Raw genomic sequence first — 115,343 nt, 5'->3', positions numbered from 1 at the left:
CTCCAGCAATAATTACTCCTCCAGGTAAATCTGTATCTAAACGATTGTTTGGGGTATTTACATCATTTTTATCTTTTGACAACCCACTAACAATTGCTTTTATAGAACTAAACATGGTTGGAAGTGCAGTTAGTACAGCAATTGTTCCTGCTGCTGCCACAGCACCAGCACCTATATAACGCACATAAGATGACCAAATTTGTCCAGCCGCCATTTCACGAATAGGGATTTTATTTCTTAACACTTCTGGAAATAGTGGAGCCGTTAAACTATCGCCAATTATTGCAAATAATGGGATTAGTACCGTAGCAGCAATTAAACTACCAGAAACCATAATTCCAGAAGCACGATAACCCACAATATAACCAACCGCCATTAAAGCTGGAGCAACTTCTATAGCTAAAACTGCTTTAGGCAACCAAGGCAAGTTATATTCTATTAGTTCAGGTGTTAAATGAAGCAGTCCTAAAGATAACTTAATTATTATTCCTGCTCCTAAACCAATAAAAATCCATTTAGAGCCTGCTGCATCACCTTTAGAAGCTTTTAATACTTCAGCACAAGCCCGCCCTTCAGGATAAGGAAGTTCTGCATCTGCTTGTACAATTAAGAGTTTACGAAGTGGAATCATTGCACAAACACCTAAAATTCCACCTAATAAAGCTAGTATTGCTACTTGCCAATATTGCGGTGGAGAATTCCATAAAAACAAAGCTGGGATAGTAAAAATTGTTCCTGCCGCTAGTGAAGAACTAGCACTACCAATAGTTTGTGCTAAATTAGCCTCTAAAATTGTACTTTTTCCCCAAATACTTACACCTAAACGAAAAACAGCAATTGAAAGCACTGAAATAGGAATTGATGTAGATACGGTCAAACCGACTCTTAGACCTAAATAGGCATTAGCAGCACCAAAAATAATACCAAAAATAATGCCTACAGCCACAGCCTTAACGGTTAATTCGATTATTTCTTGTCTAGCTTCATTTGTACCTGGCTTTGTTAATGGTGTAGTTTTAGCTATTTTTTCAGGATTTGAAGCTTTTTTCTTATCAGGATTTTTTTTCATTAAATAGCCTCTATTGATATATATTGATATATTCTGAAATTTTAAACTACTAAATATCCACTAGTGCTTTCTAGTTAGATTTACTAGCTTTTAACTAATTTGTTATTGAAAAATTTTATTGAAAAATTTCAGGAAATTTTTATTATTTAAAAGTTTGAAAAATTTTACCTTAGTTAGTCTACAAAAAAAATAGTATCTGTATATAGAGTTGCTATTTGAAGTTTTGTTTGTAGAGTTTTTAACATTATTTTAAGCGATTTATTAGGTTTATATTCACTCATTAAACAAGACATTTCCAAATATAGTTCCAATTCCTCTTTAGCATTATCCATTATTATTCTTATAAGGTTTTTAGCATTATTTATATATATATTTGAAAAGACAATAGCAAAATATTGCTCGCCTAAATTAAAAGCCTGATCTTCAATATTTCTTATATTATTTATTATAAGGCTAGATAGTTTTTCTACAACGCTACTATCTAAAGTATCATAATTCTTAGTTAAATTCCAATAAAGAATACAAACTACAAAACTTCCACCTATTTTTTTAACTTCAATAGCTTTATTTTCTAAAGTAGAATAAAAAAACTTATTATATAGTAAATTATCTAGTTTTTTATCTAATTTTTCATCTAGTTTTTTATTAACTTTATTTTCTATATACTTATCATTAATTATTTTATTTTTTTCAGTATTTAGTAAAGACCTTATATGACGGCGTGCAGTTTGTAGATAAGTGCGAACTAATTTTTTGTCAATACCCAACTTAACACTAATATTTTCATAAGATAATCCCTCATAATAATGGAGAAGCACACATTCTTGATGAATTTTGTCTAAAGTAAGTAAATATGGCGTTATTTGCTTTTGTGGACTAGTTAGACGAATTACCTCTTCTATATCAAAGTCTTCTGATAATTGGACTTCCCGTTTTATCTTACGACGCGCATTAGCTAAAAATAATTTAGTAAATTTATATATCCAAGTGGAAAATTTAGCTTGACCATTTACTTGAAAAGTTTTTAATTTTTCCATTAACTCTAAAAAAACTTCTTGTGCTAGATCATAGGACTCACCTTCTGGTAATTGCTTGCAAATTTGTATTCTTACACTTTCAAAGTACCTATTATAAATTTCTGTAAAACTCTCTTTAACTCCTTTCTGATAAAGCAAAATTAATTCATCATCTAATTTGTTTTCTAAAGTAATTAAACTTTTTTTATCAAATTCTTCTAAAAAAGTGTCTTCACTGGATTTATCTTTGTCATTATCATTTTCTAATAAAGTTATTTTTTCCTCTAAATAACTGTAATTAAAATATTTTGTAGCTTTATCTAACATTAAAGTAGGTTGATCTTCATCTAACAAACCTCTTTCAGTTAAATATTGTATTGCTTTTTGTACTGTATCTTTACTTAAATTACAACTACTAGCAAGTGAACGTATACTTGGACGATTACTTAAAGAAAATCTTTCTTCTTTTTTAAGAATTGTAGCTTGAGATATACAAGCAAGAAAAATTTTGATTGTGACAGGTGGCATCTCTTTGTAGTAAACAAAAAGGTGTTTTATAGCAGCTTGTTTTGCTATTTCAAGTAGTTGGCTAGTTTCATTATTACTTTCTTTAGAAACCATTTTTAATATAAAGATAAAATTTAGCTACTTCTTTAGATTTTATAATTAAATCTTAATTTAACATAAAAAAAGGGATGTGACTCAAGTAACATCCCTTTAATTCGCCCCCCTATAAAGCATACTTGGTTAAAAAATGTGATCTACACCCTCACTAATTTCTGTTAGATTTTTACTTTTTATAAGTAGATAAAAACTTTTTTCGCCCCCGCGCTATCAGTATTTATCTCTTTTTGATTTATTGTTTTGGATTTGCAAAAACAATATTGTTATTAAAAACCCAACTTCTTCCAAGCCTGCTATCGATTTCTTCCCTATTGTCTGCTAGCTTACTTCTTGTAGTGATATATCTTTCTAATACTTTACTGTCTTAACCCAAGAGGTTTTGCACAAATAAAAAATTTATTTTTATAAATTTTAACCACTTCTAACAAACCTTTTAATTACAACTCTTTAACATATAGCATTAATATAATTTTAATATAATCTTAATGCAATCTTAATATAATTTTAATGTAATTTTAATGAATACCTTATGTTTCAAAACTAAAAAAGTTTTCTAAAATTCTTAGTAAAAATTTATCTCTTTGTTACTAGTATGATCAATGTAGCTATAAGTTGTTTACTATGAACAAATGCTGATTACTAATAATTTCTGTAAAATAGAGTTTTCCTATAACTGTCCTTAAATTTAGGACAACTAGAATAATAAAGCCTGGTTTTTACTGAAATATTTTAGATAAGATTGTAAAAGATCTAGCTGTCCTTAAATTTAGGACAGCTTAGTTTCTTGCAAAATTTCTACTTCACCCCGTGAACCATCTACACGTAGTAATTGTCCATCCTGAAAAATTTCTGTTGCCTGTTTAATTTGCAATACTGTAGGAATCCCACATTCCCGCGCTACTACCGCGCCATGTGAAAGCAGCCCTCCTTCCTCTAAAACCACAGCCGCAGCCAAGCTAAAAAGAGGTGTCCAACCCGGATTTGTATGTGGTGCAATCATTATTTCCCCTGCTTTAAGTTTAGCTGCTTGTGACAAATCATGAATTATTCGCGCTCTAGCAATAACTTCCCAGCACTACAAGCAACACCAACAAATTTTTCTCCACTACTAGCAACTTTTTTACTTGCTTGAAGTTTTACTCCTTGTCCAATAATAGTTGGTGGATTAAAGTTTCTATAACACTCAGCAATTAATTTAGCTCGTTTAATACTTGTTTGAACCGTTCTAGCTGATATTTTCTCTGATAGTAAATCTAGTAACTCTTCTCTTTCTAACCAAAAAATATCTTCTATTTTTTCTAAAATTCCTTGTTCTACAAAGCGTTGACCTTGAGCAAGAAAAACCCTTTGACATTGGTAATAAGTTTTTGACAAAGGAACTCTAGTAATTTCTCTCCATTGACAATAATGGGCAACCAACCTTAATTTGCTTAAAAAAGTAGTACGTCTTAGTAAACCTATATTTTTTAAGGCGTTAGCTTGTTCTTCTTTCCGACATTTTCTTTGTTTTTCCATTGCTGCGGCTGGGTTTTCACTTTTTTCACCTTCAAGATAATTTTTTAATATAGTTAGCGGAAAACTGTTGTCATCAGCCCAACGCGCACAAGAGAGATCTTCATCATTAGGAGCTAAAAAAGCATATTTTAATAAATAGTTTTTTAAGTCTTTAACAAAACTTTTTCCTTCTTTAAGTTTTTCACATTCTGCAATTAAATCTTCTGTTTCAGTGCTTAAAATTACTGTTTTTAATTTTTCATCTGTTTTAGCACTGCTTGCTAGTTCCCAAAGCTCAATTAGTGGGCCCGCTGTGCTTATTTGGGTTAATCCTGTTAATAAATTAGCTACAGAAATTTGTTTTTCTGTAGGCAATTTAGCATTTATCTTTTCTATATAATCTCGGAAATCATTTTGTGCTTCAGTAGCTAAAAAAGTACAAGTCATTGCTATTCGGTTAGTTTGATAGTGTAAATCTACCATTTCCTTAGTTTTTTCTATCAAAGTTTTATCACTAAAAGTTGTATAGTCATTATTTGCTAATTGAGCATCTAGTTTTTCATAGTTTTCAATATATTTAGCTGCTTCTCGCCAAAAAGAAAAATACATCCATTGCAAGCGTAAAAAAACAGGTATACCTCTTAAAATATTAATTAAAGTAAATGGCGTTGTTACTCCATCCGCTTGATAAGCAGGGTTAATTCCTACAGTAATATCAAAGGTGCGTTCACAATATCCAGGTATTTTACTAATTGAGTTTTTAACTATATCTACATTCCAATAAGCACGACCAAAAAAACGTCGTCCCCATTCTATAGGAGTTTTACCATCATAAAGACCTATTCTATTAAGAAATTCTGCTAGTATATTTCCATAGTCATAACGTAGCGATAAGGAAAAAGAGAGAGAGTTAACTAGCCCTGGCATCACCTCTCGAAAGTTAGCTGATGACCATTGACCTAACTCAGGAGCAAAGCTAAATGCTGTTAAAGAACGCGCTTGGAGGATATAAAACTTTTCTTTGTCCTGCGCCCATTCAATATCTATTGGAAAACCATATTCTTGTTGCACTTTTATAGCTATTTTGGCTAACTCCAACACGTCTTCATTAGTCAAAGTTAGGCTATTAGCTTCTAATGAATCTAAAACTATTTCTTGTGTTCCTTGACCACTATCAGACACAAGTTTTAAGACTTTTTCTCCTGCTTTAATTTCTAAGACTTGTAGGTCAAAAGGATCTACAAGATAGCGATCAGGTGTAACAAGACCCGACACCAAGGCTTCACCTAGTCCCCAACAAGCTTCTATAACCATTTCTCTTTCATTTCCAGTCAATGGATTTAAGGTAAAAAGTACACCTGCCGACCGAGCATCTATTAACTCTTGGACGACTACCGACATTCCATGAGCAAAGTGGTCAATTCCCTTTTCGCTACGATAGCTAAAGGCGCGATCATTCCAATAGGAAGCAAAACAAGCTTTAATTTTTTCAATTATTTCTTCTAAAGAACTGATGTTTAAGAAAGTGTCATATTGCCCAGCAAAAGAAGCTGATTCTAAATCTTCACTTGTTGCAGAAGAGCGAACAGCAAAACGACTATTTTTTGGAAATTGGCTTAGGGCATCTTTTATTTCTAAGCTTAAAGATAAATTAGCATTTACAATGCTTTGTCGTAGATGATTTAACTTACTGGTTAATTCTTCTGCTATGAGCTTATTAGATTTAACTATCTCGGCAAGAGATTTTATTTCTGTTGTTAGATTATTTTCTTCTAGAAATTGCCAAAATGCTTCTGTAGTAAGACAAAAGCCATTTGGGACACAAATACCTGCTTGGCTAAGTCGAGCCAGGTTTATAGCCTTTCCTCCTACTAGGTTAGTGTCTGTTTTTTCTATTTCTGAAAAAAATAAAATCTTTTTTGCCACTCCTATAACCTCAAAACAAGCAACTCAGATACAAGCTAATTTAATCACATGCTATTATTAGGGAAATTTTTCTATTTGAGCTTAATCAACTATGCTTAAAAACATCTATCATTTATATTTGTTAATCTTTTTAGTTTTTGTCTATCTAATACAATTTCCTGTCAATGCTCAAGAGCAAAACAAAAATCCAAAGCCAGAAAACTATGTTGTACTAATTTCTATTGATGGAATGAAGCCAGAATATTACACCAAAGCAGATCAATATAAGCTAAAAATTCCAAATCTTCGTGCGTTTTGTCGTGAAGGTAGCTTTGCTGAAGGTTCAGAAACCGTCTATCCATCTTTAACTTATCCATCACATACAACTTTGGTGACAGGAAATAGACCTGCAACACATGGAATTATTTCTAATCAAACTTGGAGAGGATTGGAAACTAATAAAACCGAAGAATGGTACTGGTACGCTAACGCCATCAAATCCCCTACACTTTGGACAGAAGCGCGTAAGGCTGGGCTTAAAACTGGTGCCGTCGCCTGGCCAGCAACAGCAGGTGCAGAAATAGATTATCTTATACCAGAAATTTGGGAAGGATCTTTTAATACAAGTTTTAAGACTAGTATAGCTAAATCTACGGCAGGACTATCAGAGCTAATATTAAAATCTTTACCTGATCCTCCACCTACATTGCTTAATGATCTAGTTAGAGTTCAAGCAGCAAAAGTCATTATTAGCAAATATAAGCCAAATTTATTGTTAGTGCATTTTGTAGAAGTCGATTATCAACAACATAGAAAAGGTATTTTTTCATCTGAAGCCAAAGCCAAACTAGAAGAAACAGATGAATTTATTGGACAAATAATTAATGCAACTAAAGAAGCAGGTATTTTTGAGAAAACTAGCTTTTTTGTTGTCTCAGATCATGGTTTTGCTCCTGTAGAAAAACAGTTTCGTCCTGCTGTTTTACTTGCAAAAGAAGGCTTTATCACAATAGCTAAAGATGGTCAGGTGATAGACTGGCAAGCACTCCCCTTTGGGCAAGGTGGCTCAACTGCTATTATGATGAAAAACCCTAACGATAAAATCTCTGAATTTAAGATAATAGAAATGTTGGAAAAATTTGCTAATAAGCCAAATAGCCCAATTAACCGAGTTGTTAAACGTGCAGAGTTAGACAAACTAGGCTCAAGCACTGAAGCAAGTTGTTTTCTAGAAGCAGCACCAGGTTATGAAATTAATAGCGAGTTAACTGGAAGCTTAACTGAAAATTCTAAGGATTATTTAGCAACTCATGGAGGTTTACCAACACGCTCAGAAATGTATGCTTCTTTTATTGCTTCTGGTCATGGCATTAAAAAAGGTGTACATGAACCATTTACTAAAAATATTCATGTTGCACCAACTATAGCAACTATTTTAGGCTTTAGTTTGCCACAAGCTGAAGGTCGCCCTATCAGACAAATTCTTACTGTTGAAGTACCAAAAATTAAAGCTGCGGCTAAGTAGTTGCTAATCAAAGGTTTAAGTTTTATGAAAAAGTTAATTTTTGTCTTAATCCTGTTTTTATTTTTTGCTAATAACTCTTTTGCCCAACAAAATGATATTGTTGGAGAAGAAAAAGAAATTATCCTAGAATTCAAAACCCAACTTGTAGTAGTTCCATTTAGCGCAATAGACCGAACCAATAAACCAATTAATGACTTAAAGGCTGAAGAAATAAAGCTTTTTGAAAATGGACAAGCGGCTCAACTAGTTTCTTTACAACGTAGTAGCAAACAATCGCTTAATTTTGCCTTGCTACTTGATTTATCTGGCAGTATGCAGCCTCATTTAGAATCTGCCCGTCAGTCAGCTTTTAAGTTTTTTGACCAAGCAATTACAGAAAAAGACTTAGCCGGAGTTGTAGCTTTTCAGCAAGAAATAGTGGTTTCTCAACCACTTACTAAAGATAAAGCCCTGCTTAAAGAAGCTTTAGAGCGTCGTCATATGGTTTTACCTGCTCCCGGTACTTTAGGCCCAGCACTTGACGGAGATGATAAAAAGTTAAATGGAACGGCTCTTTATGGAGCAATTTATGTTGCTGTTGATGAGCTTTTACAAGCGGCTAATGGGCATCGTGTTCTTGTGCTAATTTCTGATGGTTACGACTCCGAAAGTGGGATTGAACTGCGTGACGCGCTAGATTATGCTTGGCGACGTGAAGTTACTATTTATACAATTGGTTTAGGAGAAAAAGCAGGATTAAACCAAGAAGTATTAGAACGTCTTTGTTCAGCAACCGGCGGACGTGCTTTTTATCCTAAAAATTCTTTAGAATTAGATCAGGTTTTTAACCAAATTGATGAAGATTTAAGACAACAATATATTTTATCATTTTATCCTAATTCAGAAGCTGACAACTTGTTTCGTACCATAAAGATAGACATTCCTTCTCGTCCATCTTTAAATATTCGTCATCGTTTTGGTTACTACAACAGTTTAGTTGATGAAAAACAGTAGTTAGATTTACAAATAGACAAAAATAAAGAGGTTAGCCCCAATGAAAACATTAAGTTTATTAATTTTTCTCCTCATAACCTGTATTGCTCCATTAAATACATTTGAAGAACCAACCTTAGATAAAGAATTTAAAATAAAAATGAATAGCCACGTTGTTATTCAAAACGAAGCTATAAAAATAACCTTTAACAAAGTCTTAGAAGATTCCCGTTGCCCAAAAGGTGCAAGATGTATTGATGCTGGTAGTGCTAGAGTTAGTCTAACTCTAGCAAAAATAGTGATCAAAAAACAGTAGAACTTAGTAGTTTTAGAGGTACAAAATCTGTTGAGTATCAAGGTTGTGAAATAAATTTCGTCAACCTTGAACCTTATCCAGATGCACATAAACCAGCTAAGGGTGATCCTGTCGTTACTTTACTAGTTAGTAAGAAAAAATAAAACTTAAGGAATAATAATGATTAGAATTGGTTCACGTGGTAGTAAATTAGCTCTTTGGCAAGCAAATTGGGCTAAAAGCTCATTAGAAAAAGCTTTCCCCTCATTAGAAGTTACAATTGAAATTATTAAAACTACTGGAGATCGTTATCAAGAAGTTACTCCACCAGAAAATATGCCTAAAGGACTTTTTACTAAGGAAATTCAAGACGCATTACTAAATAATGAAATTGATGTAGCTGTACATAGCTTAAAAGATCTAGCAACTGACTTAAACCCAGACCTTTTTTTAGCTGCAATTACTGAACGAGAAAACCCTTATGACGCGCTAATTAGTCGTAGTGGACAGCCTTTACATCAACTTCCAGAAAATGCTCATGTTGGCCCGACTTCAACCCGCCGTAAATCTCAATTACTTAGCCAACGTCCAGACTTAAAAATTACAGATCTTCGAGGTAATGTAGACACTCGCTTACGTAAGTTAGATGAAGGAATGTATGATGCAATTATTTTAGCCTGTGCTGGGCTAACTCGGCTTGGGCTAAAAAGCCGTATTTCTCAAGAACTTACACCAGATTTAATTATTCCTGCTGTTGGGCAAGGTGCGCTAGGAATTGAAATTCGTGCCAGTGATGAAGAAACTCGCAAACATGTCTCTATCTTAAATCATGAAGAAACTCGCAAAGCTTGTCTTGCTGAAAGAATTTTCCTAGCTGCTTTGGGCGGTGGTTGCCAAGTCCCTATTGCAGGTTTTGCCCAAGTAAGCGACAAGGAAATAAAAATGATGGGTTGTGTTGCTAGTGTTGATGGAAAAACAATAATTAAAAAGGAAATTTTAGGAGATTTAGATAATTATCAAAATCTAGCTCAAAATCTAGCCCAAGAAATTCTTTTATCAGGCGCAGATAAATTAATTCAAGAGTTTAAGTAGATGTTAAAAAATACTCTAAAATTATGATTAAAAATAGCTTACGTCTAGGCTTAATAGTAATTTGTTTGTTATTAAACTTAACAATTCAGAATTTAAGCATAGCATCTGCAAATATTAAATTGGCTACATTTAATTTAGCTAAAGAATTTATTTATCCTATTGGAAAATCTGACAAAGTAACTCAAGCAAAAGATGGGGACGGATGGTATAACGCAAGAGATTTTCGAGAAGTCAATCACCTAGGAGAAGACTGGAACGCGGAAACAGGCGGAAATACTGATTGTGGTTTACCGGTTCGCGCTATTTCAAATGGAAAAATCGTTTTTGCTGGCACAAATATAGAAGGTTGGGGAAATGTTTTAATTATCCGTCATACTTTATCAGACGGACAAGAAATAGAATCTCTTTATGGACATCTCAAATCATTTAGTAAAACTTCTGGTGATGTAAATATGCGGGAAGTTATTGGTTTTATTGGCGATGGAGGCGGAATATATAATTGTCATTTACATTTAGAGATCCGTTTTTCTAATTGCCCAAGTTGGGGGAGCAATGGCCCTGGATACGCCTTTGATGCAAGAGGATGGGCAGATCCTTCTAATTTTATTGATTCACGACTCCCTAAAAAACCTTCTAGCAAAAGAAAATAAAGTTTATAAACTAGAAAACTCCACAATTGGCATGTTTTCGCGCTCAACTGTGGAGTTTTTAGTTTTATATGTTCATCGGCCAATTACCTCTACAAGTATATTTTGTTGGCCCATTTACACTTGTAACTGTGAGGTTATTATCAGCATTATGATTATTTGTACCTTTTGAATTGTAAACAAGTGTTTGGTTAACCGTGAAATTTGCTTTTGTGGGTACATCTTTTAATGTTACAACCCAAGTTCCAGTGTTTGCATTTAGTTGAGTTACTGTCGCTTCATCAACTCCTGCATAATTATCAGCACGGACACTTTGGTATATATGACCACCTTTATTTGTTACTGAAGGCATAGTTTATCTCCTTTTAGCTTGCTTTTGTAAGTTTCTACTTGGATATAGCGAGATTTGTCTAAAAAAAGCGTCTCACAAATAACTTAAACCCCTATGATTATTTCCTTACTACCAAAATTTGTAGGCTTTGGGACACTCTTAAGACACTTTTCTTACAGTTATGCAACATATTGTGTACTATGCTACAAGTGTCTCAAACAAACACAAATTTGTAACTAATAGATATAACTACACTTAATAATTTATTGTATTTTTGGTACAAAAATAGCAGTTCTGAAAAGGCAAGTCTAAAGCTTAAAAATTGATATAGGGCATTTACAAAAAACTATATCTATAAACTAAATAATTATTCTAAAGGAGAATTTTATGGCTATTATTAAAAACAGTACCAGCTTTAAGTTAAAATTTGCTGTATATAGAGCAGATGGTTTACTTATGTCTAATACCACACCAGTTTTAGAGTCAGGTGATTGTCTTGAAGTTAATGGAGGTGATACAAAAGGCATAGACTGGTTTATATTACTAGTTTTTCTTAAAGACAGTTCTATCCCACCTGCGGTTAATGTTACCCAACAAACTCAAGGAGTAGGAGTAACTTTAGGTCTTACAGTAGCTGAAATAGGAGGATTTACTGTAGGGGTTAATATTGTTGGTACAACAAATTTTTCTACTCCACTTGCAGGAAAAACCATAGGAGACAATGACAGATTAAAACTTGAAAAAACAAGCAGTCTGCAATTAAGTTTTCTGGATTTAGATGCCTCTAGCACTTGTAGTAACACCCATCAAATTTCAAGTTTGATAAATCGTTAATTATAAAAATTTTAATTTTTCTATCTTAAAAAATATTGCGTATGTTAGCTATTAGTTAAAAAATTAAGTTTTGCTGCATAATAAAAAATCAAGAGTTATAGCAAAATTTATAACTCTTGATTTTTAGTTTTAAAAGACAAGACTAGATCTTATTTTGTAGAGTTTTAGAAATTTTATTGTCCTGGTTCAACAGATTTTTCAGCTTCTTGAGGCTTAAACACTATAGAAAGAACTATAGAAATAGTTAAAACTCCTGCAATTACACCTAATGCAACAGCAATAGGTATTTTATAAAAATCAGAAATCATCATTTTTACACCAATGAAAACTAAGATAAAACATAGTCCATAGGAAAGATAATGAAACATTCCCATAATTCCAGATAAAGCAAAATAAAGGGCGCGAAGTCCAAGAATTGCCATTATATTAGAGGTATAAACAATAAAAGGGTCTGGAGTAATAGCTAAAATAGCAGGTATAGAGTCTACAGCAAAAATTACATCGGTTGTTTCTACAACTACAAGCACAACAAATAGTTGGGTAGCATATAATTTCCCATTTTCTCTTAGAAAAAATTTACCAACGCCATATTCGGTTTTGATAGGAATAAACTTGCGAACAAATTTTAGCACTGGGTTTTTCTCTGGTTCTATATCTTCGTCCTTTTCCATTACTAGTTTAATTCCAGTAAAAATTAAAAATGCACCAAAAATATAGATTACAAAATGAAAATAGCTAATTAGCGCGATACCAGCAATAATAAATACAGCCCGCATAAATAACGCGCCTAAAATACCCCAAAACAATATTTTATGCTGATAAAGTGGCGGGACTTTGAAATAGGAAAAAACTAGTAAGAATACAAACAAATTATCTACACTTAAGGATTTTTCTATTAAATAGCCAGCTAAAAAGCTAAGAGCTTTTTCTGAACCAAGCCAATAATAAATAAAACCATTAAAAACCATTGCTAAACTAATCCAAACCGCACTCCAGGCCAATGCTTCTTTTAGTGAAACTTCACGTGCTTTACGACGAACTAGCCCTAGATCCAGCGCAAGCATAAACAATATAAAAACGTGAAACCCAACCCATGCCAAAGTCTGTTGTGACATAGACGCTCCCTTATTTAATTCGATAGGCTATATCTTATCGAAAAACTCCACACAAATAAAAAGACCTTTTGCTAAATTACAGCAAAAAAACAATAACCCAGTGACTTCTCACCGGGTTATCGTTGGATGCACTTTTAGAGCGTTAGGATTTTAAATTTTTCTTATTTAACTTTTTTTACTGACACGACTAAAATAACTGCATCATCTGAGTTTCCAATGTTTGCCGTACCAACTACAACTTGTTCACCTTCTCGCAAACTAAGACCTGTTAAAATAGAAGCCTCAACATAATTTACATCTGTAGCATTTGAACCATCTCTTGCCTTTATTGGAACTGGTGTACGCATTCCAAAAGCCATCCTTCTAACTTGTACCATTTCATTATTGGCTTCATCAGTTCCTAGTTGAATATCTGTTAACTTGTAATTATAAAAAGTCTTACTAGTTGTTAGTGTAGGATTTAGTTCTATAGAACCTTGTGCTTCTATTTCTTTTCCATCCTGAGCGCGGTTAAAAACTGTTGTCACATAATTATAGTTACTATATTGCAAAGTTTTCTGTAATTCTGTAACAACTGGAGCTAAATTCTTTGGCATTTGTTCAGTATTTTTTCCAGCACGAGAAGCAGTAATAATATGTAGCTGAAATTCTAAATTAGCAGGTAGCTTTTCTGGTACGTCCAGGCGAGTTAAAGCACGTTCAATTACAGTAACATTTTCTGGATAATCCCGTACAGTTATAGTCTTAAAGCTTCGGTCTGAGTTAATTTGAGTGCCTTTTTCAAAGCTGCTTAAACCTCTTAAAACTCTAGCTAACGCATCAGGATCACGATGTTTAACTTCAAAAATTTGTGTTTTTAAGTCCTTATTTACTACTCTTTCTGGCTCAGGTGTTGGGGTTGTGGCAGAAACAGCAGCTTTTGGGCTAGGTGCTGTTGTGTCAACAGTTCGCGGTGCAGATTGAGCATAAGTTGTAATAGTAAAAAGAACAAACATTAATAGCAAAGTTAGATAAACTCTCATTCTTTACCTCCAAAATTATTTATTATAGATTTTTACGGTTGTTGTTTATTAATTATAAAATTGCTTGCTAGGGCTTAAGTTGTCTTAAAGCAGTAGTTTAGCTAGTAGTGCGTTTTTCTACCTTTTCTTCTTTGTTAACAAACCAAATAATTCTGACATTAGGATTACTGGTTTGTATCTCCATTTTTACTTTATTATCCATTATATTTTCTAAAGCTACATTATCTATAATGAATTTTTGATTTTTATTAGCTGTATTAATATCATTTACTAAAGCTATCTCAGATGTGTTAGTTAGTTGTATATCACTAATTACCTTTTTATTTGCTTTTCTACTAGTTTTTATATATCGATTCTTTTTATATGCTACTGGTTGTCTTATTCCTTCTACATTATTTATAACTTCATTTTTTACTAATTTATTATCTGATTTAGCCACTGGTTTTTCTAAACTAGTATTAACCTGATTAACTGTTGCTTGATTGGTAGCTTCTTTTTTATTAACAAATAACAGATAAGTTGAAGTAGCAAGTACAGCTAAAATTACACCTGAAACAAAAGCATAACGCCAAGAACCAAAGGAAAAGTTAAATATTTTTTGCCACCAACCTATCTGTTTATCTTGCTTTCTAATCTCAGCCATTACATTAGCACGAAGTTTAGTAAATACTTGCTCATCAATATTTAATTGCCCAAAGTTTGTTAAAGACACTTGGCTTTCTTGCAACTCAACCTTAAATTGACTGCATTCTTGACAATTATTTAAGTGTTGTTCTAGTTCTTTAACTTCTTTATTTGATAAATCGCCGCCAACATATAAAGCTATTTGTGTTTCAAACTTTGGGCAATTCATTTATCTACCTCCGTAGGAAGTATTTCTTTCAACATTACCTAAACCTAGTTTTTCTTGGTAATCTTGAATAATATTTAAGATATAGCTTATATCCTTATCGCTCATTGTTGGATAAGAGCTATAAACTTGGTTAATTGTGCTATTTGCAATATGGCTAGCTAATTGTCGGTTATGAAGCTCATAAGCTACAACCATATCCTTAAGGGCTTGAGACAAGCAAGCTATGGTAAAGTTTTTCTTTACTTCCTCATCCATCAAAGCATTTACATTTGATGTTTCAGTAACTTGAATAAATGCTTGCTCACTTTCTGAAATAGAACGCTTTTGAGCAATATCATCATAATAAAGTGTTACTCTAACAGGTAATCTTCTATTTGTAATTTCTCTATTAGCTCGTTTTAATCCAAATTGCATCATTACAACTTGTGTAGCACCTAAATTTAGGTTATCTAACATAATAGAAAAACTATCGTGTTGATGATTAGGTTGATAACCGTAAAGATGATTAAGTTGTAAAGCGGGGTCATATTCAACGTGTAATCTTACTCGGCGAGCAACAGCAGCAACTAAACTACTTACTTCTTTAACAAAAATCTTTTCTACATCTTGAGCATCTGCAACAAAGTGATAAAGTCCTCGTCCACTATTTGCAAGCTGTCTTAGTAAATCTTCGTTAAGATCTCGCCCTACACCAATAGTAGAAAGATCAACACCTCTATCATTAAATCGCTGGGATTCTCTAGCAATTTGGTTTGTGCTAGTTACACCAGCATTAGCAATTCCATCTGTTAGCAAAACTACTCGATTTGTTGCATCCTTGCGATAATATTTTACAGCCTCTTGATAGCCAAGCATTAAACCTGCGTGTAAATTAGTAGAGCCGTTTGGTTGAATACTACTAATAGCATTAATTAGAGTGTGTCTATTACCTGTTAAATATTGAGCAGGCCATAAAACTTGGGCATTTGTATCATAGGTGACTAATGATAAAACATCGCCATTTTTTAATTGATTAACTAGTGTAATTAAAGCACTTTTAACTTTTTCTAGCTTTGCATCATCAGCCATTGAACCACTACGATCAATTACAATTGATAAATTTACAGGTGGAAGATTCTGACGATCGTTAGTAAAACTTGTACTTAAGCCTATTTGCAAGACTCCTTGGGAATTAGTTAATGCAATTTGTTCACCACCCCATCGAACATCCATTGCTATTGCTTGGCCTGCTTTTGGCAGTGGCAATTGATGTTTATGGTAATTAATAAATTCCTCTACATGAATTTCATTTGATTTTAGCAAGTTAGCAAAATAATTATTTGCTGGTTGATAATTTGGTTGATAACTTGGTTGGTAATTTGGTTGATAACTTGGTTGATAACTTGGTTGATAACTTGGTTGATAACTTGGTTGATTGTAGTTGTTTTCTACAGCATCTCTAGTATAAGAAACTGAACCAGAACTAGTTCCTACTCTATTTTTTTCTTGACTCTCAGTAGGTTTTGAGCGTGAAACTGAGCTTGAACTAACTCCAACTTGAGCAAAAACACTAGTGACACTAAGAAATAAAAACATTACTGCAAAAATTATTACTTCTCTTTTTTGTTTCATTTATTTTTCTCCTCTCTTGCTATTACTACTTGATTTATATTAATTTACCAAGAAATTTATCTCTATATTTCTTGATTTTTACTCTTGCCATACTAATTTGACTACGAATAGTTGCTTCTGCCGTACCTAAGAGACGAGCTACATCTTTTGTTTCTAGTCCTTCAATATCTCGTAATATTAGGACTGTTTTTTCTTTTTCTGATAATGTTTCTAATGCTTGATTGATAATTTTCTTTTCTTGTACTAAATTTATTTCTTCTTCTATATTCTGGCTGCTAGCAATATTATTTATTGTCTCTTTTTCTGAGTCTAAGGATAATGTGCTGTGTTTAGTGCGTTTTCTAGCAATATCACGACAGCTATTTACTGTCATTTGATAAAGCCAGGGGAGAAAATCTTTTTCTTCATTAAAGTTATGTAGATATTTATGTAGTTTTAGGAAAACTTCTTGTGCTGCATCTCGTCCATCATCTACATTTCCAAGTAATCTAATAGCTGTACCTAAAACTTGACGTTGATAAAGAATCAAAATTTGTTCAAAAGCATGATTGTCTCCCAATTTAGCTTGAGCAATTAAGGATTGAACTTGAGAAGAGGAAAAGGTTTTTTCTTCCTGCTCAATCATCATTGCCATCATTGAAAAATCAATTGCTACTCCACTCAACTTAAAAGCTCCTACTCTAATTGTGTTTTCATTAAGCTATACCAAAGTTATTGTAAAAGCGTTTAAAACTTTTTCCCTAAAATTTTTCTTTTTTGCCTTGCCTATTTTTAAGCTAACCGCTTTATAATTTGCTAAAAATAAAATGGAGATAAAACTTAGTGCTAATTTTAATTGACCAAGATGGCCCGCTTGCAGATTTTGAACAAGGCTTTTTAGATATTTGGCAAAAAAGCTTTCCTGATGAGTTCTTTATCCCTCTTTCAGAACGCAAAACTTTTTATATGCGCCAACAATATCCCCCTCATTTAACCAAAAAAGTTGACTCAGTTTATACATCACCAAATTTTTTTATCAACTTAAAGCCTACTCTAGGTGCTAAAGAAGCTGTTAATAAACTAATTACTCTAGGACATGACGTTAGAATTTGTACATCCCCATTATCACGTTATGATTATTGTGTATTAGAAAAATATCAATGGGTAGAAAAACATTTTGGACGAGAATTTACTAAAAAGATAATCTTGACTAAAGATAAAACTATGGTGCGTGGAGATATTCTTATAGATGACAAGCCAAAAATTGAAGGTGTTTTTAAGCCTGAATGGGAACATATTATTTTTGATTACCCCTATAACCAAGAAATTACAGATAAAAGAAGGTTAACTTGGCAAAACTGGGAAGAAATTTTAGAACTTGTTAAATAACTAAAATAATTGAAGTTATTGATTTTAATTTTATCAACTAGATTCTTGTCCTGATTGCTCAAAAATAAAAAAAGCTGCTATCATTCCTATTTTTATAGATTTAAGAATTTTCTACCTAGGTAGTAAGCTTAAAAAATAGGAATGGTTATGGAAAAAGAAATTTTTGACGCATTAACTTTTGATGATATTTTGCTTAGACCTGCTTATAGCGAAGTCCTACCAGCAGAAACCGACACAACAACCTTATTTTCTCGCAATATTAAAATTCATATCCCTATTGTTAGTGCTGCAATGGATACAGTAACCGAAGCAGCATTAGCCATTGCACTTGCTCAACAAGGCGGCTTAGGCGTAATTCATCGTAATATGCCAATCACTGCCCAATGTGATGAAGTTGATAAAGTAAAACGTTCTGAAAGCGGTATGATTGTTGATCCTGTAACAATGTCTGCTGATCAGCCTATTTCTAAAGCATTGAAAATAATGGAGCGTTATCATATTTCAGGTGTCCCAATTGTTGATGACAACAAAAAACTTCTTGGAATTTTAACTAATCGTGACCTGCGTTTTGAAAATAGATATGATTTGCCTATTTCTACAGTGATGACCAAAGAAAATTTAATTACTGTAGCTGTAGGAACTACCTTGCAAGAAGCACGAGGAATTTTGCAAAAACACCGCGTAGAAAAATTATTAGTTGTCGATGAGGAATATCATCTTAAAGGTTTAATTACTGTTAAAGACATCCAAAAAGCTATTAAATACCCGCTAGCAACCAAAGATAACTTGGGCCGCTTACGTGTTGCTGCTGCTGTCGGTGCAACAGGTGATTATTTTGAACGCGCTCAAGAGCTAATCAATGCCCGAGTTGATGCAATTGTTGTAGATACTGCACATGGGCATTCTAAACGTGTAATAGAAGCCGTTAAACAGATTAAGCAATATTATCCAAACATTGATGTAGTAGCAGGAAATGTTGCAACATTTGAAGCGGCTAAAGATTTAATTGCTGCGGGTGTGGACGGTATTAAAGTAGGAATTGGCCCTGGAAGTATTTGTACAACTAGAGTAGTTACTGGCTGTGGAGTTCCTCAAGTTAGCGCAATTATGGATTGTGCTAAAGCTGCTCGCTCAACAGGTGTTCCAATAATTGCAGATGGTGGAATTAAGTTTTCTGGTGATGTAACTAAAGCTATTGCTTCTGGTGCAGATTCTACAATGATGGGTTCGCTCTTTGCTGGAACGGATGAAAGCCCAGGGGAAATTATTTTGCTTCAAGGTCGTAGCTTTAAGTCTTATCGCGGCATGGGGTCACTTGGAGCAATGAAAGAAGGTAGCCGTGACCGCTATGCTCAAGAAAATGAAGTAGAAGCTAAACTTGTTCCAGAAGGTATTGAAGGACGTGTCCCTTATAAAGGCCCTATTGCGGCTATGGTGACTCAACTTGTAGGGGGACTTCGTGCAGGTATGGGTTATTGTGGTTGTAAAACTATTAAAGAACTAAAAGAAAATTCTAAATTTATTCGCATTACTAGTGCTGGTCTAAAAGAAAGCCACGTCCATGACGTGATTATTACTAAAGAAGCTCCAAACTATCGTTTAGATCAATAAAAAATATTTGCAAAAGATCAGCCCTTTTTGTAGGGCTGATCTACTTAATCACCTGTCTATTTAGTCAAACGCTTGATGTCCAGTAATTTCAGCACCTAAAACTAGTGTGTGAATATCATGAGTTCCTTCATAAGTATAAACAGATTCCAAATTATTCATATGCCGCATAATTGGGTAATCCCCACTAATACCATTTGCGCCTAAAATAGTTCTTGCTGCCCTAGCTACTTCCATTGCCATATGTACATTATTTCGTTTTGCCATAGAAATTTGCGCTGGAGTAATTTTACCCTGTTCTTTTAACCTACCTAATTGTAAAGAAAGCAGTTGTGCTTTAGTAATTTCTGTTAACATGTCGGCAAATTTAGCTTGTTGAAGTTGAAAAGCTGAAATAGGTTTACCAAATTGGATACGACCTTGAGCATAATCTAAAGCAGTATGATAACAAGCCATTGCTGAACCAATAGCACCCCAAGAAATACCATAACGAGCTTGAGATAAACACATCAAAGGAGATTTTAAGCCTTTAGAAAGAGGTAAAATATTTTCTTCTGGAATTTCACAATCAGAAAATACAAGTTCTGAAGTAACAGAAGCTCTTAAGGAATGTTTGCGATGAATTTCAGGAGCAGTAAAACCAGGTGTTCCTTTTTCTACTAAAAAGCCGCGAATCATATCATTATCATCTGTTTTTGCCCAAACTACGGCTACATCTGCAATTGTGCCGTTAGTAATCCAGGTTTTTGTACCATTAAGCAACCAACCATTTGAGGTACGTTTAGCACGGGTAATCATCCCTGATGGATTTGAGCCAAAATCAGGTTCGGTTAAACCAAAACAACCTATTTTGTCACCTTTTGCCATTGCTGGTAGCCATTTACGTTTTTGTTCTTCTGAACCAAAAGCATAGATTGGATACATTACTAATGAGCCTTGAACACTAGAAAAACTACGTATTCCACTATCACCGCGCTCTATTTCTTGAATTACTAAACCGTAAGCAACTGCTCCTAAACCCGCACAACCATATTCTGTTGGAAGACTAGCACCAAGAACGCCTAACTCACCTAATGGTTTAACTAGTTCTGTAGGAAAACGAGCATGTTCATAACATTCTTCAATAATTGGGACTATTTTTTCTTCAACAAAATTACGTACAGAATCACGTGTTAAACGTTCTTCTTCAGTTAATAATGAATCAATATCATAAAAATCCACGCCTTTAAATTTCGCCATATCAACTCCAAAATAATTTATATTGTTTAATAAAATTAAGTTCTTAAGTGTAGAAAACTGGTAAGAATATCATTAAATAGATCTTGTACGCTAGACAAACTTGGCTTGACCTAACTGTTACTATGGTTTTACTCTTACTGGGCTAATTCCTACAAAATTAATAATTTCTAACTAAAGAAAACTTGGAGAAAATTATGAAAGTTTCCTTGCGTAAGCTTGCGCATGCTCGTTCTGGAGATAAAGGAGATACGGCTAATGTTGGATTAATTGCACTACGGCCAGAATATTACCCAATATTAGCTCAAGAAGTTACTGCTGAACGAGTAAAAGAACATTTTACAGAAATTTGCAAAGGGGCAGTAACTCGTTATGAACTTCCTAATTTAGGTGCGCTAAATTTCCTATTGGCAGAGTCTCTTGGCGGTGGTGGGACACTATCACTTAAAACAGATGCCCAGGGTAAAACCTATAGCTCTGCATTACTTAGAATGGAAATAGAAATTCCTGATAACTTAGACCTGTCCTAAAGAACAGGTCTATTATCAGTAGCCCCTCCGGGGCCTACAAGGTTTACTTCAGGTAAGTTACCAATTTGCTATGGCTACAATAAAAAAAATTGATGAATTTATTGTCTCAATTGAAGATAGCGCGACACTCCTAAAGCTTTATCTTCAACGTGTAGCACGTTCTCCGGGCAATGTTGGCTATTGTCGTGCTTTAGCTAAACATGCTGGAGAAATCCGAAATGAAGCTGAAACGCTTTATATTAATCTTACTTATGAACTAGCTTCTATAACAAAGCCTTTAGCTATTGCTACAGTTAAATATGTTGAATATTTAATGGAGCTTGCTAATTTGTTGGACGAATTAGCTTTAGAAATGGCTATTGGGCAAACTCCAGACCTGGTTGCAGCAATTGATTTACTACGTGATGGAGTTAATGCACTAGAAGAATTACTTCGGCTAATTAGCCAGTCACAAATTGCTGATGTATCGGCAATTACTGAAATAATTAAAACGCTACAAACAATTTTAGAAGGTGAAGTTTCTTTAATAGACGATATAGTCACTAGAACAGCAGAACATCCTGCATTGCTGCATTTTAATGATGAGGATGATGAGCTAAATTTTGAAGCAGAAGATCCTTTTGACGAGTTAGAAATAAATGATGATGTATTAGATGAAATTGTTAGTAATATTGATAATTCTTTAGATTCTGTAGTTCAAGTAGGGGCAAGCCTTCAAACAGCAATTTCTGGAGAAGCAGACTATCACCTTCAAGCAGATGACAAGCAATTAAAAGACCTTTTTGCTAATTTAGTAGCTAGTTATACTCAACCAATAAAAGGATTTCTTAAAGAACTTAGAGACGGTCATGCTTCTAAGGAATGGATAGATTTATGTAAACCATCTTTAGAGCTAATAGACAATGCTGCTTTTTCAATGAATTATAAAGAATTAAGTCAAACTTTAAGTAGTTTTTCTAGTCTTCTATTTTCTATTAAAAATAGCTCTGATCGTTTGATTAGTGGAGAAAAGAAAAAAGAAATTTTAGCAATCTATGACCAATTAATAACTTGTCTACCTCAAGCTTTTTCGTTAGAAGATGATGTTTTAGCAGCAATTTCTTCTTCCCGCGAAGGTTTAATAATTCAATCTATCTTAAAACAAGTTAAAAATGTTGGTGCAACGACGGTTAGAAAACTATTTGCGGCTGGCTTAACTACGCTAAATCAATATTATCAAGCTGGCCCTTCAGAACTTGCACTATTAGCTAATATCCGTCCTTGGCTAGCTGAACGTATTTGCGAGCAGTTTCATCAATACCAAAAAGAAAATCTACAAACTGATGTAAATTTATATAAGAAAAAGCTATTTCATTTAATAGAAGTATTAAAACGTCAGCAATTCCTTTTTAAGAAAGCAACTTTAGAAGAATGGTATTCACAACAAGAATCAGACGAAAAAAAACAGCGTCGTAGAAATAGGCAACAAGTAATGTGGCAAATTAATTTAGCCTTAGCCGAAGAAGGTTCACCATCAGCAATGTCACTTCTAAAAGAGCTTAGAAAACTAGTTTTTGAACGTCGTATTGAACGTTTAGAGAAACATTTAGCAGAATTATAATTTTAGTTTGGAGGGCTTATGTCTGAATACAGCAAAATACTTTATAAATCCGAACAGCATTTAGCTCAAATTATCTTAAATCGTCCTGAAAAACGAAATGCTTTAGATGACACCATAGTTGCAGAAATCAAATTAGCCTTAAAAGTAGCTAATGAAAGTCCAGATGTCCGAGTAGTTGCAATAGAAGGTGCTGGAAGCGATTTTTGTTCTGGAGCAGATCTTTCTGTGCTACAAAAAATTGCTCGTAGCTCAATTATAGAAAATTTAGAAGACACTGCCCTTTTAATGGAATTATTTGTGCAGATCCGCAATTTAGCCAAACCTGTAGTTGCTGTTGTGCGGGGTCGGGCATTGGCTGGTGGATGCGGGCTAGCAACAGCTTGTGACTTAATTTTAGCTAATGAAAGTGCGCAATTTGGTTATCCAGAAGTTAAGATTGGTTTTATCCCTGCAATGGTAATGGCTATTTTACGCCGTTCTGTTAGCGAAAAACGAGCATTTGAGCTAATTACTAGTGGTGAGCCAATTTCAGCAAAAGAAGCTGAAAGAATTGGGCTAATTAACCAGGTTTATTTAGACAGTGAATTTGATAGCAAAGCAGCCGATTATTTAATTTCCTTAACTCGTAAAAGCACTTCTGCAATGTTTTTAACTAAAAGATTGCTTTATCAGATGGATGGGATGAGTTATGAAACAGCCTTAAAATCTGGAATGGATGCCAACACAATTTGCCGAATGACTGAAGATTGCCAACAAGGTATTTCTAAATTCCTTAAGAAATAAGCATATATGACTACAAACATAAAACCAGGTCTATTTGGTATTAAAAATTCTAATAGAGATTTCTCTTTACCAGAAAGTTGGGGAAAAAATCAGTTTAACAATTCCTTTCCAATAGCATTGACTTGTTATATGGCATCAAAAAAAGTAGATCCAATATATCTAGTTTTAGAAGAAGATCTATCAATCACACATCAATTAATAACGGTGGAAAAGCTTTTTGGTCTACCTTATAACGATAATAATTTATTCTTTAGTTTTGAAGAAAGTTTTACACCTTATGCAGATTTAGTAATAGGGCCTTACCTAGAGCAGATTTAGTAACACGAAATTCTGCAACAAAAAATAAAGACTGTTTAGCAGCATTTGAAATAAAATTAACTGCATTGCCTGACAACTCAACTTGTGAAGTTGATGATGATAGCTTTTATGGATGTGAAATAGTAGTTAGACCAGACACAATAGTTTATGTAGCCCTTGCAATAGCAAAACTTTTCATAAACAAAAAAGAAGAGCTAAAAGCAATTACATCTTTAACTTGCTCCAAAATTAATAGTTGGGATGACGCAGACAGTGTGCGCCCTAATATGGCTAACTTTATACAAACAATTGATACAATAATAAAAACAAATATCCAAAGCCAAACCCCTTTGTTATTACAACCTATCTGGAAAACTCAAGGAAAAAAAGGAATTTTATCAAAAGAATGTTTTGATATGTTTATATGGTCTGATTTTGCTATTACACGATTATTTATTGATCAGGCAACAAACAAAACTAGTGCTTTTACTCGTATGGAAAGGGCTGTTGTTTGGTTAATAAAAATGTTAGATGATTTTGCCAATTCAGGAAAAATAAATGCAGATTTAGTAACTAGCCAACTAACTTACAATACACGCAATGACAAGGCTTTTGCTGTTAGTGGAAAAATAACTAATCCATATATGAAAAGTTCATCTCTAACAAAGCCCCGCATATCAAAATATGCGGTTAAAGAAATAATACTGGGTGGCGCACAAGATTATTTAAGCCCTGAAAGAAGACTCGACGCAATTATACTTAATTCACCTAATTTATTTGATTAAATAATTATGAGAACTATTGATTTATTTGCAGGCTGTGGTGGTATGTCGCTTGGATTCCAAAATGCCGGACTTCAGATAGTAGCAGCGTTTGATAATTGGCAACCCGCAATTAACACTTACACAAAAAATTTCACGCATTCTATATATAACTACGACTTAGAAAAATATGAGCCGTTATGTAGCATTTTCAAAAATCTTTCTCCAGAAATAATTATAGGTGGCCTCTATTCAAGATTTTTCTTCTGCTGGAAAACGTGATGAAACTTTAGGCCGAGCAAATTTGACAATTTCATTTGCAGAAATTGTTTCTAAAGTAAAACCTAAATGGTTTGTAATGGAAAATGTTAGTCGTGCCGAAAAAAGCCTGACACTAATAAAAGCAAAAGAAATTCTAATAAAAGCTGATTATGGTTTAAGCCAAATAATACTAGATGCTAGTTTATGTGGTGTGCCACAGGAAAGAAAAAGATTGTTTTTGATTGGACAGTTAAATGGACAGGATAATCAACTAATACCCTATTTAAATAACTACTTAGCTCCAAATCCTCTAACAATACGGGACTATTTAGGAAGTAAAATAGATATAGAATATTATTATAGGCATCCAAGAAGTTACAAAAGACGGGGTGTATTTAGTATAGATGAACCAAGTCCAACAATACGGGGTGTTAATAGACCTATACCTAAAGGATATTTAGGACATCCAGGAGATCCAATCAAAGAAATTAATGGATTACGTCCTCTTACTACAAAAGAAAGAAGTCTAATCCAAACATTTCCAGAAAATTTTGTATTTATAGGAAATAAATCAGAAATAGAACAGTTAATAGGAAATGCTGTGCCTGTAAAACTAGCAGAATATGTAGCAAGATGTATAGCAGAATTCTCAAATATAAAAACTCAATATTTACAAAACCTAACAAAAAAACCCTTACAACTTAGTTTATTTTGAAATTTTCATAAATTTGGCAGGTTTAAGACAACCCTAACCGCAATTTTCTAACTCATAGTTAAAACCAAACAAAATAAGGATAACTATTTCTAATGCGGATTTTCCTCTACCTATTATTCTGTGTATGTTGTTTTTTTAGTTTTAAGACTACAACTTTCGCGCAAGTGCAACATTCCGGTTGGTTAGGATCATTTAACACAATCAAACTTAATGATAAATTTAGCCTTCATGCTGAAGGTCAATTACGTATAACCGATAATGCAGATCAAGTTCAAACCATAATACTGAGACCTGGCCTTAACTACCACATAAATGAAAGCTTAGCTGTAACTGCTGGTTATGCTTTTATTCCAAATAGCAGAACTATTGGAAAAACTGCTGATTTACTTTCTGAACATAGAATTTGGCAACAACTACTTTATAATCAAAAAATGGGCAATGTTTCTGTTGCGCATCGTCTGCGTCTTGAACAACGTTTTATTCCTAAAGCAAGGCTTGTAGGCAATGAGCTAGATACTAATGGTTATGATGAAGCTTATCGCTTACGCTATTTTATTAGAAATATAGTTCCTTTAGTAAAACAAGAAAAATTTAATAAAGGTTGGTTTGTTGCCTTGCAAAATGAAGTATTTCTTAATATAGGTGATAAGTCTGCTGTTAATGGTCGAGTTTTTGACCAAAACCGTATATATGGGGCAATTGGTTATCGAGTGTCAAATAAATTTGATGTAGAAGCAGGTTATCTTAATCAATATAGTAAAACTAGAAGTTCATTTACCAATAATCATGCTTTTCAAATAGCTTTTTATAGAAAGTTCTAAGTAAGTTTATTTACATTATAGTTTTTTCATCTTTTGTTACAGAACTTAAAAATATAATGGAAGCTTGTGTTGATCATTAAAATTAATAACATCAGCTAAAGTATATTTATCTAAAGTAGCTAAAAAAGCTTCTTTTGCTTGATATAGCATTGATTTTAATCCACATACTGACACTATAGAACAAGTATTGTTTTCCTTGTCAAAACATTCCACTAAATGAAAGTTGGGTTCTGTATGACGCACTACATCCCCTATTATTATATCTTTAGGATCTCGTGCTAGTTTGATGCCTCCTTTACGTCCAGCATATAAGTTAATAAATCCATGTCGGTTAAGTGTTTGTGCAACTCTTACTAAATGATTTTTGGAAATGCCATAAGCGTTACTAATTTCTTCTGTTGAAACTAGACGATCAGAGTTAATAGTTAAGTAAATTAACATTCTTAAAGAATAATCTGAATGGTAAGTAAGTTGCATAACACTCCAAAAATTTTTGTTTTTATCTAAAGCTAATAATTAGATTATTAACAAAAATTTTTTGGAGTTACCACATAAAAATCCTTATCTAAACTTAATTAGTTAGCACTAGCAAAAAAAGCATCTGAAAAAATATCTTTTGATGATACACCAGCAAGAAAAACTTGTTTTTTCAGTGAATTAACTAACTCTGGATGACCACATAAAAAAGCCCGCCAACCTTTTAATTTTGGAATATGCTTAAAAACTAGCTTATTTATTGCGCCTACTTCCACAATATTATCCGTTTCACCCTGTAAAACAGATGGATGATAATAAAAATGAGAGTATTGTTTGCTAAGAAAAGATAACTCATTTTTCAAGTATATTCCTTCGTGCTTCAATGCCCCGTGAAAGAGATGTATTTCCCCATCATGACCTTGTTTTAGAGCATCTTGTAAAATGCCGTATAAAGGTGCTAACCCTGTTCCCGTTCCTACCATTAAAAGAGGCTGTTGTTTATTGTTATTTAAATAAAAACAATCTCCTTTGGGGCCTTGGATATATAGTTTTTCTCCTATTTTTGCTTGAGAACTTAACCATCCACTCATTTGACCATTAGCAATTAAACGAATATGTAAAGCTAAATAACCATCTGAAGGGAGGCTAGCAATAGAGTAAGGACGTGCTAAACCATCCTCTCTAATTAAATTAATAAATTGCCCTGCTTGAAAAAGAAATTCATCCTCATATTTTAACTTTAGGCATAAAACATCTTGATTAAGCATTTCTTTATCTGCAATGTAAGCAGGAATTTGCAGATCAGAAGAAACAATAGTTAAATCTTCCTGCGGACGATAAACACAAGATAAAAAATAGCCTTGCGTTTTTAATGTTTCTTTTAATCCTTGTTGTGCTTCTTTTGGTAAGCAAGCTTTGTCTGCTTTTAATATACAAGATTGGCAAACTCCTGCACGACAAGCATTTGTGACTTTTACACCTTTTTTTAATAAAGTCTCTAATACAGTTTCATTTGCTTCAACTGAAAAGATTTCATCCCTGTAATTAATAGTAGCCATTAATTAATTTTCTCCTAGCAGATTATTTAGCAAAATGTAGAAGCACTAACGGGAAAGCACATCATTACGAGTGCTTTCAGCAGTCGTAATTACTTGATTAACAAAATGTTGTGGGACGTTTAATTCTGTTAATGTTTCGGCCAAAAGTTCTAGCACTACATCAACGTGCTTATCATTTAAGCCTTTAGATAAAAGGTGTGCATGGCCCTCTCTCATACTTTTTCCTGTATATTCGTTTGGCCCTCCTAAAACCATAGTTAAAAATCCTGCTTGTTTTGCCATTTGTTTATCCATATCTATATCATCAAAAAAATGACAAATTCGTTCGTCTGTTAATACTTTGCGATAGAAATTTTCTACAGCTACATTTACTGCATCTTTACCACCTATTTGTTCATAAATACTAAGATTATCAGACATATAAAGGCACTCCATAATTGTATTTTCTTAAAATTAATAAAAGTTGCATATAAAATACATATTTTATTTTTACACGTCAACGATAAAAAGGAGAAAATATGCAAATAAAATACATATTTTATTTTGAGGGATTTTAGAAAATACTATTTATTTTCAATAAAGTTAGTATTTTCAGTAAATTAGTATTTAATTTCTAAGGTAGTTAACAACTTAGGTTTGTAATAGGTTATTGCCATATATTTTGCAACTTGATGCTTTGAGCATTCGTTTCAGTTTTTTTCTTATTTTGCTAGAAGGCAAAGAATTTACTATTAGAGGTGTAAGATGAGTATTATTAATAATTTAGAAGTAGAAGAATTTAGCTTACCTGGTTTAGTTCATAAAACAATTTGTGGCCAGCTTTTGGAGTAAATAATTTTGAAGTTTGGCTACAAACAATTTCTCCAAAAGCTGAAACTCCTGTTCATAAGATGATTGTGATGAAATGATACTTGTATTAAAAGGAAATGAACCTTTATTTTAGAAGATAAAACTAGTTATTTTGGCCCTAATTCAACTTTAGTTATTCCACCTAATGCAGTTCATCAAATTATCAATTCAGGTGATGAAGAAATGCAGTTAGTAGCAACTTTAAGCGTCCCTAATGTCCAAGTTTTAACTTCTAATAACCAACCTATTCCACTTCCTTGGCAAAATTAATATTAAATACTAGTAGTTATTTAACTTAAATAATTCCAAATGCCCCACTACCGGATGAAAGATTGCGGCTTTTTCTCCAAGCCGCAAGTTGTCCAGCATGATTTCCCTCATGAAATAATAAATAATGAAGTGTATGTCCAATAGTAGGTTGAACAGCCGCAAAATGTGGATCTGGAGTTGGTTTAGCTAAATCTTTGCTAGTTAAATTTCCAATTACTTCCTTACGTATTTTCTCTGTTTCTATAAGTTGCTCAATTAGTTGTTCTTTTGAGTGATATATATTTTTATCAGAACTAGGTGCTTTACCAGGTGCATAAATTTCCCACCATCCTTTAGGCATTTGCAGCGCGTTAGGAGATTCTAAAGCACCCAACATCATACAATCAGCTAAAAATAGGTGTCCTAAAGTCCAAGCAGGATGATTTTCTCCTGCTACAGATTGTTGATACATTTGTTCTTCTGTTAAATCTGCTACTAAATTTAATGTTTGCTGTCGTGCTTTGCTTAATGACCAGACTAATAAATCCATATTTACTCCATTTTAATAAGTTATAAGTTAGTGTTGCGATCTTATTCTGATTAACTTATGGCGTAAATGACATAGATACAACAATTTCTGCCATTATAATTTTATTTATGCTACAGTTATTTGTACTTTGTTTATTTAGAGGAAAACAAATGAGTAGATCAAAAAAACGTATAGTATTTTTAGCTATCCAACCAATTATGGAGCTAGATTTAATTGGCCCTTTAAGTGTCTTTCAATGCGCTAATTATTTGCTTGAGTCTGAAGGAAAACCAGCCATTTATAAAACAGAGGTTTTTAATGCAGGAAAAGAAAGCGTTATTAGGGGTGATTGTGGATTGTCTTTTAATGTTGATAAACAGTTAACAGACTTAACAGAAGCAACAATTGCTTTAGAGCCAATAGATACATTATTGATTATTGGTGGTTCAGGTAGCCTTACAGTACAACCCTTAGATGATATAGCTTTATGGTTAAAGCAAATAAGCCCTAAAATAAGGCGTATAGGTTCTATTTGCACAGGAGCATTTGTTTTAGCTTCAGCAGGATTATTAAACAACCGTCGTGCTACAACTCATTGGAATTATTGCTCTAAATTATCAGCTAAATATCCTGAAATAGAAGTAGATAGCAATTCTATTTTTGTTCGAGATGGAAATATTTATACCTCTGCTGGTGTTACAACTGGAATGGATTTAGCAATGGATTTAGTAGAAGAAGATTTAGACCCAACTATAGCCCTAAATATTGCCCGTGCTTTAGTAATTTTCTTACGTCGTCCAGGTGGACAAAGCCAATTTAGCGTTACTTTGCAAAATTCTGCACCACAGCGGGATAATTTACGTCAGTTACCTGCTTGGATTTTAGAACATATTTCCGAACCTTTGCCAATAGAAGTTTTAGCTAGTCAAGCGGCTATGAGTTTACGTCATTTTGCACGTATTTTTGCTAGTGAATTTGGGATGACACCAGCGCGTTATGTTTTACATCAACGGGTTGAAACAGCACGACGAACTTTAGCTAAAACCAAATTAAGCCAAAAAGAAATTGCCTTAAAATGTGGTTTTGGCAATATTGAGCATATGCGCCGCGCTTTTTTAAGAGTTTTAGGAGTTCCCCCAACTACTTATAAAAAACATTTTTATGAAAATTAGAGATCTTCTATTTACATTTAGCAAATATAGTAGAGTAGTTTTCAGGTATAGCAACAGGTGTAAAACTATCCATTGAGACAGCAACAACTGTGATTTGAGCAAGAAAATACTCTTTGCCTTCTCCATTTTTACCAGAATAAGAAAAAATAACCGAACTTTTACCTATACGAGTTACAATAATTTCAACTATTAATTCATCTCCATAATGAATTGGGTGAAAAAAGTTTGTTGAAGCATTAACAGTAGGAAAACCTAATCGTTCATCTTTTAAGAGTTTTGGATAGGGAATGCCTACAAATTCTGTAAAAAATCGCTCAAAAGCAATATGACAATAATGAAAAATAATTGGATAGTAGACAATGTGAGCAGGGTCTACATCTCAAAAGTTAACAGTGATATTAGTTTTATAGCTCATAACTTTGAGCTTAAAAGCTTATCCCTTTCTTGGCAATTGCTCTTATCCTCATTTAACCCAAAATTAATCTAAGCTAACTATTGAACACATTTCATATAAACGCGAACTAATAGCAGGACTAATAGCTTGAGAAAACTCTTTTTCATTTAATCTAGTAGTAATCACTATGGGCAATATATTACGGTAGCGATGATTAATTATATATTCTAAATTATCTTTTTGTGATTCTGAGTAGCTAGAAGTTAAATCATCTATGATTAATAAAGATGCCTTACAGGTATTTTCTAGCAAATAATTTTGTTCTTTTGAAAAAAATCCTTCTACAGGTTCTAATTGTTTAAGTAATTCTGTGGTATCAGCAAATCTAGGGTAAATTTTTCCTTCTAAAAGTAAAGCACGAATTAAAGAAATAGCTAAATGAGTCTTACCGTTAGGTTTATCACTAGTTAAAATTAATCCTGCTTTTGTGCAAGATACTGTTTTTGCAAGTTTTTGAACAATTTGTTTTGCTTGATTTTCTGTTAAGTTAGTTGGCATATAATTAGCAAAACTACAATGTTGATAACGAGCCGGCACACCTTGAGCTAATAGTTTACTATCTAAATGAAAAGGGGCTAAACAACGCCTAACAACACCTGTTTGTGCTTCTTTTTGCCAATTAGTACCAAAACAGACTGGACAATTTACTTGTGTTTCTAAATTAGGGATAATTTCTTTTAATATTGCAGTCATTACCACTTACCCCCATATCAATAAAAAATAATTCATAATTACGGCGTATTGTAAGTGAAATATCAGCGAATCACAAGATATTTTTACGGAAAACCTTTATAAAAATTTAGGCAGGATTTTTTATTGCAAATTTTGTTAAACAATTTTTGCAAAGACAGCTTTTATAATTACTTTGTAGCTCTTTAAGAGTTTCTTTAGAGAGTTTTATCTTTGTACACCAGCAACCAAAAATGGATGCTCCACAAGTAAAAAGCTTTCCGCAAATTTCACATTTTTGAGGATCTTTTAAAGTAGGAGAAACATAGCCGATAAATTTTCTTAGACTCATAGCACTTTCACTAGTATTTACTAAGGGGGAACATAGATTTTTCTACATTCCCCGTAAACGGCTAACCTTTAACTAAATCTCCATAGCTATCTGGACGACGATCTCGGTAAAATTGCCAAATATTACGAACTTCTCGAATTTTATCTAAGTCTAGTTCAGCTACAACAAGTTCATCTTTATCTCGGCTTGCAGTAGCTAAAAATTGACCGCGAGGGTCACAAAAATAGCTTTGACCATAAAATTCACCTATTCGCCAAGGGTCTTCATAACCTACACGATTGATTGCACCTACAAAGTAGGCATTAGCAACCGCATGTGCAGGTTGTTCTAGCTTCCAAAGATATTCTGAAAGACCAGCAACAGTAGCAGAAGGGTTAAAAACTATTTCAGCACCATTTAAGCCCAAAGCGCGCGCACCTTCTGGAAAATGTCGGTCATAACAAATATAAACACCTACATTAGCATACTGAGTCTTAAAAACTGGATAGCCCAGATTTCCTGGGCGAAAATAGAATTTTTCCCAAAAACCTGGGGCGCAATGTGGGATATGATGTTTTCGGTATTTGCCTAAATAAGTCCCATCAGCATCAACTACAGCAGCAGTGTTATAGTAAACTCCCGTAGTTTCTTCTTCATAAATTGGAACTACAATAACCATTTGGTAGCGTTTAGCATATTCCTGCATTAATTTTGTAGTTGGGCCATCTGGAATATATTCTGTTGAATCATACCAACGGGTAGTTTGTTCAGCACAAAAATAAGGGCCAGTGAATATTTCTTGCATACAGAGGATTTGAACACCTTCGCTAGCTGCTTGATCAATAAATTTAAGATGTTTTTCAATATTAGCTTCACGAATCACCGTCAAATTTTCACTTGTGCTACAAGCATGAGAGGCTTGGATCAAACCACATTTAACAATTCTGGGCATATAAACTTTTCTCCTTAAACAAAGTTTTTAATCAATATTTATTTTGGCGAGTTAAACAAGCCTCGTTTTAGAAATTGACCATCGCCAGGACTACCAATATAAAGCCCTTCTTCAATGACTACTTTGCCACGAGATAACACAGTTTTAGCAACACCCCGGACTTTTGTTCCTTCATAACAACTATAATCAACATTCATATGATGGCTTTGTGCGCTGATGATTATTTCTTCATTGGGGTCAAAAATAACTATATCGGCATCTGATCCAACAGCAATTGTTCCTTTACGTGGGAAAAGTCCAAAGATTTTTGCTGCTGCGGTGGAAGTAATTTCAACAAAACGATTTACATTAATTCGTCCGCTAACTACACCGCCATTAAAGATTAAACTCATACGGTTTTCTACGCCAGGGCCACCATTAGGTATTTTAGAAAAATCATCTCGGCCTAGTTCTTTTTGTTCCTTGAAGCAAAATGGGCAATGGTCAGTAGAAATTACTTGTAGATCATTAAATTTAAGACCTTGCCAGAGTTTTTCTTGATTTTCTTTGCCTCTAAGTGGCGGAGTCATAACATATTTAGAGCCTTCAAAATTTTCTTGATCATAATAACTATCATCTAAAAATAAATACTGTGGACAAGTTTCAGCATAAGCAGGTATTCCATTATCTCGGCCTTCTACAACTTTTCGCAGCGCGTCATAACAACTAAGGTGTACTATGTAAACAGGAGCATTTGCCATTTCAGCTAGAGCAATTGCACGTCCTGTGCCTTCGGCCTCGGCTTTAGTTGGGCGGGTGAGTGCGTGATATTTTGGTGCTGTTCGGCCTTCGGCTAAGGCTCGTTTTACTAAAACATCAATAACAACGCCATTTTCCGCGTGCATACAAATTAATCCGCCAGCCTCACTAGCTGTAGTCATAGCCTTAAAAATAGTTCCATCATCAACTAAAAAGACTCCTGGATAAGCCATAAAAAGCTTAAAACTTGTTACACCTTGTCTAATTAAGTCTTTTATTTCTGGGAGTCGGCTATCTGGTAGATCTGTACAAATTAAATGAAAAGCGTAATCTATTGCGGCTTTACCTTCTGCTTTAGCAAACCAAACATCTAAGGCTTGGTTAAGTGCTTGGCCCTGGTATTGCACAGCAAAATCAATAATTGTAGTTGTGCCACCAAAAGCAGCAGCAATTGTGCCTGTACGAAAATCATCTGACGAAGAAGTCCCACCAAAAGGTAAATCCATATGTGTATGAGGATCTATACCACCAGGTATAACATAACGACCATTAGCATCTATTACTTTATCTGCTGCTAGATCAATACTTCGGGCAATCATAGTAATTGTTCCATCTTCAATCAATAAATCAGCATTATAATCATCTACGGCAGTAATAATTCGACCGTTTTTAATTAATGTTTTCATCAAACCTCCTCAAAATTTGGCAAAATGCCGCTAAGGTTACTTTTAATATAGAATAAATATTGAGATAAAACTGAATAAAAAAGGTAAAACTCTTTGCTTCTAGCGTAGGTTGAGAATAATATCACATTTTATTGTCTATAGTGATTTATTGGTCAAGTTTTGTTTCTAATAAAAATCAACTAAAAATTATGGAAGAAGACGTTCTAGAAAAATTATTAACAAAATTAATTGGATTATCTGAATTTGGCGCGTTGCGTTGGCATTTTGCTGGAGATGTTAGCAAAGCTTATGTTACGGTTTATCGTGATTCCCGCTTAAAATTAACTGATAAAATGCTGGATATCACAGAATTAGAAGGAGATACCGTCCGGTTAGATTCACGTCTGCATCAAGAACCAATAACAACATTACTAGCAAATTTATATAAAGCAGCACAAGAATCTTCAGGGCGATTTCGTACAGGCGCAGTAAAACAAGTTTCTAGTATATCGTTAGTTACAGCCTGTCAAAAACTCCTAGATGAAAATGCTGGTGTAGGACTTTCTAATTGTCTAGTTTGTAATACTAAATTTGATCCAAGTAAATCCTATAATCATATTACTCATAAAGATGAGCTAACTAGTAAAAGATTTTATATTTGCCAGGACTGTGTAGGTAAGCTTGGTTTAGCACAAGCACAGGCACAAATGGAAAAACACATTCGCACCTCACGCAACAGCGATGAAGCCATTATGGGTGATACAAATCCTGGGTTATCAAAAAACCCTGTAAATAAAATAGAGATGACAACCGAAAATTAACCTTGTTTTAAGTTAAGGAGAGCTAAAATGGCTAGCGATATTAATGTTCAAGATAATTTTTTAGAAAAAGCAAAAAATGAAAAAATTCCTGTAGCAGTAAATTTTGGAAAAATAAAAATGATAGGAATAATCAAGTGTTATGACCAATTTTCAATTACACTTGAGTCAAACGGCCAAGATCAAATGGTCTATAAACAAGGAATTAACTATATAGGAATGCAAAAGCCAAAAAGACCCTTTAGGCCGCGTCCAGGTGGCTTTAAGCCTAGAGATGGTCAAGATGCTAGTTCAGGTGATGCACCTAGAAGACCTTTTACTCCTCGTCCAGGTGGTTTTAGACCTAGAGAAGATAGTTCAAGTGATGATAGAAGGTCTTTTACTCCTCGTCCACGACCTTCAGACACTGAAGATTCAAGACCACCTGATTCTTACCAACATAGAAGTCCTAGAGAAGATTCCCAAAGCTTTTCTGAAAATAGATCTGAAAATAGATTTGATTCATCAAAAAACAAAACTTTTCGTGTGCAAAAACCTCCTAAAAAATACTAGTTGTCAAATTTATCTAAATTTAATCAAATAAAGGAAGCAATAAAACTTTGCTTCCTTTATTGTTTATATTCTCTACCAATTAAAATTTTATATCGTATTTTTGTCTTGATTATATTAAATACTGTGATTTATTATAATTAGCATTAGCTATATGAAGTATTACTTTAACTAATAAAAATAGTTGTTAAGTTTAATATTTTTCCAAAACAATAAAAATATTATAATTTTTTATTCTAGTTTTGAGGTAGTCAGGTGAGACAATCTTTAGAACATCCTGATCCAACATATACCCGTTTAGTGGAAGAATATTCCCGTTTTATTACTATTCCATCAGAAAAATTAAAATTCCTTCGTAACACTCTTAGTAAATATCCTAATTCACCTCTTACAGATCGTTTTATTTGGTTAAAACAATTAACTTTCCGTAAAGCAATACTAGAAGAGCTACTACAGTTTTTACCTGCTGATAGTCCTAAACCTCGTGAACTAGCATTAGTCTATTGGTTATATCGTGTTCGTTATCCAGTTTTTTTAGTTAGTACGCTGGCTATTACAATAACTACTATAATGTTAGGCCAAATTGTTTATCAAAATGCTCGTGAAGCAGGAATTTTTGACTTAAATTTACAAGTTGGCAAACCTGAAGCTAAAGTAATAGTAGTTACTTCACCTGTTCCTGTAGCAATCAATGGTGACGGGCCTATTAATCAACCGGAAAATTCTGACAAAATAGAAAGTTTTACATTATCCGACGTTTGGTTAGTAGAAAAAAATGATAATTATGAGCAATATAGTAATGGGGGAAGAATTTTAATCCAATATGAAACAGAGACAGAAGAGCGCAATTTTTTTGCATTAAGCCGTAAAGCTCCAAAAAAGAAAGTCGCTCTACCTTTTGATGTAAAACAAGCTATTTTTTATCCAGAAGAAAAGAAAAATCCTGTAGGTATTCTATATCATGTAACTCAAAGTGACCTACTTCCATTTGAACCAACCTATAACAGTAGGTTAAAGGGAAAATCTTCTAATTTGATTCAATATGTAAAAGAAGAAAAACTTTATAATTATGTTATAGATAGATTTGGTCAAATTTACCGAGTTGTGCGTGACCAACATTATGCTAATCATTCGGGTAACTCTATTTGGGGAGATGATGAAGCAGTTTATGTAAGACTTAATCATAGTTTTATTGGGGTAGCTTTTGAAGGTAATTGGTCAGCAAATGTCAAGCTTAATCCAGAAGATATTAATGAAGCTCAAATCTATGCTTGTAAATTACTTACACAGATACTTCGTAGTAAATACAAAATTAAAGCTAATAATTGTATAACTCATGGACAGGTTTCTATTAACCCATCAGACTACTTAATTGGCTTCCATTTAGACTGGGCTATAGGTTTTCCTTATGCAAGTTGTGGATTAAATGATAATTACCAATTGATCCCTCCTAGTATTACTGAATTTGGGTTTAAGTATGATAGAGGTTTTCAAACAGCTATTGGTGGTAAACTCTGGCCCGGAATTGAGCTAGCAGAAGCGCGATTGAAAGCTAAAGCTAACGATTTAGGTATACCTACAGAAGAGTTAAGAAAACAGCTTCAAGGTGATTTTACACTTTATCTAAATTGGATTAATAAGATGCGTGATTTTACTTCAGGAAAAGAAATAGACAAAGAAAAACCTATTCGACTTTTTGCAGATTAATTGATATCTATAACTATTAATTCCTTACATATAATTTTTTAAGTCAATTGTTGTAACTACCCTTAATTCTTCTTTCTCTAAAATTTATATTTGACTTCGCACAAAAAAGTTTTTACTGTTATTACCACTACATTTTAAATCTTAACGAAAAATTAACAGCCCTTTGGAATTTTAATAAAGTATAATTAGACTTTTACTAAAAATCCAAAACCTTAATGTAAATTTTAACTTAAATGTCACCAATTATTGATCTTGTAAACTACTTACATAATAACGCTAGTGCAACACAATTGCGCTATTTAGGCTATTTAGTTACATTTGGTGGGGTCGCTGTAGTAACTGCATTTTATAGTGTTGTGTTTCCTGCTGTGGGCCCGGCAACAATTGCTTTAAGTTTATTACTTGTAGTCTTAACTACTTCTATTATTAGTGGCTTAACATTTGGAATTATCTCATCAATACTTAGTGTGTTTTCTTATTACTATTTATTTCTTTATAATGGGAAATTCTTAGTTTCTGAAGCACAAAGTTGGATAGATTTTTCGGTTTTTTAGTAACGGCTGTTATCACAAGTCAGCTATCATCTGCCTTACGTAAACGTGCTTATGAGGCAGAAAGCCGCCGAGAAGAAGTATTAAAGCTTTATCAGCTTAGTAAAGAGATATTAGCAACATCTGATTCTGTCACGGCTGTTTCTTCTATAGCAAAACAAGTAAAGGAAATTTTTAAATTTAAGTATTGTGCAATTTTCCTTCAAGAAGAAAACAATGATGATTGGCAAAAATTAGACGCGCGTTCAGATTCTTCAAGCATAAGAACTTTTACTCCATTAAAGCAAATTGTGGATGAAGTAAATACAACTAATGAACCTGTATCTAGTACCTATATTTCAAAAAATAAAAAGAGTATAAAAAAACCAACTAACAAAACTTTGTATATTCCAATAAAAGTTGCTGACAGTGTTAAAGGCGTAATGGTATTAGTTTCTGATATGCCAGAGCGGGCAACAATTGATGCTATAGTTGGTTTAGTAGCTTTAGCCTTGGAACGGGCGCATTTTTTACAAGAAGTTAGTCGTGCTGAAGCCTTGCGTGAAAGTGATAAATTAAAAACAGCTATTCTTGCTTCTGTTTCTCATAGTTTAAGAACTCCTTTAACCTCTATTCGTGCCTCTGTTGATAATCTTTTACAAGATGATATTGAATGGGAAAAAGATATGTTAAAAGAGTTTCACCTAATTATTAGTGAAGAAACTTATCGCTTAACAAAAATTGTACGTAACTTGTTGGAAATGGCACGTATTGAAGGAGATAGTGTAAAACCAAATAAACAATTTATTCCATTAAAAGAAATTGTTGAAGAAGTTTTAGAACGTTGTTCTGTAGTAACCCGAAATCATAAAGTAATAGTAGATATTGCAGACAAATTACCTGAAATCCAAGTAGATATAGCCATGATTGCAGAGGTATTAACTAATCTAGTAGAAAATGCCGCTAAATATAGCCCTGAAGGAAAAGAAATTAAGATTACTGCTTTAGAGAAAAACAAGGAAATAATAATAGCTGTTAAAGACCAAGGAATTGGTATTCCTGCTAGTGATTTGAGTCATGTTTTTGATAAATTTTTTCGTGGAAGTCAAAGCCAGTATTGTGAAGGTACTGGTATGGGTTTAGCTATTGCTAAAGGAATTATTGAAGTTCATAACGGCAAAATTTGGGTAGAAGCTGAAGAAGGAAAAACAGCAACTTTTTATTTTTCTCTACCCTTAGCTAAACAACAACTAGCTCAAGCTATTTCAATAAAAGGAGATTTATGAGTCGTAAACCTACAGTTTTAGTAGTTGATGATGAACCACAAATTTTAAGGGTAATGAGTGCAAGCTTGCCACCTAGAGGATATGATGTAAAAGTAGCAACTAATGGCCCGGAAGCACTAAAAATGGTTGAAAAACAAATGCCAGATCTAATTATTTTGGATCTAATTATGCCAGGAATGCTAGGCTTTGAAGTTTGTAAAACTATACGTAAAACTTCTGCTGTACCAATAATTATCCTTTCTGCTAGAGGTGTAGAATTTGATAAAATTGCTGCTCTTGATTTAGGAGCAGATGACTATGTAATTAAGCCTTTTAGCATGGATGAGTTATTAGCACGTATGAGAGCCGTCTTAAGAAGATCTCATAATATTGAAGAAACCGAAGCTGTTTTAAGTGTTGGAGATATAACAATTGATGCTAGTAGCAGGCAAGTTTTAGTTAATGGTAAAGAAGTAAAATTAACCCCAAAAGAATTTGATGTTTTAAGGTATTTAATGAGCAATGCAGGAAAAGTAGTAACCCGTCAAACATTGCTACAAGCAGTTTGGGGGCCAAAATCCTTAGAACAATCCGGCTATTTACGAGTATTTATTAACCAACTAAGGCGCAAGATAGAGCCTGATCCAGAAAACCCTAAGTATATTCTAACTGAGCCATGGATTGGTTATAAGTTTGCAGGTTAAAAATAAGAAAATCTTAGCAAATCTTGCCTATAAAAGTTATTAATATTTTGATAATATTCTAATAATATTTTATTAAACTATCATTAGGCAATTATAAGAAAAAAGCATATAATTTCTCGCAAAAGTTAATATGGAAAACGCAACCTCACACGTTAAATTTAAGCTAATAAAAGAGCGTTATGAAATTAAGGATTTAATTGGACAAGGTGGATCATCTTATGTTTATAAGGCTTTAGATCTTGAAAATAATAAATTTGTTTCTATTAAACTAATAGATTTTTTTGACCAAGAAGATTTAACTATAGACTTAGTTAAAGAAAGATTAAAATTTTTTCGCCGTGAGTATGAGCTACTAAAGCGTGTCTCACATCCTAATATAATCAATATATTTGATTCTGGTATTTATGAATATAAATATCCTTTTATAGTAATGGAATTTGTGGAAGGTAAGACTTTAGATAAAATTATCTCTACTGAAAATTTAACACTTAAACAAATTTGTAGTTTTTTAATCAATTAGCATCAGGACTCCAAGCTATTCATAATCGGGGTATTATTCATCGAGATCTAAATCCAAATAACATTTGGGTAAGTGAAGAACAACAAATTAAGATACTTGATTTTGGGACGGCAAAAATTGTTTATGGAACAAAAGATGATGCTTACCTAAAAACTATTACAACTTCAGGAAAAATAGTAGGAACACTTTATTATTTATCCCCTGAACAATGTAAATATCAAGAACTTGATGAAAGAACAGATATTTATTCTTTAGCAATTACAGTTTATGAAATGTTAAGCGGTCATCCACCATTTAATAATGTTAGCCCTGTTGTGATTGCAATGGGACATATGAGGTTATCACCTCCAACAATTCCCAATCTATCAAATAATATTCAGGAAGTTGTTTTTAAGGCATTAGAAAAAGATCCTACAAAGCGTTTTTCAACAGCTATTGAATTTGCTAACGCTTTTGAAAAAGCTGTTAACCAAACAAATGTTGACTGTATTGATTCAAATATGAACAAAGATAAAAAATTAGATAGCAAAACATCATCATTTTGGCAGACTCTATCTAGTTGGAGGAAAAATGAGTTTGAAGCCAAAAGCTTTTAACAGATTAAAATCCCTTAAATCAACCTCTTCAGGTTTTTCCCTAATTGAGCTACTTATGGTTACAGTAGTTGTCCTTATTCTTTGTTCTTTAGCTACCTTAAACCTTATGTCTGCTAAAATTGCAGCTAATGAAGCTTCTGCTACTGCTACTCTAAAAACGTTTCTCCAAGCAAATTACACCTATTATATATCTAATGATTCGTTTGCCACACCAGGACAACTTGCAGCAGCAGGTTATGTAGGTGAAGAATTTGGCAAAATGGAAGTTTTAAGCTGTGGCAAAACTGTCTTTAACAAAAGTGGTTATGCTTTTGTCATGGTTCCAACAAAACTGGAACGTAGAATTTCTAAGCAAAACAAACCAAGTTCAAATAAAAGCATAGAAAATTCTGTTAAAAATAGTGGTGGCACTAATAATGGTAATAGTGGTGGCACTAATGGTGGTGGCACTAATGGTGGTGGCACTAATAATGGTAATAGTGGTGGTGGAAATAACAGTAGCGAAGAAATTGTTATTTTAGAATATCTTATGGACGCACTTCCTATTTCAGAATTTAAGCCTCATGCCTTTAAGACTGGCATACGTTGGTTTTATATAGACTCAATAACCAATACTCTTTGGACAATAAAAGATCCCAAACGTTTTAGTGCTTGTTCTCCAGGTGAATTTTGTTATGACCTACAAAAACAACAACCAAAATATGAGGATTGTTCCCCAATAAATTAAAATCTATAATAAAATTTTTATACCTATTTTTATTTCTTAACTACATTCTTTTTTACTATTCTTGTATAATCAACAAGTTACTTTATTAAATTCCATAAATTAAATCCCATAAAATCATGAAAGAATGTCCTAAGTGCCTTAACTGCTATGAAGATATACTAATAAATTGTCCTATAGATAATATTGAGCTAAAAGAAGGTATGCCCGGCTCAACTATCCTAGCAGCAAAGTTTCGTATTGAGTCCAGGTTAGGTAGAGGTGGGATGGGAACAGTTTATCGCGCTACTCACCTAGGATTAAGACGAGATGTAGCAATAAAAATTCTTCGTGAAGATAAACCAAAAAGCGGTTTTTTAGAACGTTTCCGCCGTGAAGCAGAAGCTATTGGGCGTATTAAACATCCAAATGTAGTAGATGTAATGGATTTTGGGTTTGTAGAAATTAATAACCAACCCATTGGTTATTTAGTAATGGAATTTTTATCTGGTCAAACACTTCGTAGCCTACTTAAAGAGAAAGGTAAACTGCCATTAAATCAAGCTGTAGAAATAATAACCCAAGTGTGCAATGCCATTAATGCTGCTCACGAGTTAGGTATAATTCATAGAGATCTTAAACCAGAAAATATCTGGCTAGAAAAAGTTGATAGTTATAAAATTAAGGTTCTTGATTTTGGTGTTGCTAAACTACTTGACCGACAAAATATTGATAATAAAGAGAATAAATCCTCAATTCAAGAAAATGAGGAAGATAGCAACCTGTTGATTGAACCAGCAAAGTTAAGCAAAACTTTTGCTCAACTTAGTTCTAAAAGCAAAAAGACTGAATCTAGCGAAGAAAAAAATTCCTCCCAATCCAATAGTAATGCTGATAGAACAGAAACTAATGCAAAAGCTAAAACAAAAGAATTAGGTATAGAAACTGAGCTTTTAAGAGATACTGTTAACCACATAACACAAACTGGTGCAATGATTGGAACATTACCTTATATGTCACCAGAGCAATGTGTTTCTTCCCCAAATATTACTTCTAGCTCTGATATTTATAGTTTAGGCATTATTGCTTATGAGTTATTAGCTGGTAAACGGCCTTTTTCCTCTAAAGGATTTGAACTAGCCGTTCAACATCTAAATGATGAGCCTCCACCAATTAGAGAAGTCGTTTCAAATATACCAAAACAAGTTGAAGATGCTATATTTTTTGCCTTGGCTAAAAAGCCTAATGAACGACCAAAAAGCGCGTTAGAGTTTGCAGATCTATTCTCTGCTTATCTAAGAGAAAAACAGCAGAAAAAAGCACGCATAAAGACTTTCCTAACCTGGAGCCTAACAATTTTTACAATAGTTATAGTTATAACTACTATATATCAAAGTAAATTATTGTTAAGAGAATACTATTATCAAATAACTGCTAGTTTAGGTTGGAAAGTCCCTATAACAATAGTTAAAAGACATTCAGTAGTTAACCTAGTAGATATTAAGTCCCACCAAGAAAAAATCATTGCTTCAACAGAAAGTGAAGAAATAGATGTTTCTGCTTTATCACAACAAAACCCAGGACGCTTTCAAGCTCAGTTTTCTTTAGATAATCAACTATTTATTTTGCATAATTTTAATGAAGATGTAGTAGAGGTGTGGGATTCGCTAAAAAAAGAAAAAATATATCAAATTTCTCAAGATCTATTACCAAATCGACTTGTTGGAGCAAGCTTTTCTTCTAATGGACAATTTATTATTTTAACAGGACTTAATAGAATAAATATTTTAGACACTAAAACAGGAAAACTAATAAATAAAATTACAACCTACCAAAGAAACGATTATCTAGTAACTTTTCCAATAGATCCTAACCAATTTATTTTAGCTTCTATCCAACACCCAGTTTTAGAACAACGTTTAAGTGGAAATTTTTACCCATTAGAAGAAACTAGCTCTTTGCTATCCATCTGGAATATCAGTAGCAGTCAAAAGCTTAAAGAGCTTACCCAACAATTTGGAGAAATAGAATTTATTTACACAGCTAAAGATTTAGCTTTAATACAATGGCATGTATCTGAAAATGAACCTAGCCGACGTGTAGAACTTTGGAATATAAACGGCACTTTATTAGAAAAATGGGATATAACAGGCTTAGGAGGTGCTTCTATTGCCTATGATGCAAGTAAAATAGGGTTTGCTATATCATCTAACAAAATAATAGAGTTTGACTTAAACCTAAAAAAAATAATTCAAGAACATAACATTTCATCAAACACTAAAATCCGCAAAATAGTTTATGACCAAAATAATTTATTAAATATTATTACTAGTAAATATATCAGTGAATTAAATACTAATACAGAATATTATCAACAACAGCCAAACGTAAGTATACTTGATTGGTCTAAAACAAATAATTTAGTTTTAGTAGAAAAATTTATAACCCAAGAAGTTAACTCACAAAAATAAAGTTTTACCTAATATTCATTTCTATTACGTATAATAACCTTGATTAGTAATAACTTCCCTAAAACACGCTAGACTTTTGTTTGGTAGTTCTTTAAACTTTTTCTGTAAATTAATCAAATTATTTGTTTTCAATTAATTTTTAATTAGAAAATCAAGGACATTTACTGTGATAGGCCAAATTATCGGTAATATTTATCAAATAGTAGATAAGTTAGGTGAAGGAGGAATGGGATCTGTTTATAAAGGTTTAGATCTAAATTTACAACGACCAGTAGCAATAAAAGTCCTACGACCAGATCTAGCCAATAATCCTGCTTTAGTTGAGCGTTTTCATAGTGAAGCTATCACATTAGCTAAGTTAAACCACCCAAATATTGCAACTCTCTATAGTTTTATTCCACAAGATAACCAATTTTTTATGATTATGGAATTTGTTGCTGGAGAAACCCTAGCTAAACTTATTGCTAGAGGGGCAATCAATTATAAAGAAGCTATACCCCTTTTTTGTCAAGCATTAGAAGGAATAGGACAAGCTCACCGAGCCGGAATAATTCATCGTGATATAAAACCTGCTAATTTAATGGTAATGACAGAAGACTTTGAAAAAAAAGTCAAAGTGATGGACTTTGGTATTGCTAGAATTTTAGGAACTAATCGCTTGACTAATCCTGGTGGACTAGTAGGAACACTACATTATATGTCCCCAGAACAAATAAAAGGCCAAGATATTGATACTCGTTCAGATATTTATGCACTAGGAATTTTACTATATGAAATGCTTACAGGTAAATTACCTTTTGATGCTAATAGCGAGTATGCTTTGCTTGATATGCATGTTAAGCAACCTCCGCCGCCACTACATTTAGTTAAGCCTGATGTTCCTTTATTAATAGAGGATGCTGTACTTAAAGCAATGGCTAAATCGCCTAATGAGCGTTTTCAAACGGTAGTAGAATTTCGTAATTTTTTACTTAATCAACCTGCTAGTCTTTCTAACATTAGTTCAGGAATAAAAGAAACTAAGCTAGAGAGTATTCCTAGTATTCAAGTAACCAAAATTGAAAATATTCCTATTCTTCAAGAAACTAAAATTGAAGAAACCCCTATTATTGGTGGCACTAGAGTAGAAGAAAATACTAGCTCAACAACTAGAGAAACTCACTTACAAGCAAAAGCAAACACCCAACAAGGTATTAATCAATTAACCAATTCAGATAATCCTTTACATATAAATTCGCCAGCACAAATAAATTATCAATTAGCATTACAAAACCAAAATAAACCTATTCCACCAACTGAAATAGTTAATGGAGCTTATCCAAAACCAGATAATTTCTTAAAACAACATTTAATTAAAATTGTAGCTGGTACAGCTATTATTTTGATTGTTGTAGTAGGTTTAACAGCAAAGTTTTTGATATTCCCTAGTACCATTATTAGTAGTTCCCCAAGCCCAAGTCCAACATCAATAGCAACTGTAGTTACAAAATTGATAACAACTAATCCTGTTGAAAAAGAAGAACTCTTAAGAGTTATTAAGTCAAACCCTACACTACAAGAGCAAATCGTAGAAGAAATTGCTGAATTACAACTTAATTTTGAAATGACTTCAGAAGTTGAACAAGAATTTCTAGTAGCAGGTGCAAACAAAAAAAGTCCCAACAAATAATTTTCCTGGAGGTGGAAATGATCCTAATCCTAAGGTAATAACTCCTAATCCACCCGATAACCTAACTAATAATAACTCCATGGAAACAACCCCTAAACCTAAACCATCTCCAAAACCTCTGGATATAAGACCTATACCAAAGCCTATAGATATGGCTGAAAAGCTACAAAGAAAAAAAGCTTTAGAAAATCGCCTAAAACGTCTTGTTGATGAACTAAGCGAAACTTCAGACCCAGTTAAAAGAGAGCAAATAAGAAAAGAAGTCCAAACAACTAATAGTGAGCTAAACAAATTAAAATAATAGAATGGAGGTAGTTAAATGTTTAACTATAAATCAAATAAACTAAATAAAACTAAAATATTTAGATTTATGCTTACTGTAACCATAATAATTTCAATAATGACATTGAATGCGTTTATGGATGGAGAAAAACCTTTTGATAAAAAAGGTATACTAAATTTAGTAGAAAAACCTCCTATTTTTTCCGATGAAACACTAGTGGAGCGAATTAAAGAGCGAAAAATAGATTTTGAAGTAACTCCTGCAATAGAAAATGAGTTAATAACAGCCGGTGCATCTGCTCAAGTTGTTTCTGCTTGTCGAACAAATTATATACCAAAGAAAAATACTCCTACTCCTACCCCTACTCCTACTCCAACAACAACCATAGCAGGAGATGAGCCACTTTCTAAAAGCGAAATTATAGAACTATTAAATAAAAAAGTCCCTTCAACTAAAATTGAAAAAGCCGTAGAAGAACGTGGAGCAAGTTTTACTTTAGATGCTAGTTCTACGGCAGAACTTAAACGCCTAGGTGGGACTAATGCTTTAATTGGTGCTATTGCTTCTCATTATGAAGTAGTTAATAACAACCCTCTCTCCAAAGATGAAATTCTAGAGATGCTACGTAAGAAAGTAGCTTTAACTAAAATTGAAGGTTTAGTAGAAAAACAAGGGGTAAGTTTTAATTTAGATCCAAATGCTACCAACCAAATTAAACAAGCAGGTGGTTCTAATTCGCTAATTGGTGCTATTGCTTCTCGTTATATAGCTTCATCAAATCCTACCCCACCTAGCGACAGCGCGACTAAAGTCGATCCTATAGCGCAAAGCACTACAGCTTATAATAATTTTTTGGATGCTGCTGTCACCGCATTAAGAATGAAAAATTTCCCTCTTGTTGTTAGCGAAGCTCAAAAAGCTATTGCAGTAAATGATAAACTACCTCAAGCACATTACTTACTTGGTTTCGCTAACTTATATTTAGTAGGCAATGTAATTGAGGCAAGAAAACATTTTCTTAACACAATTGATAGAGGTGGAGAAGTTTCTTTTGTAGTAATCAATGACCGAAAAGATGTATCAGATAAAGCTTTTATGGCTTTAGAAGGTAGTTCAGGGGTACTTAATCGCATAAAAATTCCTGGTATGTCTAGGGGTAGCGCACCTACTCCACCTACTACTAGTGCGGCTTTTACAGATTCTTGCAAAGGTTCTCTTTTTATCTCCAAAAACCGCATTAAGTTCCAAGCTGACGATAACAAAAACTCTTTTGACGTTCCAGCAACATTAATTTTGGAAGCAGATACAAATAAAACTTATGGCAAAGATAAAAATACTTTTCATGTAAAAGTTAAGACAAGTGATGATAAGAAAAATTATAACTTTGCTATGGGTTCTGCTTTTATATCTTCTCAAATACAAAAGTTTACTGTTGATGAAACTAATTTAGCAGTAAGTTTAATTTCTACAGAAAAAAGCCGGTCAACCAGGTAATAAAAAAAGGAGGTTTTTGACCTCCTTTTTTACTTTATTTATATTTGTTTAAGCTTTACTCACCTTTACGAATACGTGCTTCAGGTGGTGGGCTATTAACTAAATCACCTGGATTACGGGCGTGGCATTTTTGACATTGTGCTACACCTGTTCCTTCATTTCCTGATTTATCATGACAACTAAAACAAGTCGATTTATGAACTTTGTTTATATCCTTAGATAAAATCAAAGTAATACGTGAAATGTCGGTTTTATTTGGATCTGGATCAGTTTTATTAACATCATGACACTTAGCACAATCATTAGCTCTAGGATCAATTAAATGCTTACCATGATTAAACTTAAAGTATTTGTAAGCAAAATCTATTTGTCCACGTGTACGGAATTTTTCTGCACCTGGGCCTAAGGTATGACATTCATAACAACCACCTTTAGCAGTTTTATTATCAAAAGTATGGCAAGTGTAACATTCAGCATGTCTTGGCATAGTAGAACGGGCAGTTTTTCCATCTGCTGGTGTAGCGTGGCAATCTTCACATTTGTAACCAGGCCTAGTGCTATGAGAGGTGTGAGAAAATTCCATACCAAATTGCTTTAAAACAGGTGTAAAAGGCTCTACTCCTATTCTTTTTTCTGGTGTTTCTGTGTAAGGGCGAGTATGACATCCAACACAGATTTCTAGTTTAGGATCAGTAAATTGATTGGTGTGGCACTGAATACAGGAATCATGATAGGGAGTTAACATAGTAGGTCTATTATCAACTCTAACATGACACTTTTCACAATTAGCCGCTTCTAAAAGCACATCATGCGCTTTTCTAGGCTTATCAGGTGAAGCAATTGTCAAGTGATCATACTTAGTATCATATTTTCCACTAAAAGGTTTTTTAGCAAATGGATCTGCTGTTGGTGCAGTAGTTGCAGCAGGTTTTGTTGCAGTTGGTTTGGCTGCTGCTGTGGCTTTGTTTTTTTGGAACGCAGCCCAACCATAACTGGCAGCAAATATTGTTGCAATACAAACAATAAAAGCTAACACTACAATTTGTTTTAAGAATCTCACAGAAAGCCCCCCCTAAGTTCACTAGTTAGGAACATTTATCAATTAGCTCATAGTAGATTTTTTAGCTCTTCCGCATAATAGGACAAATGCGGGGTGGAGGAAAATAGCAAAAAAGTTGTCTATTTATACTATATTTTGATGTTATAAAACAACCATTCATCTCTAGCAAAATTAGGAAAAAGCACCAATTTGATAAATTTTACTAAGTATAATTAAATTATTTAATTAACTAATAACTTAAAAAATTCTCATTAAAGTACGCTGTAAACTAAGTAATATAGCAATTTTGTATTCTTAACTCTTAAGCCCCAGAGGGGCGACATAACTGTAGCCTAGGGCGCAAGCCCTAGGAAATAATAGTTAAGTCTCTTTAAGCCCTGTAAGGGCGACATAGTCTTTTAATGCTAAGAAAATACTCTGTCGCCCCGTTGGGGCTTTTGGGAATTGCTCATTATCATACGTAGGGCTTGCGCCCTACGCTACATATCTATCGCCCCGTTGGGGCTTTAAGAAATAAAAATTTCAGATTACTTAGTTTACGCTGTATTAAGTTAGCTATAGCTAATTTAATTGGAAATAACTAAAATCACAGAAAAAATAAAAATAAGTGGGTAAAGGTATGAAATGTGTAATTACAGGAGCAAATGGTTTTCTAGGACAAGTATTAACTACAAATATGCTAGAAAAAGGACATAGGGTTTTAGGTTTAGTTCGTAGAGAAGAAGCAAAAAAGACAATTACTGAACTTGGTGCAGAAGTTGAACAAGCAGATTTGTTTGATAAAGAAAAACTTAGCGAAATACTAAAAAACTATAAACCGGACACAATATTTCATCTTGCGGCTGAAATTGCTACACAAAGAAACAAAGATTTAATTTATCGGGTTAACGTTGAAGGAACTAAATTATTGGCACAAGCTTGTAGAGGGATAAATATAAGTTCATTTATTTATGCTAGTTCCGTAGTTATAGGCAATCCTAAAGGGGAACTTATTGATGAAAACAGTCAGTTAACTGCTACTACTACTTACGGTAAATCAAAACAAGAAGCAGAAAAGCTACTATTAAATGAAATGAAACAACATAATTTACCAATAGTTATTTTAAGACCATCTCATGTTTATGGCTATGGTGGATGGTATAAAGAATTAGTTGGGGAAATGTTAAAAGCTAGATTTATGATTCCAGGAAATGGTAATAACTGGTGGGATGTTGTACATGTTGATGATGTAGCAAATGCTTTTGCTTTAGCGGCTGAAAGAGTTGTAAAAGGTGAAATCTTTCATATTGTTGATGACCAACCTGTTTTAATGAAAGATTTTTTTGCTATCACAGCTAAATCTCTTAACTTAAAAAACCTTGGCATATACCAACATTTATTGCTTCATTAGTAAAAGGTAGTGAGCCTATTGCTGCTGCTGTTCGCTCAGCTAAGTCTAGTAATAAAAAGCTAAAACAACAATTAGGATGGCAGCCCAAATATCCTAATTGTGAACTAGGTATTAACCACTGTATTACAAAATTAAATAAAATAATTTGAAGCAGTAAAACCTAACTAGATTTTTAGCAAAATTATTAGGAACTCTTGCTATTATGATGAGGCCATAGCATTTTATACCAAGAAACTCCCTTTTACAGATGTAACTGTTCAAAAGTTTTCATTTTATTAAAATATTATTTATCGAAAGCTTTTTCAAAAGCTTTTTCTGATAAATTTCTATAGATTTCTGAGAATATTTTTTCTAGACTTTGTTCTGCAATAGCTAAGTTTAATGGCTCTAGTTGTCGTATTATTGCATCTGGTATAGAAGGTTTTTCTGGTTGAAAAGAAAGCTCTGAAAAGCTTGCTCTGGCTTGCCAAAAATTGCTCAAACTATCATTTAGGCTTAGTATAGGCACTTCGGGCATATTTGTAGTTGAAATAGCTTGTTCTTCAGCTTTATCAGCACTAGAAATACTACCAACATTAACTCCTCTAAGCAATCTTAGTCTTTCAATTAACTCTTCTTTAGTGCGACCTCTCCATGTAAAAAGTAAAAACGGGTCTTCATCAAACTGTTCTGCCAAAATATAGTAGACTGCTGCTATGTGCTTACAAGGGTTTGACGAATCTGGACAACTACAGGCTGTCTTAAGATCCGATACTCTGCTTGGAAATAATGATAGTTTTACTTCTGTAAATGCCTCTTCAATATCTTTAGGCATATCTCCTGCTAGTAAGCTTGCTAGAAATATTGCTCTTTCCACCAAAGCTTTTTCTACTTGTTCCCATTCTTTTTTAGATAAGACTTTTAGTTTTATTGTGATTTTATAAGGAGTTGCGCGTGAGCCTTGCACTTTAGCACTTACTAAGCCTGCTTCTATACTGATGTTTAGAACTTGTCCTCTATGAGCATAGTTACGACCTCTATCTAGTCTTGCTCCTATGTTAAATGAATGCAAAACGTCTAAAAATCTTTTTGACCACCAGGTTTCTCCTATTGTCCCTCTTTGCTTTTTGGTTTTAATTCCATCTTTAGCTGGACGCGGCCCAGAGGAGTTTCTTCTATACCAACCCCACATAAGTTTCCTCCTATTTAGAATTTTGGCTTAGGGCTTTTTTTGAGCTTGCCGTTTTGGTTTTTGTAAAAGCTTTAGATGCAGATTCTGAGACTGCATCTTTTGATAATGCAACAAGTTGGCGTAATTCCTTATTTGACAGTTCAGTTAACCAACCTTCACCAGTTCCAACAATGTTGTCGGCTAATTCTTTCTTTTGTTCAATAAGGAGGTCTATTTTTTCTTCTATTGTGCCAATGCAAACAAATTTTCTTACTTGAACATTTTTAGTTTGCCCAATACGAAAAGCTCGGTCGGTCGCTTGTGCTTCTACCGCAGGGTTCCACCACCTGTCAAAGTGAATAACGTGCTGTGCTGCTGTTAAATTAAGCCCTACACCACCAGCTTTAAGAGAGAGTATAAAAATTGCTGGCCCATTGGCTGATTGAAATCTCTCTACCATTTCATCACGAGCCTTTTTAGTTGTTGCACCCTGTAAAAAAAGGATTTCACAGCCAAATTTTTCCTGTAAATGAGATTTAAGCATTTTTCCCATTTCAGCAAATTGGCTAAAACAAAGTACTTTATCTCCAGCATCTAAAATTTCTTCTATGATTTCTTCTAGTCTAGCCAACTTACCTGAGCGTTCTGCTACACTTGAACCATCTTGCAACATTTGCACAGGGTGATTACAAACCTGTTTTAGTTTCATCAATGTAGCTAAAACCATGCCTTTACGTTCAATACTTTTTTCTTCACTTTTTTCAATCTTTTGCATCATTTCATCTACTACAGCTTGATAGAGTGAAGCTTGTTCAGATGTGAGATTGCAAAAGACTTTCATCTCTATTTTTTCAGGTAAATCTTGAATAATCTTTTTATCTGTTTTTAACCTACGAAGAATAAATGGCTGTGTTAATTGCTTGAGTAGAGTGGCTTTTTCTTTGCTTCTGTAACGCTCTATTGGAGTAGAAAACTGCTTACTAAAATTGCTAGCTGACCCAAGCAAACCAGGATTAAGAAATTCCATTATTGACCAAAGTTCTGACAACCTATTTTCTACAGGTGTTCCAGTCAATGCAATTCTACTTTGGCTCTTAAGACTGCGAATAGCTTTAGTTTGTTTAGCATCAGGGTTTTTAATATTTTGTGCTTCATCTAAAACCACTCTTGCCCAGGTTACTTCTAAAAGTAAACTTTGATCTCTGGTAGCTAATCCATAAGTAGTTATAACTAAATCTGCTTTTTGTGCTTCTTCTACAAACTCTTTGTCTGTAAGGCGTTCAGACCCATGATGAATTTGTACTTTTAGGCTTGGAGCAAAACGTGGTGATTTTCTTTGCCAATTTTCTACTACTGACATTGGACAAACTAACAATGTAGGATTTTGCTTTTTATTTGAGTTTTGTCTTTCTAGTACAAGCAAGGCTAGAAGTTGAACGGTTTTTCCTAACCCCATGTCATCAGCTAAACAAGCACCAATCCCTAAATTATTCAAGAAGTTTAACCAAGATAAGCCTCTTTCTTGATAAGGTCGCAGTTTACCAACAAAGCCTTTTGGAGCTTTTTGTTCAGTTAATTTCTGCTCATTATTTTCAGCTAGAAACTCCTTTAGCCAACCAGAAGTTTCAAAACCAACAACAGGGACACCTAATTTTTCACCTTCTAACCCTAAACCTACACGCAAGACTTCATTTACAGTCATTTCTCCTGATAGGTGTTTTTTCTCAAAAAAAGCTATTGCAGCTTGTATTTCTTCAGATTTAAGCTCAACCCATTGTCCACGTATTTGAACTAAAGGCACTTTTAACTTAGCAAGTTTAAGAAAATCTTCATAAGAAATTTCTTCTTCACCAATGGCTAATTTCCATTGGTAATCACAAATTCCTTCTAGTCCAAGTAAGTTTGAGCCTGTAGCCTTGCCTTTTGTAGGTTGAGCAGTAAGTTTTGCACCTGGGCGTAGTAATGGACGACCATACCAACTAGGAACTAGCACTCCAAAACCAGATTGTTCAAGAAGCGGCATTATTTCTCTTAAAAACTTATAAGCTCCTGTTGTGTCTAGATATAGCGAAACAGGTTTAGCTACTTTTAATGCTGATTCAAGCTCTGGATATAAACGAATAGATTTACCAAGATCTGTTAAAAGTCTTTCTTGTGGACTCTCAAAGTCTCTGGAAGAAAACTTAAGGACTTTACCTTTTGTCTTCCAAACTATTTCAGCAGGCACCAACAAACTTTTGTCATCTATCGCTTGCAAAAGAAAATCTATTTTCCATTCGTTTGTTGTTTGCAAATTTAGCTCTTTTTTTAATTCACTTTCTTCAGCAATTTTCTTTGTATTTTTTTTGGTCGTCCGCTTAATTTCAACAAATTTAGTCTCTGAAGGAGGTTCAGAAAGGCGAAAACATGTACGTAGTTGTCCTGTAGCTCTAAAAGCAGAGTTATGCCAATGGTTAATTACTTTATATAAAGCATTTAGCTCTGTTTTGTCAGTAGTTATTTCAGGCTCTGAAAGTAGAGCAGTTAACCATTCCTGATGGGCGGAAGAGTATTTTTTACTGCTAGTAAAAAACTTAGTCCCTGATAAAGTTTTTCTAACTAGACCATCAACTAGACTTTCTAAAGTTAGTTGAAAAATGGTGGTGATGGTAGTACTTGGCTTAGGAGTTCCTATTATCCAACATAGCGAGAGAGGCATTAACTCCATTAATTGTTTTGCTTGCAATAATTCTACATCAGTATTTACTACAGGTTGCCAACGTGCAAAAAAACTATCTTGTCTTTTTTCTAGGGCCGGAAGAACTTTTCCTTGAACAACTAATTTAAGGGCAAATTTAGCTAACTCGCTAAAAAATAACAAAGAATCGCTAAAAATTATTCCTGATGGGGCTTTTGTAGGTAAAGATAACAAAAGGTCTAAAGCTAAATCCGTTTTTACTTCTAAGCTAGGAACTTGCCAAGCAGATAGTTCTTTTGGTTTATGCTCAGGAATTAAATCTCTAAATAGTGGATGAGAAGGTTGAGGTAAGTTATCAGCCGTTGGCAAAGATAATTTAACTAAAGTATTGTTATCTTTATTGCCATCAGCAGTTTTCTTAGCCAAAAGCCTGCTTGATAATATTTTATTTTCTGGATCTAAAAGCTTTTTGTCTATTTGAAAGGATGAGCTTATTATTTCTAGGATGGAATTAGTAGAGCAAACAAAAGGATGTTCTAGGATTTCCGTTTGCTGTTTTTTGTTACCTTTATTTGCTAACTTATTTTTTTGTGTCTCTCTTTTGGCTAGAAATTGCTCAAAAAGCTCTAAACTTTCAACCCAAATTGCTAAATTGCCAGATGGTAGCCATGTAGTATTTAGTATTATCATATAATTGTCATTAATAGGCCAAATTACAAATAATAAGCAATATATTTTTTACAAAACAAAATATCAACTAATATTGGTGTTTTATCAAGTTATTGTTCTACTTGTCTTACAACTACCAGTTCTGAATAAATCAAAACAAAAAACATAGGTATAAAGTATTAATTGAGGGACTAAGTCAAAGAGAAGTAGCCCGTCAACTAAATATAGATAAAGAAACAGTAGCTAAATACTTGAAAGAAGCAGAACCTAAGAGAGTAGAAAAAAAAGCACGAGAAAAACCTGTAACTGAAAAGGTAGGAGGAAGAATAGATGAACTATTAGTAGAATGGCGAAGGAAAACAACAGCAAAACAACGAATCACTTCTACAATAATACACAAGCAATTGATAGAAGAAGATATATAGTAGGAAAAACAACAATAAAACGTTACTTAAGAGAAAAGAAGGAGACAAAAGAAGTCTATATACCACTAGTGTATAGAGCAGGAGAAGTAGCACAAGTAGATTATTTTGAAGTGGCAGTAAAAATAAAGGAAGAAGAGAAAAAGTATGGAAGTTTTTAATGAGATTGCAGTACAGTGGATATGAATATATATGGCTATATGAAAATGTGACCAATTATCGCTGTTGGATGGGATAAGAGCATTTAAGGCACTAGGAGGAATACCACAAGAATAGTTTATGACAATTTAAGTCTAGCAGTAAAAAAAGTGCTAGGAGGAGAAAGAGAATTAACTGATAAATTTAAATCTTTGGTAAGCCATTATCTGTATGAACCGTGTTTTACTAGAGTAGGAGAGGGACATGATAAAGGAGGGGTAGAGCAAGCAGGTAAAAATATCCGACTACAACATATGACTCCAATACCCCAAGCAGATAGCCTAAAGCAAATATCAGAAGAAATACAAAACCAAATAAAGACTTCTATCACAAAAGCTAAATGCTGAGAGAATAAGTGTAGCTAAAGCATTTGAGGAGGAAAAGTACCTCAAAGCCTTACCAGAAAGGGAATTTGACCCTAGAGTAATGGTAATGTGTAAAGTAAGTAATAAAGCTCTAGTAAGAATAGAAGGAGCAGATTATGCAGTACCACAAACTTGGGCAAGACTAGACGCTAAAGCCTACATAGGAGTAGAAGAAATTACAGTTGCTTGTAAAGGAACGGAAATAATTTTACCTAAACAAGTACCAGGAAGCCGATACATACGCTACCGCAATTACTTACCAGAATTAGCCCGCAAGCCACAAGCAGTACGCCAGGTTGCTCCAAATTTAGTTACTGAGTTAGGAGAACCATTTCCTCAATTGTGGGAGATGCTCAGTAGTGTTTATGGAGGGCGAGAAGCAGGACGAGTTCTTTCACGTATTTTAGGAGCAGTTCTTGAACATGGAGAAGAAGAAGTTAAAGAAGCACTAAGAAAATCTTTGGCAGTAGGTAAAATAGATCTACTAGCATTAGCTAAGAAACTACAAGATAGTAGTATAACTTTAGAAATAGATTTACCAGAGAATTTACAGCAATTTGAAATAGAAAAAGCTAAAGCTAAAGACTATGACTGGATGCTTGCAGGAGGTAAGCTATGATAAATACTACACAAGATGCAATAATAGTAGAGTACCTAAAAGCATTAAAAATGCCAGCTATAGCTCGTGATTATACAGCAGTTGCACGGTGTGCAAGAGATGGACAATGGCAGTATGAAGAGTTTCTAAAAGAGCTTTTGGAAAAAGAGGTAAATAGCCGTTCTGAGCTTGCTGCTGCTTACAGGTTAAAAATTGCCCAATTTCCAGAGATAAAAACCCTAGAGCAAGTTGATTGGACAGCCTTAGAAGGAATATCAAAACCAAAAATTCTGGAGCTTTCTAGTGCAGAATATATAAAGAAAGCTGAGGATGTAATTTTAGCTGGCCCCATCGGTACAGGAAAAACAATGCTGTCAATATGCCTAGGAATAGAAGCTACTCGCCGAGGTTACAATGTATTGTTTGCTAGAGCAGCATCTTTAGTTCGCTCATTAATAGAGGCAAAGGACGAGCGCAGTTTAACAAAGTTACATCAACGGCTACACAAAGTAGAGTTACTAATTGTTGATGAACTAGGTTTTGTTCCTTTTGATCGTACTGGAGGAGAGTTGCTCTTTAATCTATTAGCTGAACGCTATAGTCGTCGTTCAACTATTGTTACTACAAACTTAGCTTTCAGTGAATGGGTTCAAGTCTTTGGTTGTGAAAAACTTACTACTGCTTTACTTGATAGACTTGGACATCATTCTCATATCCTTACTACTAAAGGGAGTTCCTTTAGAACTGTCAAACGCCGTAAAGCTCAACTCCTGTTGGCTAAACAGTAGGCCATAAGTAGGAGTGAAACGACGCACTATGGCCGCTTAACTTTCAACTTTTTTACTTACTTTTTGGTCGCCTAAACAGTAGGCCATAAGTAGGAGTGAAACGACGCATGGTCGGTTTAACTTTCAACTTACTTTTTACTTACTTTTGGTCGCCTAAATAGTAGGCCATAAGTAGGAGTGAAACGACCCATTATGGCCGGTTTAACTTTCAACTTATTTTTACTTACTTTTGGTCGCCTAAATAGTAGGCCATAAGAGGAGTGAAACGACGCAATATGGCCGGTTTAACTTTCAACTTATTTTTACTTACTTTTGGTCGCCTAAATAGTAGGCCATAAGTAGGAGTGAAACGACGCACATGGCCGGGTCTCATTTTTACTTTGGAAAAAAGACATTTTCATTGCCCTTTCTTGAGCATTCGCCGTAGGCGTAAGGTTCTTTATTTGAATTGTCTTTTTTGTTGTCCGTCGTAGATGTATTGTTTTTATTGACTCTTTTTTGATTTACTAGTATTTTAACTTAACTCAACCCTGATCTAAAGTGACCGGATTTTTACCCGCCCAATGTCTGGTTTTCCAATGGCCCTATCCATCTGAATAAATCAAAACAAAAAACAGTAATTAATAATTATTCAAAGCTAGGATTGTAATGTTAGGCGTATTTACGGTTGAAAAGTACGCCAATGGCTTGTAGTGTGATTTGATACATTTTATAATGTATTGCGTAATCATATACATTTAGCGTTTTTGCTAGAAAGTATTAACTAGTCTGTAATTTACAAGAGTTTTGTATTAACTAAAAGTACAACATCAAAAGTTGTTCTAAATCTTAAGTCTAAAGGTTGACTGTAAAGGAGGTTGATATGAAAAACATTACATTAGATGATTATGTAGAACTAGCTAAATCTAATGAACAGATTAACAAAGACTTTGTAGCTAATCCAATATTAGCAATGAAAGTAAGAGGAGTAGATTTTGATGAGAAGATGTTAATTGAAAACATTTCAGCATCAAATACAGTGACAGAAGAAGCTGTACCAGCACCAAGTTTTGAAGCATTCTGGTGGGGATATAGGATTAGAATACCAGCAGAGTTTCTAAAATGGATATCTGCAGGAGGGATATCTGTAGGAGCAGTTATACTAGCACTAGCACCAATATTACTAGCATTAGGGCCAATATTAGGAACAATAGCAGCAGGAGTAGTGGCATCACTAGCAGTGTATTTGTTGACTCAATATACAGTGCTTATTATCAAAGCAAATGAATGTGGTGGAAGTGTATGTTTGGATGCTCTATGGATTACACCAGTATTTTGGGTAGCAACTTGCGGTTAACTGTTCTAACAATTAGAAGTATACCAAGTATTTAGCAGCTAAATTTTGATCAATGATGGATAGTTTTTACTATTGGTAATGATATAAAAGGGGTCGTGATATAAAAAAGTTGGCACTTGGTTTGTACATCAATTTAACAAAGGGCTACAACTGCACTACCAATTTCACTCAAACACGGCCCCTTTTTTCATTGCTTTGTTTATAACTCTTTTACCCTCTTTTTGGTGTCTAGTTTTACAGATCCACTATGAAGACTAATTTTATAATCTTTTAGTTTTCTTTTTAATGTTGTTAAAGAAATATTTAATGCTTGTGCTGTATGAGTTTGGTTTTTACCAAGTTGGTTATATATTTTTTCTATATATTGCTTTTCTAGCTCCTCTAAAGTAAAAATTCTGTTTTCTATAACTAAATTTTCACTCTCTTCAGAATGGTTATCTTTACTTTCAAAATTGCTTATTAATTTAGAAGGCTGTAGTTCTGGGCCAGGTTGTAAAATTATACAACGCTCAATAATATTTCGTAATTCTCGAACATTACCGGGCCATGAATATTTTTTTAGTAAATCAAGTTCTTGGTCAGATAAAAATAAATTGCGAGTGGGAGCAAACTTTTTAATAAAGTGATAACAAAGTTGTGCTATATCTTCAGACCTTTGGCGTAGAGCAGGTATTTGAATATTAATCACACTTAAACGATAGAATAAATCGCTTCTAAGTTTACCATTCTCTATAGCTTGTTTTGGATTAACATTTGTTGCTGCAATAATTCTAACATTAATATCTTTATAGTTTTCTGCTCCTAAACGCCGGACTTTTCGCTCTTCTAACACACTTAACAATTTGGATTGTAAAAGTACAGGCATTTCTCCAATCTCATCTAAAAACAAAGTCCCATCATTAGCTAACTCAAAAAGACCTTTACGGCTAGATGTAGCTCCAGTATAAGCTCCTTTTTCTACACCAAATAGTTCTGCTTCAATTAAGCTTTCTGGTAAAGCAGCACAATTTATACTGATAAAAGCTTTGCGTCTTCCTTCGCTAGTGTGATGAATTGCTTTGGCAATAACATTTTTGCCTGTTCCAGTCTCTCCAGTAATTAAAACTGTTGCATCTGTTGAGGCTGCACGTCTAATAAGTTGATGTATTTCCGAAAAAGCTTCTCCACTACCTATAAGCAGATTTTCATTTTTTTCCTGGCTATTAGTGTAGTTATGAATTTGTTCCCATTGTTGAAGGCTTGCAACAGTTTTTTCTGCCTGGCTAATTCTAGATAAATGAAGTGTTCTTTGTTTAAGTACAATCCAATTAAGGGGTTTAGTAATATAATCTGTAGCACCAGCAGCAAATCCTTTTTCTATAGAGTCAACATCTGAAAGAGAGGTGACAAGTAAGATAGGAATATCTGTTGGAGTTTCACGAATTTTTTTACAAGCTGTTAGTCCAGCCATTTCAGGCATAGCTATATCCATTAAAATTACACTTGGTTGTAGTTTTTGATAAAGTTCTACACCTTCTTTTCCATTAGTAGCTTCAACCACTTGATAGCCATCTCGTTCAAAAAGCAAGCGTACCATTCTACGAACATTTGCATCATCATCAACAATCATTACTTTGATTTCAGAGTTTGGTTTTAATGAATTAGTCATATTTTATTACCTTATAGGACTATTAGGGCTATTTGTACCCAATAAAGTTTCATTTATTAATTTCAGCAAATCTTGTGCCATATAGGGTTTAGCTAAAAAACTTGCTGCTCCTTGTTTTAAGGCTTCAGAAACTTCTTCTGCCCTTGCTAGTCCGCTAGTAATAATAATTTTTATATTTGGAGAGATTTTCTGTAGTACACGAATCAAAGCTATACCGCTAATTAAAGGTAAGTGTAAATCTAGCAATACTACAGCTACTTTATCTTTGTACTCATTATAAGTAGCTATTGCTTCTACTCCATCGGCTGCAAATATTGCTTGGTAGTTTGCTGATTCAAGTGTGGCTTTGATAATTTCACATAAGGCTAGCTCGTCATCGATAATAAAAACTAACTCTCCATTACCTAAATATATTGGTAAAGAAGCTTCTATTGTTTTGATATTTTCCTTCTTTTCATAAGCAGGCATATAGAAACTAAAACAACTACCTTCACCTAATTTACTATTTACTTGAATAATACCTTTATAATTTTTAATTATTGTTTGTGCTGTAAATAAACCTAGACCTGTACCTTTATTAGCATCTTTAGTAGTAAAAAATGGGTCAAAAATTTTTTCTAAAACTTCTTCACTCATACCTATACCAGTATCAACAACATTAAAAACTACATATGCTCCCGCTATCAAACCTGTTAACTCAGGTCTAGTTGCTAAATAAGTTTGCTCTAAAAAAACATTTTCTGCAAAAACCTTAAGTTCCCCTCCCTGTGGCATTGCATCACGAGCATTAACACAAAGGTTTAATAATACTTGGGTTAGTTGTGTTGCATCTGCTTCAATCAACCATAATTCCTTTGCTGGCAAATTAACTAAAGAAATGTCTTTGGGAAAAGTATCTCGAATTATACTATGGATTTCCTTAAGTATATGTTTTGGTTGAATAGGTTCAGTGCCTTTTTTTGCTCCACTAGCAAAAATTAAAATTTGTTTTACCATTTCCGCGCCACGTTCAGCACTATTTTGAATTATTCCCAATACTTCATCTAGTTGTTTTTATTTACACCCATTTTTAGCATTTCTACACCTAATAACAATGGGGTTAAAAGATTATTTAAGTCATGTGCTATACCACTTACAAGTACACCAATAGTTTCTAAACGTTGTGACCTTAAAAGTTGTGTTTCTAGCCTTTGTTTTTCACTAATATCTTTAATCATAAGTTGTAGCGAAGGCATGTTATCCCACAGCAAGTATCCGGCTGTCACCTCTGCTGGAAAACTTTTTCCTTCTATTGTGTAAAATCTAATTTCTATATAAAGCTTATTAAGTTGATAAGTTAAGACTTTATCTAAAAAATTTTTCCAATTTTCTAAATACTCTATGTCTATTAAAAAATCAATGTTAAGACCTATTATATCCTTAAGATCTTTTACTCTAAACATTTGCAAAGAAGCAGGATTAACTAGCAATATTTCTTGCTTTTCAGAAAGTATAACTATTCCATCAGGGCAAATTTCTACAATTCGTTCAAATTTTTCTCGCTCCAGTAAAAATTGCCTATACCTATTTAATTTTACAATATTCTGTATTCTTGCTCGTAACTCTATTAAATCATATGGTTTAGAAATAAAATCATCTGCACCTGCTTCAATTGCAAGTCTACGAGACTTTGAATCTTCTAATGCTGTCACCATTACTATGGGTACTTTCGCTAGTCTTTTATCTTGTCTTATAAATTGACAGACTGTAAATCCATCTATACCAGGTAACATTATGTCTAATAAGATTAAATCAGGTTCTATTTCTTGAGCTTTTTTTAGTCCTTCTTCACCATCATCAGCAAATTCTAGTTTGTAACCATATTTTGAAAGCAAATAACCTAAAACTTTTTGCCCTTCTAAGTCATCATCAACTATTAAAATTTTAGCTGATTCTAAATCAAGTTTTTTTTCTTTGTCGTTTATCATTAATTTCTATCCCTATAAAAAATACCTATAAACTACAAACAATTATTTACTAAGTTAATTAACTTATTACAACATAGATTATATAAAAATAACTAGGTTTTTTTTATATAATATTTTATTTGATTTAGTAGTATTTTTTAGAAGCAACTAAGATGGTAAACAAAAAAAACTTTGTGAGCGCAAGTCTTGCGCCCACATATGATAATGAACAGATAAATGCAAAAAAATATCTATAAAATGAAGTATTTAAGTTATTAGGATTAAACATAACTATTTTGTAAAATTATGTCGCTCCATTCACAACTTTGTTCAACAGCTTTGGTTAGTTTATTTTTTATCCCTACTAAAGCAATAGATAGATTAATGTCTGATTATTTATCTGCTTGTTTGGACAATATTTCTAACTCAGAATTAACTTTTTCTGCATGTTCTAGTAGTTGGCCTAAAATATTGTTTAGATTAGACTTCAAGCTCTTTTGTTCATTTTGTGAGAGTAAGCTAAAAGTTTCTTGCAATTCAGCAATTAAAGCAGTTACTTTTCTAGTTAAATTATATTGTTGAGCATGAAAAGTGCTTTCTAGCATATTACCTTGAGAAAATAGAGCTATAATTTCATTTTGGCTTAAAATTAATTGTGAATACCTTAAAGGCAATTTGTTAGTTTTAGCTGTTTGGTTGATAGAATTTATAATTTCTTCCACCCTAGCAGTTAATTGTTCTTCTATTTCAACGATTCCTATATTCCTATGAGTTTCTATTAATGGTTTTAACATCAGATTTTCTGCTTTAGTAGCAACAAATTTTTGTTGGTCTGCTTTTTGGTTATTTATTTTACTAGCTTGTTTAGATAATTTTTGCCATTCATCATTGGCGTTATAAACTATCTCAAAAACTTGTGCTGCTTGTTTTAATTCATTTTGGAGAGATTCATAATCTTGAGCTAAGATTTTGTCTAAGTTTTCAATAAAGTCTTTAGCTGCTGCTAAATTTAATGTTGTTCCGTCTGTTAGCTCTCCAATAGCATTAAAGTTATTGGCTAACATACTTTTACAAATTTCTAATATGGTTGCTTTTTCTATAGCAAACTTTTGGAATTGTCTTTTTAACTCTAAATCTAGTGTAATTACTGCTAAAATAACATCTTTATGCCAAAAATCTTGTCTAAGTTCTTGTTTTAATGTGCGAGCATCTGAAAGTAAATTAGTAAGCACCAATTTATAAAAACTCCCTGTTTGACGGATTTTATTTATTAATTCTGAAGCATAAAACAATTTTTCATTTGCTTGTTCTGTCAAAGGTGAACTTTCTGGCAGTGGCATAACATAATCTAAGAGGTTATTAAAATCTTCAGGAGCAATTCTTTTATAAAGTTCTGTTAATAGTAACTCAAATTTGTTGATATCCTCTTTAAGGTTAGATCTAGTTAAACTTAGCAAATATGCTAGGGCTAATATGTCATCATAAGTAAGCTTTGAATTTTCAATATCTTGGCGTAAAAGATATGTAGGTAAATTATTGCTATTTTCCTTTAACCAAACCAAATAATTCCATAATCTTTCTCTAACTAATACCAATTGTTGTTTGATTTGCTCATCATCTTTACGTAATAATACAAACTTTAGTTGTTTTAAGGAATTTACAAGTTTTTCTTCAGTATAAGTACAACCAATAACTGCTAGTTCCCCTAACTTTTCTAAAGTCTCTTGTGTTGCTTTTAACTTGTCATAACAGCTATTTAGAAAGTCATATTGTTGTTGGAAAAAACTTACTTCTTCATTAAATGAAGGAACAAATACAACATCGCTAATTTGTGGTGTTTGTGTTAGGAATCTCATAACTACCCCCTTTACTTTCTATCAAGCTGCTAAAAGAGAAAGTACTAATTTCTGCTTTATCAAATAATAAATATACTTGTTCAATAACTGCTTCTACCTTATCTTTAATCAATACTAAGTCAAATATTTCATTTGTACTATCTTTATTAAGCTCATTAATATAATCATTAATATTACTAATAACTATTTTTGCTTCTTCCAAATAATATAAAATATTTTTTAACCCATAAATTCCCCAAGAAATACCAAGTAATTCTACTTTTGTATCATAAAAAGCTATTACTTCTTGTAACTCTATAAATAATGCTATAGCACGCCTTATTAAAATATATTTAGCTTTATCGTAAACAGTTTTTTGACTATTTCCATTCATTAAAATACTGACTTCTTTCTTATTTAAGATTAAATCTGAATATTTTAGCTTAATTATTTGCTTGGGTGCATTAACTGCTCGTTTTGCTAAAATATTAATTATATTATCAATATCTTTTTCTAACTGTTCTTCTGCCCATTTTTGTTGTAAATAATTAATATTAACTGATTTACTATAACTATTATTTTTATAAATTTGTTTATTATTTGCTGTAATCATTGTTTGTTTTGTTTTAACAGGAGTGTTTGTAATAAACCCACTACTTTCTATTATTTTATCATTCATATCTAATAAAACTTCACTATTAATGATCATCCAGCCAGATTGAGTATGATTTAACACCTCATTTGTTAAATCATACTCTTTATTTTCAGCTTTATTAACATATTCAATAAAAACATTATTATTATCAGGCAAATTTTTCTTTACAGCTTGGCGCACTACATTAGCTATATAAACTAATTTCATTAGATTTTTATAGTTGTTATTATACTCTTGATTAATCCATATATTAATATCACTAACAAATTTATATACTTTACTTAAATCTAATACACCTAATTTATTTAATTTTGGTATAAAATTAATTCCTAATAATATTAGATTTTCTACACTATATTTAATAAACTTACTTTCTTCTTCTAATAAATATATAAATTTTTCTCTTAAGTTAAGATTAACTAGAACTAAATATGATAATATCTCTGGTAGCCAGAAATAGTTTTGTAGATTATTTTTAATATTTCGTAAATCTTTAATTATATTACTGGATAATAATTGTTCAAAATTATTAATTTTATTAATTTGTTCATTTATTGTTACAATTTGTTCAATAATAGACTTTTTATTAATAGTATTTGTTATTGAATATTTATGATTATAATTAAATAAATCAATTGTATTTCTAATATTATTTAATTGTTTAATTTTTTGTGAAAGATGAGTTAATAAGGTCTCTACCTTTGCTTGATTTGCTAATTTATTGGAATGTAAATAAAACTCAAATTGTAATAAAATTACTACTTCTTGATTATTAATTTTATTTTCTTTAATAGCTTTTCTTAACTCTGCAACTGTTACTAAATTATTATTTATAATAATATTATATTTATACGTAGATAAATATTGTTTTACTAGTAAAAAAGTTATATTAAATTTTAATGCTTCTTTTCCAACTAAATTTACATTCAACATATGCTTTAATATTTGCAAATTTAGGAAAAGATTAGCTTCTATTTCTGATGTGTTTATTATTTGGCTAGTTAGCTTTTTTAGTACTTTAGTAACAGAATAAAGTAATCTAAATTCTGCTGCTACTTTCTTAAAGTCTTGCGCTATATTTGTTGTATTCTTATTTGGTACTATGCTATACATAAGATATTCTCCATTAAATACTAACTAATTACAACGCTATTTTTATAAATACCAAAAAATAAACTCTACTATTCAATAGATTTAATAACATTTAATATTTTATTAAACGTTGTAGATTGTTCTACATCCAATAATTCAAAATAGCCTTTTACCAATTTTTCAAAACAACTACTACAAATCCCTGAGCTTCTTTCAACAGAGGTAAAATCATAAGCCTCTTTACACCAAGCACATACTTTAGGAAAACATTCTTGCATAACTGAGTTTGCCATAATTTTGTCTTCCATTGTTGAATCTATATTTTGCTCCAACATAAATTAATTCCTTTAACTGATTTATTGTTTTGACCTTATACACAGCAAAATTGAAACCAAACATGCTTAAATAAATAAATAAAATTAACCATTAAATGCTTTTTTAACCTATAATTTGTTGATATGTAATGAGTTAAAAATCATATAAAGTATTTTACTATTTTGCTATTTGTTAAAATTTTATTAAGATTTTTTATTAATAGCCATTTAAACTACTAATAGTTACTGAGTCAATAATAACTAACCAATAAGATAGGATTCCAATATATAAGACACTAGAATAAAAGTGGTAGGCCAAAATAGCCTAGTAGTCCAAAATAGCCTATCAAATCATTCCTACAATAAGCATCAAATATGGTTTTCCTAATAAATTCTCCATTTATAAATAGCATTTGGCTAAATCTTCCTGATCAACTTAGTTGTGGTTAGAAATTTGCTTAGTGAAAAATTAAATTAAAGCTATTTCATAAGAAAAATTTTGAATTTAAGAGAAGGTAGAAGTATAAAACTTCTTTTTCTGTTGTTCGTAACCTCCTCTGGAAGTCAATTAAAGGGGCATTTTATGAGAGAATTATTAGGAAGCTGTCATTTATCTCTTGAACCTGCTAGACAAGCATTTTTTAAGGTTGTTCGCTCAGATATAGAAAGTTCTAGAGGTACAAACACAATAAATTTAGAAGACTTAAAAATTAAAAGTAATGCGGGAGAAGTTTGTTTAGAAGATCCTATTTATAAAGAATATGGCAGTTCTACTACAGATTCTAGTTATTTTGTAACAATAGGGCTTGAAACTTACCAACTAAAATATGGTAAAAACCGTATAGGACGTTTTGAAGATAATGATATTGTGGTAGATGATCCTAGTATTTCCCGTAGGCATTGTTGCATAGTTGTTCATTCAGATGAACAGATGGAAATCTTTGACACCGCTTCTAGAAATGGGACAAGAGTTAATGGTCAAAAGATAGTAAAATATTGGCTTAAAGCAGGTGATCAAATAACTTTAGCTAGAAAATATACCTTAATGGTCTCTGACTTTGTACAATAATCTTTAATCAATTTTTTGCTAGGAGTAACCATCTTTTGCGATTCCTCCTAGCAAAAAAACCTTAGACAATTTCTTAGGGCCTTTCTAAAAACTCTTCTTCCCAATCTGGTTCTGGCACTTTATTTTCTACCCAATTAGGTTTTCGCACCTCACTATCGCTAGTTGCTTCATCTTGAAGGCGATAATCTAAAGCTGCTTTAATAAAAGAGGTAAAAAGAGGATGTGCCGCCAAAGGACGGGATTTTAGTTCTGGGTGAAATTGACAACCTAAAAACCAAGGATGTTCAGGAATTTCAACAATTTCAACAAATTTACCATCTGGAGAACGTCCAGAAATTACTAGCCCATTTTCTGTAAGAATCTTTTCATACTCAGGATTGAACTCATAGCGGTGGCGATGACGTTCTTCTATTGTTTCACACCCATAAATGCTTGCAGCAAGACTTCCCTGTTTTAACTCACATTTATAAGCACCCAGGCGCATAGTCCCTCCCATTGCTTCTACACCAATTAAATCTCGCAGTCTATAAATAATTCTATGAGGAGTATTAGCATCAAATTCTGTGCTATCAGCATTATCTAAATGACAAACATTACGAGCATATTCAATACAAGCACATTGCATCCCTAAACAAATCCCAAAAAAAGGCACTTTTTTACGTCTAGCATAAGAAATTGCTCTTAACATTCCTGCTATACCACGTTTACCAAATCCGCCTGGAACAAGCAACGCATCCATATCTCTTAAGGGTTCTTCCCAGTCTTTTTTATCTTCCGTTATCAGACGTTCGGACTCAATCCAACAAACATTAACTTTAACCTTATTAGCAACACCGCCATGAACTAAGGCTTCAGTCAGGCTTTTATAAGAATCTTTTAGCTCTACATATTTACCAACAATCCCAATATTTACGCTTTTAGTTGAATTTTTAATAATGTCTACTAGTTTGCGCCATTCTTCTAAATTAGGGTCAGGTGCATTTAAGTTTAACAATTCAACAATTAGCTGATCTAAGTTTTCCGCTTCAAAAGCTAGTGGAACCTCATAAATAGTAGGTGCATCTTGTGCAGTAATTACAGCCTTTTCTGAAACATTACAAAATAGCGCGATTTTTTCTTTTAATTCTCTAGGCAATGGTCTTTCAGTTCGACAAAGTAAAACATCTGGTTGAATCCTATTTCTAAAAGCTCTTTAACAGAATGTTGCGTTGGTTTACTTTTTAGCTCGCCAGCACTAGCAATAAATGGAACTAAGGTTAAATGGATAAAAAGAGCATTTTGCCGGCCTACTTCTTGGCGTAGCTGACGAGTAGCTTCTAAAAACGGGAGGGATTCAATATCTCCAACCGTGCCGCCTATTTCTACAATTACAACATCCACATTTTGAGAAACATGCCGAATTGCATCTTTAATTTCATTGGTAATATGTGGTATAACCTGCACGGTTTTTCCTAAAAAATCTCCCCGACGTTCCTTTTCAATTACAGAAAGATAAATTCGTCCAGTTGTTAAATTATTACTTTTTGTCATTTGTGCAGAAGTAAAACGCTCATAATGTCCAAGGTCTAAGTCTGTTTCTGCCCCATCGTCAGTTACATAAACTTCCCCATGTTGAAAAGGTGACATAGTGCCAGGGTCAACATTGATATAAGGATCAAACTTTTGTAGCGTTACTTTTAAGCCACGAGCCTGCAATAAACAGCCTATTGAAGCCGCAGCAATTCCTTTACCTAGTGAAGATAAAACGCCACCAGTAATAAAAATATATTTTGGCATAACTTTCCCTTACTAAATTTCTAAATTTAATTTTCTAAAATCTTTTTTGCATTAAGCAAATCTGCCATTGTGTCAATACCAATAGATTTAGCAGTAACTTTTAGCACACGAATAGAATAACCTTTTTCCAGTACGCGTAATTGCTCTAAAGATTCTTGTGTCTCCAGCGGGCTACGAGGCCAAGTAGTAAACTCTAATAAAAACTTACGTCGATAAACATAAAGTCCTGTGTGCTTAAAATATTCTCCTAGCTCGTTAGGCTGATTTTTCATAGCTTCTAGCATCTTTGCTGGCTCAAAGCTTTGCTCACCCAAACAAGCAAACCTAGCAAAAGCTATTGGTGCGCGTGAAAAATACAGTGCATTACCTTGGCTATTCATTACTACTTTAACTATATTAGGATTAAATACATCTGCTAAATTCTCTATTTTCTCACAAGTAGTTGACATCATTAAGCTAGGGTCATCTAATAGCGGATTAATAGCTTGATCAATTGTGTTAGGGTCTATCAACGGTTCATCGCCTTGAACATTAACAATAATATCTGAACTTAGTTTTTCTGCTACCTCTGCAATGCGATCTGTACCTGTTTGATGATTTACACTAGTCATTATTACTGTAGCACCAAAACTATTTGCTACCGTTTTTATTCGTTCATCATCAGTAGCAATTAGCATTTCATCAACAAATTTAGCTTGTGATGTTTGTTCAAAAACATGTTGGATGATTGGTTTACCTGCTAAATTTAGTAGAAGTTTTGCTGGTAAGCGTGTTGAGCCGTAGCGGGCTGGAATAATTGCAGTAACTCTTGATCTTTGTCCCATAATGGGGTTTCAGAGTATAAAAAACTTATCTATCTGTCAAACCTTTCTTGGAGTTTATGCCCCCTTGAGATAGATTTATCTAGGTTGTTTGTCTGTTGTAATCTAGTTATTTAATTTATTATTTTTTATAACTAAATTCTTAGAAAATTTGTAAAGAACTTTTACGAAAAATGATTAAGCAAAAACAACCAGATTTTAAGGGAACAGAGCGTTTCTTAATCCAACGTTGCATTGGCTCAGGTGGCTTTGGCGTTGTTTATGAAGCTTATGACCAAGAACGTAAAGCGGTTGTGGCTCTTAAAACACTTCATGAACTAACAGCAGAATCTCTTTACTTATTTAAGCAAGAATTTCGTTTGTTAGCTGATATAACCCACCCTAATCTTATAACTCTTTATGAATTAATGTCAGATCAAGACCAGTGTTTTTTTACTATGGAATTGGTTCAAGGAGTTAATTTTCTTCAGTATGTTAGATTATATAAAGAAGAACTAGACCCAAATCTCTCTGAAACTATTAACTGTATAACATCTAGCATTAATACTGCTTCTCAAGACGAGCAAGAAACCGCTATAACACCAACTCCTACACCTAGATCAACTACTCAATCAGATTCTATAAGCCAAATACAAACTATTAGGCTTAGTGGTGAAGAAAAAACTAATGATGATCAAGTAGTAGTTTCCATAAACTCACAACCAAATTTTAAGTTTGACTCTATTCGTCTTAGAGACGCTTTAAGACAATTAGCAGCCGGTATTTATGCAATACATACAGCAGGAAAGTTACATAGAGACATTAAACCTTCAAATATTTTAGTGACTGAAGAAGGACGAGTAGTAATACTTGATTTTGGGCTAGCTATGGAGCTTGTTTCAAAAAAACAACAAGAACATATTGTTGGGACACCTGCTTATATGTCGCCAGAACAATGCGTCAACTCCACTTTAACAGAAGCTACAGATTGGTATAGCGTAGGGGTTATACTTTATGAATCACTCACTGGTAAACGCCCCTTTAGTGGTCAAGTGATGGATTTACTTTCACATAAACAACGTTTTGAACCCTTAGCACCTAGCAAACTAGTCAAAGATATCCCAAAAGATTTGGATCTACTTTGTCAGCAATTACTTAAAAAAGATCCTCAAAAACGTCCATCAGGAAAAGAAATTCTTGAGCGTCTTTCCAATAACAATTTATCTGTTTCTTCGCTCTCTTTAGATGCTGCGCGATCAATTCCTTTTGTTGGACGTGAAAGCTATATAAACACAATTAAAGAAGCTTTTAGCATAGTTAAAGAAACGCGACGCACAGTTACCATTTATGTTTATGGCAATTCTGGAATGGGAAAAAGTTCTTTAGTTCGTCATTTCCTTAAACAGTTAGATAAAAATGAAAAAGATGTAGTCGTTTTAACAGGCCGCTGTTATGAACAAGAATCTGTTCCTTATAAAGCCTTTGACAGCCTTATAGATGATTTAAGCCAACACTTAAAAGACTTAAAAAAATCAGAGCTTGAAAACCTTTTACCTGATGATGTGCTTGCATTAGCACGTTTATTTCCCGTTCTAAAACAAGTTTCAGCCATAGCTAGTCATGAAAGTAAAGTGTTAGAAATCCCTGACTCACAACAACTACGTCGCCGAGCCTTTAATGCCCTACGAGAGCTTTTAGCACGACTAGCAACAAAAACCCCTTTAATTCTTTTTATTGATGATCTTCAATGGGGAGATTTAGATAGTGCAGGGCTTTTAATTGAACTCCTGCAACCACCCAACCCACCACCTTTTTTGCTACTTACTACTTATAGAAACGAAGAAATAAAAACTAGTCCTTTTTTAACTACTTTTTTACCGCTACGAGAAAAAACAGAAGTTGAAATTAAAGATTTAGCTATTAAAGAACTTTCAAAAGAAGAAGCAAAAAAATTGGCTATTGCTTTGTTAGGCCAAGAAAATAAAGAGCTACTAGAACTTGCAGAAATGATTGCCCAAGAATCTAAGGGAAATCCTTTTTTTGTTGATGAGCTTGTGCGTTTTATGCAGTTAAGCACAACATCTACAGAGCAGACTTATACGCCTAATTTTGCTTACTTAAAACCCATCACCTCTACAAAAAATAAAATAGTAACAGCAACACAACCAATAATTGGTAGAAAAACCTTTTCACATAGTGAAGAAACCAGTTTTGCTAAATTAGACCAAGTTATTTATGCACGTATAATTAGCTTACCTGAAGATGCCCGTAAATTACTTGAAGTTATAGCTGTTGCAGGTCAACCGCTAGAAAGAGCCATTGCAAAAGAAGCCGCTCAACTTGATAGCCAAGAACAAACTACCATTGCACTGCTTCGAGCAAACCGAATGATTAGGTTAAAAGGTACTAAGCACCAAGAACAATTAGAAGCCTACCATGACCGAATACGGGAAACCGTAGTGGCTAATTTGCCATCAGAAAAATTAAAAACTCTCCATAGAAAGCTAGCTTTGCTTTTAGAAACTACAGCCGACCCAGAGCGGCTTGCAAATCATTTTTATAAAGCAGGAAATAATGAAAAGGCGGCTAAATATGCTTTTGATGCAGCAGAAAAGCTTATAACGCGCTAGCTTTTGACCAGGCTGCTCGTCTCTATCAACTTGCACTTAAACTTTGCAAACAACAAGATCCACAACAAATATGAGTTACAAGTTAAATTAGCTAACTCTCTTGCTAATGCTGGTCGAAATTATGAAGCTGCCTAAAATTTTTTAGCTGCTATAAAAATGGCTGATGAGCTTGAAGCTTTAGAACTTCGTCAACGTGCTTCTGATCAACTTGTGCGCTGTGGCTACTTAAAAGAAAGCTTTGCAGAACTAAAAATTATTACCAGTAAAGTTGGAATAAAGATGGCGGAAACTCCACTAAAAGCAATTTTGTCATTCTTAGTTAATCGGTTAAAACTTTGGTTTAGAGGTCTGGACTTTAAGCAGCATCCAGCCGATGAAGTCCCACCTGAAGTTTTGCTTCGCCTTGATACTTTTAGATCTATTGCATCAGGTCTTTCTCTGATAGATGCAACACGAGGCGTAGACTTGCAATCACGTTATCTTTTATTTGCGCTAAGAGTAGGTGAACCCCAAAGAATTTCTTTAGCTCTAGCAATTGAAGCTGGTTATTCTTCCAGTGCTGGAGGTCGTAAAGCAAAACGTACTGAAAAACTTTTACAACTTACCAAAGAACTTGCGGAACGTATTAACTACCCTTATGGAATAGCTATCTCAACCTATGTTGCTGGCATTGCAGCAGGTTGTTTTGGTCAATGGAAGCTTTGTATAGAAAGGTTTGCACAAGCTGAAGCTTTTTTACGTCAAAATTGTACTGGTGTTTCAGCCGAACTTGACACAGCAAGCTATTGGACATTTACTTCTCTTTATTTTATAGGCGATTTTAATCAGCTATTTAGCCGTATGCCAACAGTCCTAAAAGATATTCGTGAGCGTGGAAGTCTTATAGGTGAAACTATGCTTAGACTTCGCACTACATACATAAAATTTTTAGCTAATGATGAAATAGATAATGCTAAAACTGAGCTAGAAGAAAGTATTAGCCGTTGGTCACAAAAAGCTTTTCAAATGCAGCATTTTTGGCATTTATTCGGCCAAGTGCAAACCCTTCTTTATGAAGGAAAAGCAAAAGCTGCCTATGAATTACTTAAAGAAAAATGGACTAGAATTACTAGGTCATTTCTGCTACGTATACAATCTTTTTATCTTCAAATTCTTCATCTACAAGCTAGAACTATAATAGCTTTAGTTGCACAAGAGCCAAGCTTTATTTCACTATTAAAAGTAGCTAAAAACAATGCACGATTAATTGAAAAAGAAAATATGCCTTGGGGAAATGCTTTTGCTAAACAAATCTATGCAAGCATTGCAGCAATAAAAGGTGAAAAAGAAAAAGCTACTAAACTTTTAGCTGAAACAGAAAAAAATTTTGAATCCGTTGATAGGCTACTTTATGCTACTGCTGTTCGCCATCGTAGAGGTGAACTTTTAGGAAATGACCAAGGCAACCACCTAATAGAAACCTCTAGGCTTTGGATGAGCAACCAACAAATAAAAAATTCTTCTGCAATAACCAATATGTTAGTCCCTGGAAAGTGGAAAATAAATTAGCAGCAATTTCCAGTTTGAAGTTTATTAAATCATTTTTTCGACTATTTCTTGTGTATCAGTATCAATAATTAATATACCTTCGTTAGTATCATTAAGTTGGGTGAGTAATTCGCCTTTGTTATTAAAAATAGAGGATTTACCCGCACAGTCATTTCCATTAGCTTGACCAACACAATTTGACATAAGCACCATCATAGAATGTTTATTAGCAATTTCAGACAAGGCTTTAATGGCTAAATCTATTTTATGTATGGTTTTAACTACGCTAGCTATATAAATTTCTGCACCATTTTTGCAAGCATTTTCTGAATGTTCTACAACAGATATTTCATAACAAATTGCAAGTGCTATATTTGACTGCTTACCTATTAAACCTATAGTACTTTCTTTAGCAACAAAAAATTTCTCTTCATCAGGATGTAGATATAATTTTGAATAAACTTCCCTTGCTTTATGTGGTTGAAAAATAATCATACTAATAGAAATACCATCAGCATTTTTGATTGGAACTCCAATTCCTATAGTTATCTCTTTAGTGTCCGAAATATGTTGAAAATCATCAAACCTACTATCTTCTTTGTCAGTCGCTAGTTCTTTTGCTAATTCAGGCTCATAACTTGTTATTGAAAGTTCAGGAAAAATAATTAGCTCTGCTTTATTTAAAACCGTTAGGTCTATTAATTTTTTATGAGCTTCAATATTGCTTTTAATGTCGCCTTCTACAGGTTTTGTTTGTGCTACACAGATTTTCATTTTCTTGCCCTTTAAAATTAAATTTTTAAGCTTTAATCAGTTTTGGGGGATCTTCTAGTGTTAATGGGCCGGAGCAAACCGGCTCTTGTGGTGTTGATTGTAGGTCAATTCCTATTGCAGCTAAAATAATTTGAAAACCTAGCATAATTAGTAATGCTGGTAGAACTACTGTTCCTGTTGGAGAAGGAACGTTAGCAAGTGAGTTGATATACCAGTAATAACCCCCATATAATGCACCAATTAATATCATTGGCACACCTAAAATTAAGTAAATACTTTCAATGGAAAAATCATAAATAAATTTTTTTAAGATTATACGTCGGCAAAAGCAAATAAAAAGTTTTCCAGGAAATTCAATTAAAACTTTTTTGATTGATAAATTTGATTTTTCATCACCATAGCGGGCTGGCATAGGAATATCTTTTATTACTGCTCCAACTAAATACATTTGGCTAAGTAGTGAAATTTCAAAGAAATAGGATTGATGAACTTTATCTAAAGGCACAAGTTTTAATACATCCGCTCTAACAGCTAAAAAACCATTTGTTGGATCAAAGCATTTCCAATAACCTGTTGAAGCTTTGACCATAAAACTTAGCCCAATATTTCCTATTCGACGAAGCGCGGGCATTTGACGCAGTGCTTGAAAATCTCTAAATCTATTTCCTTTTGTATAGTCAGCTTTACCTAAGATTAAAGGAATTAACAAATCTGGTAAGAAATCAGGATTCATCTGACCATCGCCATCCATTTTAACTATCAAATGTGGATTTAGCGACAAAGCCTTATTAAAACCAGTTATCATTGCACCGCCAACACCTTTATTTTTTTCATGTTCAACTAGGATTATTCGAGGGTCTTTAGCGGCTAGCTGACGAATTTTTTCAGCACTATTATCTTTAGAAGCGTCATTAACTGTAACTATTTGGCTAACAAAAGCTGGCATTGTGTTTAAGACTGCCTCTATTTGCTTAGCAACGTTATAGCAAGGAATTACTACCACGATCTTAAATTTTTTTAACCATGTGGCTAAAGAATCTTGAACATTTTCCATTGAACTATTATCCAAAATCTTCTCCAAATAATTTTTTAGTATTTTTTAGCTATCGGTTCCAATTATGTTCTATTTCTATGAGTCCATCAAAACTTTTAGAGATATAGTAACGATTGGCAAATTCCCAGCAAACATCCTCTTGGTGAGAAACAACTATTACCCTACCACCTTGTAAAACTTCTTCGCTTAAACGCCGCAATTCACTAACAAGCAAAGATCGGTTTGCCTTCGTCCAATGCTCCAAAACCTTCATCAATAACTAGTGTATCTACTGCACGACCGCCAGAAATTGATTGACCAATAGCTATAGCTAAGCTAATGGCAACACGGAACTTTTCCCCACCACTTAAGTATTCAAAAGCTCTTAATGGTGAACCTGGTTGGCTTAAATCGCGTGCTAATATTTCTAGTTCTGTTCCTTGACTATTTTCCTGTAAGTCTATTTGCCAAACTCCATTGCTTAAACGTCTTAGCGTAGTATTAGCGTGTTGTTTGATTTTTTCTTGTGCCGTTTTAATAATTTTTGCTTGTAACCCACTACGACCAAAGGTTTTAGCTAGTTTGTTGTAGCAAATTGCTTCCTTCTCTGCTGCATCACGTTTTTCTTTTAATTGTTGATAGATTTTTTGTTGATGCTCCATTTCTGCTAATCTGCGTTTGGCTTGATCTAGCTGATTTTCTATAAACAATACTTGATCACTAAAATCATTATATTCTTTTTCTATTTCGCTAACTAAACGCTGATATTTTTCTGGTATTTTTTCAAGCTGTTCTATTAATAATTTTATTGCTCCTGTTAGTTGATGAATACGTGTTTGTGCTGTAAGTAATTCTTGGTATTGTTTTTCAATATCAGCCAGCAACCCCATTTCTTCTTTTAGCTCAATAAAGGCTTGCTCAGTTTTTAAGGCAGCGTGGGAAAGAAAGTTTGTAGGTAGATTGCTAATTTGTTTGTTTATATCTTGCTCAATTTCTTGGCAACGTCTTAAACTTTCTGAGAGTTTATATTCATTAATCGTTAATTGATTATTTAACTTTGTTTGTTCATTTTGAAATTCATTTATTAGAATATTTATTGATGTTAATTCTTTTTCTAATGCTAGCTTATGTGTAGTTAAATCAACATCTTCCTGTTTTAATTTTTCTGCCATTAATAATATTTCTTCACGTTCTGCTAAAGAAATTATAGGCAGTAAACTTAGCTGTTTTTGATAGCTTGACGTTGTAATATCAACTTTTTCTTTTAGCTTTTCTGCTGTCAATAATTTTTCATATTCTACGGCTATTGAAGACATGTTTTCTAAATCTAATAAAATATTATCTGACTTAATATTTTTAAGTTTTTTCTTTAATTCTAAAAGATTTGTTTCTAATAATAATAATTTATTTTCTGTATTAGTTAATTGATTATTAATATTTATTATTTCAAGTTCATAGTTATGAACTAAAGTAAGAAAATTTTTTATTTCTTTTTCAGATAGTTCTAATTTTTCTTTATTTAAGTTTATTTGTTGGTTTAGGTCTGCTTGCTTTTCTAAATCAACACTAAGTTCTTGACTCCATTGTTGATACTTAGAGCTAAGACGCTCTTTTCGGTGTTCATTATTTAAACAACTTCCACAAAGAGGGCATTCATTTTCAAGGTTATTTTGATCAGATAATTTATTTTCTAGTAAATATATTTTTAGAGTTATTTCTTGGAGCAATGAGTTTTGTTTATTAAGTTCTATTTTAAGATTATTGGCTATTTCCTGATGATTTTGCTTATTCGATTCTGCTAAATTATTCTCTGTAGTTAGATTTAATAATTTATTTTTTATATTATTTATTTCTTCTCTACTTTGATTAATTATAGACTCTTTTGTTGTAGTTCTTTATAAACAGGTAGAACTTGCTTTAACTCTTGATAAGCTTCAAATTTAGCTTTAAGTTCTGTTGATCTTTGCAAAATTTCTTGATAAGAGACAAGTTTTTCTTGTTCTTGAGCAATTAACTGCTCAAGATCTGTAATTTGTTTGATTTCTCTTAGTTTGCTAGCTAGAACTTCTTCTTGTTCAACAATTGAATTTAATTTTTCACCAATTTGTTTTAAGTTAGTTTCTAGGGTTTGTTTTGCGGTTTGGCCTTCAGCCAACTTTTCTAAAATGTTAATTAAGTTTTGTTTTAGAGATTTTATAGTTGATTCTGCTGTTAGAAGTTCTTGTTTTTCATTGGCTAAGCGATGATTTAATTGCCAAAAGTTTTCTAGTTGTAAAACGACATACTTTAATTTTTGGTATTTTTCAGCCTTTTCTTGAATTTCTAAGGCTTGAGCGATTATTTCAGTATCTAAAGCTTGTTGTGCTTTTTTTAGCTCAATTTCTTCTAACAAGTTTTTAGCACGTTGACTTTCACTTAGAGCTATTTTTTTCTCGGTTAACTCTTCTCTTGCCTCAAATGTTTGTTCTTCTAACTGAATAATTAATTTATTTTGAGCCTCTATTTCTATGTCTTCAACGCTAGTAGCTTTGTCTAAAGCTTTTTGGTGTTCATCTTTTTGTTTTGCCCAATAATTTTTTTGGCTAGTGGCGGTTTCTCCCAATCGCCGATAAAAATTTAGGTCTAGCAGTTCAATTAAACAATCTTTGCGCTCAGTTGCTTTAGCTTTTAGAAAAGCGTCCGACTCACCTTGACGTAAAACTACAGCAGAAATAAAGGTTTGATAACTCATCCTAAGATTTCTTGTCACCCAATCTTCTACAGCATTGGTAGTTTCTGGCTCGGCTTTCCATTCCTGACCATCCCATTGTCTAACCATTCCCCAAACTTTAGTCCGGGAGTGTCGGCTAATGGTGCGCTGAATTAAATAGCGTTTTCCTGCTAACTCAATTTCTAAATTTACCTCAGCTTTATCACATTTATCATTTATCAGACGCTCAAATTGACTTTTACCTCCCCGATGTTCTTTATAAAGAGCAAAAGTTATGGCATCAAAAATCGCGCTTTTACCTGCTCCATTTGGCCCATAGACTAGCCAAAGTGGGGATTTATGGAAATCTATTGAAACAGGAACAATTTCCCCTAATTCGTTTCTTTGTCCAGAGTGGCTTAAAAAACCTTTTAGCTCAATTTTTTGCAAGAGCATTGTTAACCTCCTGCATAAGTAATTTAGCTCTTTCTTCTAATGCTAATAAATCTGAATCTTCAAAATGTTCTTGATAAAGATAGGTTAAAACTGTGTTGGCATAATCTTCTGGTTGTTTAAGATTAACTTGTTTTACTATTTCTGGCTTGTTGCTTAAGCAATTAACATCAAGGCAGCGCAAAGAAAATTGATCTACAAGCTCTTTTACTCGTCGTTGTATAGCGATTGGTTCATCATCTATTTCACATTCAACAGTTAGACGAAAAAAAGATTCTTTGATGTCTGGGTATAAGTTTGGCAAAGATTCTAGCTCTAGGGCTGGCAAATAAATCTCATAAAAAGGAGTTACGCTTAAAGGAAGTTGAATAACATTTGCTGGCCCTTGATTAGGTATATCAACTAGTAAAACAAACTTTTCATCATCTCTTTCCCCCATATCCATACGCTGCATACTTCCACTATAAAAACAGGGTATTTTATGAGGGATTTGCTGGCATTGATGAATATGACCTAGACCAATATAAGCCAGGTTATTAGCAAAAGGTAAGTTGTTACGATTCATCAAGATACCTTCATCATAATTAACTTCTTTTTCGCTTTTGCTAATAACTCCAGAAACATTTAGGTGAGCAAAAAACACGGCTGGTAAATCAGGGTTTAAACCATTAAAAAGCGAATTAACCAAATTGTCATAAGCTTTACTTAAAACAGCATTTCGATCTTTTGCCCCACTAGCCTTAATTTGATAAGGTTCAAGCAGTTCTGGGATATTTGGATAAGGGACAATAACAAACTGCACATTATTAATAGTAATAACTTCTGCTTTATCAACTATATAAACCTGCTCACGTTGGCGTTCTTCAACACTTAGCAAAGCACGCATCATATAAAAATGTTCTTTATCATCATGGTTTCCAGGAAACATTAGAACTTTAAGACCATCTTTAATAAAGCGGTTTAGCACCTGAGCAAGTCGTTTAGTAGATTCCAACATATTACGACGAACAAAAACATCCCCAGCAACTACTAGTAACTCTACGTTATTTTCTTTGGCTAGCTCACAGATTTTTTCTATTTGGTCAAATAACTCTGTAGCTCGGTCATAGTGGCCCCTTAAAGCCGCGCCCAAATGCCAGTCAGAAGTATGCAGAATTTTCATTGACGCTTAAGATCCTTTATTTACTATAGTTTGTGCAATATTAAGTGTTTGTGAAAATTCTGGTAATCTTTTACCTTGCTCTAAGCGTGTTTTTAAGATTTTAGTTACTTCGTGTTGTGGTGCAGTTGATTCTAGGAGTTTACAAATTTGTGCTACTTTTACCCAATCATTGATCGCACTATAGTAAAGCCCTACAACACCCCAAAAGCTAATTACTTCTGCAATATGATATTTCTTTCTTTTTGGATAAAGTGACACTAAATCAAATTTATTTTCAAATACCTTTTCAAATTCTTCTAGCTTGTCTTCTTTTAATAAATATTGTCCATAATTTAATTTAGCAAATAAATAATCTGGATGTTTTTGGTAATTTTCCAACATTATTTCATCTGTTTTTTCTTCATCACCAATCAACATATAAGCAACATATAAATAGTTGCCTAAGACAGGGACATTTGGATATTTTTCTTTTAACTCAAGGAGTTCAGAGATTACAACCTGTGGATTTTGTTGTATTAAAGCATATAATTCTTGGATTCTTTCTCGATCACTTCTAGGTAAGTTTTTTAGGCTTTCATCCTCAACAGGTTCATAACTTATTTCATATTGATTAACACTTCTTGATTTTAATTTGCTCTTTAGGTCAAGTGAGCCAGCTTTTCTACGGAATTTTTTATTGCTCATATGTAAGTGATACACCATTTCCAGAAAATTTTGTTTAGCTATTTTACACAAAACTTCGTTGATGTATCACCTATTGTTAGAAATTTAATTAGTTTTTCTATAACACCTAAATAGAAGGTAGCATATCTTTAAGATTCTTATTTTGATGACTTGACAACTGGATTTACTATAGTTTATGTCAACTTGACAAGTATTGTCTGGTAAAATAAATTACAAGCCGAAAAATTTTCCACACTCTAAACTTTTCTATAAAAAATAACATGTTGAAAACTTCTCCTTTCCATTCTCGAACTGCACCACTTATGCAGGCTAATCAATGGCGGCGTTGGGCGGGCTACAACGTTGCAAGTTCTTATGAAATGACTCATGACCGTGAATATTTAGCCTTGCGTAACGCTACTGCATTAATTGATGTTTCTCCACTTTGCAAATATAAAATTACAGGCCAGGACGCATTAGCTTTTCTTAATCGTCTAGTAACTCGTGATGTTAGCAAATGTTCAATTGGTGGAATGCTTTGCACTCCTTGGTGTAATTCCCAGGGAAAAATTATTGATGATGGGACAATTGCACATTTAAGTGAAAATACATATCGCTTAACCTCTGCTGAACCTAATTTGCGCTGGTTAGAAGACTCAGCTAGCGGATTGCGAGTACATATTGAAGATGTTTCTGAAGAATTAGGATCGCTGGCATTACAAGGGCCTAAATCCCGCGAATTGCTTATGACGCTTACTGATGCGCCTTTAGGAAGCCTTAAATATTATGGCTATCTCAACACAACTATTGCAGATGTGCCAGTTATGATTTCCCGAACAGGTTACACAGGCGATCTTGGCTATGAAATTTGGGTGAGTGCCGATAAAAGCAGCACTGAGCGTGTTTGGGACGCAATAACTACAGCAGGAAAATCTTTTGCACTCCAACCAGCAGGAATTTGGGCGTTAGATGTTGCACGTATTGAAGCAGGCTTGATTATGCTTGATGTTGATTACACACCAGCTAATAAGGCTATGGCAGATTTGCAAACCTCTACACCGCTTGAATTAGGATTAAACTGGGCAATAAGCTGGAATAAAGGAAATTTTATTGGACGTAAAGCTTTGCTAGCTGAAAAACAGCAAGGCTCATCAATTTCGTTAGTAGGTTTAGAGTTAGACCACGCCGAGTTTGAGCGTCAACACCATCAACTTGGTTTACCTGTTCCCTACCCATTTACGGCTTGGCGTTCGGTTATACCACTTTATGTTAATGGTGAGCAGGTTGGTTATACAACTAGTGGCACTTGGTCGCCAACGCTAAAAAAATACATTATTTTAGGACATGTAAAACCACAACATGCGGTTTTAGGTTCTGTTGTCACTATAGATTTAGAAGTAGACCGTTATCGCCGACCATTTAACGCTAAAGTCTCCAAACTTCCATTTTTTAACCCAGCACGAAAGAAAGACACCTTATGAACAATCATCACTATGATGTTATCGTGATTGGCGGCGGACACAATGGACTAGTCAACGCTGCATATCTCGCCAAAGCAGGCAAACGGGTTTTAGTTCTTGAACGCCGCCACGTAGTTGGCGGAGCAACTATTACAGAAGAAATTTATCCGGGGTTTAAGTATTTAATAGGCTCATACCTAATTAGTCTACTTCGTCCTGAAGTAATACAAGAACTTGAACTAATGAAACACGGTCTAGAAATTATGCCGCTAGAAAGCACCTTTGTTCCCTTGCTAGACGGTAATTATTTAGCTGATTGGCCTGACCATGATGCTACAAAACATGAAATAGCACGACATTCTAAACGTGATGCTGAGGCTTATGATGAATACTCTAGGACTATGCGACGACTAGCTTTAGCTCTTCGTCCGCTGCTTGATATGATTCCTCCTGATCCAAGCTCTGTAACACCCAATGATTTAGCTACAATGGCAAAAGTAGCTAATGTGTTTGATCAGCTAAGAAAAGACGATTTTTATTTGCTAGCGCGACTTATGACAATGAGCGCGGGCGACTTTTTAGATGAATGGTTTGAATGTACCCCGCTTAAAGGAACTAAAGCGACTAGCGGAATTATTGGGACGTTTATGGGGCCTCGTACACCGGGGACAGGCTATGTCTTGTTACATCACTATTTAGGTGATATTGACGGCGTTTTCCGTGCTTGGGGTTTAGCTCGTGGCGGAACAGGTGCTTTAAGCCAAGCAATTGCTAGTGCTGCACGTCAAGCAGGCGCAGAAATCTTGGTTAATTCACCAGTAGCAATATGTAATTGTTAAAGATTCTGTGGCTGTAGGTGTCGCGCTAGAAAATGGCGATGAATACTTTGCAGACATTATAGTTTCAAATGCTGATGCTAAACGCACTTTCTTAAAATTAGTTGAGCCTCAACATTTGCCATCTGAATTTTTGCATGATGTAAAGCGTTTTCGTATCACCAGCCCAGCTTGCAAAGTAAATTTAGCTTTAGATGGTTTACCAGAATTTACTTCGCTTCCAAAAGGCAAAGAAGCTTTGCTGCGAGGTTCAATTGAAATAGCTCCTAGCATAGATTACTTAGAACGTGCTTATGATGATGCTAAATATGGTGGTTGGTCACGTAAGCCTTTTATGGACGCACTAATTCCTTCAATGCTTGATCCAGCAATGGCACCTCCGGGTAAACATATAATGTCTTTATTTGTTGAATATGCTTCTTCTGATTTAGAAGGCGGTTGGAATGAAGAAAAGAAAGCCGAGTTTCTAGATGTCGTGATTGATACTTTAGCCGAATACGCGCCAAATCTAAAAAACATTATTTTACATAAGCACATTATGACCCCTTGGGACTTAGAAAATACTTTTGGCTTAACTTCAGGTCATATATTTCATGGTGAATTTGCGCTGCAACAACTTTTCTTTTTGCGTCCTTCGCCGCAGTGGTCAAACTATAGAACCCCTGTCAGCAATTTATATATGTGTGGCAGCAGTACGCACCCAGGCGGATGTATAACCGGCGCACCCGGACGTAATGCAGCTATGGCTATTTTGGAGGACTGCAAATAATGAACACCTATGACGTGATTTTACTTGGTTCTTCACCTAACGCGCTAACTGCGGCTACTTATCTTGCTAAAGCAGGAAAACAAGTTTTAGTTCTTGAGCCAACATCAAATTTTGGTGGCGTAGTAGCTACAACTTCTTTTGCAGAAGGCTTTCAAGCTGATTTAAGCTTAATGAGTGGAAGACTTGACGCGCAAATAGTCCAAGAGTTGCAACTTTCTGACTATGGTTTAGAAGTTATTGAACGTAGCTCAATAACAAGCCTACTACCTGACCAATCTAGCTTTACATTGTTTGGACATAAATCAGCCGCAGCAAGTGTAATTCAAAAGTTTAATGTTAATGATGGGTTAAGTTATTTAGAATTTACACAGTTACTTGATTTAGCTACAGATTTGCTAAAAGCGGCTTACAGGTCTGCACCGCCTCAAGCACACCATCCATCGGCTAGCGAGGCTGAACAACTAGCAAATCTAGTAAGTCAATTACGCGGTTATGGTCGTCGTGAAATGACCGAAGTTATTCGATTGCTGGTAATGTCGGCTAGAGATCTGTTAGATGAATGGTTTGAAAACCCTCAATTAAAAGGCTTGTTAGCTAGTCTTAGCGTCAGAGGTCTAACACAAGGGCCTTTTGCTAGCGGGACGACATTTAATCTACTCCATCATTTAACAATTGGTGATGGTTATTTCGGTGCTACTGCAAAAGGTGGCATTGGAGCAATTAGCCAAGCTCTAGCCAAAGCAGCACAAAACTATAAAGCTGAACTACGGCTTAACACTAGGGTTTCATCCATAGTAATAAATGATGGTGTTGCAACTGGAGTCAAGCTAGAAAGCGGCGAAGTGATAAACGCTTCTGCCGTTATTTCTGACTTTGATGCTCGTTACACTTTTACTAAACTTATCTCCCCTGTTGAGTTTGAGCCAGAATTTAACCGTGAAGTGCAACATATTCGCTATAAAGGCTCTGTTGCACGAGTAAATTTAGCTTTAAGTGAACTACCTGACTTTATAGGTATAAATGAGGAAGCATTAAAAGGGACTTTAGTTGTTGCTCCAAGCGTTGCATACCTTGAAAAAGCTTTTGATTGTGCTAAATATGGTAAATTGTCAGATCACCCTTTTATGGAAATCTGCATCCCTAGTTTATCCGACTCAACGCTTGCACCAACAGAAAAGCATGTAATGTCAATTTGGCTACAATATGTTACTTATCACGGTAAAATTAGCCAAGAGCAAGTAAAAGAGCTAGTTTTAGAGCAGTTAAGTCTATTTGCACCAAACTTGCGATCACTTGTTTTACACTCACAAGTTTTAACTACGCAAGATTTTGAGGAAAGCTTTAATTTAAGCGAAGGCCATCTTTATGGTGGAGATATGACGCTAGCACAAGCGTTTTTCTTACGTCCTTTGGCTGGTTTTGCTAAATATAATAGCCCTATTCAACAACTTTATCTTTGTGGGTCGGCTACTCATCCTGGTGGAGCAGTTAGCGGTTTAGCAGGACGAAACCTAGTAAATACTTTATGAAAAAGAGCAGCTTACCAAAAAGCTGCTCTCTAAAGCTTAAAGCTCTATACCTGTAAGGTTTAATTACAAAGAGTTATTCCTTATATCTATTTCTATCAACCACATTAAAATATTTTTTGGTTTGTCTACTTTGATTTTCTCAAGGTTTTTGAAACTTTACTAAATACAAGTAAAAATTAGGCTTAAAGGGTATTAGAGGTTAAAAATTAATGTTGAATATTGGGTATAAAAATAATTGGTTATTTAGAAGATATTTAGCGCACCCGAAGGGACTCGAACCCCTAACCCCTAGATCCGAAGTCTAGTGCTCTATCCAATTGAGCTACGGGTGCAAATGTTGATTTTGAGTCGCCAAATAATAACCCATAGAGAAAATTTTTTCAAACCTCCAATGCTAAAGCTAAACTAGAAACCAAAATTTAATTAACCTTTGTAAATTTTTCTGATTGTTGGGCAATAGTTGACTACAATGGGCATAGACAGCTAAACTTTTCTTACATTTTATTTATCTAAAAAGTTAGAATGTTTGGAGGACAGCTTTGAGAAAACTTTTTCTATTTGTTTATCTCTTAACTATTCTTTTGTTTCCTTTATCAATCTCTGCTCAACAAAGTAATATTTCAATAATACCTACGCGCGATAAACTACTCAATGATTTACCTATAGTTATTTTACCTCGTCCTAGTAGTGGAGGTGTAGTTTTGCATGTAGTTATAAAAAGTGGAGCAACGTTTGATTTAGTTAATAAAGCAGGTTTAGCCGATCTTACATCACAAATGATTGTTCGAGGTACAGAAGATTTTAAGACATTAGAACAATTACAAGAAGAACTTGAATTTATTGGAGTTAGATTAGAAATAAATACTTATTGGGACTCTACAGAAATTCGTATACTTGGTAGTAGTAGCAAATTAGAATCAATGATTAAACTGCTTAATCAAATTCTCACTAAACCAACCTTTCCTAAAGATGAAGTAGAAAAATTAAAAGCAGAACGCTTAAAAGAACTAGAAAATAACCCTTCCATTAGTTTAGAAGAAACATTTTATCATGGCCTTTATGGTAAACATCCTTATGGACATAATATTATTGGTACTAAAGAAAGTATTAATAACATAAATCGTGGAGATATTTTAGAGTTTTTTAATCGTTTTTATTTAGCTAATAATTCTGTTTTGATTGTAACTGGAGAAGTTAGTTTAGAACGTCTTTTAGCAGAGTTAAGAAAAGGTTTAGGAGGTTGGAAAAAAGGAAACCCTCCTCCTTACACATTTACTCCTCCAACAAATCAAACAGGCTTAAACATTCACTTAAAAGAAAAAGCTAATTCAACTCCAGAAATTATATTAGGCTATTTTTCTACTAAGCGAACTGACCCAGATTATTTAGTAACACAATTATTGATTAATATTCTTAATCAGCGTTTAGCAAAAAATTCTAGTTGGAAAGCAACCGCTAATTTAGCTGCTCGTAAGCTAACAGGAACTTTTTTAGTTTCGGCTCAAGCCAATAGCAATAATTCAACAGAAATCATTAGTAGCCTTATTGAAGAGATCAAAAAGTTAAATGTTCTTGATACAACAGAAATACAAGTAGCTAAAGAGAAATTACAAGCAGAGTTTTATGCTAACACTAATACCAATACTGAAATAGCAGCTAAATGGGCAGAGCTAGAAAATTATAATATTGGTTCTAATTATGTAAAAGACTTACCATTAATACTATCACGTATTTCTAATGAAAAATTGCAACAAGTGGCTAATCAATACCTTACAACAGATAACTTATTAATTACTGTTACAGGAAAAGTTAGCGAACTTGAACCTAGCTTAAAAAAGTTAGGTAAAGTAGAAATTATTGGTCAAGCACTAAGCAATAATGAGACTAGCGAAAAAAAGTAAATTTTTATGTCTAAAGATATAACTTCAATGCAGGGGGATGAAAAGGCTAAACAAGTCCGGTCGTTATTTAATAACATTGCCCCTCATTATGATTTACTTAATCATTTATGCTCAATAAATATTGATAAACGTTGGCGAAGATTTACAGTTGAAAAGCTAGCTGATGTTTTAGCCCAACCTAATGCTAATGCTTTAGATGTTTGTTGTGGGACAGCAGATTTATCAATCGAGCTAGCAAAAAAAGTTTCTACCGTTGGAGTAGACTTTTCACACCCAATGTTAGTAATTGGTAATCAAAAAATCAAAAACTACCCTATTATTTTATTAGAAGGTGATGCTATGAAATTGCCTTTTACAGATAATAGTTTTAATGCTCTTACCTGTGCATTTGGGTTACGCAATCTATCTGATACATTTTTAGGTTTATCAGAATTTTATCGCTTGTTAAAGCCAGGAGGACGAGTAGCAATTTTAGAGCTTTCTCATCCAGTTGTACCTATATTTAGAGAAGTTTTTTTATTTTATTTTAATCGTCTTCTACCATTAATAGGCGGTTTAATTTCAGGTTCCTTAACAGCTTACAGTTATCTACCTGCCTCTGTAGCAAAGTTTCCTGACCAAAAACGTCTAGCTAAAATGATGGAAGACGTAGGTTATAAAAACGTCCATTATTTTAATCTCACAGGTGGCACAGCAGCTTTACATCTAGGTGATAAGACTTAATCTTAGCAAATCAAAATTAATCTTAAATATCTGCGCTAAACACTGTTAAAAATAGTTATAGAGGGATTAAAATGCCAAAAGCATTCCATCACCTTAAGGAGCAAAAAGCATGAAAGAATCAGCAATAGAATTTTTTACCTCCCGGTTTAATATAAATTTATCTGAAATAGGACAATTACTAAGTACAGCACTTTCTAAAGGTGGAGATTATGCTGATCTTTATTTTGAATATCGCATTAGCAATTCTGTAATGCTTGATGAGCAGCTAGTTAAATCTGCTTCTAAATCAATCTCTCAAGGTGTTGGAGTACGTGTTAATGCTGGAGAAAAAACTGGTTATGCCTATACAGATGAAATTAGTTTAGAAAGCATTAAACGTGCAGCACTAACAGCAGCTTATATAGCTCAAAGTGCTAAAGAACAAACTACACCAATAAATGTTACTGCGTTAGCAAATAAACATAATCTCTACGCGGTTGCAGAACCTTTATCAGAAATTTCTGCTAGCCATAAAATTGAGTTAGTAAAAGAAGTTGACCAACTTGCCCGAAATTTTGATAAGCGTATCAGAGAAGTACAAGCAATGTTTGCAGATGAATATAAAATTGTAATGATTGCAACATCTGAAGGTGTTTTAGCAGGTGATGTTCAACCGCTTTCACGTTTTGGAATATCTTGTATTGCTGATGAAGACGGCAATTTACAAATGGGACGTGCTGGCGGTGGTGGTCGTTCGGGAATGGAGCTTTTCCAAACCGAATTAACACCTAAAAGACTAGCTGAAGAAGCAGCACGCCAAGCTATTATTAACCTAGAAGCCGTTGATGCGCCAGCAGGAGCAATGGAAGTAGTTTTAGGCCCGGGATGGCCAGGAATTTTATTGCATGAAGCCGTTGGGCATGGTTTAGAAGCTGACTTTAACCGTAAAAAAACCTCTGCTTTTGCTGATTTATTAGGTCAACGTGTGGCATCAGAGCTTTGCACAATTGTTGATGATGGAACAATACCTAATCGTCGAGGATCATTAAATATCGATGATGAAGGAAATCCCACAACTAGCACAGTTTTAATTGAAAAAGGGATTCTAAAAGGCTTTATTAATGATAAGTTAAACGCTCGTTTGCTAGGTGTCCCATATACTGGCAATGGTCGGCGCGAAAGCTATCAACATATTCCTATGCCGCGAATGACTAACACTTTTATGTTAGCTGGCACAGAATCAACAGAAGATATTATTCGCAGTGTAAAACGTGGTATTTATGCAGTCCAATTTGGCGGCGGCCAAGTAGATATTACTAATGGTAAATTTGTTTTTTCAACCTCAGAAGCATATTTAATTGAAGATGGAAAAATTACTGCACCTGTTAAAGGAGCAACCTTAATTGGTAATGGCCCTGATGCTTTAACTAAAGTAACTGCTGTAGGTAATGATATGGCTTTAGATCATGGAATTGGCACTTGTGGAAAAGATGGTCAAAGCGTTCCTGTTGGTGTTGGACTTCCAACAATTAAAATTTCTGAAATGACTGTTGGCGGTACAAAAAGCTAAATTATAAATACCTAAATACCTAATGGAGCAACTAATGAAAAATACTAAAGATTTTGCAGTATCACTAGTAAAAGCAGCAATGAATAAAGGTGCTAGCGCGGCAGAAGTAATGGTTGTAGAAGGCTCAGAATTTTCTGTTGGTGTTAGGTTAGGTGAAATTGAAAAGCTAAAAGATTCTGCTAGCCAACATTTAGGCTTAAGGGTGCTTTGGGAAGGCCGTCAAGCTGCTCTTTCTACCTCAGATTTTTCCCGTGAAGCCCTAGATCGCTTAGTCCAAGAAGCCGTTGAACTAGCTCAAATGACATCGGTTGATGATCAGCTTTGTTTGCCAGATGAAGCAGATTACGCAAAAGATTGGCCTGATTTAGCCCTTTATGACTCAGAACTTGCAACACTTGCAACAGATAAAAAAATTGATTTAGCTTTAGCCGTAGAAACCTCAGCTAAAAATACAGATCCTAGAATTGTAAATTTTGATGGAGGTGGGTTTGATGCTGCTTGTCGTGGTGTAATTATGGCTAATTCTGCTGGATTTGTTGGAAGTTATGAAGCTACAGCTTGTTCTTTAGCCATTGTTCCTATTGCGTCAGAAAATGGCAGTATGCAACAAGATTATTGGTATGACAATAAACGTAAATTTAACCAATTAGAAAGTGCTGAATCTATTGGTAGACAAGCTGCTAATAGAGCATTGCGTAAGTTAGGCGGACGTAAAGTTAAAACTCAACAAGTGCCAGTAGTTTTTGATCAACGAGTTGCGGCTAGTTTACTTGGTGATATTTTTCAAGCAATTTCTGGTGATTCAATTATGCGTAAGTCTTCTTTTTTAGTTGGCAAGTTAGAAGAAAAAATAGCTAGCGACTTGCTAACAATAATAGACGATGGACGAATTGCAGGCGCATTAGGTTCGCGTCCATTTGATAGCGACGGACTACCAACACAGCGCACAGAAGTAGTTAAAAATGGTCAACTAAATAGCTATTTACTTAATACTTACACAGCTAAAAAACTAGGCTTAAAGTCTACAGCCAATGCTTCAAGGGGTTTAAGTGGGCCGCCTACAGTGACTTGTAATAATTTCTTTATTGCAGCCGGAAAAAGTTCTCCAAAAGAAATAATTTCTTCGGTAAAAACTGGTTTTTTTGTAACCGATTTGATGGGTTTTGGTGTCAATATAGTTACGGGCGATTACTCGCGCGGTGCGTCTGGCATCTGGATCGAAAACGGCGAGCTAACTTTTCCAGTTGAAGAAGTTACAATTGCTGGTAACTTAAAAGAAATGCTAAAGCAAATAGAAATGGTAGGCAGTGATTTAGATTTCCGTGATCGTATCTCAGCACCAACGCTCAAAATAGAAAAAATGATTATTAGTGGAGAGTAAAAACTATGTTTGAGCAAGATTTAGGTAAACCAAAAGAAAAAGATAATAAAAGCGTAGTGATTATTTCTTTAGTATTAGTGCTTCTATTATCGATAGGTGGAATATTAGTTTATCGTTCTTTTGCAAATACCCCAAAAACACCGCCAACCCCAGGGCTAGCAGGAGCATTAAGAGCAGGTAGCCAAGGTTATGACGAGTATATTAAACAGGTAGTAATTACTAATCAGGAGCAGTTTTATTCTGCTAATGCTTTGGGTGGCAATGTACTTACAGCTAAAGGTAGAGTACAAAATCTTGGTAATCGAATGATTAAAGGTTTAGAAATACGTCTTGTTGCTTATGATATGGAATATAAACCTTTAGCACAGAGAGTATTTACACCAGTTCCAAAAGAAGCATCTGAAATATTAGCTAATGGAACACTTCCTATTACTTATTCAATAGGTAATGCGCCAGAAGAAAGTATGGTTAGAGAAATTAAACTAGAAGTTACAGGATTAATTTTTTAGCTATTAGTTTTTTGGTTATCAATAAATAAGCCTCGCTAAATAGTTTATTTAGCGAGGCTTATTAGAATTTAACAATCTTAAAGTTATCTAATTATTTCATCTTTAGCAATTCGCCCATCTCTAATAGATAAAACTCGATGAGCATGAGTAGCAACATCTGGTTCATGAGTAACTAAAATAATAGTGTTGCCTGCTTGATGAAGACGTTCAAACAAACCCATAATTTCTCTACTAGTAGCAGAATCCAGGTTTCCTGTTGGTTCATCAGCCAAAATAATAGAAGGGTTATTAACTAATGCTCTTGCAATAGCAACTCTTTGACGTTGACCACCAGAGAGTTCATTAGGTTTATGGCTCATTCTATGGGCTAAATCTACTTGTTCTAAAGCTTTTTTAGCTTTAGCAATTCGCTCGCTGCTAGAAACCCCACTATAAATCAATGGTAGTTCTACATTATGAAGTGCTGTAGCACGAGGGAGTAAGTTAAAAGTTTGAAAAACAAATCCTATTTCTTTATTACGAATATGTGCAAGTTCGTCATCATCCATCTTAGAAACTAGTTTGCTATTAAGCCAATATTGGCCTTGAGTTGGAGTATCTAAACATCCTATCAAGTTCATCAGAGTAGATTTACCAGAACCTGAAGGGCCAATAATTGCTACATATTCATTACGTTTTATTTCAAAACTAACACCAGCTAGAGCGTGAATTTCTTCATCACCCATTATGTAGGACTTCCACAAATTTTCTGTACGTATCAGGGTTTCTTTAGCACTATTTTGTTGAAGTTGTTTGGTAATATCTATTTTTGGTTCAGCTACCATACTAGTCGACATAATTACTTCTCGTCTTTCTCCTTATTGGCTTTGTTTGCAGACTCTTGTTTAATTTCAGTACCAGATTTTAAGTTTCGTAACTCACGAAATGGCCCAGTAACAATTTTATCAGATTCAGTCAATCCTTCAATTACTTCTATATCTGTATCACCAGTAATGCCTGTTTTAACAACAACAAATTCTGCTTTATTATCTTTTACTACATAAACACCTTGAACTTCTTCACGTTTTTTAGCTTGTTCTGTTTCCACTTTTTGTGCTTCATTAGCTGCTGGTTTTTCTTGTGCTTTTTTCTCTTCAGCCAAATCTTTAATCACAAGTGCTTGAAGTGGAATAGCTAAAACGCTGTTTCGTGTATCTGTAGTAACAGTAGCGGTAGCAGACATACCTGGACGGAGTCTATTAAGTGTTTCTAGGTTAGCTTTTAATTTTATTACAACCTTAAAATCTTTTGCTTCTTGGGATGTACTAGTTTGTGCAATAGTTTGACCTGAACGAGTAACAGCACTATGGCCTATTTCTGTTACTTCTCCATCAATTTCAGTTTCGCCTAAAGCATCAACTTTTACTTTAGCAGGTTGACCTGTTCTAACATTAGCAATATCGGTTTCATCAACTTTTACTTCAACATTGACATCTGCCATATCAGCAATCATAACTAATGGAGAGCTATTAAAGCTAGCTAAGACAAACTCACCTTCTTTGACTGGTAAACTAGAAACAACCCCATTAATAGGAGAATTTCTAATAGTTTTTGATAATTGGTCTTGGGCAGTAAATAATTGAGCTTTAGTTGCGCCAATACGTTCAACAGTAGATTTATATGTACTTTCTGAACGTTTTACAGCCGCTTCAGCATTTTTTAAGCTATCTTCTAATTGCTTAATTCTAGCTTTTTGGCTATCTATAGTTGCAACAGCTACATCTCTACGAGCTTTAGCAGCGTCAAATTGAGCTTTAGAAAAAACGCCTGCCTCTACCATATCAACAGATCTTTGATATTCTGCTTCAGCTAAAATTAAATCTGCTTGGGCGCGTTTAAGATCAGCTTCAGCACCTAAAATAGCATTTTTTGCACTATTAACATTATTTTCTGCTGCTCGCCATTCAATTTCCGCTGATCTAGCATTTTGTTCTTCTGATCTTAGAATAGCTTCCTGGCTAGCTGCTTGATTAGCTTGTATTGTAGGGTCAACTTTTAAGAGGGGTTGATTAGCTTTAACTACATCGCCTTCTTTTACATAAATATTTGTAACTCGGCCTGCAACTTCTGCTGTTAAATTATAAAACTTGACTGGACGTACTTCTCCAGAAGCAGTCACTTTAGATTCGAGGAGATCTCGTTTTTTTACAGGGGAAATTTGAACTTCGGTGACAGCTTTGTTGCTAGACATTACACTAGCTGTAATTACTGCACCAGCAATTATTACTACTAATAAAAAAACGCCTATTTTCTTTTTTCTACTAAATGCCATGATAGTTTTTGACCGCCTCCTTCGACGGGTTTAAGCTATTTTTTGTTATTTACTAGTTGCTTTTCCATCATAACCCAACTACTTACTTTTGGACAATTAGTGCTATGAGAAATAAAATTTGATAGAAAAACTTGCTAGATGGATAGGATTTTTGCTCTCCAGCCTTTACGACTCAATTTTAATATAGGTTTCAAGATCTTTCCCTGATCAAAAACTAAATTCGCCTTTATTTGATTTTTTCTTTTGCCAAATAAACTATTTCAAATAAAATAGTCAACTCTAAACTTATTAAACCTATATTTATATTAAAATTTTTATTCTAAAAATATTAGAGGTATTTTTTATGCCAATAGAAAGACGACGAATACAAGCAGAATATCGTGCAGGTAAACGATTTTTAGCTATGTTTATGGAAAAATATCCTTTATTAGGTCGAATTGCTTATTTATCCAAAGGTGAAGTAAAAAAAATTTATGTTAGAACTCTTTTTGTTGACTCTATGCCTGAAAAGGAAATACTTGATTTTGCTGGAGTAGTAGGTGGATTAATATCTCAACAAGAGGGTGTAGAAGTTTTACTTATTCCTGAAGAGCCTATCACTACTTTAGAACTTACAACAGATGAAGAAATGAAATCTATCCAGCAAAAAATTAGTGATTTTGTTCAAGTTTTATCTAAATTACGATTATTTAGCGATCAAACGGCACAACAACAAAAAGAGCAATATTTAGCTAGATTAAAAGCTTATTATGATGCACAGCTTAAATATTTATTAAAACCTAATAATGTTTAGTAAAATATTAAAAATAAAACCTAGCATTTTATATAAAATTTATTTAGAACAATATTAGCTTTATACAAGTAAATTCTCATTGTTCTGAGTTTTTGCATATTAATTTTAAGTTTTATATCCATCTTATTTTGATTTACCATTTATAATTAAATTTGATTTGCTTTTCTATGGTATTTTCATGTAAATTTAGCCATCCTGATAAAACACACTACAAATAAATAACTAATACCTTATTATCTCTGCCTATAAACGCAATTAGGTAAAATTATATGTCTCAAAAGTTAGTTTTGTTATTAAGTTTAATAGTATTTTTATTTATATTTTCCCCTCAAGCAATTATTGCTCAGTCTAGTTCCCCAACAAGTAGTTCAGTAGTTGGAATAGTAAGCGATACAACAGGCGCAGTAATAGTTGGTGCTAGCATTACACTACGTAATATTAGTACTAATTTAGAGCGCGAAACCCAAGTTAATGATCAGGGGTTTTACTCATTAACACAGTTACCTCCTGGTGAATATCAAGTTATTGTTGAAGCTAATGGATTTAGCACATCAAAAAATGAAAAACTTATTTTAAGTCTTGGGACTACAGCTTTATTGGATGTAACATTAAACCTTTCTCAGGAAAATAATGTAATTGAAGTAATAGATTCTGCAATAATTAATCAGGGCAAAACTGAAAGTAGCACCAATGTTGATCGTCAGACAATTGCAGATTTACCAATAAATAGACGAGATTTCTTAGAGTTTGCACTTACTTCAGCCCGTGTTACAAAAGATGCAAACCGTAGCCAAGGTGTACTAACAACTTCTGGTTTATCAATCAACGGGCAAAATCCACGAACAAATAATTTAACTATTGATGGTTTGTCTAACAATGAATTTGCTAGTGGTGGGAGATTATCACCTTTTAGCCAGGAAGCCGTCCAAGAATTTCAAGTAATTACCAATAGTTTTTCTGCTGAAATTGGGCGCACTTTAGCAGGCACAATTAATATTGTTACTAAAGGTGGAAGTAATGAATTAAAAGGTAATTTATTTTCACTTTATCGTAGTGATGAACTAAGTGCAAGGAATGCTTTTTCTGCTACAAACCCAGAATTTAAACAACATCAATTTGGGTCAACTCTTGGTGGTGCAATAAAAGAAAACAAAGCTTTCTTTTTCGCTTCATTTGAACGCCTGTCAATAAAACAAAACAATATTGTTACTATTTCTGATGAAACTTTAGCCTCAATTAGACGACAAGGTTTTTCTCAAAATAATGGAGCAATTCCTTTTTCAATTGCTAATACGGGGGTACTTTTACGCTCAGATTTTCTAGTTTCTAATAATGACACTTTATGGATACGCTATAACGGCAACACTTCATACAATGGGGCTTTAGAGCAGTTTGGTGGGCTAGTAGGTGATACGGCTGGCGGACAATTTAGAGCCAATGATAATTCAATTGCTCTAAACAACACTTATTTTAATAGCAATGGTTTAGTTAATGAGACTAGATTTATTTTTTCACGCTTAAACCGTAAAACTACGCCTATAGGAACACAGCCCCAAGTTCAACTTGTTGCCCCTGAAGGAACTATAAACATAGGTCAAAACATAGTTTTACCTCAACAAACTCGGCAAAGATTATATCAGCTAGTAAATAACACTAGTATTGGTTATAAAAATCAAAATGTAAAATTTGGGGTAGATTTAATTTATCTTCAATCACTCCCAGGGACTTTTATTCAGCAATTTGTTAACGGAACCTATAATTTTACCCCCCTAAATTTTAGTGAAATTACAGGAATTGCTGGACTACCAGATTTTACAGGCTTAGAAGCTTTTGACCCTAGTTTGCGTAGTTCTGAACAAAGAGCTTTTCTTAACTTTCTTGCTGCTAATCCAAATAATATTTTTCCAGGTCTACCCCCAGGACTACCTCTAGCCGATCTACCTATACCAAGGCTTTTTGCTCAAGGTTTTGGCAATGGTCAAGTTTCATTAAAAGCATTCTCTTTTGGGACATTTTTGCAAGATGATATAAAAATCAAGCCTAATCTAATCATTAAATTAGGTTTACGTTATGATATAAATAGAGTTACTAATATTCCTAATAACAGTGGAAATTTTAGCCCAAGGATATCTTTTTCTTATACCCCTAGCAAAACAAGTAACTTAAATATTAGTGGTAATTACGGTTTATTTTTTGGCCTACCAATTGGAGCTATTAGCGGGGTGTTAGATAGTTTTAAGAATGGCTTTCGCTCATTAACATTATTTCTACCTACTTCTGCTTTACCTTTAACATTGCCAGACAAAAGATTTCCTATTAGTAATGATTTGCCCACAGGAGTTCCTTTTATCCCTCAATTATCTTTTCAATCACAAATTGATAGGAATTTCTTAAGTAGCTATAGCCAACAAGCAAACTTAAATATTAGTTATTTATTAAAGAAAAATACTCAATTAAGCATAGAATATACTTTTGTTCGTGGTCTTAGGCTTATTTCAATGCGTGATATAAATCCTATAGTCCGGCCAATAGCAATTGATCCTATAGGTAGTTTTGTTAGCGGAAGAGTAGATCCAAGCCAAGGAACTCTTCTAAACATAGAATCAGCTTATGATAGCTATTATCATGCTTTAACTTTATCTATAAAACGTAGACTACAAAACAGAGCAGCCTTGCTTGCTAGCTACACTTATTCTAAATCTATTGATAACTCTAGTGACTTTAGTATTGTTATAGCTGAAGTAGGAAATCCATTAAAACCAGGTAGTGAAAGAGGTCTTTCATTACAAGATATTAGAAACAGACTAGTTTTTTCTGGTATTTTTGATATTAGTTACAATAAAAATTTTTTATTAAAAGATTTACAAGTATCTAGTATTATTACCCTAGAGTCGGGTAGACCTTATAATTTACTTGCAGGGGTAGATTTAGATTTAAGCGGTGATGCAAATCCAACAGATCGTCCAACTGCTATTGGCCGTAATGTGGGTATATTGCCAGGGTTTGCTAATATAGATCTTCGACTTATTAAAAGTGTAAAATTTCAAGAAAAATATAATGCTCAAATCATTTTTGAAGTATTTAATTTATTTAATCGAGTAAATATTAGTGATATAAATCGCACTTTTCCACCTGATAAAAATGGGAATTTTAACTTGCCTGCTCAGGAAAATGGACGCTTTATTGCACCAGTTGAACGCTTTCGAGGGGCTTTTTCTCCTCGTCAATTACAAATTGGATTAAAACTTTCTTTTTAATACTATGTTTACTAATTCAGATTTTGATAACTTATACAAAATGCTAGATTTAGCTATGGTGACAGAAGATTGCGGTGTTAAATGCGGCAAATTCTGTTGTGTTAGTCAAGATGGTAAAGTTGATAAAACTTTTCGCTACCTTCTACCAGCAGAAGTAGATTTTCTAGTTGCTAATAACTTTCATCACTACAATGATTTAGAAGATTTTATTTTTGTAATTCGATATGTTAGCAAAGATCCTAATAGTTGTGGTTGTGAAAAAGTTAGAGATTATCGCCCTTTTTGTTGTCGTATGTTTCCTTTTAGGCCAATAATTGATGAAAATCTTTGCCAAGTTACTGCAATAACAAAAGTTTCTGATTCTTATTTTACCCCTTGTTGGATAACAGAAGTTTTACCTCAGTGGCAGCAAGCAGCAATCAAAGCTTGGAATTATGTCTTATCTGATAGAGATAACTTAATATTTTATACTCAGTGTTATTTTTCATTAAAAAAAGGTGAAAGTTTTTCAGGCTCATTTTTAGAAGCAATGACAGTAGATGAAGAGTTTAGAGAACAAATTTTTAATATTCCAAACCTATCAAACACAATTTTATGGGAAAATACAAATAAGTTTTTTCAATATATTTTGTAATGCTTTCTAAAACCTAATGTTTTAAGAATTAATTTTATTTATCCTAGGAAAAAGTCTTAGCCAAAAAAACATTTTTGTATTACCATTCTATTTGCCCCAATCACGTCAAAAAATTTAACAGTGTTTCGAGGTTTTAAGCAAGTGACGGGTTGCCAACAATATTAAGTATTAAATTTTAATATTGTAATTAAAAAGGCAATTATTGGGGCACCAAAATTTTGTAGAATTCTTGCTGACCTCAAAACTTGTTTTGTAGTTAAAAACAAGGAGGCAATATGTTAGTGATTGAGAAAAATTATCTAGAAACTTATGCAGAAAAAGCACGCCAATTAGAAAAGCAAATCCAACAAACTACTACTACTACAAAACTTAGTGAACTTGCCCATGAGATAGCTACTTATCATAGAATTTTATCGGCCTATTTAATGTCTAGCAATCAACCTGATAAAGAAATTCTTGGCGAGTTACTACAAAAGTTTAGTCAAATTGAAACAGAAGTTTTAATTAAGTTTTATGGACGCGTTAGTTCTAGCCCTACTAATAAAGTGCTATAAGTATTAACACTATATTATTTATTTAGCGACCATGTTACTAGTAATTTGCTAGTAGTATGGTTTTAGTTTTTTCTACGGGATTTTATTTAGCAAAATTTTTAGATAACTAATAAAATTTGTCAAAATCTAATCTAGTGGGGAAAACAAAGTGGATCTACATTTAAGAATTTTAGAGCTTAGTTTAGATGCAAAAACTTGGATTGAATATATTTTGCAGCAAACTCATGAATCTATGCAAAATGATGGCACAGCAGAAATGACAGATGTTGCTAGTGGAGTTCAACGCTTAAGCGAAAAAGTAGAAGAAATGAAAAAAATCCTCGTGGAATATATGCCACAACCCGTTGTTATTGGAAATAGACAATATCCAAGCCTACAAGATGCTCAACAAGCTTTTCAACAAGATGACGGATACCCTAGCGAAACTTTACTAGGTAGATACTATGCGGTTGGCACTAAACAAAGTGGTTATGATATACAATTCCTTACTCGTGATCTTTATGAAAGAACACAAAGAGATCAAAAAGATTTGGAAATTATAGAGCTACAAAAATAGCTAATTTTCCAAATGACCTAAATTAAGCATTAAAATCCCAAGAAAACCCTTGAGGCATTGCTGGCATTGGCTCTTCTTCTAATGTTGGATAAGGCAATATTTGGTTGTCTTTATTGTTTTTATCCACAACAAATTTTAACACTGTACGAAGCACGCCAACGTGTTGAGTTTCTACAGGCAAAATAGTAATAATCAAATTTTGACCTTCTGGAGTTTTGAGCTTATTCTTAAAAGCATCAAGGTAAACTTTTGATGCAATTAATTCTAATGCCATGCCATAGCGAACAGCTTCAGACTCTTTCTTTAAGATTTGTGCTGGTATAGGGAATGTGCCTAGCCCTTTATAGTTAGCTACCTCACCACCTAATGCTTTTACAGCTTTAATTAAAGCTTCTCTATGAGCTAAATGGTCATCAGAAAATTGTGCAGTTACATCTAAAAGAGGTTTACTAACAAGAATTTTTTCTTTTTTTAAGCCTAAATAAGTATTTATAGCCCTTTGTTCTAGTTGAATTGCCATATTAGCAATAGCTATGTCATTAGCTTTTGGATCAACTTTTCCAGTAGAAGCCCCAGGTTCAGTTTTAGCCGCGCCTTTACCTTTGCCTTTTTGAGGCATATTAGCAACCATTGCTAAAGTAGGATTTAGTGCAGCACCAAGTGCATTAATTATTCCAACAGTTCCTGTCATTGCTGCCATTTTGAGCAGATCTCTACGTGCTATTTCAACCAAATTAATCTTTTTTTGCATTTGTTAAACCCCAGTAAGTTGAAGTCTGAAACTCTGACATTGCTCTCTTTAAGTAGGTTGGCGATATCATCATATATTATCGTGTTGTGTGCAAGCAGATTTTTTCATTATTTTGGAGATTCTACTTATTAAACTCCTTGCACACAAAGAGCTAAAAATAGATAATGTCATCTATCATAACTTAAAATCCCCAAACAAGCTTTTAAGGAGCATTTTCATGAGTAAGAGTGATGGTGTTGATCTTGAGAAAAGAAGTTTTATTCATAAATTAACTGGGGCTGGGGCTTTAACAATGCTAGCTCAAGTGCTTGGCCCGGCAGCTAATCCTAATCTAGCCGCAATTGCAGCACAAAAGCCTTCTAAAGGTGGAGATGTAGCTCTTCTTAATGAGGCAATTTTATTAGAGCAAAAAGCTGTAAATACTTATCAAGCCGCACTACAAGCAGATTTAATTAAAACACCTGCTTTAGTTGATGCTGCCTTTGCTTTTGTCATTGATCATCAATACCATCGGGAAACTATTTCACGTTTTGTTAGAGGGACTCTTAAAGCTACTCCTCCTATAACAGATGATAAAAAAATAGGTACTTTTCCTGTACCTGAATCAGTCTTAAAAGGCAAAGAAGCTGATGTTCTACGTTATGCACTAACTTTAGAAGTTATTGCATCTAAAACATATTTAGATTTTCTTAGTGGTAAACTAAATACCCCTGATGCTAAAGGGCTTATCGCTTCTATTTTAGCAGTAGAAACCCAACATGTAGCTGTTAGCCGCACTGCTCTAATGTTAGTACTTAAAGACAAAGGATTAGCAGAAGATAAACAATTAGTTCCTTTTCCATTTTTTAATGAACAACCCACTCCAGCAGTACCAGCTTAATTGTTAACAACAAAAACCCACCATTAAAGTAATAACCTTAGAGGTGGGTTGCTGTCTTTATAAATACTTCCGCCTTTTTATTTATTTATTCTAAAAATTCTTACAACTCCATTAATAGCAATTTGTTAAGCTTAGTTTTAGCGCAAAAATTTAGAACTTTTGCTATTATCTAACTGCCTTTATTTTTACTTGTGTCTAAGTTTCTAATAAATCATAGGTAGAAAAAACAATGTATAACCATCAAGACTTATTAAAAGAATTAAATGAAAACTTATCTTTAAACAAAAAATTAAATATTATTCATAGTGTCTTAAAACAAAAACTAGAATTTACTGACCGAATAGCGGTTGCACTTTATGACACTAAAACAGACCTCTTAAAAACCTTTATTTATAGCAGTAGTGAAGAACATCCCTTGACTTTTTATGAAGCCAAATTATCGGAGACCGCATCATTAAAAGAAATTGTTAATCTTAAACGGCCTAGAGTAGTTAATGATTTAGCTATTTTTGACCGTAACAAAGCTAAACATTCACAAAAAATTCTTGCTTCTGGCTATGGTTCTAGTTACACATTACCTATGTACTTAAATGGTACATTTTGGGGATTTGTTTTTTTTAATTCCTACCAGAAAAATTACTTCTCTGATGAAATTCTTTTTGACCTGGATATAATTGGGCATCTAATTTCTAGTATTACTACTAATGAGTTAAGAACCGTTAAAACAATGCTTGCTGCACTAAAAACGGCTAATGATATGGTGCATTATCGTGATCCTGAGACTGGCGGACACTTAAATAGAATGGCAAGATTTTCCCGTCTAATTGCCCAAGACCTGGCTCAACACGGAATTTATAAAATTACTGATGAATTTATTGAATGGATTTACGCATTTTCACCTATGCATGATGTTGGCAAAATAGGTATTCCCGATAATGTTTTATTAAAACCAGGAAAGCTTAATACAGAAGAGTTTGAAATTATGAAAACTCATACTCTTAAAGGTCAAGCTATAATTAATTCCATGATTGAAAATTTCAACTTAGAATCCTTTGATGGTATTGATATATTACGTAATATTGCAACTTGCCATCATGAAACAATGGACGGCCAAGGCTATCCCTTTGGACTAAAAAATGGAGAAATTCCTCTAGAGGCAAGAATAATTGCTGTTGCAGATATTTTTGACGCGCTAACTAGCAAAAGACCTTATAAACTGGCTTGGTCTAATGAAGATGCTTTTTCTCTATTAGAAAGACTAGCTAAAGATAAGTTGGATCAAAATTGTGTGTCAGCATTAATGCGCAATCAAGATAAAATTTTAGAAATACAAGTTAAATTTCAAGACACAGAATAAGCTAAAGTTTTTGGAGTAATAAACGATGTCAGAACAAGAAATTATAGCTAATTTACTTACAGAGCAAGATGTTAATTTAGTTAAAAAACTAATTGCATTACTACCAATAGCTTTAGTTTATAAAGAAGAAAATTTATTCTCTCCAAATCAAGCTACCTTAAAATTACTTGGGTATGAAAGCACAGAAATTATTACTTTAACTGATTGGCAAGAAAAAATTTGTGCTGCCAATAATTACAAAATAGAAAATGGTACTTCCCAAACTTTAGTATTAATCAAAAAAGATAACTCTCATTGTTTTTCATCTTTAACAATATACAAACAAGCTAATTTTGAAATTTGGCTGTTGCAAGACATTAGTTATTACTTAAGGATAGAGCAAATAGCAAAAGATAATGAAATACAAATGACTAGCATTGTTGATTCTGCTATGGATGGAATAATTAGTGTTAATAGAGAGCAAAATATTTTAGTTTTTAATAAAGCCGCAGAAGATATTTTTGGTTACAGAGCAGAAGAGGTAATTGGGAAGCCTCTAAATTTACTAATTCCACATCGTTTTCATCAAACACACCATAAACATATACATAAATTTGAAAAAACTGGTGTAAGTACCCGAAGAATGGGACATTTAGGAACAATTACAGGTCTAAAAGCCAATGGAGAAGAATTTCCTATTGAAGCCTCTATTTCTCAAGTAAAAATACAAGGTCAAATGATATACACTGTTATATTACGTGATATAACAGAACGCTTACGATTAGAAGAAGAACTAAAACAAGCCCAAGAAGAAAAATTAGCTCGAAAACAAGAACAATTACTAGAATCTTATAAAAAAGCAGATCAAATTTTTTCTGCTTTAGTAGAAATCCTACCCAACACAGTTTTAGATGGTAAATATCGATTAGAAACTAAAATTGGAAAAGGTGGTTATGGGGTTGTTTATCGAGCAACTCATTTAGCATTAAATCGTTTAGTAGCTGTAAAAATTTTTCGCCCTATAGCAGCTAATGAAAGCCAGGAAAATTTAAGTCGTTTTCGTTTAGAGGGTATTTCAACTTGTAGAGTTAATCATATCAACGCGGTTTCTATCTTAGATTCTGGAGTTTCTTTAGAAGGAATTGTTTATTTAGTAATGGAGCTTTTAGAAGGATATTCCTTAGCTACAGAACTAGAAGAGTTTAAAACTTTGTCTGTTAAACGCTGTTTAGAACTTTTAATCCCTACTTGCAATGTTTTAGCTGAGGCCCATCGTGCAGGAGTAATTCACCGGGATATAAAACCAGACAATATTTTTTTACATAAAAGCGGTGATACAGAAATAGTTAAAGTCGTAGATTTTGGTATTGCTAAGTTTTTAGATCAGTCTTCTGGAATGATAGATTTGCAAAATCTAACAGTACAAGGAATTATTCTAGGCACTCCAATATATATGGCTCCAGAAAGATTAAGTAATTCTTTTTATGATGGTCGTTCTGATGTTTATAGCCTTGGAATTATGTTCTATCAAATGCTATGCGGGCATCCCCCTTTTGAAATAGGATTAGGAGGGATTTTTTCTGTAGCAATTTCACATATTAGTGAAAAACCTCAAATGTTAACAAGCATAGATGCTGATATTCCTCTAGCTATAGAAGATATAGTAATGAGAACTTTAAGCAAAGAAGCCGTCTATCGCCCAAGTGCAGAGGAGCTATCACAAGAATTACAAAAGCTTTTACAATCACTTTCAGAAAAAGAATTAAATTATAACCATAACCTTAAGCATAAATCACGTACTAGTTCTACTACTACTGAAACTTTGGTTATTTAAGCAAACTTTTAGATTTTAGCTTATGAAAAACATATATTTACCTATTGCGTTAATTATTTTTCTTAGTGTTGCATTAGCTAGTGTTTTAGCTTCAATCAATGATGAGTTAAAAAAACCTTTAGACCTTAACTCTACTGAATATGTCAAGTCAATGTTACTAAAATAGGTGATCGTCATATTCGTTTACCTCTAGCATGGAATATTGAAGAAAAGCGTTGGTTTCACTTAAACGGTGGTTTTCTTGATCCTGATGGAACAGATTTTAATAAACATCTTTCGCTATGGGATGCTAATTGTATTTTCTGCCATAATGTTAAACCTAATCCTGGCTATGATTTACAACAACAGACATTTAATTCTAAAGTAGCAGAGCAAGGTATTGCTTGCGAAAGTTGTCACGGGCCAGCCAAAGAACATATCTTGCGTAATAGCAACCCTTTAAGACGCTATCTTTTATATTATTCTAGCCATTCAGACCAAACTATTGTTTCTCCTATAAAGCTACCTAAAGAAGCACAATTACAAGTTTGCGGTCGCTGTCATGGTCAAAGACAACCTAACCCAACAGAAAGAATAAAAGAGTTTATGACTACAGGAGATCCTTTTATTCCAAGTCATAACTTAAATAATTTTACTAAACCTCTTTGGATTGATAGTAAATTGCCAAGCATTGATTTATCTCTAAGATTTTGGGCTGATGGTACACCAAGACTAACAGCATATGAATACCAAGGAATTTTACAATCTGTTGATTATCAAAAAGGAAATTTAACCTGTCTTTCTTGTCACAATATGCACGGCGGTGATCCAAAAGGGATGATTAATCCAGAAATGCGAACAAACAAAGCTTGTTTACAATGTCATGAAAAATTCCAAAGCGATATTTCCGCACATACTAAACACTTGGCAGATAGTTCTGGGAGTAATTGCTATAACTGTCATATGCCAAAAATGGCTTATGGTATTTTGCAAGTCCATCGTTCTCATAGAATCCAAAAACCCGATCCTAGTCGTTCTTGGAAATATAAAATGCCTGAAGCTTGTACACTTTGCCATAATAATCAAAATGTAATTTGGGCAGCTAAGGAATTTAATAAAAAATATTCTAAATCAGAAATTTCTGATTTACCTACAGACACTCAATATGAAATAGCAGAAAATATCCGTGCTTTATTTGCTGGTGATGTGGTTCAACGAACTGTAGCATTATCAGCACTTTCTAGAGATGATCTTTACATTAAAAATCCAAAAGCCCAGCTTTGGACAATCCCTTTCTTTTTACTAGTAATGGAAAAAGACCGCTACCCAGCAATTAGACATTTTGCCTATCGTAGTCTAAAAACTGTTGTGGAAAGATTGAATCCCCTAATGACAGATCTAATTAAGCCAACCTCACAAATAGCTGTATTTGACCCACAATCTAACCCAGAATCCCGCCAAAAAATAATTAATCAGTGGGGTGATTGGTGGAATAGGTTAGATAAAAAGTTTTATCCTCATCCAGGCCCAGCTGTACCATTAGACGAAAATTTCCAAATTATTTCTTCTAAAATTGACTATTTATTAGCTAACCAACCTCAAGGAGAAATTTCCATTGGCGAATAAAGCTTCTAATTTAACAACTCCAACAAATATTAAAGAAAAAAATAATGAAATTAGTGAACCCTCTAAAACAGAGATAACTCCCTCAGAAACTATAAGTAGTAAAGACTTAAGCAAAAGACATAAGCGTTATGGATGGACTGCGCTTTTTCTATTTTTAAGTTTTGGCTCTTTGCTAGAAGGTTTACTAGGCTTTAAGTCTATAGGATTAGTAATGGATCCTTTGCGTAGAGAACTTTGGTCACTAGCACATTTTCATGGTGCAATGTTGGCGATTATCAACTTAGTTTATTCTCACTGGACAGAAAATATTAGCTCTAGTCAACAAAATATTGCTTCATGGTCATTGATTTTTGGCAGCATATTGCTGCCTCTAGGCTTTTTTTTAGGTGGGATAGCACATTTAGAAGCTGATCCTAGTTTAGGTATATTTTTAGTTCCTATTGGAACCTTAATGCTACTTTACACTATATTTTTACAAGTTATTAATAGTTGGAAAAAATAGGTAAGCTTAAGAAAATAATGGCTATGTATTTTGTAAAATACATAGCCATAGAGAGGGTGTAGAAAGAACTTTTTATACTAGTTTACGCCTACTGCTGTCCAAGATTCTCTAACCTTTTGAACCTCTGTAGAGTTAGCTCCATAAAGATCAGTAGCAGCATTAATAGTAGCTTGACGTGCTTGAGCAAATGTTGTGTTAGGAGTCATATACATGCTTAATGCACGATAGAAGATCTTAAGACCTTTTTCCATACCAATACCATTTGCTACACTAATGCCAGATGTGCGATTAGTTCCGCCTTGCACTAATAAATAGAATGCGTTGTTAGCAATACCTGATGAACCGTGAACTTCCGTTTGTCTTGGATAATCACGATAGTTATCAATACTATAATCATCTCTTGATGGGTCATCCATATAACGTAGAGCATCGCCAGGTGTGCCAGGTGTGAAAGCATCTTCACCTACTGACCAATTCCATTGACCACCCGTTTGTTGAGCAGCATACCATTCAACACCAGTACCAAAAATGTCAGACATTGCTTCATTTAAGCCACCAGATTCAGCATTATAAATCAAGCCAGCAGTACGTTCTGTTAAACCGTGAGTAATTTCATGACCTGCAATGTCAAGGGTTGTAAGCGGTGTAAAGGTTCGGCCATCACCATCACCATAATTCATAGTTGAACCATCCCAATAAGCATTATTGTAATTGCTTCTAATATGAACATTAGAAATTAATGCTTCACCACGTCCATCAATAGAGTTACGGCCTAATATATTTTGATAGAAATCCCAAGTCATACGAGAACCATAATGCGCATCAACTGCGGATCTTTGACGTGTAGAATCCCCTGCTTCACCCCAAACATTGTTATTATCATTGATATTTGTTGCACCAGAACCAGAGGTTCTATTTTGTGCATCTAGTGTGCGTGAACCTCCACGAGAAGCATCCCTCATTGAAAATGTACCATCTGCATTACGAGTAGTAGTCATTGGAACATTATTACCCCTATAAAGTGTTGAACCTGTTCCATCACCTGTTGGTGTTGGGGTTGGGGTTGGGGTTGGGGTTGGGGTTGGGGTTGGGGTTGGGGTCGGGGTTGGGGTTGGGGTTGGGGTTGGGGTCGGAGTTGGTGTAGTTCTTTTAGTAATAGTCAAACCCCAAGAATTGAATTTTCCAGTATCTTGAGCAGCAGTATCTTGAACAGTCATTTTCCATTGGCCTTTGATAGATTCGCCAGGAAATTGAGCAGAAAGATCTAAGGCACTAAGAATAAGGTTATCAGCAGAGCCACCAGCTTTGTTGCTAATGATAGCTTCTTTACCTGATGGAGAAGTTAATTTAACAACTAAATCACCACGATATGTATGAGTAATGTTAGTATCTAACTTAATGCTTTCTAGTTGGCCTTCATCAGTAATATCAATAGTTGAAGTAACGGTTTGATTATCTAAAATATTTGCATTTGGAGTAGCTGTTTTGGTAATTACACTTGGAGTAGTTCTAGGATTACCATCAACAGATAAGCTCCAGGATTTTAATGTGCCTGTATCTTGAGTAGCTTTATCTTCTACAACTAAAGACCATTCGCCTTTGCTTTTCATACCATTAAAATCTGCTGGGTTAGCTGTAAAAGTTAAGTTATCAGCAGAACCGCCAGCGATTATGTAAAGTAACTTCTTTACCTTCTGGAGAACGTAGCTTAACAATTAGATCACCGCGATAAGTATGTGCTATATCAACATTAACTTTAACAGCAGTAATATCTAAATCATCATTAATAGTAATTTTAGAAGTAGTAGTTTGGTTATCTAAAATAGGAGCATTTGGACTAGCTGAACCAGTAGCGGTTAAAGATTGTGCGGCTGCACCTCTAGCATTACCTAATAAAGAACCTGCACCTTGTGGGCGATTTGGCATTGCGCCATCAGGCATAACACGGCCACGACCAGCAGTTTGACCAGTGCGGTTTCCTGGGCTAGCTGAACCACTAGCACTCATCCAAGGTGGAACTATTCCTGTGTTGCCATTGGCTGAACCTGTACCAATACCATTTTGTACTCCATTGCTTGCAGCTTCTCGACCTACTGCCATATCAAGACAATGTGGGCAAAGAACTGGTAGTTCATTAAATTGGCTAATTATTTCTCCACTCTTAGCATCAACCATATAATTCATCTTTGTTGGAGGATCGCCTTGTAAATTGTTCATTTTTACTTGATAAGCAAGGCGGTAATTACCATCAGAATCTTTAGCAATCATTAACTCAGAAGATGGGGTAGAAGTTGGAGGGCCAGCAAATTCACGGCCTGCTGAAGTAATAGCATCAGCACCACTTAAACGTGGACGTGTATCTAAACCAGCGATTGTAAACAAATTCTCTTGATCTCCTGTTACAGAGCGAACATTTCCATCAGCACCAAGGTGTGTAACAACTTGTTCACCATAAACTTTTAGACCATTGTAGGTACGATCCATACGAACGTGCATCATTCCTAGCTCATCTTGCACTACAGAGCGTGGAGATAATTCTCTACCAGGATTTACATTAACCGCACCACGAGCAATACTTGCTGAAGAACCTAAATGATTCATACTAGTTTGGATAGCTCTTTGTGCTTCTGGGCTATTTAGTTCTACATCTCTTGTGCTAGAAGCTAGTGGATTAGCAGGAGTTCTATTTACTTGTGCAATAGGATCTCCAACAATTTGTTGGTCATTTTGTGCATTGGTAGTATTGCGAATAGGATCGCCAACTATCATGTTTTGATTGTTTACATCACGGATTGCCATGAACTTCTCCTTAGATTTTAGTATTAATCTGATAATAACTTTGAATATTTTGTTTTATTTAACTTGATAACAAGGTGATTAATGATTTTTGCTGAATGAATCACCATTCATATTATCGTATTGATCCAAAATTTGTTGCGTTAATGAAAAAAAATTATGCAAGAATTTTACGGAACTTTCCTAGAAATCAATTTTAAGAAATTATTAATAATACGTTAAAGTTTAAAATAAGCAAAAAGCTCTATCTAATAGTAGCTAAAGCTTTTTTTGCCAACGGTTTTGTTCTGTTGTGACAACTATATATCCACCTTCACGAATAGGTTCCGTAGTTACTACTTTAGTAATTTTTGCTGGTTGTATTTGTGGAGTCACCATGGTTTCCTTTTTATCTTTTAGGCCATGTTTATGAAATAAAGCTTCTAGTTCCTTATGATCTTTTAAGGCTCTAGGCATTAAAATCGCGCTATTAACTTTTTCTGAATAAAGTCTATAACAAGGTATTCCCATACGATTGCGGTTTTCCAGAAAAGTAATCTCTGACCAAGGAAGAAAAATTTTTCTATTAGGGTATGTATAAGTAAATCCATTAATACCTTGCTGATTAACAATAATTGGGAAATAGTAAATATGCGATAAAACAAAAGGAACAGCTAGCAAAGATGTACCAGCAATTATTATTCCTGTTAGCAATAAATGCTCAAGGTTAAAAATACGGTATCCATTAAAAACTTGTCCAATAGTGGTGCAAACCGTTATGGATATAGCTGTATTAAAAGACAATCTGGCCCAAAGTAACCAAAATGAACAACGAAAGATTTTTTCTTGTGTCATATAATTAAAAAAGTTGTAAACCAAAAATAAATAATTTAACTTTTGATTTTACTATAGCTATTACAATTGCCAACATATGGATTATTTTTAAATATAGCAATAATTTATAACAAATTTTTTAAGAATAAAAACAAAATTTTTGTTTTATAAAATTAAGGGACTAACCTCTATAGTGTTAGTTCTAAAGGCGATGTATAATCGGGACAACTAAATAACCCACATATAACAATCAATATCAACAAAAAGTGAGTAACCATGTCAGAAAAGACTAGTAAACGCCTAAATAGTAATGTTACAGCTATTAATAGTCGTCAGCCAAATAAACGAAAAAAAGCACTTATTTATTTAGCTTTAGCTGGTGGAGGTGTGCCAGCACTAGGCTTTGAAGTTGGGGGTCTTTGTGCTTTAGAAAGAATTCTTAATCCAGAAACTAAGCCTGTAAGTAACTTAAATAGTATACTTACAGGTTATCAAGGGGTTTCGGCTGGAGCAATAGTTTCTACACTTATGGCGTTAGGCTTCCCACCTCATGTTATTAGGGATGTTATGTTAGAACAGTCTGCTGCCTTTCCTTCTCTTACTCGTGGTGCTTTAGGGACTCAACCAATGATGTATCTTACTTTGGTTGAACAACTGTCTCGTGGAGTTTTACGTACTGTTTCTTCTGTTGTTAACGGTTTATTAAATTTGGATTTGCCAATGATATGGCTGCCAGGTAAAAACACTAAATTAAGTTTTTCTGACTTACGAATGTTAGCACGTTTAGTGCGTTATGGAGCATTTGAACAAGCTAATGTTAACAATGTTATTCATAATGTTTTAGATACAATTAAAGGTGGTCTTTATACTCCTGCTGGCATAGGACATTATATTAAAGAAGTGATACAAGAATTTTCTCCTTTTGAAGATAATTTTAATAGTTTAACCAAAGAACTTTATTTATATGCAGCAGAATTAAATAGCTCTCAAGTACGTGTTTTTGCTACACATGGCGAACATTTACCATATGAGTTAGTCAATGTGCCTATATCAAAATGTGTAGAAATTTCTTGTGCTATACCTGTATTTTTTAAGCCTGTTTATTTACCAGAAACAGGAAAATATTATACAGATGGAGGAGTAATTAAGAGTTTACATTTACAAAATTTAATTGATCGAATTAATTATGTAAGACCTAGTTATAAAGTCCCAGCTATTATTTTAACTTTCTTTCCTTTTGTTCCACCAGTTTTTCCAAGTGGAAGTGATTACACTAAACTAAGTGTTTTAGAAATGCTTTCTTTATCATTAAAAATGACTTATTTAGAAAAATTTAATACAGCACTACGTTCTTACAGACACGAAGAAGAAAATAATATTTACATCCAAATTTTTAAACCAAGTCGTCATAGTAAAACTGCCCGAACACATCCACTACAAGATATAAACACTCAAGAAATTGCCCAACTAAATTATGAAGGAGAAGTATCTGTTTATCGATCTTTCCTAAACGATTATGATCGATTGAAGAAAGTTTTCCATCAAGCAGATATTGAAATAGCACCGCGTGAAGAGATAGCTGTTTTATTAAAAGCTTGTCGTAAATATTATGGGTTAAAAGGTATTTCATCGGATGATTCCAATATAGAAAATCCTAATGTAGAACCTTTAGCTAAAAAGGCTAAAAACTAACTTTTAACTTTTTAAGTTTTGATATAGATAAAACCTAGGGCTACCAAGTTTAGCTTTTTTCTAAATGTAATTTCGCGTTATAATTTGCAGTTTAGCCCAGTGCTATTTGGCCTAACTACACAAAATAAAAATCAGTTGGAGGAAAAAATGGATTTTGAATTTACTGAAGAACAACTTCAGGTTAAGAGATCTGTACGTGAATTTGCCGAAAGCGAAATTCGCCCACATGTTATGGAGTGGGACGAAGCACAGCACTTCCCTACTGAACTACTACCTAAATTAGCAGAGCTAAACTTAACAGGAATAATTTTTCCTGAAGAGTTAGGCGGGGCAGCAATGGGTTATATCCCTTATGCCATCATTATTGAAGAAATAGCTAGAGTTGATGGATCAATAGCTCTTGGTGTTGCTGCACATAATTCACTTTGTACTAACCATATATTTCAATTTGGTACTAAAGAACAACAAGAAAAATACGTAACTCCACTAGCTAGCGGTAAACATTTAGGAGCTTGGGCATTGACTGAACCTAGTTCTGGCTCAGATGCTGCTGGTATGCGCACTACAGCCGTAAAAGATGGTAATGATTGGATAATTAATGGTTCTAAAAATTTTATTACCCATGCTACTTATGCTGATACTTATGTAGTGATGGCTTTAACTGATCCTAGCAAAGGTAATCATGGAGCTTCGGCTTTTGTAGTTGAACGAGGTACACCAGGTCTAAGTCCAGGTAAAAAAGAGAATAAACTTGGTTGCCGTGCTTCTGATACAGCTTCTCTAATTTTAGAAGATTGTCGTGTATCAAACTCACAAATGCTTGGCAAAGAGGGCGAAGGTTTTGTTGATGCGTTAAAAATTCTAGATGGTGGCAGAATTTCTATTGCTGCACTAGCTTTAGGTATTGCTCAAGGAGCTTATGAAGCAGCCCTTAAATATTCTAAAGAACGTAAAGCTTTTGGTAATACAATCTCTGAATATCAAGCTATCCAATGGAAGCTAGCTGACATGGCAACCCAAATAGATGCAGCACGTCTGCTTACAATGCGTGCGGCGGCCTATAAAGACGCAGGAAAAAAAGTAACCAAAGAGTCTGCTATGGCAAAACTTTATGCTTCTGAAGTAGCAGTAAAAGTTTCTGAAGAATCTGTTCAAATTCATGGCGGTTATGGTTTTACTAAAGATTATCCAGCAGAAAAATATTGGCGAGATTCTAAGCTTTGCACCATTGGTGAAGGAACAAGTGAAGTTCAACGTATGGTAATTGCACGAGAAATATTAAAGTTTTTTTAGAAATTTTATCTATTTTTACCTATTTTTATTTAAGGCAAGTTAGCAAGTTTGTGAATTTAGAGAAGTTAACTACAGGTATTCTAAATAAAGAAATTCGTGCAGTAGCACGCTCTATTTCTATAGTAGAAAATCGTTTAGATATTGCAACAAAGTTACTTCAATCTATTTTTCCTTATACAGGCAAAGCTCTTACCATTGGAATCACTGGTTCACCCGGAGCAGGTAAAAGCTCTTTGGTCGATAAATTAGCATTACACTATCGCCAAAAATTAGATAACCATGTTGGTATTATTGCAGTTGATCCTTCTAGTCCATTCTCTGGAGGAGCTATCTTAGGTGATCGTATTCGTATGCAAACCCTAGGGTTAGATCCAAAAGTTTTTATTCGTAGTATGGCAACTCGTGGTAATTTAGGAGGTCTCGCTTCTGCTACGGTTGATGCAGTTACTATTTTAGATGCAGCAGGTTATGAAAAAATCCTTGTAGAAACTGTTGGTGTTGGACAAGATGAAATTGATATTGTTAAAACGGCTGATGTTTCTGTAGTTGTTTTAGTTCCAGGCATGGGCGATGATATTCAAGCAATTAAAGCTGGTTTAATGGAAATAGCAGATATTTTTGTTATTAATAAAGCAGATCGTGAAGGGGTACATCGAACCGAAATAGAGCTAGAAGCACTACTAAGTATTACTGAAAGAAGTGATGGCTGGGTGGTGCCAATAGTCAAAACTATTGCAACTCAAGCAACAGGTATTGAAGATTTAAGTAACGCTATTAGTAAATACTCTGAATTTCAAAAAGAAAGTTCTTCTCAAAACCTAACACGTCGTCATCAAATTGCAGAAAAAAGATTAATAGAGATATTGCAGGCAAGATTACTTAGTAGTGTAATATCTAAGGCTCTTAAGCAAGGAGAGCTAAATCAATTTGCTGAAGCGGTGGCAACACGCCATCGTGATCCTTATTCAATTGTTGAAGAAATCTGTACTAGACTTAATTTATAACTTATATGAAAATCAACCATTTAGGCATTGCTGTAAAATCTTTAACAGACTCACTTAATTTTTATCGTGATACTTTAGGTTTAAGTGTTAGCTGTACAGAAATAGTAGCTGATCAAGGCGTAGAAGTGGCTATGCTCCCTCTAGGAGAAAGCCGCATAGAGCTTTTACAAGCTATTAATCCTGATTCCCCAGTAGCACGTTTTATAGAAAAACGTGGTCAAGGAATCCACCATATTTGTATTGAAGTAGATGATATTGTAGCTAAACTAGCAGAAATGAAAGCAGCAGGAGCGCAGTTAATAGATGAAACACCAAAAAAAGGCGCAGGCGGACATCTAATTGCATTTGTTCACCCTAAATCTACTGCTGGAGTTTTAATAGAGTTGGTTCAAAAAGAAGGAGAATCCCTTGAATAGCAAACCGTTTATTGCATTTTTCTTAGTAATTATAATTGCTGCTGGTATGTTAATTACGCAAAACCGTGTAACAGGCGTATCTAACATAACTATTACAGCTAAAGAAATAGAAAGTTGGTTTAAGTTACTTCCACCAGAACAATTAAAAGGTATGGTTAGCCAACCAGAACCAAAAAAATTATTAGTTGATAACTTAAAAGAAATGTTTACTCTTAGTCAGGAAGCCGAACGTGTTGGAGTAGCAGCAAATGCAGATGCTCAATCAGAATTAGACATCATGGAAAAAGTTACTCTTGCAGGTCTTTATCGCAACTTAAAACAAAATGAAGATCCAAAACTAATTGAAGTTACAGAAGTAGACAAAGAAGAATATTTTAAGAAAAATCCTAATGCTTTTAATGACTTTATAGCAGCAAATGCTCGCCTTAAAGCAGCCTCAGAAAGCCAAAGAGAAGCTCTTAGACCTCAATTTGCAGAACTAATGATTTTACTTGAAAGAGCTAAAAAATCTGGCTTGGAAAAAGATCCTGGCTATAAATTAATGTTTCAAATACAACATGCTTCTTATTTAGCTACTCGTGTTCAACAACAACTGCGTGGTTCTTTACCTGTTAGTGATGATGAAATAAAACAACAATATGAAACAGCTAAAGCCGACTTTGAAGAAACTCGCGCTCGTCATATTTTAGTTATGTATCCAGAGCAGCGTAAAACTACCGAAGAAGCTCTAAAAAAAGCTGAAAAAAAAGAAGGTGAAGCCGCCCCCGTTCCTACAGTTGCTAAACCTACAACCAAAGAAGAAGCTAAAAAATTAGCAGAAGACATTCTAGCTAAAATTAAAACAGGAGAAGATTTTGCCAAATTAGCAGAAACTTATTCTGATGATCCTGGTTCTGGAAAAATGGGTGGCGACTTAGGTTTCTTCAAAAAAGACGTTAGTTTTGTTGAACCCTTTAAGAGTACAGTATTTGGTCTTAAACCTGGTGAAATGAGTGGTATAGTTGAAACACAATTTGGTTATCATATTATTAAAGTTGATGAACGCCGTATTCCTGAATTAGACGAAGGTCTTAAAGCAGAACTTAAAGAAAAAGTATTAGATA

The 115,343-nt window shown here is 33.8% G+C and carries 103 protein-coding genes, 1 tRNA gene and 4 pseudogenes (2 of these 108 running past the window's edge); 63 read left to right on the top strand and 45 right to left on the bottom strand.

What is annotated here, in order from left to right; genetic code table 11:
- The 4 genes from IPK14_08620 to IPK14_08605 form a co-directional block, all read right to left on the bottom strand.
- Positions 1-1,069, bottom strand: partial view of an oligopeptide transporter, OPT family gene (locus IPK14_08620; protein MBK7993477.1) — the 5' portion only. It extends 221 nt beyond the left edge of the window; the window shows 1,069 of its 1,290 coding nt (coding positions 1-1,069); the start codon lies at positions 1,067-1,069; the stop codon falls past the left edge of the window.
- Between the two features lie 173 nt (positions 1,070-1,242).
- Positions 1,243-2,706, bottom strand: a complete 1,464-nt coding sequence (locus tag IPK14_08615; protein ID MBK7993476.1) for a sigma-70 family RNA polymerase sigma factor — start codon at positions 2,704-2,706, stop codon at positions 1,243-1,245.
- A 769-nt stretch (positions 2,707-3,475) separates the two neighbouring features.
- Positions 3,476-3,709: a hypothetical protein gene (locus IPK14_08610; GenBank protein MBK7993475.1), complete on the bottom strand. Its 234-nt coding sequence runs from the start codon at positions 3,707-3,709 to the stop codon at positions 3,476-3,478.
- A 44-nt stretch (positions 3,710-3,753) separates the two neighbouring features.
- Positions 3,754-6,129 (bottom strand): hypothetical protein, encoded by a 2,376-nt coding sequence (locus IPK14_08605; GenBank protein ID MBK7993474.1) that lies wholly within the window; start codon positions 6,127-6,129, stop codon positions 3,754-3,756.
- Positions 6,130-6,220: 91 nt separating this feature from the next.
- Between IPK14_08605 and IPK14_08600 the strand changes: the two genes are divergently transcribed.
- The 5 genes from IPK14_08600 to IPK14_08580 all read left to right on the top strand — a co-directional run bounded on the left by IPK14_08600 (position 6,221) and on the right by IPK14_08580 (position 10,642).
- Positions 6,221-7,633: an alkaline phosphatase family protein gene (locus IPK14_08600; GenBank protein ID MBK7993473.1), complete on the top strand. Its 1,413-nt coding sequence runs from the start codon at positions 6,221-6,223 to the stop codon at positions 7,631-7,633.
- Between the two features lie 24 nt (positions 7,634-7,657).
- Complete coding sequence (locus IPK14_08595; protein MBK7993472.1) at positions 7,658-8,626, top strand: VWA domain-containing protein; 969 nt, start codon at positions 7,658-7,660, stop codon at positions 8,624-8,626.
- A gap of 40 nt (positions 8,627-8,666) precedes the next feature.
- Positions 8,667-8,921, top strand: a complete 255-nt coding sequence (locus IPK14_08590) for a hypothetical protein (protein ID MBK7993471.1) — start codon at positions 8,667-8,669, stop codon at positions 8,919-8,921.
- A gap of 159 nt (positions 8,922-9,080) precedes the next feature.
- Complete coding sequence (hemC, locus tag IPK14_08585) at positions 9,081-9,992, top strand: hydroxymethylbilane synthase (GenBank protein MBK7993470.1); 912 nt, start codon at positions 9,081-9,083, stop codon at positions 9,990-9,992.
- A 119-nt stretch (positions 9,993-10,111) separates the two neighbouring features.
- Positions 10,112-10,642: a M23 family metallopeptidase gene (locus IPK14_08580; GenBank protein ID MBK7993469.1), complete on the top strand. Its 531-nt coding sequence runs from the start codon at positions 10,112-10,114 to the stop codon at positions 10,640-10,642.
- Positions 10,643-10,706: 64 nt separating this feature from the next.
- On the opposite strand, the gene IPK14_08575 is transcribed toward IPK14_08580, so the two are convergent.
- Entirely contained in the window at positions 10,707-10,991 is a 285-nt protein-coding gene (locus IPK14_08575; GenBank protein ID MBK7993468.1) for a hypothetical protein, read from the bottom strand.
- Positions 10,992-11,357: 366 nt separating this feature from the next.
- Between IPK14_08575 and IPK14_08570 the strand changes: the two genes are divergently transcribed.
- Positions 11,358-11,804 (top strand): hypothetical protein, encoded by a 447-nt coding sequence (locus tag IPK14_08570; GenBank protein ID MBK7993467.1) that lies wholly within the window; start codon positions 11,358-11,360, stop codon positions 11,802-11,804.
- A gap of 173 nt (positions 11,805-11,977) precedes the next feature.
- On the opposite strand, the gene IPK14_08565 is transcribed toward IPK14_08570, so the two are convergent.
- The 5 genes from IPK14_08565 to IPK14_08545 form a co-directional block, all read right to left on the bottom strand.
- A complete protein-coding gene (locus IPK14_08565) occupies positions 11,978-12,919 on the bottom strand; it encodes a TerC family protein (protein ID MBK7993466.1) in 942 nt (313 codons plus the stop codon).
- 161 nt (positions 12,920-13,080) lie between these two features.
- The gene (locus tag IPK14_08560; GenBank protein ID MBK7993465.1) at positions 13,081-13,941 is read right to left on the bottom strand and encodes a hypothetical protein; all 861 of its coding nucleotides are present in this window, start codon (positions 13,939-13,941) and stop codon (positions 13,081-13,083) included.
- A gap of 97 nt (positions 13,942-14,038) precedes the next feature.
- Positions 14,039-14,794 carry a zf-HC2 domain-containing protein gene (locus IPK14_08555; GenBank protein MBK7993464.1) on the bottom strand — a complete coding sequence of 252 codons (756 nt, stop codon included), beginning with the start codon at positions 14,792-14,794 and terminating at the stop codon, positions 14,039-14,041.
- On the bottom strand, positions 14,795-16,405 hold the full coding sequence (locus IPK14_08550; GenBank protein MBK7993463.1) for a VWA domain-containing protein: 1,611 nt from the start codon (positions 16,403-16,405) through the stop codon (positions 14,795-14,797).
- 34 nt (positions 16,406-16,439) lie between these two features.
- Positions 16,440-17,030, bottom strand: coding sequence for an RNA polymerase sigma factor (locus IPK14_08545; protein ID MBK7993462.1), 591 nt, complete (start codon positions 17,028-17,030; stop codon positions 16,440-16,442).
- Positions 17,031-17,227: 197 nt separating this feature from the next.
- Between IPK14_08545 and IPK14_08540 the strand changes: the two genes are divergently transcribed.
- On the top strand, positions 17,228-17,773 hold the full coding sequence (locus IPK14_08540) for a 5'-3'-deoxyribonucleotidase (GenBank protein MBK7993461.1): 546 nt from the start codon (positions 17,228-17,230) through the stop codon (positions 17,771-17,773).
- 147 nt (positions 17,774-17,920) lie between these two features.
- The gene (gene guaB, locus IPK14_08535; GenBank protein ID MBK7993460.1) at positions 17,921-19,384 is read left to right on the top strand and encodes an IMP dehydrogenase; all 1,464 of its coding nucleotides are present in this window, start codon (positions 17,921-17,923) and stop codon (positions 19,382-19,384) included.
- Between the two features lie 60 nt (positions 19,385-19,444).
- On the opposite strand, the gene IPK14_08530 is transcribed toward guaB, so the two are convergent.
- On the bottom strand, positions 19,445-20,620 hold the full coding sequence (locus IPK14_08530; GenBank protein ID MBK7993459.1) for an acyl-CoA dehydrogenase family protein: 1,176 nt from the start codon (positions 20,618-20,620) through the stop codon (positions 19,445-19,447).
- Positions 20,621-20,814: 194 nt separating this feature from the next.
- On the opposite strand from IPK14_08530, the gene IPK14_08525 reads away from it, so the two are divergent.
- From IPK14_08525 to IPK14_08500, 6 genes and pseudogenes are all read left to right on the top strand, one after another.
- A complete protein-coding gene (locus IPK14_08525) occupies positions 20,815-21,147 on the top strand; it encodes a hypothetical protein (GenBank protein MBK7993458.1) in 333 nt (110 codons plus the stop codon).
- 70 nt (positions 21,148-21,217) lie between these two features.
- On the top strand, positions 21,218-22,747 hold the full coding sequence (locus IPK14_08520; GenBank protein ID MBK7993457.1) for a hypothetical protein: 1,530 nt from the start codon (positions 21,218-21,220) through the stop codon (positions 22,745-22,747).
- Between the two features lie 18 nt (positions 22,748-22,765).
- Positions 22,766-23,530 carry an enoyl-CoA hydratase/isomerase family protein gene (locus tag IPK14_08515; GenBank protein ID MBK7993456.1) on the top strand — a complete coding sequence of 255 codons (765 nt, stop codon included), beginning with the start codon at positions 22,766-22,768 and terminating at the stop codon, positions 23,528-23,530.
- A 6-nt stretch (positions 23,531-23,536) separates the two neighbouring features.
- Positions 23,537-24,612 (top strand): annotated as a pseudogene (locus IPK14_08510) (HindVP family restriction endonuclease).
- Positions 24,613-24,618: 6 nt separating this feature from the next.
- Positions 24,619-25,564: pseudogene (locus IPK14_08505) on the top strand (DNA cytosine methyltransferase).
- A gap of 164 nt (positions 25,565-25,728) precedes the next feature.
- Positions 25,729-26,385, top strand: coding sequence for a DUF2490 domain-containing protein (locus tag IPK14_08500; protein ID MBK7993455.1), 657 nt, complete (start codon positions 25,729-25,731; stop codon positions 26,383-26,385).
- Positions 26,386-26,430: 45 nt separating this feature from the next.
- Here IPK14_08500 and IPK14_08495 read toward each other — a convergent pair whose 3' ends face one another.
- The 3 genes from IPK14_08495 to IPK14_08485 all read right to left on the bottom strand — a co-directional run bounded on the left by IPK14_08495 (position 26,431) and on the right by IPK14_08485 (position 28,340).
- Positions 26,431-26,862, bottom strand: a complete 432-nt coding sequence (locus tag IPK14_08495; protein ID MBK7993454.1) for an Rrf2 family transcriptional regulator — start codon at positions 26,860-26,862, stop codon at positions 26,431-26,433.
- 98 nt (positions 26,863-26,960) lie between these two features.
- Positions 26,961-27,920 (bottom strand): 2Fe-2S iron-sulfur cluster binding domain-containing protein, encoded by a 960-nt coding sequence (locus tag IPK14_08490; protein MBK7993453.1) that lies wholly within the window; start codon positions 27,918-27,920, stop codon positions 26,961-26,963.
- 45 nt (positions 27,921-27,965) lie between these two features.
- On the bottom strand, positions 27,966-28,340 hold the full coding sequence (locus IPK14_08485; GenBank protein ID MBK7993452.1) for a group 1 truncated hemoglobin: 375 nt from the start codon (positions 28,338-28,340) through the stop codon (positions 27,966-27,968).
- A 389-nt stretch (positions 28,341-28,729) separates the two neighbouring features.
- Between IPK14_08485 and IPK14_08480 the strand changes: the two genes are divergently transcribed.
- Positions 28,730-28,828: a hypothetical protein gene (locus IPK14_08480; protein MBK7993451.1), complete on the top strand. Its 99-nt coding sequence runs from the start codon at positions 28,730-28,732 to the stop codon at positions 28,826-28,828.
- Between the two features lie 28 nt (positions 28,829-28,856).
- Positions 28,857-29,039, top strand: coding sequence for a hypothetical protein (locus IPK14_08475; GenBank protein ID MBK7993450.1), 183 nt, complete (start codon positions 28,857-28,859; stop codon positions 29,037-29,039).
- 25 nt (positions 29,040-29,064) lie between these two features.
- On the opposite strand, the gene IPK14_08470 is transcribed toward IPK14_08475, so the two are convergent.
- The gene (locus tag IPK14_08470; GenBank protein MBK7993449.1) at positions 29,065-29,568 is read right to left on the bottom strand and encodes a DinB family protein; all 504 of its coding nucleotides are present in this window, start codon (positions 29,566-29,568) and stop codon (positions 29,065-29,067) included.
- Between the two features lie 149 nt (positions 29,569-29,717).
- Here IPK14_08470 and IPK14_08465 point away from each other — a divergent pair, with 149 nt between their 5' ends.
- Positions 29,718-30,719 carry a GlxA family transcriptional regulator gene (locus IPK14_08465; protein MBK7993448.1) on the top strand — a complete coding sequence of 334 codons (1,002 nt, stop codon included), beginning with the start codon at positions 29,718-29,720 and terminating at the stop codon, positions 30,717-30,719.
- A 7-nt stretch (positions 30,720-30,726) separates the two neighbouring features.
- On the opposite strand, the gene IPK14_08460 is transcribed toward IPK14_08465, so the two are convergent.
- From IPK14_08460 to hydA, 5 genes are all read right to left on the bottom strand, one after another.
- Complete coding sequence (locus IPK14_08460; GenBank protein MBK7993447.1) at positions 30,727-31,080, bottom strand: acyl-CoA thioesterase; 354 nt, start codon at positions 31,078-31,080, stop codon at positions 30,727-30,729.
- A gap of 117 nt (positions 31,081-31,197) precedes the next feature.
- Complete coding sequence (locus IPK14_08455; protein ID MBK7993446.1) at positions 31,198-31,866, bottom strand: ATP-binding protein; 669 nt, start codon at positions 31,864-31,866, stop codon at positions 31,198-31,200.
- Positions 31,867-31,972: 106 nt separating this feature from the next.
- Positions 31,973-32,194 (bottom strand): cysteine-rich CWC family protein, encoded by a 222-nt coding sequence (locus IPK14_08450; protein MBK7993445.1) that lies wholly within the window; start codon positions 32,192-32,194, stop codon positions 31,973-31,975.
- A gap of 61 nt (positions 32,195-32,255) precedes the next feature.
- A complete protein-coding gene (locus tag IPK14_08445; protein ID MBK7993444.1) occupies positions 32,256-33,125 on the bottom strand; it encodes an acyltransferase in 870 nt (289 codons plus the stop codon).
- A gap of 38 nt (positions 33,126-33,163) precedes the next feature.
- Complete coding sequence (gene hydA, locus IPK14_08440) at positions 33,164-34,549, bottom strand: dihydropyrimidinase (protein MBK7993443.1); 1,386 nt, start codon at positions 34,547-34,549, stop codon at positions 33,164-33,166.
- A 188-nt stretch (positions 34,550-34,737) separates the two neighbouring features.
- Here hydA and IPK14_08435 point away from each other — a divergent pair, with 188 nt between their 5' ends.
- From IPK14_08435 to IPK14_08375, 13 genes are all read left to right on the top strand, one after another.
- On the top strand, positions 34,738-35,349 hold the full coding sequence (locus IPK14_08435) for a hypothetical protein (GenBank protein MBK7993442.1): 612 nt from the start codon (positions 34,738-34,740) through the stop codon (positions 35,347-35,349).
- Between the two features lie 27 nt (positions 35,350-35,376).
- The gene (locus tag IPK14_08430) at positions 35,377-35,898 is read left to right on the top strand and encodes an RNA chaperone Hfq (protein ID MBK7993441.1); all 522 of its coding nucleotides are present in this window, start codon (positions 35,377-35,379) and stop codon (positions 35,896-35,898) included.
- Positions 35,899-36,150: 252 nt separating this feature from the next.
- The gene (locus IPK14_08425) at positions 36,151-37,602 is read left to right on the top strand and encodes an N-acetylmuramoyl-L-alanine amidase (GenBank protein ID MBK7993440.1); all 1,452 of its coding nucleotides are present in this window, start codon (positions 36,151-36,153) and stop codon (positions 37,600-37,602) included.
- Between the two features lie 233 nt (positions 37,603-37,835).
- Positions 37,836-38,156, top strand: a complete 321-nt coding sequence (locus IPK14_08420; GenBank protein ID MBK7993439.1) for a DUF4118 domain-containing protein — start codon at positions 37,836-37,838, stop codon at positions 38,154-38,156.
- The gene (locus IPK14_08415) at positions 38,132-39,418 is read left to right on the top strand and encodes a GHKL domain-containing protein (protein MBK7993438.1); all 1,287 of its coding nucleotides are present in this window, start codon (positions 38,132-38,134) and stop codon (positions 39,416-39,418) included. Before IPK14_08420 ends, IPK14_08415 begins: the two co-directional genes overlap by 25 nt.
- Positions 39,415-40,101, top strand: a complete 687-nt coding sequence (locus IPK14_08410) for a response regulator transcription factor (protein ID MBK7993437.1) — start codon at positions 39,415-39,417, stop codon at positions 40,099-40,101. The genes IPK14_08415 and IPK14_08410 overlap by 4 nt, the downstream gene beginning before the upstream one ends.
- A gap of 130 nt (positions 40,102-40,231) precedes the next feature.
- Positions 40,232-40,621, top strand: coding sequence for a protein kinase (locus IPK14_08405; protein MBK7993436.1), 390 nt, complete (start codon positions 40,232-40,234; stop codon positions 40,619-40,621).
- A gap of 17 nt (positions 40,622-40,638) precedes the next feature.
- Positions 40,639-41,217 carry a serine/threonine protein kinase gene (locus IPK14_08400; protein MBK7993435.1) on the top strand — a complete coding sequence of 193 codons (579 nt, stop codon included), beginning with the start codon at positions 40,639-40,641 and terminating at the stop codon, positions 41,215-41,217.
- Positions 41,192-41,944 (top strand): type II secretion system protein, encoded by a 753-nt coding sequence (locus tag IPK14_08395; GenBank protein MBK7993434.1) that lies wholly within the window; start codon positions 41,192-41,194, stop codon positions 41,942-41,944. The genes IPK14_08400 and IPK14_08395 overlap by 26 nt, the downstream gene beginning before the upstream one ends.
- A gap of 116 nt (positions 41,945-42,060) precedes the next feature.
- Complete coding sequence (locus IPK14_08390) at positions 42,061-44,391, top strand: serine/threonine protein kinase (GenBank protein ID MBK7993433.1); 2,331 nt, start codon at positions 42,061-42,063, stop codon at positions 44,389-44,391.
- A gap of 166 nt (positions 44,392-44,557) precedes the next feature.
- Positions 44,558-46,060: a serine/threonine protein kinase gene (locus IPK14_08385; protein MBK7993432.1), complete on the top strand. Its 1,503-nt coding sequence runs from the start codon at positions 44,558-44,560 to the stop codon at positions 46,058-46,060.
- A complete protein-coding gene (locus IPK14_08380; GenBank protein MBK7993431.1) occupies positions 46,032-46,361 on the top strand; it encodes a hypothetical protein in 330 nt (109 codons plus the stop codon). The genes IPK14_08385 and IPK14_08380 overlap by 29 nt, the downstream gene beginning before the upstream one ends.
- Positions 46,362-46,379: 18 nt before the next feature.
- Positions 46,380-47,837, top strand: a complete 1,458-nt coding sequence (locus tag IPK14_08375; protein ID MBK7993430.1) for a hypothetical protein — start codon at positions 46,380-46,382, stop codon at positions 47,835-47,837.
- Between the two features lie 55 nt (positions 47,838-47,892).
- Here the strand turns inward: IPK14_08375 and IPK14_08370 are convergent, their stop codons facing one another.
- Entirely contained in the window at positions 47,893-48,897 is a 1,005-nt protein-coding gene (locus IPK14_08370; protein ID MBK7993429.1) for a hypothetical protein, read from the bottom strand.
- 619 nt (positions 48,898-49,516) lie between these two features.
- Between IPK14_08370 and IPK14_08365 the strand changes: the two genes are divergently transcribed.
- Entirely contained in the window at positions 49,517-50,287 is a 771-nt protein-coding gene (locus IPK14_08365; protein ID MBK7993428.1) for an NAD(P)-dependent oxidoreductase, read from the top strand.
- A gap of 283 nt (positions 50,288-50,570) precedes the next feature.
- Here the strand turns inward: IPK14_08365 and IPK14_08360 are convergent, their stop codons facing one another.
- Complete coding sequence (locus tag IPK14_08360) at positions 50,571-51,458, bottom strand: SWIM zinc finger family protein (protein MBK7993427.1); 888 nt, start codon at positions 51,456-51,458, stop codon at positions 50,571-50,573.
- A 10-nt stretch (positions 51,459-51,468) separates the two neighbouring features.
- The gene (locus IPK14_08355) at positions 51,469-54,804 is read right to left on the bottom strand and encodes a DEAD/DEAH box helicase (protein ID MBK7993426.1); all 3,336 of its coding nucleotides are present in this window, start codon (positions 54,802-54,804) and stop codon (positions 51,469-51,471) included.
- A 325-nt stretch (positions 54,805-55,129) separates the two neighbouring features.
- On the opposite strand from IPK14_08355, the gene IPK14_08350 reads away from it, so the two are divergent.
- The 5 genes from IPK14_08350 to IPK14_08330 all read left to right on the top strand — a co-directional run bounded on the left by IPK14_08350 (position 55,130) and on the right by IPK14_08330 (position 58,490).
- Positions 55,130-55,366, top strand: a complete 237-nt coding sequence (locus IPK14_08350) for a hypothetical protein (GenBank protein MBK7993425.1) — start codon at positions 55,130-55,132, stop codon at positions 55,364-55,366.
- A 147-nt stretch (positions 55,367-55,513) separates the two neighbouring features.
- Positions 55,514-55,750 (top strand): hypothetical protein, encoded by a 237-nt coding sequence (locus IPK14_08345; GenBank protein MBK7993424.1) that lies wholly within the window; start codon positions 55,514-55,516, stop codon positions 55,748-55,750.
- A gap of 85 nt (positions 55,751-55,835) precedes the next feature.
- A complete protein-coding gene (locus IPK14_08340; protein ID MBK7993423.1) occupies positions 55,836-56,387 on the top strand; it encodes a hypothetical protein in 552 nt (183 codons plus the stop codon).
- Entirely contained in the window at positions 56,384-57,154 is a 771-nt protein-coding gene (locus tag IPK14_08335) for an ATP-binding protein (protein ID MBK7993422.1), read from the top strand. Before IPK14_08340 ends, IPK14_08335 begins: the two co-directional genes overlap by 4 nt.
- 862 nt (positions 57,155-58,016) lie before the next feature.
- Positions 58,017-58,490, top strand: coding sequence for a hypothetical protein (locus IPK14_08330; protein ID MBK7993421.1), 474 nt, complete (start codon positions 58,017-58,019; stop codon positions 58,488-58,490).
- Positions 58,491-58,689: 199 nt separating this feature from the next.
- Here the strand turns inward: IPK14_08330 and IPK14_08325 are convergent, their stop codons facing one another.
- The 6 genes from IPK14_08325 to IPK14_08300 form a co-directional block, all read right to left on the bottom strand.
- Positions 58,690-60,138, bottom strand: a complete 1,449-nt coding sequence (locus IPK14_08325; protein MBK7993420.1) for a sigma-54-dependent Fis family transcriptional regulator — start codon at positions 60,136-60,138, stop codon at positions 58,690-58,692.
- Positions 60,139-60,144: 6 nt separating this feature from the next.
- On the bottom strand, positions 60,145-61,173 hold the full coding sequence (locus IPK14_08320; GenBank protein MBK7993419.1) for a response regulator: 1,029 nt from the start codon (positions 61,171-61,173) through the stop codon (positions 60,145-60,147).
- Positions 61,174-61,181: 8 nt separating this feature from the next.
- Entirely contained in the window at positions 61,182-62,105 is a 924-nt protein-coding gene (locus tag IPK14_08315) for a response regulator (protein MBK7993418.1), read from the bottom strand.
- A gap of 371 nt (positions 62,106-62,476) precedes the next feature.
- Positions 62,477-63,940 (bottom strand): hypothetical protein, encoded by a 1,464-nt coding sequence (locus IPK14_08310; GenBank protein MBK7993417.1) that lies wholly within the window; start codon positions 63,938-63,940, stop codon positions 62,477-62,479.
- Positions 63,909-65,507: a hypothetical protein gene (locus IPK14_08305; GenBank protein ID MBK7993416.1), complete on the bottom strand. Its 1,599-nt coding sequence runs from the start codon at positions 65,505-65,507 to the stop codon at positions 63,909-63,911. Before IPK14_08305 ends, IPK14_08310 begins: the two co-directional genes overlap by 32 nt.
- 248 nt (positions 65,508-65,755) lie before the next feature.
- Positions 65,756-66,001, bottom strand: a complete 246-nt coding sequence (locus IPK14_08300; protein ID MBK7993415.1) for a hypothetical protein — start codon at positions 65,999-66,001, stop codon at positions 65,756-65,758.
- A 562-nt stretch (positions 66,002-66,563) separates the two neighbouring features.
- Between IPK14_08300 and IPK14_08295 the strand changes: the two genes are divergently transcribed.
- The gene (locus tag IPK14_08295) at positions 66,564-67,049 is read left to right on the top strand and encodes an FHA domain-containing protein (GenBank protein MBK7993414.1); all 486 of its coding nucleotides are present in this window, start codon (positions 66,564-66,566) and stop codon (positions 67,047-67,049) included.
- 73 nt (positions 67,050-67,122) lie between these two features.
- On the opposite strand, the pseudogene IPK14_08290 reads toward IPK14_08295, so the two are convergent.
- Positions 67,123-68,825 (bottom strand): annotated as a pseudogene (locus IPK14_08290) (CTP synthase).
- Between the two features lie 26 nt (positions 68,826-68,851).
- Positions 68,852-69,649, bottom strand: coding sequence for a 3-deoxy-manno-octulosonate cytidylyltransferase (kdsB, locus tag IPK14_08285; GenBank protein ID MBK7993413.1), 798 nt, complete (start codon positions 69,647-69,649; stop codon positions 68,852-68,854).
- Between the two features lie 170 nt (positions 69,650-69,819).
- Here kdsB and IPK14_08280 point away from each other — a divergent pair, with 170 nt between their 5' ends.
- Together IPK14_08280 and IPK14_08275 are read left to right on the top strand one after the other, a co-directional pair.
- Positions 69,820-72,255: a protein kinase gene (locus tag IPK14_08280; protein ID MBK7993412.1), complete on the top strand. Its 2,436-nt coding sequence runs from the start codon at positions 69,820-69,822 to the stop codon at positions 72,253-72,255.
- Positions 72,256-72,411: 156 nt separating this feature from the next.
- On the top strand, positions 72,412-73,803 hold the full coding sequence (locus IPK14_08275) for a hypothetical protein (protein MBK7993411.1): 1,392 nt from the start codon (positions 72,412-72,414) through the stop codon (positions 73,801-73,803).
- Between the two features lie 24 nt (positions 73,804-73,827).
- On the opposite strand, the gene IPK14_08270 is transcribed toward IPK14_08275, so the two are convergent.
- From IPK14_08270 to IPK14_08240, 7 genes are all read right to left on the bottom strand, one after another.
- Positions 73,828-74,556, bottom strand: a complete 729-nt coding sequence (locus IPK14_08270; GenBank protein ID MBK7993410.1) for a carbon-nitrogen hydrolase family protein — start codon at positions 74,554-74,556, stop codon at positions 73,828-73,830.
- Between the two features lie 25 nt (positions 74,557-74,581).
- On the bottom strand, positions 74,582-75,625 hold the full coding sequence (locus IPK14_08265) for a glycosyltransferase family 2 protein (protein MBK7993409.1): 1,044 nt from the start codon (positions 75,623-75,625) through the stop codon (positions 74,582-74,584).
- 34 nt (positions 75,626-75,659) lie between these two features.
- Positions 75,660-75,824: a hypothetical protein gene (locus IPK14_08260; GenBank protein ID MBK7993408.1), complete on the bottom strand. Its 165-nt coding sequence runs from the start codon at positions 75,822-75,824 to the stop codon at positions 75,660-75,662.
- A complete protein-coding gene (locus IPK14_08255; protein ID MBK7993407.1) occupies positions 75,814-77,316 on the bottom strand; it encodes a hypothetical protein in 1,503 nt (500 codons plus the stop codon). The genes IPK14_08260 and IPK14_08255 overlap by 11 nt, the downstream gene beginning before the upstream one ends.
- A gap of 143 nt (positions 77,317-77,459) precedes the next feature.
- The gene (locus IPK14_08250; protein MBK7993406.1) at positions 77,460-78,734 is read right to left on the bottom strand and encodes an SMC family ATPase; all 1,275 of its coding nucleotides are present in this window, start codon (positions 78,732-78,734) and stop codon (positions 77,460-77,462) included.
- Complete coding sequence (locus tag IPK14_08245; GenBank protein ID MBK7993405.1) at positions 78,715-79,893, bottom strand: exonuclease SbcCD subunit D; 1,179 nt, start codon at positions 79,891-79,893, stop codon at positions 78,715-78,717. Before IPK14_08245 ends, IPK14_08250 begins: the two co-directional genes overlap by 20 nt.
- 6 nt (positions 79,894-79,899) lie before the next feature.
- A complete protein-coding gene (locus IPK14_08240; protein ID MBK7993404.1) occupies positions 79,900-80,577 on the bottom strand; it encodes a hypothetical protein in 678 nt (225 codons plus the stop codon).
- Between the two features lie 260 nt (positions 80,578-80,837).
- Between IPK14_08240 and IPK14_08235 the strand changes: the two genes are divergently transcribed.
- The 3 genes and pseudogenes from IPK14_08235 to IPK14_08225 all read left to right on the top strand — a co-directional run bounded on the left by IPK14_08235 (position 80,838) and on the right by IPK14_08225 (position 85,150).
- Positions 80,838-82,037, top strand: coding sequence for an aminomethyl transferase family protein (locus IPK14_08235; GenBank protein MBK7993403.1), 1,200 nt, complete (start codon positions 80,838-80,840; stop codon positions 82,035-82,037).
- Positions 82,034-83,621 (top strand): annotated as a pseudogene (locus IPK14_08230) (NAD(P)/FAD-dependent oxidoreductase). Before IPK14_08235 ends, IPK14_08230 begins: the two are co-directional and overlap by 4 nt.
- Positions 83,621-85,150, top strand: a complete 1,530-nt coding sequence (locus IPK14_08225) for an NAD(P)/FAD-dependent oxidoreductase (GenBank protein ID MBK7993402.1) — start codon at positions 83,621-83,623, stop codon at positions 85,148-85,150. Before IPK14_08230 ends, IPK14_08225 begins: the two are co-directional and overlap by 1 nt.
- A 258-nt stretch (positions 85,151-85,408) precedes the next feature.
- Here the strand turns inward: IPK14_08225 and IPK14_08220 are convergent.
- Positions 85,409-85,482: transfer RNA gene (locus IPK14_08220), tRNA-Arg, on the bottom strand.
- A gap of 207 nt (positions 85,483-85,689) precedes the next feature.
- On the opposite strand from IPK14_08220, the gene IPK14_08215 reads away from it, so the two are divergent.
- The 5 genes from IPK14_08215 to IPK14_08195 all read left to right on the top strand — a co-directional run bounded on the left by IPK14_08215 (position 85,690) and on the right by IPK14_08195 (position 91,213).
- Positions 85,690-87,051 (top strand): insulinase family protein, encoded by a 1,362-nt coding sequence (locus IPK14_08215; protein MBK7993401.1) that lies wholly within the window; start codon positions 85,690-85,692, stop codon positions 87,049-87,051.
- A gap of 6 nt (positions 87,052-87,057) precedes the next feature.
- Positions 87,058-87,774, top strand: coding sequence for a bifunctional demethylmenaquinone methyltransferase/2-methoxy-6-polyprenyl-1,4-benzoquinol methylase UbiE (gene ubiE, locus IPK14_08210; protein MBK7993400.1), 717 nt, complete (start codon positions 87,058-87,060; stop codon positions 87,772-87,774).
- Positions 87,775-87,883: 109 nt separating this feature from the next.
- On the top strand, positions 87,884-89,323 hold the full coding sequence (gene tldD / locus IPK14_08205; protein ID MBK7993399.1) for a metalloprotease TldD: 1,440 nt from the start codon (positions 87,884-87,886) through the stop codon (positions 89,321-89,323).
- 22 nt (positions 89,324-89,345) lie between these two features.
- The gene (locus IPK14_08200; GenBank protein MBK7993398.1) at positions 89,346-90,704 is read left to right on the top strand and encodes a TldD/PmbA family protein; all 1,359 of its coding nucleotides are present in this window, start codon (positions 89,346-89,348) and stop codon (positions 90,702-90,704) included.
- A 5-nt stretch (positions 90,705-90,709) separates the two neighbouring features.
- Entirely contained in the window at positions 90,710-91,213 is a 504-nt protein-coding gene (locus tag IPK14_08195; protein ID MBK7993397.1) for a hypothetical protein, read from the top strand.
- Between the two features lie 83 nt (positions 91,214-91,296).
- Here IPK14_08195 and IPK14_08190 read toward each other — a convergent pair whose 3' ends face one another.
- Positions 91,297-91,974 (bottom strand): ABC transporter ATP-binding protein, encoded by a 678-nt coding sequence (locus IPK14_08190; protein ID MBK7993396.1) that lies wholly within the window; start codon positions 91,972-91,974, stop codon positions 91,297-91,299.
- Between the two features lie 77 nt (positions 91,975-92,051).
- A complete protein-coding gene (locus IPK14_08185) occupies positions 92,052-93,524 on the bottom strand; it encodes an HlyD family efflux transporter periplasmic adaptor subunit (protein ID MBK7993395.1) in 1,473 nt (490 codons plus the stop codon).
- Between the two features lie 343 nt (positions 93,525-93,867).
- Here IPK14_08185 and IPK14_08180 point away from each other — a divergent pair, with 343 nt between their 5' ends.
- From IPK14_08180 to IPK14_08160, 5 genes are all read left to right on the top strand, one after another.
- Positions 93,868-94,317 carry a hypothetical protein gene (locus IPK14_08180; protein MBK7993394.1) on the top strand — a complete coding sequence of 150 codons (450 nt, stop codon included), beginning with the start codon at positions 93,868-93,870 and terminating at the stop codon, positions 94,315-94,317.
- 269 nt (positions 94,318-94,586) lie between these two features.
- A complete protein-coding gene (locus IPK14_08175; GenBank protein MBK7993393.1) occupies positions 94,587-97,574 on the top strand; it encodes a TonB-dependent receptor in 2,988 nt (995 codons plus the stop codon).
- Between the two features lie 4 nt (positions 97,575-97,578).
- On the top strand, positions 97,579-98,208 hold the full coding sequence (locus IPK14_08170) for a hypothetical protein (GenBank protein MBK7993392.1): 630 nt from the start codon (positions 97,579-97,581) through the stop codon (positions 98,206-98,208).
- A gap of 275 nt (positions 98,209-98,483) precedes the next feature.
- Complete coding sequence (locus IPK14_08165; protein MBK7993391.1) at positions 98,484-98,762, top strand: hypothetical protein; 279 nt, start codon at positions 98,484-98,486, stop codon at positions 98,760-98,762.
- Between the two features lie 148 nt (positions 98,763-98,910).
- Entirely contained in the window at positions 98,911-99,318 is a 408-nt protein-coding gene (locus IPK14_08160; protein MBK7993390.1) for a hypothetical protein, read from the top strand.
- 22 nt (positions 99,319-99,340) lie between these two features.
- On the opposite strand, the gene IPK14_08155 is transcribed toward IPK14_08160, so the two are convergent.
- Positions 99,341-100,069, bottom strand: coding sequence for a ferritin-like domain-containing protein (locus IPK14_08155; protein MBK7993389.1), 729 nt, complete (start codon positions 100,067-100,069; stop codon positions 99,341-99,343).
- 217 nt (positions 100,070-100,286) lie between these two features.
- On the opposite strand from IPK14_08155, the gene IPK14_08150 reads away from it, so the two are divergent.
- The 6 genes from IPK14_08150 to IPK14_08125 all read left to right on the top strand — a co-directional run bounded on the left by IPK14_08150 (position 100,287) and on the right by IPK14_08125 (position 106,226).
- Positions 100,287-100,949, top strand: a complete 663-nt coding sequence (locus IPK14_08150) for a ferritin-like domain-containing protein (protein MBK7993388.1) — start codon at positions 100,287-100,289, stop codon at positions 100,947-100,949.
- 229 nt (positions 100,950-101,178) lie between these two features.
- Positions 101,179-102,306 carry an HD domain-containing protein gene (locus IPK14_08145; protein ID MBK7993387.1) on the top strand — a complete coding sequence of 376 codons (1,128 nt, stop codon included), beginning with the start codon at positions 101,179-101,181 and terminating at the stop codon, positions 102,304-102,306.
- Positions 102,307-102,331: 25 nt separating this feature from the next.
- The gene (locus IPK14_08140) at positions 102,332-104,119 is read left to right on the top strand and encodes a protein kinase (protein MBK7993386.1); all 1,788 of its coding nucleotides are present in this window, start codon (positions 102,332-102,334) and stop codon (positions 104,117-104,119) included.
- Positions 104,120-104,141: 22 nt separating this feature from the next.
- A complete protein-coding gene (locus tag IPK14_08135) occupies positions 104,142-104,285 on the top strand; it encodes a hypothetical protein (protein ID MBK7993385.1) in 144 nt (47 codons plus the stop codon).
- 254 nt (positions 104,286-104,539) lie between these two features.
- Positions 104,540-105,724, top strand: a complete 1,185-nt coding sequence (locus tag IPK14_08130; GenBank protein ID MBK7993384.1) for a hypothetical protein — start codon at positions 104,540-104,542, stop codon at positions 105,722-105,724.
- On the top strand, positions 105,714-106,226 hold the full coding sequence (locus IPK14_08125; protein ID MBK7993383.1) for a hypothetical protein: 513 nt from the start codon (positions 105,714-105,716) through the stop codon (positions 106,224-106,226). The genes IPK14_08130 and IPK14_08125 overlap by 11 nt, the downstream gene beginning before the upstream one ends.
- A 77-nt stretch (positions 106,227-106,303) precedes the next feature.
- Here the strand turns inward: IPK14_08125 and IPK14_08120 are convergent, their stop codons facing one another.
- The 3 genes from IPK14_08120 to IPK14_08110 all read right to left on the bottom strand — a co-directional run bounded on the left by IPK14_08120 (position 106,304) and on the right by IPK14_08110 (position 109,856).
- The gene (locus IPK14_08120) at positions 106,304-107,836 is read right to left on the bottom strand and encodes a M4 family metallopeptidase (GenBank protein ID MBK7993382.1); all 1,533 of its coding nucleotides are present in this window, start codon (positions 107,834-107,836) and stop codon (positions 106,304-106,306) included.
- Positions 107,837-107,876: 40 nt separating this feature from the next.
- Positions 107,877-109,025 (bottom strand): proprotein convertase P-domain-containing protein, encoded by a 1,149-nt coding sequence (locus tag IPK14_08115; GenBank protein MBK7993381.1) that lies wholly within the window; start codon positions 109,023-109,025, stop codon positions 107,877-107,879.
- Positions 109,026-109,280: 255 nt separating this feature from the next.
- A complete protein-coding gene (locus IPK14_08110; GenBank protein ID MBK7993380.1) occupies positions 109,281-109,856 on the bottom strand; it encodes a hypothetical protein in 576 nt (191 codons plus the stop codon).
- Positions 109,857-110,111: 255 nt separating this feature from the next.
- Here IPK14_08110 and IPK14_08105 point away from each other — a divergent pair, with 255 nt between their 5' ends.
- From IPK14_08105 to IPK14_08085, 5 genes are all read left to right on the top strand, one after another.
- Complete coding sequence (locus IPK14_08105; GenBank protein ID MBK7993379.1) at positions 110,112-111,527, top strand: patatin-like phospholipase family protein; 1,416 nt, start codon at positions 110,112-110,114, stop codon at positions 111,525-111,527.
- 147 nt (positions 111,528-111,674) lie between these two features.
- The gene (locus tag IPK14_08100; protein ID MBK7993378.1) at positions 111,675-112,820 is read left to right on the top strand and encodes an acyl-CoA dehydrogenase; all 1,146 of its coding nucleotides are present in this window, start codon (positions 111,675-111,677) and stop codon (positions 112,818-112,820) included.
- 50 nt (positions 112,821-112,870) lie between these two features.
- Positions 112,871-113,824 carry a methylmalonyl Co-A mutase-associated GTPase MeaB gene (gene meaB / locus IPK14_08095; protein ID MBK7993377.1) on the top strand — a complete coding sequence of 318 codons (954 nt, stop codon included), beginning with the start codon at positions 112,871-112,873 and terminating at the stop codon, positions 113,822-113,824.
- A gap of 5 nt (positions 113,825-113,829) precedes the next feature.
- Entirely contained in the window at positions 113,830-114,240 is a 411-nt protein-coding gene (gene mce, locus IPK14_08090) for a methylmalonyl-CoA epimerase (protein MBK7993376.1), read from the top strand.
- On the top strand, positions 114,233-115,343 hold the 5' portion of the coding sequence (locus tag IPK14_08085; GenBank protein MBK7993375.1) for a peptidylprolyl isomerase. Its footprint extends 188 nt past the window's final position; the window shows 1,111 of its 1,299 coding nt (coding positions 1-1,111); it begins with the start codon at positions 114,233-114,235; its stop codon lies off the right edge, out of view. Before mce ends, IPK14_08085 begins: the two co-directional genes overlap by 8 nt.

Source organism: Blastocatellia bacterium, assembly GCA_016713405.1.
Taxonomy (GTDB): Bacteria; Acidobacteriota; Blastocatellia; order Chloracidobacteriales; family JADJPF01; genus JADJPF01.
Note: the sequence above shows the minus strand (reverse complement) of the source record. Positions and strands in the feature narration are given on the sequence as shown.

Bases quoted from the DNA above. Each gene is read 5' to 3' on its own strand.
- IPK14_08120 (MBK7993382.1), bottom strand. From the start codon at position 107,836: ATGAAAAGCAAAGGCGAATGGTCTTTAGTTGTAGAAGATAAAGCTACT.
- IPK14_08465 (MBK7993448.1), top strand. From the start codon at position 29,718: ATGAGTAGATCAAAAAAACGTATAGTATTTTTAGCTATCCAACCAATT.
- guaB (MBK7993460.1), top strand. From the start codon at position 17,921: ATGGAAAAAGAAATTTTTGACGCATTAACTTTTGATGATATTTTGCTT.
- IPK14_08280 (MBK7993412.1), top strand. From the start codon at position 69,820: ATGATTAAGCAAAAACAACCAGATTTTAAGGGAACAGAGCGTTTCTTA.
- IPK14_08150 (MBK7993388.1), top strand. From the start codon at position 100,287: ATGAGTAAGAGTGATGGTGTTGATCTTGAGAAAAGAAGTTTTATTCAT.
- hydA (MBK7993443.1), bottom strand. From the start codon at position 34,549: ATGAAAACATTAATTAAAAACGGTCGAATTATTACTGCCGTAGATGAT.
- IPK14_08325 (MBK7993420.1), bottom strand. From the start codon at position 60,138: ATGACTAATTCATTAAAACCAAACTCTGAAATCAAAGTAATGATTGTT.
- IPK14_08180 (MBK7993394.1), top strand. From the start codon at position 93,868: ATGCCAATAGAAAGACGACGAATACAAGCAGAATATCGTGCAGGTAAA.
- kdsB (MBK7993413.1), bottom strand. From the start codon at position 69,649: ATGGGACAAAGATCAAGAGTTACTGCAATTATTCCAGCCCGCTACGGC.
- IPK14_08530 (MBK7993459.1), bottom strand. From the start codon at position 20,620: ATGGCGAAATTTAAAGGCGTGGATTTTTATGATATTGATTCATTATTA.
- IPK14_08550 (MBK7993463.1), bottom strand. From the start codon at position 16,405: ATGAAACAAAAAAGAGAAGTAATAATTTTTGCAGTAATGTTTTTATTT.
- IPK14_08200 (MBK7993398.1), top strand. From the start codon at position 89,346: ATGGAGCAACTAATGAAAAATACTAAAGATTTTGCAGTATCACTAGTA.
- IPK14_08330 (MBK7993421.1), top strand. From the start codon at position 58,017: ATGAAAAACATTACATTAGATGATTATGTAGAACTAGCTAAATCTAAT.
- IPK14_08520 (MBK7993457.1), top strand. From the start codon at position 21,218: ATGGCTACAATAAAAAAAATTGATGAATTTATTGTCTCAATTGAAGAT.
- IPK14_08340 (MBK7993423.1), top strand. From the start codon at position 55,836: ATGTGTAAAGTAAGTAATAAAGCTCTAGTAAGAATAGAAGGAGCAGAT.
- IPK14_08390 (MBK7993433.1), top strand. From the start codon at position 42,061: ATGAAAGAATGTCCTAAGTGCCTTAACTGCTATGAAGATATACTAATA.
- IPK14_08170 (MBK7993392.1), top strand. From the start codon at position 97,579: ATGTTTACTAATTCAGATTTTGATAACTTATACAAAATGCTAGATTTA.
- IPK14_08575 (MBK7993468.1), bottom strand. From the start codon at position 10,991: ATGCCTTCAGTAACAAATAAAGGTGGTCATATATACCAAAGTGTCCGT.
- IPK14_08355 (MBK7993426.1), bottom strand. From the start codon at position 54,804: ATGATAATACTAAATACTACATGGCTACCATCTGGCAATTTAGCAATT.
- IPK14_08495 (MBK7993454.1), bottom strand. From the start codon at position 26,862: ATGCAACTTACTTACCATTCAGATTATTCTTTAAGAATGTTAATTTAC.
- ubiE (MBK7993400.1), top strand. From the start codon at position 87,058: ATGTCTAAAGATATAACTTCAATGCAGGGGGATGAAAAGGCTAAACAA.
- IPK14_08250 (MBK7993406.1), bottom strand. From the start codon at position 78,734: ATGCTCTTGCAAAAAATTGAGCTAAAAGGTTTTTTAAGCCACTCTGGA.
- IPK14_08295 (MBK7993414.1), top strand. From the start codon at position 66,564: ATGAGAGAATTATTAGGAAGCTGTCATTTATCTCTTGAACCTGCTAGA.
- hemC (MBK7993470.1), top strand. From the start codon at position 9,081: ATGATTAGAATTGGTTCACGTGGTAGTAAATTAGCTCTTTGGCAAGCA.
- IPK14_08145 (MBK7993387.1), top strand. From the start codon at position 101,179: ATGTATAACCATCAAGACTTATTAAAAGAATTAAATGAAAACTTATCT.
- IPK14_08485 (MBK7993452.1), bottom strand. From the start codon at position 28,340: ATGTCTGATAATCTTAGTATTTATGAACAAATAGGTGGTAAAGATGCA.
- IPK14_08240 (MBK7993404.1), bottom strand. From the start codon at position 80,577: ATGAGCAATAAAAAATTCCGTAGAAAAGCTGGCTCACTTGACCTAAAG.
- IPK14_08140 (MBK7993386.1), top strand. From the start codon at position 102,332: ATGTCAGAACAAGAAATTATAGCTAATTTACTTACAGAGCAAGATGTT.
- IPK14_08135 (MBK7993385.1), top strand. From the start codon at position 104,142: ATGAAAAACATATATTTACCTATTGCGTTAATTATTTTTCTTAGTGTT.
- IPK14_08335 (MBK7993422.1), top strand. From the start codon at position 56,384: ATGATAAATACTACACAAGATGCAATAATAGTAGAGTACCTAAAAGCA.
- IPK14_08430 (MBK7993441.1), top strand. From the start codon at position 35,377: ATGGCTAGCGATATTAATGTTCAAGATAATTTTTTAGAAAAAGCAAAA.
- mce (MBK7993376.1), top strand. From the start codon at position 113,830: ATGAAAATCAACCATTTAGGCATTGCTGTAAAATCTTTAACAGACTCA.
- IPK14_08405 (MBK7993436.1), top strand. From the start codon at position 40,232: ATGGAAAACGCAACCTCACACGTTAAATTTAAGCTAATAAAAGAGCGT.
- IPK14_08545 (MBK7993462.1), bottom strand. From the start codon at position 17,030: ATGATTGAGCAGGAAGAAAAAACCTTTTCCTCTTCTCAAGTTCAATCC.
- IPK14_08305 (MBK7993416.1), bottom strand. From the start codon at position 65,507: ATGTTGAATGTAAATTTAGTTGGAAAAGAAGCATTAAAATTTAATATA.
- IPK14_08100 (MBK7993378.1), top strand. From the start codon at position 111,675: ATGGATTTTGAATTTACTGAAGAACAACTTCAGGTTAAGAGATCTGTA.
- IPK14_08435 (MBK7993442.1), top strand. From the start codon at position 34,738: ATGGAAGAAGACGTTCTAGAAAAATTATTAACAAAATTAATTGGATTA.
- IPK14_08175 (MBK7993393.1), top strand. From the start codon at position 94,587: ATGTCTCAAAAGTTAGTTTTGTTATTAAGTTTAATAGTATTTTTATTT.
- IPK14_08600 (MBK7993473.1), top strand. From the start codon at position 6,221: ATGCTTAAAAACATCTATCATTTATATTTGTTAATCTTTTTAGTTTTT.
- IPK14_08445 (MBK7993444.1), bottom strand. From the start codon at position 33,125: ATGCCCAGAATTGTTAAATGTGGTTTGATCCAAGCCTCTCATGCTTGT.
- IPK14_08185 (MBK7993395.1), bottom strand. From the start codon at position 93,524: ATGGCATTTAGTAGAAAAAAGAAAATAGGCGTTTTTTTATTAGTAGTA.
- IPK14_08110 (MBK7993380.1), bottom strand. From the start codon at position 109,856: ATGACACAAGAAAAAATCTTTCGTTGTTCATTTTGGTTACTTTGGGCC.
- IPK14_08565 (MBK7993466.1), bottom strand. From the start codon at position 12,919: ATGTCACAACAGACTTTGGCATGGGTTGGGTTTCACGTTTTTATATTG.
- IPK14_08300 (MBK7993415.1), bottom strand. From the start codon at position 66,001: ATGTTGGAGCAAAATATAGATTCAACAATGGAAGACAAAATTATGGCA.
- IPK14_08420 (MBK7993439.1), top strand. From the start codon at position 37,836: ATGTCACCAATTATTGATCTTGTAAACTACTTACATAATAACGCTAGT.
- IPK14_08315 (MBK7993418.1), bottom strand. From the start codon at position 62,105: ATGATAAACGACAAAGAAAAAAAACTTGATTTAGAATCAGCTAAAATT.
- IPK14_08115 (MBK7993381.1), bottom strand. From the start codon at position 109,025: ATGGCAATCCGTGATGTAAACAATCAAAACATGATAGTTGGCGATCCT.
- IPK14_08410 (MBK7993437.1), top strand. From the start codon at position 39,415: ATGAGTCGTAAACCTACAGTTTTAGTAGTTGATGATGAACCACAAATT.
- IPK14_08105 (MBK7993379.1), top strand. From the start codon at position 110,112: ATGTCAGAAAAGACTAGTAAACGCCTAAATAGTAATGTTACAGCTATT.
- IPK14_08615 (MBK7993476.1), bottom strand. From the start codon at position 2,706: ATGGTTTCTAAAGAAAGTAATAATGAAACTAGCCAACTACTTGAAATA.
- IPK14_08515 (MBK7993456.1), top strand. From the start codon at position 22,766: ATGTCTGAATACAGCAAAATACTTTATAAATCCGAACAGCATTTAGCT.
- IPK14_08525 (MBK7993458.1), top strand. From the start codon at position 20,815: ATGAAAGTTTCCTTGCGTAAGCTTGCGCATGCTCGTTCTGGAGATAAA.
- IPK14_08225 (MBK7993402.1), top strand. From the start codon at position 83,621: ATGAACACCTATGACGTGATTTTACTTGGTTCTTCACCTAACGCGCTA.
- IPK14_08590 (MBK7993471.1), top strand. From the start codon at position 8,667: ATGAAAACATTAAGTTTATTAATTTTTCTCCTCATAACCTGTATTGCT.
- tldD (MBK7993399.1), top strand. From the start codon at position 87,884: ATGAAAGAATCAGCAATAGAATTTTTTACCTCCCGGTTTAATATAAAT.
- IPK14_08155 (MBK7993389.1), bottom strand. From the start codon at position 100,069: ATGCAAAAAAAGATTAATTTGGTTGAAATAGCACGTAGAGATCTGCTC.
- IPK14_08365 (MBK7993428.1), top strand. From the start codon at position 49,517: ATGAAATGTGTAATTACAGGAGCAAATGGTTTTCTAGGACAAGTATTA.
- IPK14_08450 (MBK7993445.1), bottom strand. From the start codon at position 32,194: ATGAGTCTAAGAAAATTTATCGGCTATGTTTCTCCTACTTTAAAAGAT.
- IPK14_08455 (MBK7993446.1), bottom strand. From the start codon at position 31,866: ATGACTGCAATATTAAAAGAAATTATCCCTAATTTAGAAACACAAGTA.
- IPK14_08350 (MBK7993425.1), top strand. From the start codon at position 55,130: ATGGCGAAGGAAAACAACAGCAAAACAACGAATCACTTCTACAATAAT.
- IPK14_08570 (MBK7993467.1), top strand. From the start codon at position 11,358: ATGGCTATTATTAAAAACAGTACCAGCTTTAAGTTAAAATTTGCTGTA.
- IPK14_08245 (MBK7993405.1), bottom strand. From the start codon at position 79,893: ATGAAAATTCTGCATACTTCTGACTGGCATTTGGGCGCGGCTTTAAGG.
- IPK14_08375 (MBK7993430.1), top strand. From the start codon at position 46,380: ATGTTTAACTATAAATCAAATAAACTAAATAAAACTAAAATATTTAGA.
- IPK14_08270 (MBK7993410.1), bottom strand. From the start codon at position 74,556: ATGAAAATCTGTGTAGCACAAACAAAACCTGTAGAAGGCGACATTAAA.
- IPK14_08360 (MBK7993427.1), bottom strand. From the start codon at position 51,458: ATGTGGGGTTGGTATAGAAGAAACTCCTCTGGGCCGCGTCCAGCTAAA.
- IPK14_08490 (MBK7993453.1), bottom strand. From the start codon at position 27,920: ATGGCTACTATTAATTACAGGGATGAAATCTTTTCAGTTGAAGCAAAT.
- IPK14_08310 (MBK7993417.1), bottom strand. From the start codon at position 63,940: ATGAGATTCCTAACACAAACACCACAAATTAGCGATGTTGTATTTGTT.
- IPK14_08555 (MBK7993464.1), bottom strand. From the start codon at position 14,794: ATGAATTGCCCAAAGTTTGAAACACAAATAGCTTTATATGTTGGCGGC.
- IPK14_08470 (MBK7993449.1), bottom strand. From the start codon at position 29,568: ATGGATTTATTAGTCTGGTCATTAAGCAAAGCACGACAGCAAACATTA.
- IPK14_08235 (MBK7993403.1), top strand. From the start codon at position 80,838: ATGTTGAAAACTTCTCCTTTCCATTCTCGAACTGCACCACTTATGCAG.
- IPK14_08610 (MBK7993475.1), bottom strand. From the start codon at position 3,709: ATGATTGCACCACATACAAATCCGGGTTGGACACCTCTTTTTAGCTTG.
- IPK14_08560 (MBK7993465.1), bottom strand. From the start codon at position 13,941: ATGAGAGTTTATCTAACTTTGCTATTAATGTTTGTTCTTTTTACTATT.
- IPK14_08165 (MBK7993391.1), top strand. From the start codon at position 98,484: ATGTTAGTGATTGAGAAAAATTATCTAGAAACTTATGCAGAAAAAGCA.
- IPK14_08595 (MBK7993472.1), top strand. From the start codon at position 7,658: ATGAAAAAGTTAATTTTTGTCTTAATCCTGTTTTTATTTTTTGCTAAT.
- IPK14_08195 (MBK7993397.1), top strand. From the start codon at position 90,710: ATGTTTGAGCAAGATTTAGGTAAACCAAAAGAAAAAGATAATAAAAGC.
- IPK14_08275 (MBK7993411.1), top strand. From the start codon at position 72,412: ATGGCTGATGAGCTTGAAGCTTTAGAACTTCGTCAACGTGCTTCTGAT.
- IPK14_08395 (MBK7993434.1), top strand. From the start codon at position 41,192: ATGAGTTTGAAGCCAAAAGCTTTTAACAGATTAAAATCCCTTAAATCA.